Source organism: Streptomyces actuosus (assembly GCF_016921115.1).
Classification (GTDB): Bacteria; Actinomycetota; Actinomycetes; order Streptomycetales; family Streptomycetaceae; genus Streptomyces; species Streptomyces actuosus_A.
Genome location: NZ_JAFFZS010000006.1, coordinates 115344 through 230686 on the forward strand (window position 1 = coordinate 115344; position 115343 = coordinate 230686).

At 73.2% G+C, this 115343-nt stretch carries 91 protein-coding genes and 8 pseudogenes (2 of these 99 cut by a window edge); 35 read left to right on the forward strand and 64 right to left on the reverse strand.

Translation table 11 applies throughout. The features are described from left to right. From JS756_RS10465 to JS756_RS10480, 4 genes are all read right to left on the reverse strand, one after another. Nucleotides 1-111: the beginning of a methylated-DNA--[protein]-cysteine S-methyltransferase gene (locus tag JS756_RS10465; protein ID WP_205382746.1), read on the reverse strand. The gene continues 417 nt to the left of window position 1, outside the view; the window shows 111 of its 528 coding nt (coding positions 1-111); the start codon lies at nucleotides 109-111; its stop codon lies off the left edge, out of view. Continuing rightward, nucleotides 108-1736: an AlkA N-terminal domain-containing protein gene (locus tag JS756_RS10470; RefSeq protein WP_275892672.1), complete on the reverse strand. Its 1629-nt coding sequence runs from the start codon at nucleotides 1734-1736 to the stop codon at nucleotides 108-110. The genes JS756_RS10465 and JS756_RS10470 overlap by 4 nt, the downstream gene beginning before the upstream one ends. Nucleotides 1737-2066: 330 nt before the next feature. Next, nucleotides 2067-3479, reverse strand: coding sequence for a dihydrolipoyl dehydrogenase (gene lpdA / locus JS756_RS10475; RefSeq protein WP_205382747.1), 1413 nt, complete (start codon nucleotides 3477-3479; stop codon nucleotides 2067-2069). A 155-nt stretch (nucleotides 3480-3634) separates the two neighbouring features. Further along, nucleotides 3635-7540 carry a glycoside hydrolase family 2 TIM barrel-domain containing protein gene (locus JS756_RS10480; protein WP_205382748.1) on the reverse strand — a complete coding sequence of 1302 codons (3906 nt, stop codon included), beginning with the start codon at nucleotides 7538-7540 and terminating at the stop codon, nucleotides 3635-3637. Nucleotides 7541-7862: 322 nt separating this feature from the next. On the opposite strand from JS756_RS10480, the pseudogene JS756_RS10485 reads away from it, so the two are divergent. Continuing rightward, a pseudogene (locus tag JS756_RS10485) lies at nucleotides 7863-8606 on the forward strand (alpha/beta fold hydrolase). A gap of 30 nt (nucleotides 8607-8636) precedes the next feature. Here JS756_RS10485 and msrA read toward each other — a convergent pair. From msrA to JS756_RS10500, 3 genes and pseudogenes are all read right to left on the reverse strand, one after another. Further along, nucleotides 8637-9158 (reverse strand): peptide-methionine (S)-S-oxide reductase MsrA, encoded by a 522-nt coding sequence (gene msrA, locus JS756_RS10490; protein ID WP_205382749.1) that lies wholly within the window; start codon nucleotides 9156-9158, stop codon nucleotides 8637-8639. A 188-nt stretch (nucleotides 9159-9346) separates the two neighbouring features. Then, nucleotides 9347-10285 (reverse strand): alpha/beta hydrolase, encoded by a 939-nt coding sequence (locus JS756_RS10495; protein ID WP_205382750.1) that lies wholly within the window; start codon nucleotides 10283-10285, stop codon nucleotides 9347-9349. A gap of 161 nt (nucleotides 10286-10446) precedes the next feature. Further along, a pseudogene (locus JS756_RS10500) lies at nucleotides 10447-10665 on the reverse strand (branched-chain amino acid ABC transporter permease); the annotation flags it as partial. Between the two features lie 400 nt (nucleotides 10666-11065). Here JS756_RS10500 and JS756_RS10505 point away from each other — a divergent pair. Next, a complete protein-coding gene (locus JS756_RS10505) occupies nucleotides 11066-11407 on the forward strand; it encodes a hypothetical protein (RefSeq protein WP_205382751.1) in 342 nt (113 codons plus the stop codon). Between the two features lie 169 nt (nucleotides 11408-11576). Here JS756_RS10505 and JS756_RS10510 read toward each other — a convergent pair whose 3' ends face one another. The 3 genes from JS756_RS10510 to JS756_RS10520 form a co-directional block, all read right to left on the reverse strand. Next, on the reverse strand, nucleotides 11577-12125 hold the full coding sequence (locus tag JS756_RS10510; RefSeq protein WP_205382752.1) for an O-acetyl-ADP-ribose deacetylase: 549 nt from the start codon (nucleotides 12123-12125) through the stop codon (nucleotides 11577-11579). Then, nucleotides 12122-13531, reverse strand: a complete 1410-nt coding sequence (locus JS756_RS10515; protein WP_205382753.1) for a phytoene desaturase family protein — start codon at nucleotides 13529-13531, stop codon at nucleotides 12122-12124. Before JS756_RS10515 ends, JS756_RS10510 begins: the two co-directional genes overlap by 4 nt. 272 nt (nucleotides 13532-13803) lie before the next feature. Beyond that, on the reverse strand, nucleotides 13804-14652 hold the full coding sequence (locus tag JS756_RS10520) for an inositol monophosphatase family protein (protein ID WP_205382754.1): 849 nt from the start codon (nucleotides 14650-14652) through the stop codon (nucleotides 13804-13806). Nucleotides 14653-15175: 523 nt separating this feature from the next. On the opposite strand from JS756_RS10520, the gene JS756_RS10525 reads away from it, so the two are divergent. After that, on the forward strand, nucleotides 15176-15844 hold the full coding sequence (locus JS756_RS10525) for a hypothetical protein (RefSeq protein ID WP_205382755.1): 669 nt from the start codon (nucleotides 15176-15178) through the stop codon (nucleotides 15842-15844). Nucleotides 15845-15891: 47 nt separating this feature from the next. Here the strand turns inward: JS756_RS10525 and JS756_RS10530 are convergent, their stop codons facing one another. The 9 genes from JS756_RS10530 to JS756_RS10570 form a co-directional block, all read right to left on the reverse strand. Next, the gene (locus JS756_RS10530; protein ID WP_205382756.1) at nucleotides 15892-17418 is read right to left on the reverse strand and encodes an NCS1 family nucleobase:cation symporter-1; all 1527 of its coding nucleotides are present in this window, start codon (nucleotides 17416-17418) and stop codon (nucleotides 15892-15894) included. 122 nt (nucleotides 17419-17540) lie between these two features. Next, nucleotides 17541-18560 carry a TIGR03842 family LLM class F420-dependent oxidoreductase gene (locus JS756_RS10535; RefSeq protein WP_205382757.1) on the reverse strand — a complete coding sequence of 340 codons (1020 nt, stop codon included), beginning with the start codon at nucleotides 18558-18560 and terminating at the stop codon, nucleotides 17541-17543. A 21-nt stretch (nucleotides 18561-18581) separates the two neighbouring features. Then, the gene (hydA, locus tag JS756_RS10540) at nucleotides 18582-19982 is read right to left on the reverse strand and encodes a dihydropyrimidinase (RefSeq protein WP_205382758.1); all 1401 of its coding nucleotides are present in this window, start codon (nucleotides 19980-19982) and stop codon (nucleotides 18582-18584) included. A 70-nt stretch (nucleotides 19983-20052) separates the two neighbouring features. After that, nucleotides 20053-20895: a nitrilase-related carbon-nitrogen hydrolase gene (locus JS756_RS10545; protein WP_205382759.1), complete on the reverse strand. Its 843-nt coding sequence runs from the start codon at nucleotides 20893-20895 to the stop codon at nucleotides 20053-20055. A 158-nt stretch (nucleotides 20896-21053) separates the two neighbouring features. Beyond that, entirely contained in the window at nucleotides 21054-22619 is a 1566-nt protein-coding gene (locus JS756_RS10550; protein WP_205382760.1) for a PucR family transcriptional regulator, read from the reverse strand. Between the two features lie 26 nt (nucleotides 22620-22645). Then, complete coding sequence (locus tag JS756_RS10555; RefSeq protein WP_205382761.1) at nucleotides 22646-23929, reverse strand: aspartate aminotransferase family protein; 1284 nt, start codon at nucleotides 23927-23929, stop codon at nucleotides 22646-22648. Next, nucleotides 23926-24768 (reverse strand): nitrilase-related carbon-nitrogen hydrolase, encoded by an 843-nt coding sequence (locus JS756_RS10560; RefSeq protein WP_205382762.1) that lies wholly within the window; start codon nucleotides 24766-24768, stop codon nucleotides 23926-23928. Before JS756_RS10560 ends, JS756_RS10555 begins: the two co-directional genes overlap by 4 nt. A 118-nt stretch (nucleotides 24769-24886) precedes the next feature. Next, on the reverse strand, nucleotides 24887-26794 hold the full coding sequence (locus JS756_RS10565; protein WP_205382763.1) for a hypothetical protein: 1908 nt from the start codon (nucleotides 26792-26794) through the stop codon (nucleotides 24887-24889). 125 nt (nucleotides 26795-26919) lie between these two features. Then, a complete protein-coding gene (locus tag JS756_RS10570) occupies nucleotides 26920-27171 on the reverse strand; it encodes a helix-turn-helix domain-containing protein (RefSeq protein WP_205382764.1) in 252 nt (83 codons plus the stop codon). Between the two features lie 32 nt (nucleotides 27172-27203). Here JS756_RS10570 and map point away from each other — a divergent pair, with 32 nt between their 5' ends. Together map and JS756_RS10580 are read left to right on the forward strand one after the other, a co-directional pair. Beyond that, the gene (map, locus tag JS756_RS10575; protein ID WP_205382765.1) at nucleotides 27204-27971 is read left to right on the forward strand and encodes a type I methionyl aminopeptidase; all 768 of its coding nucleotides are present in this window, start codon (nucleotides 27204-27206) and stop codon (nucleotides 27969-27971) included. Nucleotides 27972-28199: 228 nt separating this feature from the next. After that, nucleotides 28200-30743, forward strand: a complete 2544-nt coding sequence (locus JS756_RS10580; RefSeq protein ID WP_205382766.1) for an ATP-dependent Clp protease ATP-binding subunit — start codon at nucleotides 28200-28202, stop codon at nucleotides 30741-30743. 39 nt (nucleotides 30744-30782) lie between these two features. Here the strand turns inward: JS756_RS10580 and ggt are convergent, their stop codons facing one another. Further along, nucleotides 30783-32591 (reverse strand): gamma-glutamyltransferase, encoded by a 1809-nt coding sequence (gene ggt / locus JS756_RS10585; RefSeq protein WP_205382767.1) that lies wholly within the window; start codon nucleotides 32589-32591, stop codon nucleotides 30783-30785. 78 nt (nucleotides 32592-32669) lie between these two features. On the opposite strand from ggt, the gene JS756_RS10590 reads away from it, so the two are divergent. Together JS756_RS10590 and JS756_RS10595 are read left to right on the forward strand one after the other, a co-directional pair. After that, nucleotides 32670-33428: a hypothetical protein gene (locus JS756_RS10590; RefSeq protein WP_205382768.1), complete on the forward strand. Its 759-nt coding sequence runs from the start codon at nucleotides 32670-32672 to the stop codon at nucleotides 33426-33428. A gap of 117 nt (nucleotides 33429-33545) precedes the next feature. Then, nucleotides 33546-35114 carry an alpha/beta fold hydrolase gene (locus JS756_RS10595; RefSeq protein ID WP_205382769.1) on the forward strand — a complete coding sequence of 523 codons (1569 nt, stop codon included), beginning with the start codon at nucleotides 33546-33548 and terminating at the stop codon, nucleotides 35112-35114. A 761-nt stretch (nucleotides 35115-35875) separates the two neighbouring features. On the opposite strand, the gene JS756_RS10600 is transcribed toward JS756_RS10595, so the two are convergent. Continuing rightward, nucleotides 35876-36295, reverse strand: coding sequence for a DUF6278 family protein (locus JS756_RS10600; RefSeq protein WP_205382770.1), 420 nt, complete (start codon nucleotides 36293-36295; stop codon nucleotides 35876-35878). A gap of 185 nt (nucleotides 36296-36480) precedes the next feature. On the opposite strand from JS756_RS10600, the gene JS756_RS10605 reads away from it, so the two are divergent. Next, nucleotides 36481-38244: an SGNH/GDSL hydrolase family protein gene (locus tag JS756_RS10605; RefSeq protein WP_205382771.1), complete on the forward strand. Its 1764-nt coding sequence runs from the start codon at nucleotides 36481-36483 to the stop codon at nucleotides 38242-38244. Nucleotides 38245-38259: 15 nt separating this feature from the next. Here the strand turns inward: JS756_RS10605 and JS756_RS10610 are convergent, their stop codons facing one another. The 8 genes from JS756_RS10610 to JS756_RS10650 all read right to left on the reverse strand — a co-directional run bounded on the left by JS756_RS10610 (nucleotide 38260) and on the right by JS756_RS10650 (nucleotide 50348). Then, entirely contained in the window at nucleotides 38260-39039 is a 780-nt protein-coding gene (locus JS756_RS10610) for an exodeoxyribonuclease III (RefSeq protein WP_205382772.1), read from the reverse strand. Nucleotides 39040-39094: 55 nt separating this feature from the next. Next, nucleotides 39095-39730: an MBL fold metallo-hydrolase gene (locus JS756_RS10615; RefSeq protein WP_205382773.1), complete on the reverse strand. Its 636-nt coding sequence runs from the start codon at nucleotides 39728-39730 to the stop codon at nucleotides 39095-39097. A 162-nt stretch (nucleotides 39731-39892) separates the two neighbouring features. Beyond that, nucleotides 39893-41569, reverse strand: a complete 1677-nt coding sequence (locus tag JS756_RS36645) for an alpha/beta fold hydrolase (RefSeq protein WP_307790500.1) — start codon at nucleotides 41567-41569, stop codon at nucleotides 39893-39895. Between the two features lie 456 nt (nucleotides 41570-42025). Continuing rightward, on the reverse strand, nucleotides 42026-44716 hold the full coding sequence (locus tag JS756_RS10630; RefSeq protein WP_438817296.1) for an SWIM zinc finger family protein: 2691 nt from the start codon (nucleotides 44714-44716) through the stop codon (nucleotides 42026-42028). Further along, on the reverse strand, nucleotides 44713-47613 hold the full coding sequence (locus JS756_RS10635; RefSeq protein WP_205382774.1) for an SCO1167/SCO6262 family helicase: 2901 nt from the start codon (nucleotides 47611-47613) through the stop codon (nucleotides 44713-44715). The genes JS756_RS10630 and JS756_RS10635 overlap by 4 nt, the downstream gene beginning before the upstream one ends. A gap of 112 nt (nucleotides 47614-47725) precedes the next feature. Further along, the gene (locus JS756_RS10640; RefSeq protein ID WP_205382775.1) at nucleotides 47726-48304 is read right to left on the reverse strand and encodes a sugar kinase; all 579 of its coding nucleotides are present in this window, start codon (nucleotides 48302-48304) and stop codon (nucleotides 47726-47728) included. After that, nucleotides 48301-49449 (reverse strand): ROK family glucokinase, encoded by a 1149-nt coding sequence (locus JS756_RS10645; RefSeq protein ID WP_205382776.1) that lies wholly within the window; start codon nucleotides 49447-49449, stop codon nucleotides 48301-48303. Before JS756_RS10645 ends, JS756_RS10640 begins: the two co-directional genes overlap by 4 nt. A gap of 161 nt (nucleotides 49450-49610) precedes the next feature. Beyond that, nucleotides 49611-50348, reverse strand: a complete 738-nt coding sequence (locus tag JS756_RS10650; protein ID WP_205382886.1) for a GntR family transcriptional regulator — start codon at nucleotides 50346-50348, stop codon at nucleotides 49611-49613. Nucleotides 50349-50477: 129 nt separating this feature from the next. On the opposite strand from JS756_RS10650, the gene JS756_RS10655 reads away from it, so the two are divergent. Further along, nucleotides 50478-51500, forward strand: coding sequence for a Gfo/Idh/MocA family oxidoreductase (locus JS756_RS10655; protein WP_205382777.1), 1023 nt, complete (start codon nucleotides 50478-50480; stop codon nucleotides 51498-51500). Between the two features lie 366 nt (nucleotides 51501-51866). Here JS756_RS10655 and JS756_RS10660 read toward each other — a convergent pair whose 3' ends face one another. Then, nucleotides 51867-53048 (reverse strand): cytochrome P450 family protein, encoded by a 1182-nt coding sequence (locus JS756_RS10660; protein ID WP_205382887.1) that lies wholly within the window; start codon nucleotides 53046-53048, stop codon nucleotides 51867-51869. Nucleotides 53049-53892: 844 nt separating this feature from the next. Beyond that, entirely contained in the window at nucleotides 53893-54531 is a 639-nt protein-coding gene (locus JS756_RS10665) for a dihydrofolate reductase family protein (protein WP_205382778.1), read from the reverse strand. A 347-nt stretch (nucleotides 54532-54878) separates the two neighbouring features. Between JS756_RS10665 and JS756_RS10675 the strand changes: the two are divergent. Then, nucleotides 54879-55001 (forward strand): annotated as a pseudogene (locus JS756_RS10675) (oxidoreductase); the annotation flags it as partial. 649 nt (nucleotides 55002-55650) lie between these two features. On the opposite strand, the gene alc reads toward JS756_RS10675, so the two are convergent. Further along, complete coding sequence (alc, locus tag JS756_RS10680; RefSeq protein ID WP_205382779.1) at nucleotides 55651-56766, reverse strand: allantoicase; 1116 nt, start codon at nucleotides 56764-56766, stop codon at nucleotides 55651-55653. A gap of 65 nt (nucleotides 56767-56831) precedes the next feature. Next, entirely contained in the window at nucleotides 56832-58169 is a 1338-nt protein-coding gene (gene allB, locus JS756_RS10685; protein ID WP_205382780.1) for an allantoinase AllB, read from the reverse strand. 282 nt (nucleotides 58170-58451) lie between these two features. On the opposite strand from allB, the gene JS756_RS10690 reads away from it, so the two are divergent. Beyond that, nucleotides 58452-59252 (forward strand): IclR family transcriptional regulator, encoded by an 801-nt coding sequence (locus JS756_RS10690; protein ID WP_205382781.1) that lies wholly within the window; start codon nucleotides 58452-58454, stop codon nucleotides 59250-59252. A 127-nt stretch (nucleotides 59253-59379) separates the two neighbouring features. Here JS756_RS10690 and JS756_RS10695 read toward each other — a convergent pair whose 3' ends face one another. Beyond that, entirely contained in the window at nucleotides 59380-59691 is a 312-nt protein-coding gene (locus JS756_RS10695) for a DUF5955 family protein (RefSeq protein WP_205382888.1), read from the reverse strand. Nucleotides 59692-59972: 281 nt separating this feature from the next. Between JS756_RS10695 and JS756_RS10700 the strand changes: the two genes are divergently transcribed. Then, nucleotides 59973-60632, forward strand: a complete 660-nt coding sequence (locus JS756_RS10700; protein WP_205382782.1) for a nucleotidyltransferase family protein — start codon at nucleotides 59973-59975, stop codon at nucleotides 60630-60632. A gap of 219 nt (nucleotides 60633-60851) precedes the next feature. Further along, nucleotides 60852-62477 (forward strand): malate synthase A, encoded by a 1626-nt coding sequence (aceB, locus tag JS756_RS10705; protein WP_205382783.1) that lies wholly within the window; start codon nucleotides 60852-60854, stop codon nucleotides 62475-62477. Between the two features lie 3 nt (nucleotides 62478-62480). Here the strand turns inward: aceB and JS756_RS10710 are convergent, their stop codons facing one another. The 3 genes from JS756_RS10710 to JS756_RS38035 all read right to left on the reverse strand — a co-directional run bounded on the left by JS756_RS10710 (nucleotide 62481) and on the right by JS756_RS38035 (nucleotide 64053). After that, on the reverse strand, nucleotides 62481-62774 hold the full coding sequence (locus tag JS756_RS10710; protein WP_205382889.1) for an Rdx family protein: 294 nt from the start codon (nucleotides 62772-62774) through the stop codon (nucleotides 62481-62483). A gap of 99 nt (nucleotides 62775-62873) precedes the next feature. After that, entirely contained in the window at nucleotides 62874-63779 is a 906-nt protein-coding gene (locus tag JS756_RS10715; protein WP_205382784.1) for a HipA family kinase, read from the reverse strand. 79 nt (nucleotides 63780-63858) lie between these two features. After that, nucleotides 63859-64053, reverse strand: a complete 195-nt coding sequence (locus tag JS756_RS38035; protein ID WP_368861093.1) for an integrase — start codon at nucleotides 64051-64053, stop codon at nucleotides 63859-63861. 137 nt (nucleotides 64054-64190) lie between these two features. Between JS756_RS38035 and JS756_RS10725 the strand changes: the two genes are divergently transcribed. Both JS756_RS10725 and JS756_RS10730 read left to right on the forward strand, forming a co-directional pair. Then, entirely contained in the window at nucleotides 64191-64412 is a 222-nt protein-coding gene (locus tag JS756_RS10725) for a hypothetical protein (RefSeq protein WP_205382785.1), read from the forward strand. A gap of 119 nt (nucleotides 64413-64531) precedes the next feature. Beyond that, nucleotides 64532-64705: pseudogene (locus tag JS756_RS10730) on the forward strand (ArsR/SmtB family transcription factor); the annotation flags it as partial. A gap of 4 nt (nucleotides 64706-64709) precedes the next feature. On the opposite strand, the gene JS756_RS10735 reads toward JS756_RS10730, so the two are convergent. Genes JS756_RS10735 through JS756_RS10760 form a run of 6 tightly spaced genes read right to left on the reverse strand, consistent with a single transcriptional unit; the run spans nucleotide 64710 to nucleotide 69604 of the window. Then, entirely contained in the window at nucleotides 64710-65423 is a 714-nt protein-coding gene (locus JS756_RS10735) for an ATP-dependent DNA ligase (protein WP_307790509.1), read from the reverse strand. Nucleotides 65424-65426: 3 nt separating this feature from the next. Next, nucleotides 65427-65999 carry a hypothetical protein gene (locus JS756_RS10740; protein ID WP_205382787.1) on the reverse strand — a complete coding sequence of 191 codons (573 nt, stop codon included), beginning with the start codon at nucleotides 65997-65999 and terminating at the stop codon, nucleotides 65427-65429. Next, entirely contained in the window at nucleotides 65996-67384 is a 1389-nt protein-coding gene (locus JS756_RS10745) for a hypothetical protein (RefSeq protein WP_205382788.1), read from the reverse strand. Before JS756_RS10745 ends, JS756_RS10740 begins: the two co-directional genes overlap by 4 nt. Beyond that, nucleotides 67381-68190, reverse strand: coding sequence for an ABC transporter ATP-binding protein (locus tag JS756_RS10750; protein WP_205382789.1), 810 nt, complete (start codon nucleotides 68188-68190; stop codon nucleotides 67381-67383). The genes JS756_RS10745 and JS756_RS10750 overlap by 4 nt, the downstream gene beginning before the upstream one ends. Nucleotides 68191-68222: 32 nt before the next feature. Further along, nucleotides 68223-69047 carry a zf-HC2 domain-containing protein gene (locus JS756_RS10755; protein ID WP_205382790.1) on the reverse strand — a complete coding sequence of 275 codons (825 nt, stop codon included), beginning with the start codon at nucleotides 69045-69047 and terminating at the stop codon, nucleotides 68223-68225. After that, entirely contained in the window at nucleotides 69044-69604 is a 561-nt protein-coding gene (locus tag JS756_RS10760) for an RNA polymerase sigma factor (protein ID WP_205382791.1), read from the reverse strand. The genes JS756_RS10755 and JS756_RS10760 overlap by 4 nt, the downstream gene beginning before the upstream one ends. Before the next feature lie 710 nt (nucleotides 69605-70314). Between JS756_RS10760 and JS756_RS10765 the strand changes: the two genes are divergently transcribed. Beyond that, complete coding sequence (locus JS756_RS10765; protein ID WP_205382792.1) at nucleotides 70315-70515, forward strand: hypothetical protein; 201 nt, start codon at nucleotides 70315-70317, stop codon at nucleotides 70513-70515. Nucleotides 70516-70653: 138 nt separating this feature from the next. Here the strand turns inward: JS756_RS10765 and JS756_RS10770 are convergent, their stop codons facing one another. From JS756_RS10770 to JS756_RS10780, 3 genes are read right to left on the reverse strand one after another with little or no spacing between them, the layout of a single operon-like run. Then, nucleotides 70654-71067, reverse strand: coding sequence for a hypothetical protein (locus JS756_RS10770; RefSeq protein WP_205382793.1), 414 nt, complete (start codon nucleotides 71065-71067; stop codon nucleotides 70654-70656). Nucleotides 71068-71101: 34 nt separating this feature from the next. Further along, a complete protein-coding gene (locus tag JS756_RS10775; RefSeq protein ID WP_205382794.1) occupies nucleotides 71102-72112 on the reverse strand; it encodes a hypothetical protein in 1011 nt (336 codons plus the stop codon). 6 nt (nucleotides 72113-72118) lie between these two features. After that, the gene (locus JS756_RS10780; RefSeq protein ID WP_240203555.1) at nucleotides 72119-74377 is read right to left on the reverse strand and encodes a hypothetical protein; all 2259 of its coding nucleotides are present in this window, start codon (nucleotides 74375-74377) and stop codon (nucleotides 72119-72121) included. A 387-nt stretch (nucleotides 74378-74764) separates the two neighbouring features. On the opposite strand from JS756_RS10780, the gene JS756_RS10785 reads away from it, so the two are divergent. Next, on the forward strand, nucleotides 74765-75229 hold the full coding sequence (locus JS756_RS10785; RefSeq protein ID WP_240203556.1) for a hypothetical protein: 465 nt from the start codon (nucleotides 74765-74767) through the stop codon (nucleotides 75227-75229). An 85-nt stretch (nucleotides 75230-75314) separates the two neighbouring features. Here JS756_RS10785 and JS756_RS10790 read toward each other — a convergent pair whose 3' ends face one another. Together JS756_RS10790 and JS756_RS10795 are read right to left on the reverse strand one after the other, a co-directional pair. After that, nucleotides 75315-76178, reverse strand: coding sequence for an alpha/beta fold hydrolase (locus tag JS756_RS10790; protein WP_205382796.1), 864 nt, complete (start codon nucleotides 76176-76178; stop codon nucleotides 75315-75317). A gap of 381 nt (nucleotides 76179-76559) precedes the next feature. After that, nucleotides 76560-76865: pseudogene (locus JS756_RS10795) on the reverse strand (alpha/beta fold hydrolase); the annotation flags it as partial. A gap of 65 nt (nucleotides 76866-76930) precedes the next feature. Between JS756_RS10795 and JS756_RS10800 the strand changes: the two are divergent. After that, nucleotides 76931-77401 (forward strand): DUF2238 domain-containing protein, encoded by a 471-nt coding sequence (locus tag JS756_RS10800; protein WP_205382797.1) that lies wholly within the window; start codon nucleotides 76931-76933, stop codon nucleotides 77399-77401. 83 nt (nucleotides 77402-77484) lie between these two features. Here JS756_RS10800 and JS756_RS10805 read toward each other — a convergent pair whose 3' ends face one another. Further along, entirely contained in the window at nucleotides 77485-79188 is a 1704-nt protein-coding gene (locus tag JS756_RS10805; protein ID WP_240203591.1) for an IucA/IucC family protein, read from the reverse strand. Between the two features lie 110 nt (nucleotides 79189-79298). Between JS756_RS10805 and JS756_RS10810 the strand changes: the two genes are divergently transcribed. From JS756_RS10810 to JS756_RS10830, 5 genes are all read left to right on the forward strand, one after another. Then, nucleotides 79299-80834 carry an IucA/IucC family protein gene (locus JS756_RS10810; protein ID WP_205382798.1) on the forward strand — a complete coding sequence of 512 codons (1536 nt, stop codon included), beginning with the start codon at nucleotides 79299-79301 and terminating at the stop codon, nucleotides 80832-80834. 80 nt (nucleotides 80835-80914) lie between these two features. Then, on the forward strand, nucleotides 80915-82453 hold the full coding sequence (locus tag JS756_RS10815; protein ID WP_205382799.1) for a hypothetical protein: 1539 nt from the start codon (nucleotides 80915-80917) through the stop codon (nucleotides 82451-82453). A 44-nt stretch (nucleotides 82454-82497) separates the two neighbouring features. Next, nucleotides 82498-83229, forward strand: a complete 732-nt coding sequence (locus JS756_RS10820; protein WP_205382800.1) for an NUDIX hydrolase — start codon at nucleotides 82498-82500, stop codon at nucleotides 83227-83229. A gap of 50 nt (nucleotides 83230-83279) precedes the next feature. Further along, entirely contained in the window at nucleotides 83280-84542 is a 1263-nt protein-coding gene (locus JS756_RS10825; RefSeq protein ID WP_205382801.1) for a VWA domain-containing protein, read from the forward strand. After that, complete coding sequence (locus JS756_RS10830) at nucleotides 84542-85354, forward strand: hypothetical protein (RefSeq protein WP_205382802.1); 813 nt, start codon at nucleotides 84542-84544, stop codon at nucleotides 85352-85354. Before JS756_RS10825 ends, JS756_RS10830 begins: the two co-directional genes overlap by 1 nt. Nucleotides 85355-85543: 189 nt before the next feature. Here the strand turns inward: JS756_RS10830 and JS756_RS10835 are convergent, their stop codons facing one another. Next, entirely contained in the window at nucleotides 85544-86182 is a 639-nt protein-coding gene (locus JS756_RS10835) for a winged helix-turn-helix transcriptional regulator (RefSeq protein WP_205382803.1), read from the reverse strand. 84 nt (nucleotides 86183-86266) lie between these two features. On the opposite strand from JS756_RS10835, the gene JS756_RS10840 reads away from it, so the two are divergent. The 4 genes from JS756_RS10840 to JS756_RS10855 all read left to right on the forward strand — a co-directional run bounded on the left by JS756_RS10840 (nucleotide 86267) and on the right by JS756_RS10855 (nucleotide 89457). Further along, nucleotides 86267-87475, forward strand: coding sequence for a pyridoxal phosphate-dependent aminotransferase (locus JS756_RS10840; RefSeq protein ID WP_205382804.1), 1209 nt, complete (start codon nucleotides 86267-86269; stop codon nucleotides 87473-87475). A gap of 216 nt (nucleotides 87476-87691) precedes the next feature. Then, nucleotides 87692-88291, forward strand: a complete 600-nt coding sequence (locus JS756_RS10845) for a histidine phosphatase family protein (RefSeq protein ID WP_205382805.1) — start codon at nucleotides 87692-87694, stop codon at nucleotides 88289-88291. Between the two features lie 49 nt (nucleotides 88292-88340). Then, a complete protein-coding gene (locus tag JS756_RS10850) occupies nucleotides 88341-88964 on the forward strand; it encodes a hypothetical protein (protein ID WP_205382806.1) in 624 nt (207 codons plus the stop codon). A gap of 70 nt (nucleotides 88965-89034) precedes the next feature. Further along, a complete protein-coding gene (locus tag JS756_RS10855; RefSeq protein WP_205382807.1) occupies nucleotides 89035-89457 on the forward strand; it encodes an acyl-CoA thioesterase in 423 nt (140 codons plus the stop codon). A gap of 341 nt (nucleotides 89458-89798) precedes the next feature. On the opposite strand, the pseudogene JS756_RS10865 reads toward JS756_RS10855, so the two are convergent. The 8 genes and pseudogenes from JS756_RS10865 to JS756_RS10900 all read right to left on the reverse strand — a co-directional run. Then, nucleotides 89799-89978, reverse strand: a pseudogene (locus JS756_RS10865) (hypothetical protein); the annotation flags it as partial. A 280-nt stretch (nucleotides 89979-90258) separates the two neighbouring features. Further along, nucleotides 90259-91644 carry an 8-oxoguanine deaminase gene (locus JS756_RS10870; RefSeq protein ID WP_205382808.1) on the reverse strand — a complete coding sequence of 462 codons (1386 nt, stop codon included), beginning with the start codon at nucleotides 91642-91644 and terminating at the stop codon, nucleotides 90259-90261. 68 nt (nucleotides 91645-91712) lie between these two features. Then, nucleotides 91713-92452: pseudogene (locus JS756_RS36650) on the reverse strand (solute carrier family 23 protein); the annotation flags it as partial. A gap of 182 nt (nucleotides 92453-92634) precedes the next feature. Next, a complete protein-coding gene (gene pucL / locus JS756_RS10880; protein ID WP_205382810.1) occupies nucleotides 92635-93591 on the reverse strand; it encodes a factor-independent urate hydroxylase in 957 nt (318 codons plus the stop codon). Nucleotides 93592-93595: 4 nt separating this feature from the next. Further along, nucleotides 93596-94003 (reverse strand): hydroxyisourate hydrolase, encoded by a 408-nt coding sequence (gene uraH / locus JS756_RS10885; protein WP_205382811.1) that lies wholly within the window; start codon nucleotides 94001-94003, stop codon nucleotides 93596-93598. Nucleotides 94004-94010: 7 nt separating this feature from the next. Next, nucleotides 94011-94520, reverse strand: a complete 510-nt coding sequence (gene uraD / locus JS756_RS10890; RefSeq protein WP_205382812.1) for a 2-oxo-4-hydroxy-4-carboxy-5-ureidoimidazoline decarboxylase — start codon at nucleotides 94518-94520, stop codon at nucleotides 94011-94013. A 164-nt stretch (nucleotides 94521-94684) separates the two neighbouring features. Further along, the gene (locus JS756_RS10895) at nucleotides 94685-95053 is read right to left on the reverse strand and encodes a helix-turn-helix domain-containing protein (RefSeq protein WP_205382813.1); all 369 of its coding nucleotides are present in this window, start codon (nucleotides 95051-95053) and stop codon (nucleotides 94685-94687) included. Beyond that, the gene (locus tag JS756_RS10900; protein WP_205382814.1) at nucleotides 95050-95298 is read right to left on the reverse strand and encodes a YkoF family thiamine-binding protein; all 249 of its coding nucleotides are present in this window, start codon (nucleotides 95296-95298) and stop codon (nucleotides 95050-95052) included. The genes JS756_RS10895 and JS756_RS10900 overlap by 4 nt, the downstream gene beginning before the upstream one ends. 136 nt (nucleotides 95299-95434) lie before the next feature. Between JS756_RS10900 and JS756_RS10905 the strand changes: the two genes are divergently transcribed. The 4 genes from JS756_RS10905 to JS756_RS10920 all read left to right on the forward strand — a co-directional run bounded on the left by JS756_RS10905 (nucleotide 95435) and on the right by JS756_RS10920 (nucleotide 99983). Beyond that, nucleotides 95435-96274: a TIM barrel protein gene (locus tag JS756_RS10905; RefSeq protein ID WP_205382815.1), complete on the forward strand. Its 840-nt coding sequence runs from the start codon at nucleotides 95435-95437 to the stop codon at nucleotides 96272-96274. 29 nt (nucleotides 96275-96303) lie between these two features. Beyond that, on the forward strand, nucleotides 96304-97197 hold the full coding sequence (locus JS756_RS10910; RefSeq protein ID WP_205382816.1) for a 2-hydroxy-3-oxopropionate reductase: 894 nt from the start codon (nucleotides 96304-96306) through the stop codon (nucleotides 97195-97197). Nucleotides 97198-97451: 254 nt separating this feature from the next. Next, complete coding sequence (locus tag JS756_RS10915) at nucleotides 97452-98915, forward strand: catalase (protein WP_205382817.1); 1464 nt, start codon at nucleotides 97452-97454, stop codon at nucleotides 98913-98915. An 807-nt stretch (nucleotides 98916-99722) separates the two neighbouring features. Further along, a complete protein-coding gene (locus JS756_RS10920; RefSeq protein WP_205382818.1) occupies nucleotides 99723-99983 on the forward strand; it encodes a hypothetical protein in 261 nt (86 codons plus the stop codon). Nucleotides 99984-100429: 446 nt separating this feature from the next. On the opposite strand, the gene gcl is transcribed toward JS756_RS10920, so the two are convergent. Continuing rightward, nucleotides 100430-102217 (reverse strand): glyoxylate carboligase, encoded by a 1788-nt coding sequence (gene gcl, locus JS756_RS10925; protein WP_205382819.1) that lies wholly within the window; start codon nucleotides 102215-102217, stop codon nucleotides 100430-100432. Nucleotides 102218-102420: 203 nt separating this feature from the next. Between gcl and JS756_RS10930 the strand changes: the two genes are divergently transcribed. Then, a complete protein-coding gene (locus JS756_RS10930; RefSeq protein ID WP_205382893.1) occupies nucleotides 102421-103302 on the forward strand; it encodes a hypothetical protein in 882 nt (293 codons plus the stop codon). Nucleotides 103303-103405: 103 nt separating this feature from the next. On the opposite strand, the gene JS756_RS10935 is transcribed toward JS756_RS10930, so the two are convergent. Both JS756_RS10935 and JS756_RS10940 read right to left on the reverse strand, forming a co-directional pair. Next, nucleotides 103406-104992: an AMP-binding protein gene (locus JS756_RS10935; protein WP_205382820.1), complete on the reverse strand. Its 1587-nt coding sequence runs from the start codon at nucleotides 104990-104992 to the stop codon at nucleotides 103406-103408. Next, complete coding sequence (locus tag JS756_RS10940; RefSeq protein WP_205382821.1) at nucleotides 104989-106668, reverse strand: AMP-binding protein; 1680 nt, start codon at nucleotides 106666-106668, stop codon at nucleotides 104989-104991. Before JS756_RS10940 ends, JS756_RS10935 begins: the two co-directional genes overlap by 4 nt. A 243-nt stretch (nucleotides 106669-106911) precedes the next feature. Here JS756_RS10940 and JS756_RS10945 point away from each other — a divergent pair, with 243 nt between their 5' ends. From JS756_RS10945 to JS756_RS38540, 3 genes and pseudogenes are all read left to right on the forward strand, one after another. Further along, nucleotides 106912-107745 carry a helix-turn-helix transcriptional regulator gene (locus JS756_RS10945; protein ID WP_205382822.1) on the forward strand — a complete coding sequence of 278 codons (834 nt, stop codon included), beginning with the start codon at nucleotides 106912-106914 and terminating at the stop codon, nucleotides 107743-107745. Nucleotides 107746-107904: 159 nt separating this feature from the next. Continuing rightward, entirely contained in the window at nucleotides 107905-110754 is a 2850-nt protein-coding gene (locus JS756_RS10950) for a helix-turn-helix transcriptional regulator (RefSeq protein ID WP_205382823.1), read from the forward strand. Nucleotides 110755-111185: 431 nt separating this feature from the next. Continuing rightward, nucleotides 111186-111698: pseudogene (locus JS756_RS38540) on the forward strand (trypsin-like serine protease); the annotation flags it as partial. 249 nt (nucleotides 111699-111947) lie between these two features. Here the strand turns inward: JS756_RS38540 and JS756_RS10960 are convergent. From JS756_RS10960 to JS756_RS10970, 3 genes are all read right to left on the reverse strand, one after another. Further along, nucleotides 111948-113054, reverse strand: a complete 1107-nt coding sequence (locus tag JS756_RS10960; RefSeq protein WP_205382824.1) for a winged helix DNA-binding domain-containing protein — start codon at nucleotides 113052-113054, stop codon at nucleotides 111948-111950. Nucleotides 113055-113135: 81 nt separating this feature from the next. Continuing rightward, nucleotides 113136-113660, reverse strand: coding sequence for a GNAT family N-acetyltransferase (locus JS756_RS10965; RefSeq protein ID WP_205382894.1), 525 nt, complete (start codon nucleotides 113658-113660; stop codon nucleotides 113136-113138). Nucleotides 113661-114333: 673 nt separating this feature from the next. Further along, nucleotides 114334-115343: the 3' portion of a copper resistance CopC/CopD family protein gene (locus tag JS756_RS10970; protein WP_240203598.1), read on the reverse strand. It continues 778 nt past the right edge of the window; the window shows 1010 of its 1788 coding nt (coding positions 779-1788); the start codon falls outside the window, past its right edge — the gene reads right to left on this strand; its stop codon occupies nucleotides 114334-114336.

The following is a 115343-nucleotide window of genomic DNA, read 5'->3' on the forward strand; positions in this document are numbered from 1 at the left end:
CTGTGCGGGGCGGTGCCGTTGGCCGGTCATGTAGAGCCCGCACAGGAGGCCGTCCCGGGCGACGAGGGTGAGGGGCCCGAGGGGGCTGTCGGTCACGGTGTGCTGCTTCATGGCTGCCCTTCGATGTCGCGGGTGCTGCGGCCGAGGCCGTTCGGGGGGTTCGGTGGCACGCGGCGCGGGCCCCCAGGCCGGGCCTGGCCGGGCCGCGGACGGTGCTCCGGCCGCCGCGCCGGGCCGGGGAGGAGGTTGATCGGGTGGCTGTCGGTGGCCCACAGGTACTGGACCGCGTAGGCCCGCCAGGGGCGCCAGGCAGCCGCGCGGGCGGTCAGTGCCGCCGGGGTGGAGGGCAGACCCAGGTCCCGGGCGGCACGGCGGATGCCGAGGTCGGTGGGGAGGAAGGCGTCGGGGTCTCCGAGCGCGCGCATCGCGACGACGTCGGCCGTCCAGGGGCCGAAGCCGGGCAGTTCCAGGAGGCGGGCGCGGGCCTCGGCCCAGTCGCTGTCCGCGCCCAGGCGCAGTGAGCCGTCGGCCAGTCGGCCGGCCAGGGTGGTGAGGGTGGTGCTCCGGGTCCGCGGCATCGCCAGCGTCCCGGGGTCGACGGCGGCGAGTGCCCCGGGCGTCGGGAAGAGATGGGTGAGGCCGCCCTCGGGGTCGTGGACCGGGTCACCGTGCGCGGCGACGAGGCGTGCCGCGTGGGTGCGGGCGGCGGCCGTGGAGACCTGCTGGCCGATCACGGCCCGGACGGCGAACTCGGCCTCGTCGACGGTACGCGGCACGCGCCGCCCGGGTGCCTTGTCGACCAGCGGCGCGAGCACCGGGTCGGTGCGCAGCTGGTCGTCGACGGCGACGGGGTCGGCGTCCAGGTCGAGCATGCGACGGCAGCGACTGATGGCGACGGTGAGGTCGCGCAGGTCGCTGAGGGTGAGTCGGCAGGCGATGTGGCCGGGTTCGGGGGTGAGCGCGACGACGCCGTACCCGTACGGCAGACGCAGCGTGCGCCGGTAGGCGCCGTCCCGCCACTCCTCCACCCCGGGGACGGCGGTGGCGGCGAGGTGCCCGAAGAGGTTGTCGGGGTGGAGCGGGGCGCGGAAGGGCAGGCGCAGGTTCAGGGCGCCGGGCCCGGTCGCCGGGGCGGTCTCAGGCCGAGGTGCGGCGGCCTCCTTCGGGGCGCGGGCGCGCAGCTCGCTCGGGCTGAGGGCGAAGACCTGGCGCATGGTGTCGTTGAAGGTGCGGACGGAGGAGAAGCCGGCGGCGAACGCGACGTCGGCCATGGGCACCGTGGTCGTCTCGACGAGGAGGCGGGCGGTCCGGGCGCGCTGGGCGCGGGCCAGGGCGAGCGGGCCCGCGCCGAGTTCGGCCAGAAGCTGGCGTTCGACCTGGCGGGCGCTGTAGCCGAGCCGTGCGGCGAGGCCGGGTACGCCCTCGCGGTCCACGACGCCGTCGGCGATCAGCCGCATCGCGCGGGCGGTGAGGTCGGCGCGCTGGTTCCACTGCGGTGAGCCGGGGCTGGTGTCGGGCCGGCAGCGCTTGCAGGCCCGGAAGCCGGCCTGCTGGCAGGCCGCGGCGCTGGGGTGGAAGACCATGTTGACGGGCTTCGGCGGCACCGCCGGGCAGCTCGGCCGGCAGTAGATGCCGGTGGTCACGACGGCGGTGAAGAACCAGCCGTCGAAGCGGGCGTCCTTGGACTGGACGGCGCGCACACAGCGCTCCCGGTCGGTGTGCATCCCGTTCTGCATGGGTCAAGCGTGGGGCACGTGACCGGGTGGGGCTGGCGGGAATCCGACATCGACGTCGGCCCGCCCGGACCGCTCTCCGCGCCGGCCGGGCAGCGGCTGTCCGCCGGGGCCGACGAGCCCGGTGGAGCGGTGGTGGCCAAAGACGCCGTACGGGAGCGGCGGCCGTCCGGCGCGGTGCGGAACGTCGCGACCGCCCCGCCGTGCACGGGGCCGCGCGACCGGGTCGGCCCTGTGGACCCGGCGGAGGCGGCGGCGGGGGCGGGTGCGGTCGCCCGCGCGGCCGGTGGCGCCCCTCCCCCTGCCGCGCGGCACGGTGCACGGCCCAGGGGCTCAGAAGTTGATCATATGTCCGGCCAGTCCGTGGACCGCCTCCTTGACGGCCTCCCCCAGCGTCGGGTGGGCGTGGACGTTGCGGGCGACCTCGTGGACGGTCAGGTCCCACTGCTGGGCCAGCGTCAGCTCCGGCAGCAGCTCGGTGACGTCGGGGCCGATGAGGTGGCCGCCGATGAGCTCGCCGTGGGTCGCGTCGCTGATCAGCTTCACGAAGCCGGTGGAGTCGCCGAGTCCGTGCGCCTTGCCGTTGGCGGTGAAGGGGAACTTCGCCACCTTGACGTCGTACCCGAGGTCGCGGGCCTGCTCCTCGGTGTAGCCGAAGCTGGCGATCTGGGGCTGGCAGTAGGTGGCGCGCGGGATCATGGCGTAGTCGAGCTCCATCGTCTCCGCGCCCGCGACGGTCTCCGCGGCGACCACGCCCATCGCCTCCGCCGCGTGGGCCAGCATCAGCTTGGCCGTGACATCGCCGATGGCATAGAGGTGCGGGACGGAGGTACGGCAGCGGCCGTCGACGTCGATGGCGCCGCGCTCGGTGACGCGCACCCCGGTCTTCTCCAGGCCGTAGCCCTCGACGTTCGGCTGGAACCCGATCGCCTGGAGCACCTTGTCGGCCTCCAGGACCTGCTGCGAGCCGTCCTCGGCGGTCACGGTCACGCGGACCCGGGGGCCGGACTCGTCGATGCCGTCGACCCGGGTGGCGGTGAGCACGTCGATGCCGAGCCTGCGGTACTGCTTGGCGAGCTCGGCGGAGACCTCGGCGTCCTCCAGCGGGGTCATGCGGTCCAGGAACTCGACGATCGTCACCTTCACGCCGTAGTTGTGCAGCACGTACCCGAACTCGACGCCGATGGCGCCGGCCCCGGCGATGACGATCGACTCGGGCAGATCCTCGGCGAGGATCTGCTCCTCGTAGGTGACCACCCGGGAGGTGCGTCGGGTGCCGGGCAGCAGCTTCGGTGTGGCGCCGGTGGCGATGATGCAGTGGTCGAAGCCGATGGTGCGGGTGTTGCCGTCGTAACCTGCGACCTCCAGGGTGTGCGGGTCGAGGAAGGTGCCGCGGCCGTCCAGCTCCGTGATCTTGTTCTTCTTCATCAGGTAGTGGACGCCCTTGACCCGGCCGTCGGCGACCTTGCGGCTGCGGCGGAACGCCTCCCCGTAGTCGAATGTCACCTGCCCGTCCACCTTGATCCCGAACGTCTTCGCCTCGCGGGTGACGATGTGCGCCAGCTCGGCGTTGCGCAGCAGCGCCTTGGACGGGATGCAGCCCACGTTCAGGCACACACCGCCCCAGTACTTCTCCTCCACGACGGCGACGCGGCGGCCCAGCTGTGCGGCGCGGATCGCGGCGACGTAGCCGCCGGGGCCCGCACCCAGGACCACGACGTCGAAGCGATCGTCCTGCTCGGCCATGGGGGACCACCTTTCGGCACGGTTCAGTCGGCTCGAAGTGATTCTTCCGCCCCGGCCTGCTCCTCGCCACACCGTCCACGGACCTCCCACCCTCCGGGCAGGGTCCGGCCGTCAGGTGCGTGTCCCCCGTCGCACGGCGCCGTGCCCGCGCCGGTTCAGTCGCCGGGGTCCACGGCCGTGGGGCGCCTCGACGCCGCCGTCGCCCCGGCCGGGTCCGCGAGGGGCCGCAGCCGGTAGGTGTAGGCGTAGTCGCGGTTCGCGAAGAGCTTGTACGCGTCGTGGGTCTGGGCCCCCCAGCTGTTGTCGCCGCCGACGCCCATCTGCCGGTGGTTGACCCGGAGGACCACCTCCTCACGGGGGTCGAGCTGGTAGTCGTGGCGGGCGGCGAGGGAGAGGTCCTCCGGGGTGAAGTGGGAGGCGTTGAACTCGATCAGCGGCTCCCCGCTGACGAGCAGGCCGCTGCCGTCGCCGTCGGTGAGGGCCAGCCACCTCACGTCCGTCCTGTTGCCGTTCTCCTGGGGGCGGATGTAGGGGGTCCACTGCCCGGAGACGGTGCCGGACCACAGGCCCACGTCGGTGCCGTCGTTGCGGTCCCGGTAGTTCTCCTCGGGGCCGCGTCCGTAGTAGCGCAGGTGCTCCAGCCGGGCGGGCAGGAACAGCAGGGTGCCGACCTCAGGGATGTACGGCAGGCTCGCCGCCCCGGGGTGCAGCGTGTTGTCGACGCGGATCTCGCCGTTGCCGAACACCGTGTAGGTGGTGGTGTACGTCGAGGTGGCGGTCGTCGGCAGGGTGCCGGTCACCTCGATCCGCACCGCCCGGTCGAGCAGGGCGTGCACGGTGACGGCGGTGACGGTGCGGCGGGTGCCGGCGTCGCGCCAGGTGCGGTTGCGGGTGTGCTGGCCGTTGCCGTGGTCGTTGTCGGTGGGGGCCCGCCAGAAGTTGGGGGCGGGGCCGGACACGATCAGGTCGCGCCCCAGGGCCCGGTAGGAGGTGATGACGCCGGTGCGCCGGTCGACGGTGACGTCGAAGTCCCGGCCGGTGACGGTGACGGCGGTGCCGCCGTCCTCGTGGCGGAGCGCGGGGACGCTCCGCAGCGGTACGGGGGTGACGGCCGGGCCGGCCGCGGCGAGTGGGAGCTGTGCCCGCGCCACCTCGAAGCCCGCCTTCGCCCACGGGGTGGGCTCGCGGAGGGTGAAGGAGAGGTCGAGGAAGTACTCGGTGCCGGGCGCCGGATCCGCGGGCAGTTGCAGGGGAAGGGTGACGTCCCGTGCGGACAGCGGGGCCACTTCGAGTTGAGGGCGTGCCAGCTCCCCCCTCTGCAGGGCCTGTCCGTCGGCGACCAGGGTCCAGGCGGCGTCGAAGTCGCGGAGGTCGGTGAACAGGTGCTCGTTGGTGACTCGCACGGTACGGTCGTCGCGGGCCGCCCAGGTGACGCCGATCGCCTGGTGGATCCGCTTGATCTGGGCGGCCTTGCCGGTGTGGCCGCGGTCCGCGGTGACGATGCCGTTGGCGGCGAAGTTGCCGTCGTTGGGATTGTCGCCCCAGTCGCCGCCGTAGGAGAGGAAGGTCTCGTCCCCCGGCTGCTTTTGGGAGAGGGCCGCGGTGGCCGCGTCGAACCAGAAGCGGACGTCGGCGCCGTCCGGACCGCGGCCGGTGTCGGCCAGTTCGGCGGCGCCGAGGGCGCGGGCGTACACCCGGGCGCGGCGGACGGTACCGCTGAACTCGCGGGTCATGGTGTCGGCGTCGACGGCGAGGGAGAGCGGGGCGGTGTTGCTGCTCGGCCGGCTCGTCGTGGTGCGGGTGGCCCTGACCATGCCGTCGACGTACAGCGTCAGGGTGCCCGCGGCGGCGTCGAAGACGCCGGCGACGTGGTGCTCGGTGCCGGTCCAGTCGTCGGGCAGGGACCAGTTCGCGCTGATCCAGCCGCTGCCGCCGTAGATGAAGAACTCCAGTTTCCGCCCGGTCTGCTTCAGCGCGTACTGGGTGTCGCCCTTGGCGATGATCGGCTGGTGGTAGCCGGTGAAGCGCGGGGTGATCCACGCCTCCAGGGTGAGGGAGCCGGTGAGGTCCAGCCGGGGGTCGCGGGCGAAGACGGTGGCGCCGGACAGGCCCCGTGCACGGTCGAAGGTGCCGGCGGCGGCGAGGATCTCGCCGCGCAGCCGGGCGGGCCCGGACTCGGTGAGCAGGGTGCGCGCGGGGGTGGGCCGGCGCAGGGACTGGTCGGCGAAGTCCCAGATCCAGCCGCCCTGGAGCACGGCGTGGCGGCGGACGAGGTCCCAGTACTCCGTGAGGTTGCCGCACGAGTTCCCCATCGCGTGGGCGTACTCGATCATGACGTAGGGCCGGGTGTCGGCGGTGTCCGCGGCGCGCTGCGCCACGCGCGCCGGGCTCTCGTACATCGCGGAGCGGATGTCGCTGATGCCGGGGCGGTCGTCGCCCTCGTACTGGATGACGCGGGTGGGGTCGCAGGAGCGGATCCAGTCGTGCATGGCCACGAAGGTGCTGCCGCCGCCGGCCTCGTTGCCCAGCGACCAGATGACGACCGAGGCGTGGTTCTTGTCGCGGTGGACCATGTTCCTGGCGCGGGCCAGGCAGGCGGCCGTCCATTCCGGGTGGTCGCCGGGGTACCGGCTGCGGATGCCGTGGGTCTCCAGGTTGGTCTCGTCGACGAGGTACAGGCCGTACTCGTCGGCGAGTTCCAGCCATTGGGGGTTGTCGGGGTAGTGCGAGGTGCGGACGGAGTTCATGTTCATCCGCTTGATGAGGGTGACGTCCTCGACCATGTCGGCACGGGTGAGCGCGGTGCCGCGGTCGGGATGCATCTCGTGCCGGTTGGTGCCGCGGAGGGAGACGGGCCTGCCGTTGATCCGCATCAGGCCGTCTACGAGGGCGAACTCGCGCAGGCCGACGCGGTGCGAGAGGGTCTCGGTGACCTGGCCGGCGGGGTCGCGCAGTTGGAGGACGGCGGTGTAGAGGTAGGGGTCCTCCGCCGACCAGAGTCTCGGCGAGGGCACGGCACGGGCGGCCTGCACGGTGCCCTCGCCACCGTCGGGCACGTCGAGCGGCTGCACGAGCGGGCGGGGCCAGACGGGGTGCCCGGCGGCGTCGTACAGCATGGTGTCGACGGTGTACCGGCCGCCGGGGCGGTTCCCGTAGGCCCGCACACGGGCGGTGACCGACAGCTCGGCGCTGCGGTATCCGTCGCCGAGGGGGGTGACGAGGGTGAAGTCGCGCAGGTGCACCGGTGGGGTGGAGTACAGGTGGACCGAGCGGAAGATGCCGCTCAGTCTGATCATGTCCTGGTCCTCCAGCCAGTCGCCGTCGCAGTAGCGGTAGACCTCGACGGCGATCTGGTTGGTGCCCGGTCGCAGGTGGTCGGTGATGTCGTACTCGGCGGGCGTGTACGAGTCCTCGTGGTAGCCGACCAGCCGGCCGTTGATCCACACGTAGTGGGCGGACTTGACGCCCTCGAAGTGCAGGAAGGTGCGGCGGCCGGCCCAGTCGTCCGGGACGGTGAAGGTGCGCCGGTACTGGCCGACGGGGTTGTAGCGGGTCGGTGCCGAGGGCGGCTGGGGGTCCTCGCCGTGGCCGTTGGGCCCCCAGTAGGGGTAGGTGACGTTGACGTAGACGGGGAAGTCGTGGCCGTGCAGCTGCCACACGGACGGGACGGGGACGGTCTCCCAGCCGCTGTCGTCGAGGTCGGTGCGGTGGAAGTCGGGGTCCCGGTCGGCGGGTCGGTCGGCGTAGGCGAACCTCCAGGCGCCGTCGAGGCCGAGCCGGTAGGGCGACGCGGTGCGGTCGGCGGCCAGGGCGTGCGCGAGGTCCGGGTACGGCATGAGGGTGGTGTGCGGGGGCTCGGTGCCCAGCTCGAAGACGTCCATCAGTGCGTTCCACTCCGGCGGCCCGGCCGCCGCGTCCTTCGTGTCGGCCGCGTACGCACGCCCCGGCGGGCCGAAGAGGGCCAGGGCGCCGAGGACGGCGGCCGACGACTCCAGGAGCCGGCGGCGGCTGAAGGGGGTCCGTCCCGCGGGGGCGGGCCGGGACGCGTGCGGGTGCGGCATGACCGTGGCCTTCCTCGTGGCGCCCGTGGGCTGCGGGCTGAGGTGCGTCGGATTGTGTTCAGTGCTGTTTGTATTTCGAAAATGTTGATATTTCGAACGAGAGCACGCACGAGCCGAATGGGCGCTCACTGCAGGTGTCGGCACGGCTACTGAGACAGGCACACCCTAGGGCCGAGGCTCACGCAAGGCAATGATCCTGTCGGAGTTTGTGTGTTCCTGATGATCGATCGCCCACCGGATGCGGGGCGCGGACATCCGCAGTGGGACGGGACGGGTCGCGCCACGGACCGCGACCGCTCCCCCTCCCCGAGGAGGACCGGACATGCCCTACTGCACCACGCGCGACGGCATCGAGATCTTCCACAAGGGCTGGGGCACGGGACGGACCGTGGTCTTCCTCCACGGCCGGCCGCTCGACGGCGACACCTGCCAGGACCAGATGAAGGCGGTCGCCGACGCCGTTCCGCGCCGTCGCGCACGACCGCCGCGGCCACGGCCGCTCCACTCCGGTGTACGACGGCTACGACCTCGCCGACCTCGCCGACTCCTCGGCCTGACCGAGGTGACCCTGGTCGCCCACTCCATGGGTGGCAGCGAACTGGCCCGGTACATCGGCCGGCACGGCACGTCCCGGCTGAGGTCGGCCGTACTGCTGTCGGCGATCCCTTCCGCTGACGCTCCAGAGCCCGGAGACCCCGAAGGCGTCCCCGACCAGGTCTTCGACGAGATCAAGGCCGGCATCCTGGCCGATCGGTCCCAGTTCTGGAAGAACACCGCGGTCGGGTTCTTCTCCGCCGGACGCAAGGGCAGCAGGGTCACCCAGGGCAACCTGGACGCCCTCTGGTTCATGGCCGTGCACCAGACCGTCCAGGGCGGCTTCGGCTGCCTGGACGCCTTCGGGTGCACGGACTTCCACGAGGGGATCGACGCCACGGCGCGCAAGAGCGCACGCATCATCCCCGGCGCCACCCTGAAGGTGTACGAGGGCGGCTCGCACGGCATCGCGACGGCCGCCGGGGACAAGGGGAGGTTCGACGCGGATCTCGTCGAGTTCCTCGAGAGCTGAGCGGGGGCGGGCCGGCCGGGAGCCGGCCCGTCACTCCGCAGGCGTGGCGGCCCGCTTGGGCAGCCTCCAGTTCGGGCGCGGGAAGTGGCAGGTATAGCCGTTCGGATAGCGCTCCAGGTAGTCCTGGTGCTCCGGCTCGGCCTCCCAGAAGTCACCCACCGGCTCGACCTCGGTGACCACCGTGCCCGGCCACAGCCCGCTCGCCTCCACGTCCGCGATGGTGTCCAGCGCGATCCGGCGCTGCTCGTCGTCGGTGTAGAAGATGGCGGACCGGTAGCTGCGGCCGATGTCGTTGCCCTGCCGGTCCCGGGTCGTCGGGTCGTGGATCTGGAAGAAGAACTCCAGCACCTCCCGGTAGCCCGTGGCCGCGGGATCGTAGACGATCTCGATGGCCTCGGCGTGGTCGCCGTGGTCGCGGTACGTGGCGTGGGGGGTGTCTCCCCCGGAGTAGCCGACGCGGGTGGTCACCACTCCGGGCTGCTTGCGGATCAGGTCCTGCATGCCCCAGAAGCAGCCGCCCGCCAGTACGGCCCGCTCGGTTCGGACTGTCATGTCGCACTCCCTGTCGGCGCTGCGCGGACACCGGCTGTGACGTCCCGGACCCGCGCGCCGCCCTGCTCGGTCATCTTCTCCAGTGTGCAGTGTGCGGCACCGGGAACGCGATCACCGTCCCCGGGGCCGGTGACGGCAGCCGGTGACGGCCCCTCCGCCGTCTGCCCGGGAGCCGTCCCCGCCGCCCGTCAGGAGGCCTCCTGCCCGGCGGCATCCAGGAGCAGGCCGGCGATCAGGGCCGCGCCCTCCTCACCGGTGAGCAGCGTGTAGTGGTTGGTGTCCGGGGCGTGGAGCACCGTCACACGGGCGCCGTCGAGCACCGAGGCCAGGCGGTCCGCGTCGTACAGGCCCTGCGGTTCGTCCAGCAGGCCCCGCTCGGCCAGGACCAGGGTGGCGGGGGCGGGCAGCCGGTGCACCGCGGCGAGCACGTCGTCGCCGAACAGGCCGGTGCCGTCGGCACGGACGGCCTCCACCCGGCACGAGGACCGCAGCTGCGGCTCGTGTCCGACCAGGTCGCGCTGGATGTACGCGTCGACCTCCGGCGTCCACCGCCGCGCGAACGCGGGGTGCGCCTGCCAGAAGGCGCGGTAGGAGGCGCGGTCGGGGAACGTCATCGACAGCCGGTTCATGGCCGGCCCGATGACCGCCGTCAGCAGTTCGTCGGGCGACAGGTGGGTAGGCGCCGGGAAGCCGGCCCCGCCGTCCACGAGCAGCAGCCGGCCGAAGCGCTGCGGGTGGCGTACGGCGGCCAGCGCGGCCGTGAACGCACCCATCGAGTGCCCGGCCAGCACCGGCCGGTGCAGCCCGAGCGCCTCGGCGACCGTGGCCGCGTCGTCGGCGTGCACGGCGATGCCGTACGGTCCCGGCAGGTCCGCGCTGCCCGCCCGCCCCCGCAGGTCGGGGGCGACGAGTGTGGCCCGGCCTGCGAGGCGGCGGGCCACCGGGCCCCAGCTCAGCGCGTTGGCGGTGATCCCGTGCAGGGCGAGCACCGTGGGCGCCGCGGGGTCGGGCGCGGCCCAGCGCAGCACGGTCAGGTCGCCGCCGGGTACGGGGACCCGGAGTTCCTCGAAGGGCAGCGGCTCGGGGGCGGGGCGGGCGCCCGCGGGCGCGGTGTCGGAGGGGGTCACGTCGTTTCCCTTTCCCTGTGCTCGGCGTGGGCGGGGGCTTCGGTGCCGGGCGTGGCACGGTCGGCGGGTGTTCCGGTGCGCCGGTCGGCGGGGTCCGGCCCGGGCCGGGCCGACCGCTGCCCGCGCCGCGCGGCGTCCCGGGTGCCGCGGCGGGCGGCCCGCGCGTTGCGGATGCGGCCCGGCAGCACGGCGAGCCCGCCGGGCAGGACGTCGACGACGACCACGAAGAGGACGCCGAGCAGGAACAGTGGCCGGCTGAGCGGGACACGCAGCACGGCGGGCAGGTCCGCGACGACCGCCGAGTCGGCTACGTCACCGAGGCGCTGGTCGGCCCAGGTGTAGAGGATGCCGCCCAGCATCGGGCCCCAGCGGGTGCCCGAACGGCGACGACCGCGAGGGTGGTGCCTGCGGCGAGGGTGGAGATGCGGCGGGGGTGTGCGGTGTTCGCGGACATCGTGGACATCTGACCGGCTCCCGGAACGTGGTGGCCGCCCCGGTCCTGGTCCGTGCCCTGATGGTGCGGGCACATCCGCGGCGGACCTCGGTGGCGGCGCCGTTGCTGACGGATGGGACGGTAGGAGTCCTGAACCGCTGCGGACATGGTGTTGCACGCTGCAACTGCAAGCATCCTCATATATCCAGCCCACATAGCTGCGATGTGACGGGAACGGCGATCATGGGCGGTGCGCCCGCCCGGCGCGGCCGCCCCGGCCCGCGTGCCTCACCGGCTCCGGCCCCGCCCCGCGGCCGTGTACCGACGTGAAAGGGTGGTGGATCCCCATGGCGGAACGGACTCCGGCCGAGCGGGTGCTGAGTCGCTCGTACGTCACCGCTGACGGAATCCGTTGCGACGTCGTCGGGATGTCGGTCGAGCACCGTCCGGACCGCGGTGTGACGTTGACGTACCGGTCGGCCGTGGTTCGCCGGGGCCACCCGGATGAGCGTCGGGCGGTCACTCTGCCCTGGGACGACAGGTCCTGGGCAGACGTGTTCGCCTCGCCCGCGCCTCCTCCCGACCGGCTGCGGCAGCTCGTGCACCTCGTCCATGCCCATCTGGAGGAGTGGTGGGACACGAAGGAGCACGACCGGCGGTCGGCGAAGAGGGGACGGCGGCTCACCTGACCCTCGCGCGCCGGCGCAGCCACCGACGCCGGTTCCTCCGGCGGAGCCGCACGTGGGACGCCCCGTGACGTCGGGATCGTGCGGGCAGACCCGTGGCAGGGCCCGCCGGAGGGGGCACGGCCGGCCGAGGGAGCACCTGCTGCGGGCGTCGTACCCCGCGCCCCGGTCCTCAGGACTCCGGCGAAGGCCCCTGACCGCCGCCGTACGGCGTGCGGACCTGCTCGGCGAACGCACGGAACGCCCGCTCGTCGAACAGCACGAACCTGACCTCCTCGACCGCGGTCTCCATGCCCCGCACCGTCTCCACCGCGATGCGGGCCGCGTCGTCCATCGGCCATCGGTACACGCCGGTGGAGATGGCGGGGAACGCCACGGAGCGCGCCCCGAGGGAGTCGGCCACCTTGAGCGACTCCCGGTAGCAGGAGGCGAGCAGCCCGGGATCGGCGCCCGACCGCTGGTAGACCGGGCCGACGGTGTGGATGACCCAGCGGGCGTCCAGGGCGCCGGCGGTCGTCGCGACCGCCTGCCCGGTGGGCAGGCCTCCGCCGTACCGTGCGGCGCGGAGCCTGCGGCACTCCTCCAGGATGGCGGGACCGCCGCGGCGGTGGATGGCACCGTCGACTCCGCCGCCGCCCAGCAGGGAGGAGTTGGCCGCGTTGACGATCGCGTCGACGCTCTCGAGTGTGATGTCGCCCTGGACGAGTGTGAGGGTGGTCATGACTGCCTCAGCCTCCTCCACACCGCCTTCGCGGCGTTGTGGCCGGACATCCCGTGCACACCGGGGCCGGGCGGGGTGGCCGACGAGCAGATGAACACGGCGGGGTGCGGCGTGCTGTAGGGGAACAGGGTCGGTCGGGGACGCAGCAGGGTCTGCAGGCCCGAGACGGCGCCGGTGGCGATGTCGCCGCCGACGTAGTTGGCGTTGCGAGCGGCGAGTTCGGCCGGACCCATGGTGGCGCGGGCGAGGACGCGGTCCCGGAAGCCGGGGGCGAAGCGCTCCAGTTGGCGTTCGACGGCGTCGGTGAGATCGCCGGTCCAGCCGTGGGGGACGTGGCCGTAGGCCCAGAAGACGTGCTTGCCGCCGGGGGCGCGGGTGGGGTCGACGACGCTGGGCTGGACGGTGATCAGGAACGGTCTGTCGGGGGCACGGCCCTCGCGGGAGGCGGCGCGCAGAGCGGTGCCGATCTCCGCGCTGTCCGCGCCGATCTGCACGGTGCCGGCGGCGCGGGCCTCGGGCGCCGTCCAGGGGACGGGGCCGTCCAGGGCATAGTCGATCTTGAAGACACCGGGGCCGTAGCGGAAGCCCTCGTAGGTGCGACCGAGACCGGCGATGCGGGCCAGGGCGGTGGGTGAGGTGTCGAAGACGTAGGCGCGGGCCGGCGGCAGGTCGTCCAGGCGCTTGACCTCGTAGTCGGTGTGGATGCTGCCGCCCAGGTCCGTGAGGTAGGCCGCGAGGGCGTCGGAGACGGACTGGGAGCCGCCGCGGGCGACGGGCCAGCCGCGGGCGTGCGCGGCGAGCGCGAAGACGAGGCCGACCGCGCCGGTCGCGATCCCGTTCAACGGGGCCATGACGTGGGCGACGAGGCCGGCGAAGAGGGTACGGGCGCGTTCGTCCTTGAAGCGGCGCATGAGCCAGGTGGACGGCGGCAGGCCGGCCAGTCCGAAGCGGGCGAGGGTGACCGGGTCGCGCGGGAGCGCCGTCAGCGGCAGGGACATGAAGTCCCGGGCCAGGGTGTCCCAGCGGGGCAGGAACGGCTCGACGAGCCTGCGGTAGGCACCTGCGTCGCGCGGGCCGAAGGAGGCGGCCGTCTCGGCGACGGAGCGGGAGAGCACGGCGGCACCGCCGTCGGCGAACGGGTGCGCCATCGGCAGTTCGGCGTGCAGCCACTCCAGGCCGTAGCGGTGCAGCGGCATGGCGCGGAACGCGGGCGAGTTGACGGCCAGGGGGTGCGCGGCGGAGCAGGGGTCGTGGCGGAAGCCCGGCAGCGTCAGCTCCTCGGTACGGGCGCCGCCGCCCACGGTGCCGCGGGCCTCGAACAGCGCCACGGAGAAGCCGCGGCGGGCCAGCTCCACGGCAGCGGTCAGGCCGTTCGGCCCCGCACCCACCACGACTGCATCGAGCATCGACGGCACCTTCGGACTCCTTCGTCAGCCGACGGCCTGCCTCAGGGCATCAGGATAGGCCGGGGCGCCGGCAGACCGCGGGGGCGGGTGTGCGCGGGGCGGGGCGCCGGGGCGCAGGCCGGCCGCGCGGTGGAGGCCGGCCGCGCGTGCGGCGTGTCGCCGGGCAGGGGGCGCGTGCCTCCCTCGTGGCCCGGCCGGGTTCGGCACGCGGGTCGGCGCCGATGAGCGGGACACCGCCGTCCACGGGGACCCCGTGGGGCGCGCCCCGGGTCTCAGGCGCCGCCGCCCGCCAGCAGCGCCGCGATCCGGCGGGCCGTGGCGGCGTCCCGGGCCGCGGTGAAGGGCAGGTCGTTCCCGCCGGTGATGCGGAACGGCTCGCCGGTGACGGTGAGGTGGGCGCCGCCGGCCTCCTCCACCAGCAGCAGGCCGGCCGCGTGGTCCCAGGCGGCCTCCCAGGAGAACGCCGTGGCGTCCGACTCCCCGCGGGCCACGGCGAGATACTCCAGGCCGGCCGAGCCGCAGGGGCGGGGCGCGACGCCGGAGGTACGCAGGCCGAGCAGGGCGAGCTTCTGCTCCTCGGTGGTGTAGTCGGGGTGGGAGGTGGCCACTCGCAGGTCGCGGCCCGGCTCCGGGGGCCCGGCGAACAACCGCTTCCCGTCGAGGTAGGCGCCGCCGCCCCGTACGGCGACGGCGAGTTGGCCGCGGGCCGGGGCGTACGTCCAGGACGCGTGGACCACGCCGCCCTGGGCCAGGGCGACCAGGGTGCAGAAGCCGTCGTCGCCGTGCACGAACTGCCGTGTGCCGTCCACCGGGTCGACGATCCAGACCGGAGCCTCGCCGCGGATCGCCTCGTACGACAACGGGTTGGCGTGCACCGCCTCCTCGCCGACCACGGCGGACCCGGGCAGCAGTGCGCCGAGGGCCTCGGTGAGGTGGAGCTCGGCCCGGCGGTCGGCGTCGGTCACCAGGTCGTGCGGGCCGCTCTTCTCGTCGACCTCGTGCGCGGCGAGCCGCCGGAAGCGGGGCACGATCTCGGCCGCGGCGGCCGTGCGCACCGCCTCCTCCACGTCGTCCGAGTGGCGGGCGAGAAACTCGTCGATGGTTTCGCTGTTCTTGATCACCCCTCCATGAGAGCACGCGCCACTGACAATCCCCACCGGGGCCGTGCACACCCGGTGGAATCGGCGTGAACAGCGCGGGCCCGCCGCCCCGGCGGCGCCCGCGGGGGCGGTGCCTCCACCCGCGCGGCGGGCGCGGCCGGCACCGCGGGTGCTCAGCGTCCGACGGCCCGCCCGCTCCCCGAACAGGCCGGCGACATCCGTGCGACGCTTCCGGACAACCGGGCTTCAGGCCCCTCGGCCGGTCCGCCCAACCCGCGTACGGACACGCCCGGTTGGACCGCCCCTCGGGCCGGGCGGCGGCCGGGGTGCCCGGCCGCGGCGGCCCGCTCCGGCGGGTCGGCCGCAAACACGCCGGTCGCGGCACGGGCGACGGAGCCGTGCCGGGCCCCGCCGCCGGCACTGCTGCGTCACCACGCGTGCACGGAGCGAGTTGACCCTTCCGCACCACACGGACTCGTGTGACACTGTCGTCCCGTCCGCACTGTGGACGGGGTCCGCAGCCCTCCCCCACGAGAAGTGCGCCGTGCGATCTCTTCCCCTGCCGCTCACTCTGACCGCGCGCCTGTCCCCGGTCGCCGTGCTCGCCACGGTCGGCTGGGCCCTGTCCTCCGGCCCTCTCGCCCCGGCGGCGCCGGCCGCCGGAGGGAAGCCCGCTCCCGCGAAGACGGCCACGCAGTCGGCCTCGGCCCCGTCGGCGTCCGCGGTGTCGAAGACGTACACGGCGGCCCCCGCGCCCTGTCAGGGTGTGGGAGCGAAGACGATCGGGTCGCTGGTGCCGGGCGCGAAGACGGCCGGCAAGGAGATACCGTCCACGGACCGCACGGCGCGCCGCACCTGCACCTGGAACGCCCTCAAGGGCTACGACTACCGGTGGCTCGACGTGACCTTCGACATCGCCGACTCGGCGGACGATGCGCACACGTCGTACATGGAGCGCATCGCGGAGAAGAGCGGAGGCGGCGCGGTCCCGGGGCTCGGTGACGAGGCCTACTCCGTCGTGAACCTCACCACCGAGGACAAGCAGCAGACCCGGGAGGGCGTCGTCATCGCGCGCGCCGACAACGCCCTGGTCGTGGTGACGTACAACGGCAGCGACTTCGAGTCGAAGAAGGCGCCGGGTACGGACGAGATCAACAAGGGGGCCATCAAGGCCGCGAAGGAGGCCGTGGCGGCGCTGGGGAAGGGCCGGTAGGACCCGCCCCTCCCCGGTCGCCGGCGGGTCCTCCCCAGGCCTCGGCGTCAGGCGGCCGTCTCGCGGCTCCGGCGGGTCGCCATCAGCAGCAGGTACAGCACCAGCGACGTACCCAGCCCGACCGCCCAGCCGTAGTCGGCGAGCGGTTCCAGCGCGGGGATCGGACGGCCGTCGACCAGGGGCCGGAGACTCGCGCCGCCGACCGCGAGGACACCGCCGGTGACGAAGGCGGCCACCGCCCGCCAGTTCCAGCCGCCCCGGTACCAGTAGCGGCCCCCGGAGCGGTACAGGTCGACGAGGTCGAGCCGGCCGCGGCGCAGCAGCCAGTAGTCGGCGATGAGGATGCCGGCGACGGTGCCCAGCAGGCCTCCGACGAGGCCGAGCCAGGTGAAGATGTAGCCCTGCGGGTCGGCGTACAGCTTCCAGGGGAAGATCAGCACGCCGAGGACGCAGGTGGCCAGGGCGCCGGTGCGGAAACTGATCCTGCGGGGCGCGAGGTTGGAGAAGTCGAACGCCGGTGAGACCAGGTTCGCGGCGATGTTCACCGACAGGGTGGCGACCAGCACGGTCACCAACGCGTACAGCAGGCCCACCGTGTTGTCCGTCTTCGCCGCGAGCTGCACCGGGTCCCAGACCGGCTCGCCGTACACCGCCTGCGAGCCGGAGGTGACCAGCACCGACAGGAACGCGAAGAGGGTCATGGTGGTCGGCAGGCCGAGCGCCTGGCCCCAGGTCTGGGCCCGCTGGCTGCGGCCGTAGCGGGTGAAGTCGGGGATGTTCAGCGACAGCGTCGACCAGAAGCCGATCATGCCCATCAGGGAGGGCCAGAACAGCTTCCAGAAGTCGGCGCCCCAGCCCAGCCGCGAGGGCTGGTCGAACAGCGGGCCCAGGCCGCCGGCTCTGCTGCTCATCCACCACAGCATCACGAAGGCGCCGACGAGCACGAAGGGCGCCGCCCAGTTCTCGAAGCGGCGGATGGTCTCCATGCCGCGGTAGATGATCACGACCTGGAGCGCCCAGAACAGAGCGAACGACAGCCACATGGTCCAGGCCTGCCCGCCGACCTTCGCGGCGTCGCTCCAGCCGGCGCCGATGAGCTTGCCGGCGAGGAAGTAGATGGCCTCGCCGCCGATCCAGGTCTGGATGCCGAACCAGCCGCAGGCCACCAACGCCCGCACGACGGCGGGCAGGTTGGCCCCGCGGATGCCGAAGGAGGCGCGTGCGAAGACCGGGAAGGGGATGCCGTACTTGGGTCCCGCGTGCCCGGTGAGGAGCATCGGCACCAGCACGATGACGTTGGCGAGGGCGATGGTGAGCACCGCCTGCTTCCAGTCCATGCCGACGGCTATCAGGCCGGAGGCGAGGGTCCAGGAGGCGGTGTTGTGGGCCATGCCGACCCACAGCGCGGAGAAGTTGTACGTCGTCCAGGTCCGCCGTTCGACGGGGACGGGCAGCAGGTCCTCGTTGGCGTACGGACCGCTCGGGCCGGCGGAGCCGGGGGCGAGCTCCACCCGCCCGTCGGGGAGGGTGACCTGGGTGGCCGGGGGTGTCGCGGTGGAAGCGGTGTCGGTCATGGCAGCCCCATCAGGTGAGGTGGGTCGGAAGTGGCCGTGCGGGCACCGGCCCCTTCCCGGGACGTCGGGAAGGGGCGACCAAGGGCTGGGGGGTGGCGGGTGCGTCGGAGCCTTGCGCGGGGTCAGGCGTTGACGGCGGGGATGACCTGCTGTCCGTAGGCGTCGATGACGGCCTCCTGCGCGTCGTGCATGTCGTACACGGCGAACTGGTCGACGCCCAGCTCGCGCAGGGCGTTCAGCTTCTCGACGTGCCGCTCGACGGGGCCGATCAGGCAGAACCGGTCGACGATCTCGTCGGGCACGAAGGCGGTGTCCGGATTGCCGCTGCGCCCGTGGTGGGCGTAGTCGTAGCCCTGGCGTGCCTTGATGTACTCGGTGAGTTCGTCGGGCACCTGGGAGGAGTGCTCGCCGTACTTGGCGACCAGGTCGGCGACGTGGTTGCCGACCATCCCGCCGAACCAGCGGCACTGCTCGCGGGCGTGGGCGAGCGCGGCGGGCGAGTCGTCGTCGGTGACGTAGGCCGGGGCGGCGACGCAGATCGTCACCTCGGACGGGTCACGGCCGGCGGCGACGGCGGCGTCCTTCACGGCCTTCACCATGTACCGCGTCAGATACAGGTCGGAGAGCTGGAGGATGAAGCCGTCGGCCTCCTCGCCCGTCATCTTCAGCGCCTTGGGGCCGTACGCCGCCATCCACACCGGCAGTGCCGCGTCCGGTTCGGTCCAGGGGAAGCGGACCACCGTGCCGCCGAGGTCGGCCTCCCGGCCGCTGCCGAGGGCGCGGATCACCTTCATGGCCTCGCTGATGCGGGCCAGGGTGTTGGGTTTGCGGCCCGCGACGCGCATCGCGGAGTCGCCGCGGCCGATACCGCACACGGTGCGGTTGCCGAACATGTCGTTGAGGGTGGCGAAGGTGGAGGCGGTGACCTCCCAGGTCCGGGTGCCCGGGTTGGTCACCATGGGACCCACGATCAGTCGCTCGGTCCGGGCGAGGATCTGACTGTAGATCACGAACGGCTCCTGCCAGAGCACGGCGGAGTCGAAGGTCCAGCCGTGGGTGAAGCCGTTGTGTTCGGCCCGCTGCATCAGGTTGATGACGCGGGAGGCGGGCGGGTCGGTCTGCAGGACGAGTCCGAAGTCCATGGGCGCCGCTCCTGATGGGGGTTAGTGGAGGTACTGGCAGGTGGAGCGCGGGGTGTAGACGCCGTGGCCGGCGCGCCCGGTGTACTCGCGCTCGGTGATGACGGGTTCGCCGCGCGAGAGGACGGTCTCGACGCGTCCGGTGACACGCCTTCCCTCGTACGCCGAGTAGTCGACGTTCATGTGGTGGGTCCCGGCGGAGATCACCTGTTCGGCGTGCGGGTCGTAGACGACGACGTCGGCGTCGGCGCCCGGCGCGATGGTGCCCTTCTTGGGGTACAGGCCGAACATGCGGGCCGGGGTGGCGCAGGCGATCTCGATCCAGCGGCGCCGGCCGATGTGCCCGTCGACGACGGCCTGGTGGAGCAGGTCCATGCGGTTCTCGACGCCCGGGAGTCCGTTGGGGATCTTCGAGAAGTCGCCGCGGCCGAGTTCCTTCTGGCCGACGAAGCAGAACGGGCAGTGGTCGGTGGAGACGACCTGGAGGTCGTTGGTCCGCAGGCCCTGCCAGAGCCTGGCCTGGTGCTCCCGCGGACGCAGGGGGGTGGAGCAGACGTACTTGGCGCCCTCGAAGCCGGGTTCGGCGAGGTTGTCGGTGGACAGGAACAGGTACTGCGGGCAGGTCTCCCCGAAGACGTTGAGCCCGTCGTCGCGCGCCCGGGCCAGTTCGGCGACCGCCTCGGCGGCCGAGACGTGCACGACGTACAGCGGCGCGCCGGCGACCTGGGCGAGGCGGATGGCGCGGTGGGTGGCCTCGGCCTCCAGCAGGGCCTTGCGGACCTCGCCGTGGTAGCGGGGGTCGGTCTCGCCGCGGGCGAGGGCCTGCTCGACGAGGACGTCGATGGCGATGCCGTTCTCGGCGTGCATCATGATCAGGCCGCCGTTCTCGGCGGAGCGCTGCATGGCGCGCAGGATCTGGCCGTCGTCGCTGTAGAAGACGCCCGGGTAGGCCATGAACTGCTTGAACGAGGTGACGCCCTCCTCGACCAGCAGATCCATCTCCTTGAGCGTCTCCGCGTCGACGTCGGAGACGATCATGTGGAAGCCGTAGTCGATGGCGCAGTTGCCCTCGGCCTTGGCGTGCCAGGTGTCCAGGCCCTCGCGCAGGGAGCGGCCGACGCTCTGCACGGCGAAGTCGACGATGGTCGTGGTGCCGCCCCAGGCCGCGGCCCGGGTGCCGGTCTCGAAGGTGTCGGACGCGAACGTGCCGCCGAACGGCAGTTCCATGTGGGTGTGGACGTCGACGCCTCCCGGGACGACGTACTTCCCGGTGGCGTCGACGACCCGGTCGGCCGTCCAGGCCTCTGCGGCCGGCGTGCCGGAGGCGGCGAGGGCGGCGATGCGGCCGTCCTCGATCAGGACGTCGGCGTGGATCTCGTCGGACGCGGTGATGACGAGGCCACCACGGATGACGGTTCGGCTCATGCTCCCTCTCCTTCCGGTCGTGCGTACGGGGGGTACGGCGGGTACGCGGGGTGCAGGGGGGACGGGGTGCTCAGGGTGCGGTCAGCGGCGTGTAGGCGCCCGGTGCGCGGTCCCGGTAGAACTGCCAGCGGTCGCGGACCTCGCGCAGCTTGGCGAGGTCCAGGTCGCGGACGACGAGTTCGGTCTCCTTGTCGCTGGCCACCTCGCCGACGAACTGGGCCTCCGGATCGACGAAGTACGAGGTGCCGTAGAAGTCGTTGTCGCCCAGCTCCTCCACCCCGACCCGGTTGATCGCACCGACGAAGTACTCGTTGGCGACGGCCGCCGCCGGCTGCTCCAGCTGCCACAGGTAGCCGGACAGGCCGCGCGAGGTGGCCGAGGGGTTGAAGACGATCTCGGCGCCTGCGAGGCCGAGGGCCCGCCAGCCCTCGGGGAAGTGGCGGTCGTAGCAGATGTAGACCCCGATCTTCCCGACGGCCGTGTCGAAGACCGGCCAGCCGCTGTTGCCGGGGCGGAAGTAGAACTTCTCCCAGAACCCCTTGACCTGCGGGATGTGCGTCTTGCGGTACTTGCCGAGGTAGGAGCCGTCCGCGTCGATGACGGCGGCCGTGTTGTACAGCACGCCCGGCTGCTCCTCCTCGTACATCGGCAGGACGAGGACGATGCCCAGCTCCTTCGCCAGGGCCTGGAAACGGCGCACGATCGGGCCCTCGGGAATCTGCTCGGCGTACTCGTAGAACGCCGGATCCTGGACCTGGCAGAAGTACGGCCCGTAGAACAGCTCCTGGAAGCACAGCACTTGGGCGCCCTGCGCCGCCGCGTCGCGGGCCGCTTGCTCGTGGACCCGGATCATCGACTCCTTGTCGCCGGTCCACGCGGTCTGGAACAGGGCGGCACGGATCACTTGGCTCATCGAGGTCTCCACTCACTCGGTGTGGTGCGGTGAGCCTAGAAAGTCCGTACGGCGACGTTGAGTTGCACCGTGTCACGTCTGCGGGCGCCGTGCGTGGCAGCGTGTCACGCTTGCGTCGGCCCATGTTTCACCGCCGTGTTCCCGGGTCGTCGGAGGTTTCACCGCTGTTGCGCATCGTGCGCGAGGAGCGCGATGTGGACCGAGGCGGCCTGCTCGAAGTCGTCGAGATCCACGCCGAGCCGGACCTGTATGGCCTCCAGGCGCCGGTAGAGCGCGGGCCGGGAGACGTGGTGGAGCTGGGCGGTACGGGACTTGTTGCGGCCGGTGGCGAGATAGGTCCGCAGCACGCCCAGCAGATCCTGGTCGGTGGCGCTCAGCAGCCCGTCCAGTTCGCGCTCGGCGAAGGACTGCACGTGCGGGTGGTCGCGCAGCAGGCGGATCAGGCCGCGCAGGTGGACGTCCCGGAGGCGGACGACGGCGGGCAGGTCCAGGGCGGGTGCCGAGTCGGCGACGGCGTCGGCGACGTGCCGGGCCTCGCGCAGCCCGGCGGCCACCTCGTCCCAGGCCGTGCGCGGGTCGGCGGCGGCGACCACGGCCGTCCCCAGGTCCGTCTCGGAACGCAGCCGGGCGGCGAAGTGGGCGGCGAGCGCCGCGGCGTCCTGGTCGCGGGCGAGGCTGAGCAGGACGGCGGTCGCCCCGGGCGCGAGCTCGGCGACCAGCCCGGGCAGGCCCACCATCCGCAGCACGCGGTCGAGTCGGGCGGGGTCGGCGCCGCGGACGACGAGCGGGACGAAGCTGCGCCGGTTGACGGGCAGCCCGGCGGCGCGGGCCCGCGGCAGCAGTTGCCGGGCCGGCACGACGCCGGAGACCAGGTCGGTCAGCAGGCCCTGCGCGGACTGTTCCTCCCAGGTGCCGGCCGAGGCGCCGCCGAGCATGCGGTGCAGTACGAGCGCCTCGGCGGCGCGGTCGGCGAGGAGCCGCCCCACTGCGGTGTCGCCGCGGTGGCCGCACAGCAGGATCCGGCCCCAGCGCTCCCCGCGCCCGCCGAGTTCGGCGCGGATCCAGCCGTCGCCCTCGCTGCCGCCGGCCTGGCGGGCGATGCGCTCCCAGTCGCGCAGCACGTCGTCGACGGCGGACCGCTCGCCCGCGGTGGCCAGGACCCGGTGGGCGAGGTTGGTGACGACGACGGGGCAGCCGCTGTAGCGGGCGACCTCGTCGAGCAGCCCCTGGAGCGGCGCGCCCGCGGTGATCAGCCCGTTCAGGGCGGTGCGGACCGCCTCCGAGAGGCTGACGGCCGCGTACTTCCGCCGCACCAGCCGGGACTGCACCTCCTCGGTCAGTTCGGCGAAGGGGAAGGGCCGGTGCAGCACGACCATGGGCAGCCCGCACCGCTCGGCCACGCGGCGCATCGCGTCCGGCGCGGTGGGGAAGGCCCGGCCGAGGCCCAGGACGACGGCCGCGGCCTCCGCGCGGTACAGGGAGCGGACGTACTCGGCCTGCTTGTCCTCGTCGCCGGCGAGCAGCACACCGGTGGTGAGGATCATCTCGCCGCCGCTGAGCATCACACCGACGTCGGCGGCCTCGGCGACGTGGACCCAGCGCACGGGCCGGTCGAGCTGTCCCGCGCCGGCCACCACCTCGGGCTCCCCGGCGAGCACCCGTTCGAGGTTGAGCACCTGCCGTACGGACAGAGCCGGTTCCAAGGGCTCCAAGGTGGTGGTCATGGCGTGTTCCCCTGCTCGGTGCCGTGCTACTGGATGCTCCTCAGGGCCCGTTCGAGGATCGCCGCACCCTCCTCGGCCTCCGCGACGGTGAGGGAGAGCGGTGGGGCGATGCGCAGGGCGCTGGTGTTGTGGCCGCCGCCCTTGCCGATGAGCAGGCCGCCGGAGCGGGCGGCCTCCAGCACCGCGGACGCCGCCCGCGGGTCGGCCTCGTCCGTTCCGGGCCGGGCCAGCTCGACGCCGATCATCAGTCCGCGTCCGCGCACCTCGCGCACCGCGGGCACCTGGGCGGCGACGGCCCGCAGCCGCTCGATGAGGAGCCCGCCGACACGCCGGGCGTTGCCCTGGAGGTCGTGTTCGAGCAGGTACGTGAGGTTGGCGAGGCCGGCCGCCATGGTGATCTGCGTGCCGCCGAACGTGGAGATGGAGTTGGCGTCCAGGCAGTTCATGATCTCGGCGCGGGCGATCACACCGCCGATGGACATGCCGTTGCCGATGCCCTTGGCGAAGGTGACGATGTCCGGCGGTCCGCTGCGGGAGTGCGCCTGCCAGCCCCAGAAGTGGTCTCCGGTGCGGCCCCAACCGGTCTGCACCTCGTCGGAGATCCACAGCACACCGCGGTCGTCCAGCACGTCGCGGAAGGCGGCGTACAGCCCGTCGGGCGGGGAGGTGAAACCGCCGACGCCCTGGATCGGCTCGGCGATCAGCGCCGCCGGCCGGCGGGTGTGGCCGAGCAGGTCCGTCAGGTCCTCGACGCAGGCCTCGACGAACGTGGCGTCGTCCAGGTGCGCGTACGGGCCGCGGGTGCGCACGCCGCCGTGCACGTACAGCGTCTGGAGCGGGGACAGCGAGGTGGGCGACCAGCCGCGGTTGCCGGTGATGCCGACCGCGCTGAACGAGCGGCCGTGGTAGCTGTTGCGCATCGCCAGGACGGTGTTGCTGCGGCGGTACGTCGTCGCCAGCAGCAGGGCGGTGTCGTTGGCCTCGGTGCCGGAGGTCGTGAAGAAGACCCGGGCGTCCGGGATGCCGCTCACCTGGGCGATGCGCTCGGCCAGCTCGACCATGGGCCGGTTGAGGTACAGGGTCGAGGAGTGGATGATCCGCCCGGCCTGCTCGCCGACCGCCTTGGTCACCTCGGGCAGGGCGTGCGCGGTCATCGTGGTGAGGATGCCGCCGAAGAAGTCGAGGTACCGGTTGCCGTCGGCGTCCCAGACGTGCCGGCCCTCGCCGTGGGTGATCTCGATCGGCTCGTCGTAGTAGAGGGCGAGCCAGTCGGGCAGCACGCCGCGGTGGCGGGCGTAGAGGTCGTTCACGGGCGCACCAGCCCTTCGTAGGCGTCGGGGCGGCGGTCGCGGTAGAAGGCCCACTGCTGCCGGACGTCGTCGATCAGGCCGAAGTCGAGCTCGCGGACGAGGAGTTCCTCCTCGGTGTCGGAGGCGGTGTCGCCGACGAACTGACCGCGCGGGTCGACGAAGTAGCTGGTGCCGTAGAAGTCGTTGTCGCCGTAGATCTCGTGGCCGACGCGGTTGATCGCGGCGACGAAGTACTCGTTGGCGACGGCCGCGGCGGGCTGCTCCAGCCGCCACAGGTGGGCGGACAGGCCGCGGTGGGTGGCGGACGGGTTGTAGACCAGTTGGGCGCCGTTCAGGCCGAGTTGCCGCCAGCCCTCGGGGAAGTGACGGTCGTAGCAGATGTAGACGCCCACCTTGCCGACTGCGGTGTCGAAGACGGGCCAGCCGAGGTTGCCGGGACGGAAGTAGTACTTCTCCCAGAAGCCCTCGACCTGGGGGATGTGGTGCTTGCGGTACTTGCCGAGGTAGGCGCCGTCGGCGTCGACGACCGCCGCCGTGTTGTAGTGGAAGCCCGGCTGCTCCACCTCGAACACCGGCACGACGATCACCATGCCGGTCTCCCGGGCCAGGTCCTGCATCCGGCGCACGGTCGGCCCGTCGGGCACGGGCTCGGCCCACCGGTAGTGCTCCGCGTCCTGGACCTGACAGAAATAGGGGGCGTTGAAGACTTCCTGGAAGCCGATGACCTGCGCCCCCTGCCGGGCCGCCGTGCGGGCGTGCTCCTCGTGCTTCGCCACCATGGACTCGGTGTCGCCGGTCCAGGTGGCCTGGACCAGTGCGGCACGTACGACGTTGGCCATGAGCTGCTCCTTCGACACGACGTCAGAGCCTCTACGCCCGTAGAGCAGGCCGTAGAGGGTCGAACGTAAGCCTCGGCGACGGGCTTGCCAAGACCATCGTCGTGTCCGTTCGGGTGTTTCAGGAGGCGAGGCCCGCGACGCGCAGGGCGTGCACGAGGTCCCAGTGCCGCTCGTCGGAGACGTCCTGCGCGGCCCGCAGCAGCAGCGGCACGATCAGCTGCGGGTCGGCGGCGGCGCTGCGGACGGCCTCCTCGGGGGTGCGGACGCGGACGTAGGCGTCGAGCAGGGCGCGGATCTCGCGCCTGCGCCCTTCCGCGGCGAGCACCTGGAGGGCCTCGCCGATCTCGGCGGCCGGGCGCACCACGCCCTGGCGCAGCATCTGCTGCCCGTCGGCGTCACGGCCGGCGGCGACCAGCGCGTTCGCTGCGGCGACCAGGTGCGCGGCGGGCAGCGAGACGGCCTCCCACAGCAGGGTCGCCCAGTCGGCACCGAGGCCGGCGTGCTGGAGTTCGGCGGCCAGCACCGGGAAGCGTGCGGCGGACCAGTGGGCGGCCTCCACCAGCAGGGCATGGGCCTCGCCGCTGCGGCCCTGGGTGCGCAGGTGCACCAGCTGCGCAACGAGCGCCGCGACCTCCTCCCCCGCCGCCGGGTCCGGCGGTTCGACGGGCACGGCCGGCCCCTCCCCCGCCTCCTGCGCGGCCCCGGCGAACCGCGCGCCCCGCGGTGTGCGCCCGCCCTCCTGCGCCGCGGTGGGGGCGTCCGGCACGTCGACGGCCGGTGCGGGGACGGGCGGGAGGTCGCCTTCGACCATCCCGGCGAAGCGGGCGCTGCCGCGGCGGCGCTTGCGCTGCCGGGACGGCGGCGGTGCGAGGGCGCCCGCGTCCCGGGCGTCGCGGGCCGGACCGGAGCCGCGGGGGCCTCCCCGCGCGCCCTCGGCCGCGGTGCCCGGCGCGATCGTGCCGCCGGAGTCGTCCGGGGGCGCGAAGGGGCCGTGAGGGGCCCGGGGGGCGGGGAAGCCACCGGGGTCGGCGGGGCTCCCCCCGGGGCCGGTCGCAGCGGGACCGACCGGGGCGCGGGCGGCGGCCGAGGGGCCGGAACCGGCGCGGCCGGCGGGTCCGAAGTCGTGGGTGGGGGGTGCCACGGGGCGATCGGCCGGCCGGCCCGCGGGCCGTTCGGCGCCGGGTCCCGCCGCGCCCTCCCAGGAGCCGGTGCCCGCCCCGGCCGCCCCGTCGCGGGGGCGTGCGTCCGCCGCGACGGCGGCCGGGTCGCCGGACCACTGGGCCGGACCCCGTCCGTGGGCGTCGCCCCGGGCCGGTTCGGCGGGTCCGTCACGTCGTGCGGCGACTCCGGGCGCGGCCCGTTCTGCGGGCCGGCCGCCCCGGGCGCCGGGACCGTCACCCGGTCCGGGATCCCGGGGCGCCCCCGGCGCTCCGGCGCCACCCGCGCGCGGGACCGGCCCGCCCACCGCCCCGGCCCGCGGCACGACCCCGCTCGTGCCCGAGGCCGGCCCCGTGCGGGACAGGCGGTCCAGGCGGGCCGTCCGGGCCCGCAGCTCGGCGCACCGGGCGGTGGCGCGTTCATGGTCGTCGTCGGCCCAGGCGAGCTCGCGTCGCAGGCCGTCGGCCTCCTCGCGGGAGAGGGGCGAGGTGAGCAGCCGGGTCAGTTCCGCCTGTCGTTCGGCGGCGTACCGCTGCTCGCGGAGCATCACGTCGAGCCGGTCGCCGAGGACGTCCCGTGCGCCGGGCCGGGCGTCGCAGGCGGCGAGCGCGGCGGCGTGCAGGGCGCGCGCCGGTTCGAGCTCCCGGGCCGCGACCGGGGTGCCGTACCGGACGGCGAGGTCCTGGAGCAGGGCTTCCACCACGTCCCACGGCGGCACCTCACGCCCGTCGAGGCAGGCCCGCATGCCGTCGGGATCGCGCTGCCAGAACACCCCGCACCAGCCGCCGGCCTGATCGAGGCGCGCCAGCAGACCATCCAGGTAGTTCGCGAACTCCCCCACCCTGCCCGGGAGTTGTTCCACTGTCATCGCCCAACTCCTGCCAGACCGGACCACTCCGCCCGGTAGACAACACGAGCCGTGTTACGGGTTCGCTACAGGGAGTTTTCGAGGGGGGTGCGGAGCGCTCCGGATCGCGCGGCACGAAAGGTGACTCAGGTCCGAACGAGCCCGCACCGGTACACCAGTTCGTCCATCGACAGTCCGAGCGAGCGCGCGAGCGCGGCGACCGTGAAGAAGGCGGGGGTCGGCGCCCGGCCGGTCTCGATCTTGCGGAGCGTCTCGGCGGAGATGCCGGAGCTCGCGGCGACCTCGGCCATGCTGCGGCCGCCGCGCGCCTCGCGCAGCAGCCGTCCGAGCCGTTCGCCGCGCTCGCGCTCTTCGGGGGTCAGGGGTGTGCGCACCATGACCCCATACTAATACCGGTATTGTAATTGGCATGACGGGACTGAAGACGGACGCATCGATCGACGCCATGCACGCGGCCGGGCAGGTCGTCGCCCGCGCCCTGACGGCCGTGGAGCAGGCCGCGGACGTGGGCGTCTCCCTGCGGGAACTGGACGAGGTGGCCCACGACGTGCTGCGCGAGGCGGGAGCCTCCTCGCCCTTCCTCGGCTACCACCCCTCCTTCGCCCCCGTACCGTTCCCCGCCGTGCTGTGCACCTCCGTCAACGACGCGATCGTGCACGGCGTCCCCACCGACCACCGCCTGCGCGACGGCGATCTGCTGTCCGCCGACTTCGGCGCCGAGCTCGGCGGATGGGTCGGCGACTCGGCGATCAGCCTCGTCGTCGGCACGCCCCGCCCGGACGACCTGCGGCTGATCGAGACGGCCGAGCGCGCTCTGGCGGCCGGGATCGGGGCCGCCGTGGCCGGCAACCGCATCGGGGACATCGCACACGCGATCGGCACGGTGTGCCGGGCCGCCGGCTACGGCATCCCGTACGGCTTCGGCGGGCACGGCGTGGGCCGCCGGATGCACGAGGACCCGGAAGTGCCCAACGAGGGCCGCCCCGGCCGCGGCCCGCTGCTGCGGCCCGGCATGGTCCTGGCCATCGAGCCGATGCTGATCGCCGGCGGCGGGGACGGCCACCACGCGGCGCCGGACGGCTGGACCCTGCGTACGGACGACGGCTCCCGGGCGGCCCACGTGGAGCACACCGTGGCGATCACCCCGGCGGGGCCGCGCATCCTCACACAGCGCTGAGCCGCCCCGGGGGCCGCACCGCGCGAAGCGGGCGCCGACCGTGCCCCCGGATGCGCGGCGGGTGCGGTCGGCCCGGCCCGGTTCCGGGGTCCACCAGGCCGGGTGCCGGCCCTTCGGGGGCGGCCGGCGCTGCGCATGCCCACCGCGACGATGCATGTCATCGTGGGCATGAGCGGCCCTTTCCCGGCCACTCGGCTCCGGAACGTCTCAGCCAAGGAACGGAGCGCCATGACCAGCGGCTACATCGGCCCGGAGGGCGACCCCTTCGGAGACTTCCTCGCGCGCTTCTTCGGCGGCCCCCGCCCGAACCCCCGGCAGATCGACATCGGCCGCCTGCTCAGTCAGCCGGCCCGGGAGCTCGTCCGCGGCGCCGCCCAGTACGCCGCGGAGCACGGCAGCCGGGACCTGGACACCGAGCACCTGCTGCGGGCCGCGCTCACCACCGAGCCGACCCGCAGCCTGCTGAGCAGGTACGGCACCGACCCGGACACCCTCGCGTCGGAGATCGACGAGCGGTCGGGGCCCGTGCAGCACCCGCCGGGCGAGGTGCCGCCGCCCACCGCGCTGTCGCTGACCCCGGCCGTCAAACGCGCCCTGCTCGACGCGCACGAGCTCGCCCGTTCCAGCGGCACCGGGTACATCGGCCCGGAGCACGTGCTGGGCGCGCTCGCCGCCAACCCCGACTCGGCCGCCGGGCACATCCTGAACTCGGCCCGCTTCTCCGCCTCGGGCCTGCCCCCGGAGGCACCGGAACCGGCCCCCGGGGTCCGGACCGAACGGCAGCGGCCGACCGGCACGCCGACCCTGGACAAGTACGGCCGCGATCTGACCGACATGGCACGCCAGGGCCGGATCGACCCGGTGATCGGGCGGGAGACGGAGATCGAGCAGACCGTCGAGGTGCTCTCCCGGCGCGGCAAGAACAACCCGGTGCTCATCGGTGACGCCGGTGTAGGCAAGACCGCCATCGTGGAGGGCCTGGCGCAGCGGATCGCCGACGGGGACGTGCCGGACATCCTGATCGGGCGCCGTGTGGTCGCGCTGGACCTGACCGGGGTGGTGGCGGGCACCCGCTTCCGGGGCGACTTCGAGGAGCGGATGAACAACATCGTCGAGGAGATCCGCACCCACTCCGACCGGCTGATCGTCTTCATCGACGAGATGCACACCGTCGTCGGCGCCGGGGCCGGTGGCGAGGGCGGGGCCCTGGACGCGGGCAACATCCTCAAGCCCGCGCTGGCCCGCGGCGAGTTGCACGTCGTCGGTGCGACGACGCTGGAGGAGTTCCGGCGGATCGAGAAGGACGCGGCGCTGGCCCGCCGGTTCCAGCCGATCCTGGTGCCCGAGCCGTCCGTGCCGGACACCATCGAGATCCTGCGCGGCCTCAGGGACCGCTACGAGGCCCACCACCAGGTCCGCTACACCGACGAGGCGCTGGTGGCGGCGGTGGAGCTGTCCGACCGCTATCTGACCGACCGGCGGCTGCCGGACAAGGCCATCGACCTGATCGACCAGGCCGGGGCGCGGGTGCGGCTGCGGGCGCGGACCAAGGGCACGGACGTGCGGGCCATGGAGCGCGAGGTGGAGCAGCTGGTCCGGGACAAGGACCAGGCGGTCGCGGACGAGCAGTACGAGCAGGCCACGCAGCTGCGGGACCGGATCACCGGGCTGAAGCGGCGGATCGTCGAGGCGACCGGCGACGACGAGGCCGACGAGGGACAGCACCTGGAGGTCACCACGGAGGCCGTGGCCGAGGTGGTGTCCCGGCTGACCGGCATCCCGGTCAGCAGCCTGACCCAGGAGGAGAAGGAACGCCTCCTGGGCCTGGAGGACCATCTGCACCGGCGGGTCGTCGGCCAGGACGAGGCGGTCGGAGTCGTCGCCGAGGCGGTGCTGCGCTCGCGTGCCGGACTGTCCAGTCCCGACCGGCCGATCGGCAGCTTCCTCTTCCTCGGCCCGACCGGCGTCGGCAAGACGGAACTGGCCCGCGCGCTCGCCGAGGCACTGTTCGGCAGCGAGGACCGCATGGTGCGCCTGGACATGAGCGAGTACCAGGAGCGGCACACCGTCTCCCGGCTGGTCGGCGCCCCGCCGGGGTACGTGGGCCACGAGGAGGCCGGGCAGCTGACCGAGGTGGTGCGGCGGTACCCGTACTCGCTGCTCCTGCTCGACGAGGTGGAGAAGGCGCACCCGGACGTCTTCAACATCCTGCTGCAGGTGCTGGACGACGGGCGGCTCACCGACTCGCAGGGCCGCACCGTGGACTTCTCCAACACCGTCGTCGTGATGACCAGCAACCTCGGCTCGGAGGCGATCACCGGGCGCGGCGCGGGCATCGGGTTCGGGGCGCGGAGCACCGAGGCCGACGAGCAGGCGCGCCGGGAGCAGATCCTGCGCCCTCTGCGCGAGCACTTCCGGCCGGAGTTCCTCAACCGCATCGACGAGATCGTCGTCTTCCGGCAGCTCACCGGCGACCAGCTGCGCCAGATCACCGATCTGATGCTGGAGAAGACCCGCCGGCTGCTGCACGCGCAGGGTGTCACGGTCACCTTCGCCCAGGGAGCCGTGGACTGGCTGGCCGAGCGCGGATACCAGCCGGACTACGGCGCCCGGCCGCTGCGCCGCACGATCCAGCGGGAGGTCGACAACCAGTTCTCCCGGCGGCTGCTCGACGGCAGCGTCAAGGAGGGCGACCGGGTGACCGTCGACGTGGCCGACGGACGGCTGGTGTTCCGCGCGGACCACGACCAGCCGCCAGTCTCCGCGTACTGAGCCGGCCCGGGTACGCGGCACGGCACCCGGACCGGTGCACTACCGCCGGGGCCGGACGACCATCGCCGAGCCGCCGCCGCGCCGCACCTTCTCGGCGGCGGCCAGCCACGCGCCGCCGGGCAGGCGCTGGATGCCGGTGGCCGCGCCGATCTCGGGATTGAGCCTGAAGGAGTGCCCGACGGCCTCCAGTTGCCGCCTCAGCGCACTGTCGTAGAGGGCGGGCTCCAGGTCGGTCTGTGCGGTGTTGCGCTGGCTGGCGCGGGGCGCGGCGATCGCGTCGACGAGCGGCAGCCCCCGGTCGAGGAACTCGGTCAGGGTCTGGAGCACGGTGGTGATGATGGTGGAACCGCCGGGCGACCCGAGGGCCACGACGGGCCTGTGGTGCCGGTCCAGCACGATCGTCGGCGAGATCGACGACCGTGGCCGCTTGCCCGGGCCCGGCAGGTTGGGGTCGTGCACGGCCGGGGAGGCCGGGGCGAAGGAGAAGTCCGTCAGCTCGTTGTTGAGCAGGAAACCGCGGCCCGGCACGGTGATGCCGCTGCCGCCGGTCTGCTCGATGGTGAGGGTGTAGGAGACGACGTCGCCCCACCTGTCGGCGGTCGTCAGGTGCGTGGTGTTCTCGCCCTCGTACGTCGTGGGCGCCGGAGTCCCGCCGGCGGAGCAGTCGGCCGGGTGGCGGGGGTCGCCGGGCGCCAGGGGGCTGGTGAGGACCGCGTCGTCGCGGACGAGGCAGGCCCGGGAGTCGGCGTACCGCTGCGACAGCAGTTCCTTCGTCGGCACGTCCTCGAAGGCGGGGTCGCCGAGCCAGCGTCCGCGGTCGGCGAAGGCGATGCGGCTCGCCTCGGTGAACCGGTGCAGGTACTGGGCCTCGCTCGCCTTCGACAGGTCGGTGGACTCCAGGATGTTGAGTGCCTCGCCGACGGTGGTGCCGCCGGAGGAGGAGGGCGCGATGGAGTAGACGTCGAGACCGCGGTACGGCGTCCGGGTGGGTGCCTGGAACCGGGCGCGGTAGCCGGCGAGGTCCTGGGCGGTCAGCTCTCCGGGGCGGGCGTTCCACCCGGAGGCCGGGTCGACGGGCGGATGGGTGACGGTGTCGACGATGTCGTCGGCGATGTCCCCGCGGTAGAGGGCGGCCATGCCCTTCCTGCCGAGCTCCGCGTAGGTGCGGGCGAGGTCGGGGTTCTTGAAGGTGGAGCCGACGGCGGGTGGCTGCCCGCCGGGCAGGAACAGCCGGGCCGTGTCCGGGAAGTAGCCGAAGCGCGTCTCGTTGGCGGCCGTCTGGGCCCGGAAGGTCTCGTCGACCGTGAAGCCGCGCCGGGCCAGTCGCTCGGCGGGCCGTAGGACCGAGGCGAGGCTCCTGCTGCCCCAGCGGTCCAGTGCCGTCTGCCAGGTGGCGGGCGTGCCGGGGGTACCGACGCTCAGCCCGCTGCTGACGGCGTCGGCGAAGGCGAGTGGCCTGCCGTTCTCCAGGAAGAGTCCGGGCCCGGCGGTCAGGGGCGCGGTCTCCCGGCCGTCGATGGTGTGCACCGTGCGGGTCCTGGCGTCGTAGTGGACCAAGTAGCCGCCGCCTCCGAGGCCGGCGGAGTAGGGCTCGGTGACGCCGAGGGCGGCCGCGGTGGCGACGGCCGCGTCGACCGCGTTGCCGCCTCGTCTCAGCACCTCGATGCCGGCGGCGCTGGCGTCCGCGTCGACGCTGGCGACGGCGCCGCCGTACCCGACGGCGACGGGGACCTTCTGCGCGGGCGGGGCGGGGCTTTGGTGGGCGGAGGGCGGCGCTGCCGCCCCGACCGACACCATGGCGGCCGCGAGGGCCGCGACGGACAGTTTCCGAGCTACAGGGCGACGCATCCGCACCTCCAGTCGAGAGACCGTCCGGGCAGCCTATTCCAACGCCATGGCCACGTCAGGCAAGTACGATGCGCGCCCATGAATGACGACGTCCGCAACATCGTTCTCGGCGTGGTGGCCACGGGCCTCAGCGCGATGCTCGGCTGGCTGGCCCGTACCCATCTGTGGCGGCGCAGACTGCGGCGCAAGCAGGCATTCTTCGGCCTGCCGGACAACTCCGAGTCGCTGCTGGTGGTCAACCGCGGGGCCGCGGGACCGGATCTGTCGGTGATGCGGTACGACGTGTTCGCCCTCCTGGAACTCGCCGCGCTCATCAAGGACTGCCGCGCGCACGCCCAGATCGTCCCGCACGACCTGGCCCGTCAGGGGTTCGGCGAGCGCACCGAGTTCTGCGTCGGCGGGCCCGCCTCGAACCGCCGCATGGCCGCGCATCTGGCGTCCCTGCTCCCGGGGGTGCGGGTGAACGTCGACGCCGAGCCGACGCCGGACCGCGGCGCCTTCCGGATAGGCACGGAGCACTACCGGGTGGAGCCGGGGCTGGTGGAACATGTGATGCTGGCTCGGCTGACGGTGGATCAGAGTCAGGGCAGCCGGCCCGTCTTCCTCTTCTGCGGGCAGACCGCCATCACCAACCAGGCCGCGGCCCGCTACCTGGCCCGCCATCACGAGCGGCTGACCCGCAAGTACGGCAGCGGTTCCTTCGTGCTGCTGCTGAAGGTCGTCAACTCGCAGGCGTACGGCCCGGACGTGGTGGAACTGGTGGCGGACGTGACCCGGGCGGCCCGGGCCCCGCTGCCGGCCCCGGAGGGGCAACGCACCTCGCACCGGGCGTCGTAGCGGCCCTTGGCTTCTCAACTATTGTTACTTGTACGTAACTCACCGGCGGGTTACCTGCGGTAAGCAGCCCCGGTTACCGTCGGGCCACTTTGCATCGGTACGCCTGAGGAGTGGCCCGTGGGATCCCATCGCAAGGCTCTGCGCACCACCGCCGTCGGCGCCGTGTCGGCGACCCTGATCGCGGGGAGCGTCCTCGGCGCCGCGCCCGCCGCCCAGGCGGCGACCGGCGGCGTGCGGTTCGTCGACATCACCGGCGACGGCGGCACCGTCCTGAAGGCCAACGTCGTCACCCCGGCCGGTGCCGGCGCGGGCAGCCGCTACCCGCTCGTGGTGTTCCCCACGAGCTGGGGCCTGCCCCAGGTGGAGTACCTCGCGCAGGCCCGCAGACTGGCGAACTCCGGCTATGTGGTGCTCACCTACAACACACGCGGCTTCTGGCGGTCCGGCGGCGAGATAGAAGTCGCCGGCCCACCGGACGTCGCCGACGCCTCCCGCGTCATCGACTGGGCACTCGCCCACACCCCGGCCGACCCGCGGCACATCGGCATGGCCGGCGTCTCCTACGGCGCCGGCATCAGCCTGCTGGCCGCAGCGCACGACCCGCGCATCAGGGCGGTGGCGGCGCTCAGCGGCTGGGCCGACCTCATCGGCTCGATCTACTCCGGTCGCACCCAGCACGTCCAGGCCGCGGGCGTGCTGCACCTGGCCGGTACCGTCACCGGCCGCGAGAGCGCGGAACTGCGGCGCGTCTTCAAGGACCTCTTCACCTCCGACCTGACCCATGAGCAGGAGCTGATCGACTGGGGGAACAAACGGTCGGCGGGTACCTACGTGGACCGGCTCAACGCGAACGGGGCAGCGGTCATGCTCGCGGGCGCCTGGGGCGACACCGTCTTCCCGCCCGACCAGTACGCGGAGTTCTACGAGCGGCTGACCGGTCCGAAGCGACTGGAGCTGCGCCCCGGCGATCACGCGACCCCCGAGATCACGGGGCTGTTCGGCCTGCCCAACGACGTGTGGACCGACACCCGGCGCTGGCTCGACCGCTACCTGAGGGGCGCGGACAACGGTATCGACCGCGAGCGCCCGGTCCTGCTGAAGTCCCGCACCACGGGCGGCTACGAGAGCTACCCGGACTGGAAGTCGGTCGCGGCCACGCGGCGCAAGATCGCCCTGGCGGGCACGACCACGATCCGCACCAACGTCGACTCGGGCGCGGACGGCGGCGTCGTCTTCCTCTCCAGCATCCTCGACCAGGTCGCGAAGGTCCCGCCGATGGCGGCGATCCCGCTGCTGCCCCGCCGCTGGGCAGCCGTATGGCAGTCGCAGCGGTACCGGTCGCCCCAACGGGTGCGCGGCTCGGCCCGGTTGCACACGACGGTCACCCCGACCGCGGAGAGCGGCACGCTGGTCGCCTACCTGTACGACGTGGGACCGCTCGGCCTGGGCAGACTCGTCAGCCACGCGCCGTACACCTTCCACGACCGCACGCCCGGAAAGCCGTTCGGGGTCGATCTGGACCTGTACGCCACGTCCTACGACGTGCCGGCCCGGCACCGCCTCGCGCTGGTGGTCGACACGGTCGACCCGCTGTACATCGAGCACAACCCGTCCGGCGCGCGGCTGACCTTCTCCTCGCCCGCGGACGACCCGTCGTACGTGTCGATCCCGCTGCGCGAGCAGTGATCTCCGGCCGCGGCCGGCCGGGTATGGCTCTGGCACCTGCCGCCCCCTGGTCAAGGGGCGTGGGGGTTCCCCCCGCAGCAGCGTCCCCGGTTCGGCCGCGGCGGCTCACGCGGCTTCACATGTGACGGCAGGTGAACCGGCCGTCAGCACAGGGACGAAGAATTCATCGTAGTCGAGGGCCCGGGCGGCGGTGGCCGGGGTCGCCGCCGGTGACCGACCCGTTCGCCGTCGGCCGGGTCCACGGGGGCCGACCGGCCCCGAGGCCCGGCGGGTCGGAGCCGGGGCGGGGGGCGCGGGACATCGGGTGCGGGACTCCCCCGGGTCAGTGTGCGCGGGCCTCGGGCCGGCCGTCCCGGTCCCGGCCGCCGCCGGGGCCTGCGCAGCACACGAGCCCGCTCCCCGTCCGCCGAGCGACAGGGGCCCCGGCGGCGTCCCTCCCCTCGCACCGGGCCGGGCGGACGGCCCCGGCCGCCGCAGGGCGGGCGACTCTCGTCCGACGGATCGTCCGGTACGGCGGCACGGCCGCCCCCGACGGGTGACGGACGGCCCCGTCCACCACGCCGACGGCGGGGTCCGGACCCGGCAGGACGGGCGGCTCCCGGTAGTACTTGTTGACATCACGCAGTTCGATCAACGGATCGACGGCCATGCGCAGCCCTACCCACTCTCAGCTGTGTCGTGGTCCGCAAGCTATCCAGCCGCACGTCAACCGCCTGAACGACACGCACCGTTCGGGCATTAGCCGTATTTACGCCGCACCGTCACCCCTCGGCGACCTCGGCGTACATCTGCGAGAGTTCGGGCGCCCCGCTCGCGGCCCACCCGCGGCCCGCCTCCACCACGTCCACCTCGCGCCCGGAGGCCAGCCGGACGAGGGGCTGCGCACCGGCACGGATGACCCAGGCCGCGCCGGGGACCGTCCGCACGACGACCGTGCCCAGGTAGAGACCGGCGTCGTGGCCCAGTTCGCGCAGCGTCTCCTCGTCGTCCCGCCAGCGCGGCGCCAACTGGTCGAGCCGCTCCAGGGACACGGCGGTGTCGTCGAGTTCGACGCCGGATCCCGCCGCCTGGGAACGCAGCACCTCGCACTCGGCGAGCAGAGCGGTGACCCCCTCGGGGTCGGCGGAGAACACCGCGCCCTCGGTCCTCCTGTGCCGCCCGCCAAGAAATGGGATGTTCATACGTCCAGCGTGGCATTCGCACCGGCGTACGCACCACAGGCGCGCGGATGCCCACGGACGGTCGATTCATCTCGTTTCCGACGCATGTCCCGTTGACGCGCCCTCGGCGCCTCCCTAGCTTCTCGGTGCGCGTCGGGGGCGTCCCGGTGCGCGTCCGCGCCCAGCGGTGAGCGGGAGGAGTCGGTGTGCGCCGAGGCGTCCGGGGTCTGGTGACGGCCCTCGTACTGTGTGCGGCAGGTCCGGGCCCGGCGGGTGCGGCCACGGCCGTGCGCGCCGGGCCCACGGTCCCGCTGCCGCTGGAACGGCTCTTCGACAACCGCGCCGTCAGCGACGACACCCGGCCCGGCGAGGCGGACTTCGACGGCTCCGGGGCCTCCCTGTCGGCGCAGACGCTGACAGCGGCGGGCTGGACACCGGGGCGGGTGCTGACCGTCCGGGGCGCCCGGCTCACCTGGCCGCGCAGCGCGCCGGGCGCACCGGACAACGTGCGGGCCGACGGCCAGCGGGTCGCGGTCCGCGGCCGCGGCGACGCCCTGGCCTTCCTGGTCGCGGGCACGGCCGGCGCCGACACGGGCGGCACGGGCACGGTGACCCACGCGGACGGCTCCCGCACCGCCTACCGGCTGATCGCGCCCGACTGGCGCACGGGCCCGCTCGCCACCAAGGCGGTGGCCCTGCCCCACCTGAACACGCCCGGCGGCCCGATCGCCGAGCGGGCCCGGATGTACGTCGTGACGGTACCGCTGGTGCCCGGGCGCGAGGTCGCCTCGGTCCGGCTGCCGCACGCCCCGGGCCTGCATGTCTTCGCACTGTCCGTGCGGGCCCCGACGGGTGGCTGGACGGGCAGCTGGGCGAGGTCGACGTCGGGCCGTCCGGCCGTGGGCCCGTGGACGGACCGGACGCTGCGGCTGGTCGTGCACACCTCGGCGGGCGGTCCGCGGGTGCGGCTGCGGTTCGCGAACACCTTCGCGCCGGTGCCGGTGCGGATCGGCGCGGCGACGGTCGCGGTGCGGGCGCGGGGCGCGGCGGCCCGGCGCACACCGGTGCCGCTCGCCTTCGGCGGCGCGCCGGGCGTGGAGATCCCGGCGGGCGCCGAGGCGGTCGGCGACCCGCTCCCCTTCGCGGTGCCCGCCGACACCGATCTGCTGGTCAGCTTGCATCTGCCGGGGACGGTGACGGCGGCACCGACGCACCGGCTGGCCGTGCAGCGGTCGTACCTGAGCGGGGCCGGCGACCACACCGGGGACATGTCGGCGGCGGCGTTCACCGGGACGCTGTCGTCCTGGCCGCTGCTGACCGGGGTGGACGTGGGCGGTGGGCCGGGCTCGGTGGTCGCGCTCGGGGACTCCATCACGGACGGGACCGGCTCGACGAGCGGCGCCGACCGGCGCTGGCCCGACGTGCTGGCCGGCCGGCTGCTGCGGCAGAGGGACGTACCGCGCTACGGCGTGCTCAACCACGGTGTCTCCGGCAACCAGGTGACCACGGACCGCTATCCCGGCGACGGTGTCTCGACCGTCCAGTCGGGGGTGAGCGCACTGCACCGCCTGGACCGGGACGTGTTCGCCCAGACGTCCGTGCGGACGGTGGTCGTCCTGGAGGGCGTCAACGACCTGCTCGGCGGGGCGCGGGCCGCGCGGGTGACCGCCGGCCTCGACGAGATCGCCGCACGGGCGCGGGCGCGGGGCCTGCGGGTCCTGGTGGCGACGATCCTGCCGTGCGCGGGTTGGCGCACCTGCACGGCGGCCGTCGAGGCCGAGCGGGAGCGGGTCAACTCCTGGATCCGCACCGCCGGGGCGTTCGACGCGGTGCTCGACTTCGACGCCGTCGTCCGCGATCCCGCCCGGCCGGCGCGCATGCTGGCCCGCTACGACGGCGGCGACCACCTGCACCCGGGTGACCGCGGGCTGGCCGCGCTGGCGGAGTCGGTGGACCTGCGGCTGCTGTGAGGCGGCCGACCCGGGCTACACGTCCAGGTCGACGACGACCGGCGCGTGGTCGGAGGCGCCCTTGCCCTTGCGCTCCTCGCGGTCGACGTAGGCGTCCCTCACGGCCTTGGCGAAGGGATCGTTGGCGTACACCAGGTCGATGCGCATGCCGCGGTTCTTGGGGAAACAGAGCTGGCGGTAGTCCCAGTAGGTGAAGGGGCGGTCGTACTTCAGGGGGCGCGGCACCACGTCGGACAGGCCGGCCTCGCGCAGGGCGGCCAGGGCCGCGCGCTCGGCGTCCGTGACATGGGTGGAGCCATCGAACGCGGCCACGTCGTACACGTCGTCGTCGGTCGGGGCCACGTTGTAGTCGCCCAGCACCGCGAAGGGGCGGCCGCCCTGCGCGTCCTCGGCGACGGCAGCCTTCAGCGCCTCGAACCACCGGAGCTTGTAGGCGTAGTGCGGGTGGTCCACCTCGCGGCCGTTGGGCACGTACACCGACCACACCCGGACCGGGCCGCAGGTCGCGGACAGCGCGCGCGGCTCCAGCGCGCCGTCGTACCCGGGGTCGCCGGGCAGGCCCTTGGTCACGTCCTCGATCCCGACGCGGGAGAGCACCGCCACGCCGTTCCACCGGCCGGTGGCGTGCACCGCGGCCTCGTACCCCAGCTCACGCAGCTGGTCGAACGGGAACTGCTCCTCGGCGAGCTTGGCCTCCTGCAGGCACAGCACGTCGGTACCGCTGCTCTCCAGCCAGGCCAGGAGCCTCGGCAGGCGGGCGGTGATCGAGTTCACGTTCCAGGTGGCGATGCGCATACCCGACAACCTACCGGGCGGCACCGACATCACCGGCCCGCCCGGTCGCCGGGGCTCACACGGCGGCGGAGTCCCCCGGCGTCAGGCGCAGGTGCTCCGCGCCGCCCAGGGCACCGATCTGGCGGTCGTAGATCGGGCGGGCGAGGTCGGTGAGGAGGGCGTCGTGGATGTCGTAGGCGCGCTGCGGGCGGACCTCGCGGACGTAGTCGATGACCTCGGAGATCTTGTTCCAGGGGGCCATCACCGGCAGCATCAGCGTCTGGACCGGGTGGTCGGGGACGGTCAGCGCGTCACCGGGGTGGAAGACCCTGCCGCCGTCGATCAGGAAGCCCACGTTGGTGATCCGCGGGATGTCCGGATGGATGACGGCGTGCAGCTCGCCGTGGACCTGCACGTCGAAGCCGGCGGCGGTGAAGGTGTCGCCGTGGCCGACGGTGTGGACCCGCCCGGGGAACGCCGCGGAGATCTTCTCCGCGACCGCCCTGAGGGTCCAGATCTCGGCGGCCGGGTTGGCCTCCAGGGCGGCACGCAGTCGGCCCTCGTCGAAGTGGTCGGGGTGCTCGTGCGTGACCAGGACGGCGTCCGCGCCGAGCGCGGCGTCCTCCTCGCTGAACCCTCCCGGGTCGAGGACGAGGGTCCGTCCGTCCTTCTCCAGGCGGACGCAGGCGTGCGACTTCTTCGTGAGCTTCATGGTCACCATCCTGCCCCGTGTGCCGCGCCCGGTGCCCGACGCCCCGCGGCCGCCGGTCCGCCCCTCCGCGTCAGGCGCCCGTGACCAGCGCCCCGTGCCGACCCCGCCGCGGGCCGGCCGGCTCCGCCCCTTCGGCGCCGGGCCCGCTCGCCGCGGCCCGGCTCACTCCGCCGGAGCCGTCTCCTCCCGGACCACCTGCTGCGCGACCCGGAAGGCGCTGTTCGCAGCGGGGATGCCGCAGAGGACCGCCGTCTGCAGCAGCACCTCCCTGATCTCGCCGGGCGTGAGGCCGTTGCGCAGGGCGGCCCGGGTGTGGAGGGCCAGCTCCTCCAGGTGACCGCCGACGACCAGCGCGGTGAGGGTGACGCAGCTGCGGGTGCGGCGGTCCAGCCCGGGGCGGTCCCAGATCTCGCCCCAGGCGTAGCGGGTGAGGAACTCCTCGAAGTCGCCGGAGAAGTCGTCCGCCTGCGCGAGCACCCGGTCGACGTGGGCGTCGCCGAGCACCTCGCGGCGGATCTTGAGCCCGGTGTCGTACGGATCCGGCCTCCCGGCGGCCGGGCCCGGCTGCTCGGGCAGGGGGGTGATCACTCCGGTCGGTGCGGTCATGGCCGGATCGGGCTGCCCGGGAAACGGCACCACCGGTCCCGTCGGCGCGTTCATGGCATCCATGACCGGGTCGGTCACGGCCGGGACGCTCGCGGCCGGATCGGGCTGCCCGGGAAACGGCACCACCGGTCCCGTAGGCGCGTTCATGGCATCCATGACCGGGTCGGTCACGGCCGGGACGCTCGCGGCCGGATCGGGCTGCCCGGGAAACGGCACCACCGGTCCCGTCGGAGAGGTCACCGGCGCGCCGGTCATGGCCGGCGCGGGCTGTTCCGGAAACGGCCCCACGGGTCCCGTCGGTGGCGTCACGACCGGTCCGGTCGTCGCCGGGGCGGGCTGCTCCGGAAACGGCGCGATCGCGCCGGCCGGCACGGGCTGCGGGTACGGGGCCGGAGCCGGCAGGGCAGGGGTCGCCGGGACGGCCGTCTGACCGGTGGTGGAGTCGAACGCAGGCCGCCAGGCGTGCGTGAAGTGCGTGACGAGCAGTTCGGTCACGGCGGCCGGCTGCTCCACCGGCACCAGATGGGAGGCGCCGGGCACGACGGCGAGGCGGGCGTCGGGAATGCCGGCCACCAGGCTGCGGGCCTCGACGGGACCGCTGGCCTGGTCCTCGGAGCCGGCCAGCACCAGCGTGGGTGCCCCGACCCGGCCCAGTTCGGCCCGCACATCGAACGCCGCGAGCGCGTCGCACGCGGCGATGTAGCAGCCGGGGTCCGTGGTGCGCACCATCTGCACCGCCCAGTCGGTGATCGCGGGCTGGGCCGCGGCGAATCCGCCGGTGAACCAGCGGTCGGGCGCCGTACGGGCGATGGGGTCGAGGCCGCTGGTGCGGACGATCATCCCGCGCTGCTGGAACTCCTCGGCGGTGCCGAACCGGGCCGAGGCGGCGATCAGGACGAGCGAGGCCAGCCGCTCCGGGTGCCGCAGGGCCAGTTCGATGCCGACGGCGCCGCCGAACGCGCAGCCCGCGTACCCGAAGCGCTGTACACCGAGGGAGTCGAGCGTGGCGAGCAGGCGTGCGGTGAGTTCGCCGACGGAAGCGGCCGGGTGGGCGGGCGCGCCGCCGTGGCCCGGCAGGTCGAACCGCAGCACCCGCCAGTGCTGGGCGAGCTGTGGGACCTGACGGTCCCACATGTGCCAGGTCGTGCCCAGCGAGGGCCCCAGAATCAGGACAGGGGCCTCTTCCGGCCCGTCACAGCGGTATTGCAGGGTGGTCGGTGCTGTCTCGCTCACCCGTCAGACCCTCTCACGTCTCACGAACTCTCACATGGCCAGGGCGAATCTACCGACTCCCGCCCGTCCCCGACCGCAGGTCCGGCGTTGCCGGACCCCGCGAGGATCCAGGAGCTGCCGTACACAAAGCCGGGGGGACAGCCGGTCGGCGGGCGGACGAACGGGTCGGCGGGCCGCCACACTGCCCGGGGGAGACGACAGACCGACGCATCGGCAGGGCAGGCGGATCGGGCGCAAGCGCTGGGACGGCGAGCCGAGGGACGAGCGGGCACCGAGGGCTGCGGGATGCGGAGGCCGGTGGGGCAGGCCGGTGACCGGACGCCGGTGGGTGGAGGGCGGAGGCGGACGCCGGACCGGGCTCTCGGCGAGCCCGTGTCAGCCGCCGTGTGGCCGGTCGGACGGCTCCGTCCAACCGGGAGGACGGTCGCACCCCGCACCGCGCCGGTCAGGGGCCGGTCACCACTCGTCGCCGACCCCGATGCCCAGTCCCGTCAGCGCTCCGACGGGGTCCGGGTCGGGGGTGCCGCGGGGCCACCAGTCGTCGGCGGCGGGTTCGGACTCGTAGGCGTACCACAGGTGGTCGCGGCCGAAGCGGAGCTGGACATGCCCGTGCGGATGGGTGAGGCGGTTGCGCCAGGGCCGGAAGGCCGGCAGGTCGGCGGCGAGGAGCAGCGGACGGGCGCGGTCGAAGCGCCCGGCGGGCGGGTCCCAGGGTTCTTCGAGTACGGCGAGTCCGTCCGGGCCGCCCTGCCGCCAGGCGGCCACCGCACGCGCCAGCTCGGCCGTGGTGCGGCCCGCTGCCGCGGCGAGCGAGGCGTACAGGGAGCGGGTGCCGGCCGTGAGACCGGAGCCCGGACGGGCCGCGGCCAGCCGCACCGCGTCCTGCCACAGGGGCAGTTCGCCGACCTCGTCACGGCCGCCGACGAGCAGGGCGTGGGCGCGGGCGGCGGCATCCGTCGCCAGTTGGTCCAGCGCGAGCGCGTCCGGGCCGTCCGGGACACCGGGGTAGACGGGCGGCTGCTCGGGGTGCGATGGAAGGGGCAAGGGAGCAGGTAGGGGCGGGAGCTGACGGGTGGCCAGGGCCTCCGTCGCCCGGACTCCGGGCAGTTGGGCCGACGGGTGCTCCTGCGCCGCGCGGGCCGCGCGGGTGGCGCTGAGCCGGGAGAGCGCGTCGAGGAGCTCGCGCTCGCCCCGGCCGCGCAGCAGGAGCAGCACGAACGGGTCGGCGTCCAGCAGGCGTGCGGTCTGGTAGCACAGGGCGGCGGCGTGTTTGCAGGGGTGGCCGCGGTCGGGGCAACTGCAGTGCGGGTCCAGGTCGCCGGGGTTCGGAAGCAGCGGAACTCCGCAGTCCGCCAGGGAGTGCGGCACCTCCTTGTCGAGGAGCGCCGCGATGTGCCCCGGGGCTTCGGCCGCGGTGTCCAGGAACCTCGCCCAGTCGGCGTCGTCGAGGGTGCGCAGCCGCACCTGGACGCGGTACGGGCGGGGACGGCTGCCCTGCACGTACGCCAGGACGTGACCCGGGGTCACCGTGATGGCGTCCACGTTCCCCTGCTCCGCGTACCCGCGCCCGCGCGCCAGCCGCCCGGCGTCCAGCGCACCCCGCTCCAGCGCCTCGACCCACGCATTGCCCCACCAGGTCTCGGCGAACTCCGGGCTCCCGCCGGTTCCGGTCCGGGGCGGGAAGGGCGGGAACGTGCGGCGGTGGTCGCCGTCCCTGGCGGGCGCGGCCATGGTGACCGGGGTGAGGGCGGAGGCCGGCGGCTCCGGGGCGGCACGGCCGACGCCGGACCGGTCGTCCGGCCACGGGGACGCGGGGCGGAGGAGACCGCCCGGGCCGGAACGGTCGGCCGGGCCGAAAGGGCCGGCCGCGTCACCCGCAGCCGGACTGTGGCCCGTTGCCGCTTCGGCGGGGCCGGTCAGGCCGACCCGGTCCGGCCGGTCGTCCGGACCGGCACGGTGCGCCCCGGGCACGCCCGTCGGCCCGGGGGTGTCGGCCGCACCCGTCGAGGCCGGGACCGTCGGGCCGGACCCGCCGTCGGCGTCGGCTCCGGACGCGGCCACCGTGTCGACCGCACCGACCTCGTCGGCCCCGGACGCACGCACAGGTTCGGCCGCGGAGGCCGGGCCGGTCAAAGAGAGCGAGGCGGCCGGTGCGGCGACGTCGGCCGGCTCGGCCGCGGCGGCGTCCGTCGCCCCGGCCCCGTCGGTCGTGCCGCTGCTGGACGAGGCCGTCTCCGGCGGGGCGACCGGGTCGGCCGCCACAGCCTGGCCGACCGGCTCGACAGGACCGACCGACCCGGCAGGCCCGGCAGGGCCGGCAGGGCCGCCCGGTGCGGTCGGTCCGGCCGGATCGCCGCCCGGACTGCCCGCCCCGGTGGCCGGGCCGCCCCCCGACGACCCGGATCCGTCAGCCGGAGTGCGCGGGGCGACCGGCCCTGCCGGGGCGACCGGCCCTGCCGGGTCGGCCGGGTCGGCCGGGTCGGTGGGCATGCGGAAGGCGTCGGACAGCAGCCGGCGGACTTCGCGGACGCGTTCGGCGGTTCCCGGGCTTCGCCCCTCGTCGCGGCGTGCCGCGGTGGCCCCCGTCGGCGCTCCGGCCGCTGGGCGGGGGGCGCTCGGGGGCGCCGCCCGCTCGGCGTCCGTCGGGCTCTGCCGTGCCGTGGCGCGGGCGGCCCGCAGTGCCTCGCGGGCCCGGTCGGCAGGCCGGGTGCCCGTCGGCCCCGGCGGCGGGCCGGGGTGGTCGGCAGGCTCGGACGAAGCCGTCGGTTGCCGGTCGTCACCGGTGGCGGGGGCCGTGGTCCCCGGGGTGCGCGGGGCGCTCGCGCCCTGGCCGGCACCGGCGTCGGTGCCCGGAGCGGCAGCGGCTCCGTCGCCGTGGTCGTGCCGGGCGGACGCCGCGCGCCGCAGGGCCGCGCGGGCGGCGTCGGCCGGCCGCTGCCGGGGTTCGCCGGACGGTTCCGGTCCGGGCCGGCCGCGGCGGCCCCGGCCGCGGGCCTCGCGCAGCGCGCGCCGGGCGGCGTCGGCCGGGCCGCCGACCGTGGGCTGCAGGTCGTCAGGGCGCTCCGGTGCCGCCGCGGTCCGCTCCGTGTCCCCGCGCGCCACCGGTGCCTCCCGGTCCGGCTCGTCTCCGTCCCCGGCGCCGGTCACGGTTCCCTCCGCAGGGACACCAGGTCGGCCAGTTCGCGGTCGGTCAGCTCGGTGAGGGCGGACTCGCCGGATCCGAGGACGGCGTCGGCCAGGGCCCGCTTGGCGGTGAGCATCTCGGCGATGCGGTCCTCCACCGTGCCTTCGGTGATGAGCCGGTGCACCTGGACGGGCTGGGTCTGGCCGATGCGGTAGGCGCGGTCGGTGGCCTGCTCCTCGACGGCCGGGTTCCACCAGCGGTCGAAGTGGACGACGTGGCCGGCCCGGGTGAGGTTGAGGCCTGTGCCGGCGGCTTTCAGGGACAGCACCAGGACGGGCGTCGCGCCGCTCTGGAAGCGGTCCACCATGCGTTCGCGCTCCGGGACCGGGGTGCCGCCGTGCAGCAGGTCCACCGGGACGGCGCGGGCCGCGAGGTGGGCGGTGATGAGGCGGGCCATGCCGACGTACTGGGTGAAGACCAGGGCCGAACCGTCCTCGGCGAGCAGGGTGTCCAGCAGCTCGTCGAGCAGGGCGAGTTTGCCGGAGCGGGCGGCGAGCCGGTCGGTGGACCCCTCGGTGTGCTCCTCCTTGAGGTACAGCGCCGGGTGGTCGCAGATCTGCTTCAGGGCGCCGAGCAGCTTCAGGACCAGTCCGCGGCGGGCCATGCCCTCGGCGGTGCCGATGGCATGCATCGACTCGCGCACCACCGCCTCGTACAGTGCGGCCTGTTCGCGGGTGAGGGGGACGGGACGGTCGGTCTCGGTCTTGGGCGGCAGCTCGGGCACGATGCCCGGGTCGGACTTCCTGCGGCGGAGCAGGAACGGCCGGACGAGGCGGGCGAGCCGCTGTGCCGCCTCGTCGTCCTCGCCGCTCTCGACCGCGCGGGCGTGACGGGCCCGGAAGGACTTCAGCGGCCCGAGCAGTCCGGGGGTCGTCCAGTCGAGCAGGGCCCACAGTTCGGAGAGGTTGTTCTCCACCGGGGTGCCGGTGAGCGCCACGCGGGCGGGGGCGGGGAGGGTGCGCAGGGCCTTGGCCGTGGCGGAGTACGGGTTCTTCACGTGCTGGGCCTCGTCGGCGACGACCATGCCCCAGGGCTGCCCGGCGAGGGAGGCGGCGGCCGAGCGCATGGTGCCGTAGGTGGTGAGGACGAAGCCGCCGGCCAGGCCGTCCAGAGTGCGGTCGGGGCCGTGGTAGCGGCGGACGGGGACCCCGGGGGCGAACCGGGTGATCTCCCGCTGCCAGTTGCCGAGCAGCGAGGCCGGGCAGACGACCAGGGTCGGCTCGGGGCGGGCCCGTTTGAGGTGGAGCGCGATGAGGGTGATCGTCTTGCCCAGTCCCATGTCGTCGGCGAGGCAGCCGCCGAGCCCGAGCGAGGTCATCAGGTCGAGCCAGGCCAGTCCGTGCAACTGGTAGTCGCGGAGGGTGGCGTCCAGGCCGGGCGGCGGGTCGGCGGGGCGCGGGCCCGCGGTGATGCGGTCGCGCAGGACGGCCAGCGCCCCGAGCGGGACCGCCTCGACACGCTCGCCGTCGACGTCGGCGCTGCCGGTGAGCGCGACGGACAGCGCGTCGACCGGGTCGAGGAGTCCGAGGTCGCGTTTGCGGGCCTTGCGCACCAGCTCGGGGTCGACGAGGACCCAGCGGTCCCGCAGCCGCACCACGGGTCGGTGCGCCTCGGCGAGGACGTCCATCTCGCCCTCGGTGAGCGGGTCGCCGCCGAGGGCGAGCTGCCAGCGGAACCGGAGCAGCTCCGCGCTCTCGAAGAAGCCGGTGCCGTCGGTCGCCGAGCCGGGTGCGGGCCGCACCACGGCGGTGGCGTCGAGGTCGTGGGCGAGGTCGCGCGGCCAGTGGACCGCGACCCCGGCCGCGGCGAGCCGGGTGCCGGCGGTGCCCAGCAGCTCGCCCAGCTCCTGGTCGGACAGTGCCAGGACGTCGGGGGCGTCCTGTTCGGCGAGCCGGCCGAGCGGCGGCCACACCCGGGCGGCCCGCCGCACGGCGAGCGCGGTGTCGACGCGCGCGCGTGGCCCGAGGGCGGCGTCGGCCGTGCCCGCCCACAGCGCGGCGGCGTCGGCCACCAGGGTGGGGTCGGCGAGGTTGTGGACCTGGACGATCGCCGCTCCGGCCCTGCGGACGGCCTCGCCGCCGTCGGTGTCCTGTTCCCTGTCGAAGAGGTCTTGCGCGGACAGGTCCAGTCGCAGGGAGATCCGCACACCGGCGTCCATGCCGGCGGCGACCTCCGCCGCCCAGTCCCGCGCGCGGGGCAGCCGCTGCGCCTCGCGGGCGGCGAACGGCCTGCCGTGGGCGTACGGGGCGGCCGGGGTGCGGGGCAGGGTGTCGACGACGGCGTCCAGGAAGGTGCGGATCAGTGCCTGCGGGGCGGGCAGGCGGAGTGGTCCGGGGCCGGGCAGGGGCACGGCATGGCCCTCGTGGGGCAGGGCCGCGGCGACCGCGCGCAGATGGGCGGCGTCGTCGGGGTCGAGGGGGCCGGCGCGCCAGGCGTCGTGGCCGCCGGGGGTGAGGCCGGGCAGCAGGCGTCCGCGGGCGGCGAGCCGCAGGGCGTGCAGGGTCGCCGCACCCCAGCAGGCGGTGGCGGGATGAGCGGCGGGGTCCCGGCGGGCGCGGACGAGGAGGGGCAGGGCCGTGTCGATGGGCAGGGTGAACGCCGGGGTCGTGCGACGGCGGACGGAGGCGCCGTGGCGGCGGACGACCGTCAGCTCGGTGTGTTCGGCGCCGGGCGTCTCGGGCAGGGGCCGGTCCGCGGGGTCCCAGAAGGCGATACGGCCCTCGCGGGGCAGGGGCGCGGGCAGGAAGACGGCGGCGAGCCGCACGGGCACGTCCGTCCGCCCGCCTGCCGGGCCGTCGCCCGGTGCGGGTCCGGTGCCCGCCGGGTCGCCGGGGTGCGCTCCGCCCACCGGTCCCACCATCTCCTCGCCACCTCCCGTCCCCGGGTCGCCGTGGTATCGGCCGATCCGCCTTCGACTCTACGGGCGGGGTCCGACAACGGGTTTCCCGGCGCCGTCCGCGCGCCGGGGCGGGTCAGGGAACGGTGCGTGAGACGACGTGGACCAGGGGCCGCTCCGGGTCGGCCATGTTCACGACGATGTCCTGGGTGGGTGCCGGGTCCTTCTGCTCGTGCACCAGGCCCCACCACGGCCCGGGGCCGGTGAACGTCCAGCCGGTGACCTTCCGGTCGCGGTCGCCGATGGTGACGTCTCCCTCCCTGAGGTGGGACCGGTCGGTGCCCAGGGCCTCCAGGAACCAGTCGAGGTTCGCCGAGGAGGTCTGGAACTGGACGTAGAGGCGGCTGGTCTTCCAGTTGTTCGTCTCGTAGTAGGCGACCTCGGACGACGGGGCCGGGACCGGCACCTGGTAGAGGCGGCGCTGCACCCGCGAGGGCCAGCCGGCGGTCAGGCCGGTCGCCGAGTACCGCTCCTCCTTGTCCTTGCCGGCGTCCCGGCTCTGGTTGGCGGAGATCACGAGGTACCCGGCCGGCACGCCGATGAGCAGCACGATGATCAGCAGGGTGAGGGCGCGGCGGCGGATCACATGGCGGCGGTCCTCCGGGGGCGGCTGCTCCCCCGGCCGCACGGTCTGGTGCGGCAGCGAGGCGGTCATGCGCTGTCCCGGGCCGCTCGGCGGGCCTGCACGTACCGCTCGTAGCGCTCGTGGCGCTCCACGCGGCGCCGCTTGGCCCGGCGGAACCGGCGTGCGACGAGCCGGGCGAGGTCGGCGGCGCCGACCATGCCGGCCTCGGGGCCGAGCTGGGCTCGGACGATGCGGGCCTCTGGGCGGTAGCCGCGGCCGGTGAGGTGCCGTTTGAAGGCGTCGCGGGCCGGACCGATCAGCAGGTCGTCTGCGGCCGAGACGCCGCCGCCGACGACGAAGCAGGAGGGGTCGAGGGCAGCGGCGAGGTTGGCGATGCCGACGCCGAGCCACTGGCCGATGTCCTGGAGCAGTTCGACGCACATCGCGTCGCCCTCACGGGCCAGCTCGGTGATCATCGGGCCGGTGATGTCGTCGACGTTGCCCTTGACGTGCTCGATGATCCCGTACGCCACCGGGGAGTCCGCGGCGGCCAGCTCCTTGGCCTCGCGGACCAGCGCGTTGCCGGAGCTGTACTGCTCCCAGCAGCCGCGGTTGCCGCACGGGCAGCGGTGCCCGCCGGGTACGACCTGCATGTGGCCGAACTCGCCGGCGACGCCGTACTTGCCGCGCTTGACCTGGCCGTCCTCCAGGATGGCGCCGCCGATCCCGGTGCCGAGGGTGATCATGACGAGGTGGTCCTCGCCGCGGCCCGCGCCGAAGCGCCATTCCGCCCAGGCCGCGGTGTTGGCGTCGTTGTCGACGAGGACGGGCACGGACAGGCGCCCGGCGAGGCGGTCGCGCAGCGGCTCGTTGCGCCAGGACAGATGGGGTGCGAACAGGACGCGGTTGCGGTCGGCGTCGACCCAGCCGGCGGCGCCGATTCCGACGGCGTGCACGTCGTGCCGGTCGGACAGGTCCAGCACGAGCTCGACGATGGTGTCCTCGACGACCTGGGGGCTCTTGGACTTGTCCGGGGTCTCCGCGCGGAGCTTCTCCAGGATGTTCCCGTCGGCATCCACGACGCCGGCCATCACCTTGGTGCCGCCGATGTCGATGCCGACGGTCGGGACACGGGGCGCGGTCAGGTGCGACCGGCGCTCCCTGGTACCGACCGTGCGGAGCGCCGGGGCGCGGCGGGAGCCGATGGGGGCCGTGAAGGTGCCGTAGGTGCTCATCGCCGCCGATTCTGCCGCACGCCCGCGCCCGGTGCCGAACGGCGGAGCCGGGGCGTGGTGGATGTCATGGGTCCGCGGGCGGAACGCGGGTGGTCCGGTGCGCGGACACCCGTGCGCGGTCAGGCGCGGCGCAGTTCGCGGCGCAGGGGTGGGGACGAGGCTCAGGGGCGGACGAGGAGCTGGAACTCGAAGGAGTAGCGGCTGGGACGGTAGGTGTGGTCGCCGAACTCGACGGCGCGCCCCGTGTCGTCGAACGTGGTGCGCCGCATGGTGAGCAGCGGGGCCCCCTCGTCCTCGGTGAGCCGCTCGGCCTCGGCGGCGGTCGCGGCGCGGGCGCCGATGGACTGGCGGGCGCTGTGCAGGGTGATCCCGGCGGTGCGCAGCAGCCGGTACAGGCCGGTGGCCTCCAGCTGCGCGGTGTCCAGGTCGAGAAGGCCGGGCGGCAGATGGTTGCACAGGTACGCCATCGGCTCGCCGTGCGCGAGCCGCAGCCGTTCGACGCGGTGCACGTCGCCGCCCTCGGGCACGCCGAGAGCCGCGGCGATCTCGGGAGAGGCCGGGACGACGGTGTTCACCAGGACCTTGGTGGCGGGGTGCTGCCCGGCCGCCTCCAGGTCGTCGTAGAGGCTGCTGAGCTCCAGCGGGCGCTTGACCTGGCTGTGCACGACCTGCGTACCGACGCCGCGGCGGCGCACCAGCAGCCCCTTGTCGACCAGGGACTGAATGGCCTGGCGGACCGTCGGCCGGGACAGGCCGAGTCGGGAGGCGAGCTCGATCTCGTTGCCGAGGAGGCTGCCCGGGGTGAGCGTCCCGTGTTCGATCGCGGCTTCCAGCTGCTGGGACAGCTGGAAGTACAACGGCACCGGCGAGCTGCGGTCCACACGGAGCTCCAGCTGCACGGTCGGGTCGACTTCTGGTTTCGGCACGGGGCGAGCGTAGCTCCGTGAGCTGTTGACGGGAAGTCGTGTAGTCAGATTGTCCGGACATACACATTGACAGCGTGCCGGACCCGGCCTCACTTTGTACCCATGCGCATCGGGGTCATCGGTACGGGCCGGCTCGGCACCATCCACGCGAACACACTCAGCCGGAACCGCGAGGTCGGTTCCCTGATCCTCACGGACGCCGCGCCGGCACGGGCGGCGGAGCTGGCGCTGCGGCTGGGCGAGACCGCGGCCCCGGGGGTGGACGAGATCTTCAAGTGGGGCGTGGACGCCGTGGTGATCACGACGGCGACCCAGGCCCACGCCGAACTGATCGGTCGGGCAGCACGGTCGGGGCTCCCGGTCTTCTGCGAGAAGCCCATCGCGCTGGACCTGACAGGCACACTGCTGGCGATCGACGAGGTCGAGGCCGCGGGGACGATCCTGCAGATGGGTTTCCAGCGCCGCTTCGACACCGGCTACATCGGCGCCCGCGACGCGGTGCTCTCCGGGCGGCTCGGACGTCTGCACACCGTGCGGGCGATCACCTCGGACCAGACGCCGCCCCCGGTCGCCTGGCTCGCGGCGTCCGGCGGGCTGTACCGCGACGCGCTCATCCACGACTTCGACGTCCTGCGCTGGGTGACCGGCCACGAGGTGGCCGACGTCTACGCGGCGGGCTCGGACGCGGGGCCGGCCGTGTTCCGCGAGGCCGGCGACGTCGACACGGCGGCAGTGCTGCTGACGCTGGACGACGGCACTCTCGCCACCGCCACCGCGACCCGCCTCAACGGCGCCGGATACGACGTACGCATGGAACTGGCCGGCGAAACGGACCAGATCGTGGTCGGCCTCGACGACCGCACCCCCATCGCCTCCACCGAGCCGACCGGTCCTCCCGCGGCCGACAAACCCTGGCCGGGCTTCCTGGAGCGCTTCGCGCCGGCGTACGAGGCCGAGCTGTCGGCGTTCGTGTCGGTGGTCCGCGGCGAACTGCCCAACCCCTGCGACGGGCGGGAGGCCCTGCAGGCCCTCCGCATCGCCGAGGCGTGCGAGCGGTCGCGAAGGGAACGCAGACCGGTTCGCCTGACGGAGATCCCGGGCGGAGCCGCGCCGACGGCCGCCTGAACGCGACGACGCCCGGAGGATTCGGCAGCCCGCGGGCTTCCCGGCTTCATCCAGGTGGCTCCGCTCGCACGCGTCCACCACCTCGGCCACGTCGCTGCGGAGGGCGTGCAGAGAGTCGCTGCACCAGGACCCCGGGGAACCGTCTGCCGAACCGTCTGCCGGGCACGCGCGCCACGGCGTCGTCGCCGTGTGTGAGCACTTCGGCCGCAATACGCTCCATCATCCGGCGGAACGAGCACCCCCGGGACGAGGACCCATGTGAGGTCGTGAACAGGCGAACGTTGCCTGATGGGGCCCCGAGCGCTCGGGGGCGCTTCGGCCGCGAAGGCGACGGCGCCCGACTCGCCGGCCGGGAACCGTCGTCCTCTACCAGCGCACCGGCAGGGCCCTCATGCCGCGGATCAGCATGCCCGGCAGCCAGGGGCCGGGAGTTCCGTCGAGAGCAAGGTCGGGGGCGCGCTCCAGCAGGCTGCGCAGGGCGATGCGGGCTTCCGCCCGGGCCAGGGGGGCGCCCAGGCAGAAGTGGAGGCCGTGGCCGAAGGCGAGATGGCCGCGGGGGTCGCGGCGGATGTCGAAGCGGTCGGGGTCGCAGTGGCGGGCCGGATCGCGGTTGCCGGCGGTGAGGCCCACCATCACCTCCTCGCCCTGCTCGATGCGGACGCCGCCGATCTCCAGGGCCTCGGCCGCGAACCGGAAGGTTCCGTTCTCCACCGGGCCCTCGTAGCGCAGCATCTCCTCGACCGCACTGTCGAGCAGGCTCATGTCGGAGCGCAGCCCGGCCAGTTGGTCGGGGTGGGTCAGCAGGGCGTGCACGCCCGAGGTGATGAGGTTGACCGTCGTCTCGTGGCCGGCGAGGAGGAGCAGGTAGGCCATGCCGCGCAGTTCGCCCGCGGAGAGCCGGTCCCCGTCCTCGGAGGTGGTGCGGATCAGGTCGCCGAGGAGGTCGTCGCCGGACCCGGTGCACCGCTTGTCCTCGATGAGTTCGCCGAGGTACTCGGCGAGCCGGGCGGTGGCGGCCTCCTGGCTGTCGAAGCTGGTGGGTGCGACGGACTCGGTCGACAGTTTGCGGAACTCGGCACGGTCCAACTCGGGCACGCCGAGCAGTTCGCAGATGACGGTGATCGGCAGTGGGAAGGAGAAGGCCTCCACCAGATCGGCGCGGCCCGACGGCAGCATCGCGTCGAGCAGTTCGTCGGTGATCTGCTGGATCCTCGGGCGCAGGGCCTCCACCCGTCGCATCGTGAAGGCGCGGGAGACCAGCTTGCGCAGCCGCGTGTGCTGCGGCGGGTCGGTCACCAGCAGGTACTTGCCGATCTGTTCCTCGTCGAGAAACGTGATGCCCAGCTTGTTGCCGTCCTTGGCCAGCCGCGGGTCGGCCAGGGCCGCGCGGGCCTCCTCGTGCCCCACCACCAGCCAGGCGACCTGCTCCTGCGCCGGTGCGGGCATCCGCACCCGGTGCACCGGGCCGCGCTCGCGGAGCTGCGCGTACACCGGGTGCGGGTTCTCCTGGAACCCGCTGAACTCCCCCAGATCGACGACGTCCACCATGGTCTTCCCCCTCCTGGTCACCCGTCCAACGTCCGGGCACGACCGTCCGTGCCCGTCCTTGCTCTCCTCGTGCGGCCTCCTTTCGGGCAACCTCCCTTTCGCGCAACAGCCCCGCAGCGTTGATCGACGAGGCGATCTTCACAGGGTCGCCGGTGCGGGGTGGGCCGGGCCAGGCCGGGAACAGGCCAAGTGCAGTCCGGGAACAGGCCGAGGCAGGTCAGGAACTGGACGGGGACGGGATGCGCAGGGCGTGGGCCGTGCTCGTGGCGACGCTCGCTGGCGGTGCGGCGCCGGACCGCGCGCCTCCCCCGCACCTGTGGTCCCACCGGCCAGGGTGGCGGCGGGGTCCGCGGGGCCCCGGCGGATCGCGGTGCCGCGGCGGTGCGCCGACGAGGACTCGCCCCGCGGCCGGTGACCGTGGGGGGACCGCGGGGCGAGGGTCTGGGCCATGAAGCGCACACCGGAGTCGCCGGGGTTCATGGCACGGGTGCGGCGGATGACGGCTCCGGCGCAGGCGTTCGCGGCCCGGCCCCCGGGCTCCGTGACCACGTGCGGGCGCGGGACCCCCGGGTGGCCGGCGCTGCGCTCTGGAGGGTGCGCGTGAGGTGCCGGGCGTCGCTCCCGGACGGGGGGACGTGCCCGACACGCACTAGGACACGGCGGCGGACGTCGCGCCGGGGGCGGTGGCGCCGTTCGCCGCCGACGGCAGGCGCGGAGGTGGACGGGAGCCGGTGCGTGAGAGGCGTGGGGGGAATCTCATGCCCCATGATGACGCGCGTAGACCTTCTCTCGTCAACGTCTGGTCTGCTGATTTTCCCGTCACGTCCGTTGATGTTTCAGGGAGTTAACCTGCGGACTGCGGTTCGTCCGGCATCTCGTACGAGCCGTAGCGCGCCGGACCGTCCACCTCGTAGGTCTGGAGGGAGACTCCCGCCACGGTGACCTCGCCGGCGATGTGCCGGAACGCGGTGGGCACGGTGCCCTCGGGGAAGAGGCGGCGGCCGGCCCCGAGCACGACCGGGAAGGTCAGCAGGTGCACGGTGTCGAGGAGGCCGAGGTCGAGCAGGGAGCGGACGAGTGCCCCGCTGCCGTGCACCTGGAGTTCACCGGGGGTCTGTGACTTGAGTGCGGGGATCTCCCGGGCGAGGTCACCGCGGACGACGCTCGTGCCCTTCCACGCCGGGTCGGTCAGGGTGGCCGAGGGGACGTATTTGGGCAGGGAGTTGAGCCGGGCGGCGATCGGGTCGGCGGGGTCGGTGACCTTCGGCCAGTACGAGGCGAAGATGTCGTACGTCCGGCGCCCGAGCAGGAAGGCGCCGGCGCGGTCGAAGACGCCGGAGACGAAGCGCCCGAAGTCGTCGTCGCCGTACGGAAAGCTCCAGCCGCCCTGGGTGAAGCCGCCGCTGGTGTCCTCCTGCGGACCGCCGGGCGCCTGGTAGACGCCGTCGAGGGTGACGAAGATCGTGGAGACGAGCGTGCCCATGGCGGGTTCCTCCTCCTGGCTCGTCGGGTTCTGCCGTCATCACCTCAGACCCCGCCGACGCCCGCAACTCATCGGTTCGTCCGGTGCGGGTCGAGAAGGGCCCTCCGGACGGCCCTGCCCGCCGTCGCCCCTGGCCCCCACGGCGGAGGCGCGGCAGGGGGCGGGCGCCGTCCCGGCCCGTTGGAAGTGGACGTCCGATCTCCGCCGGTGCGACCACCGCATGGTCGCTGAGACGGCCGCATGACTTCGGACGGGTCTCTCAACGGCAGGACGGCACTCGTGACCGGCGGCAGCCGGGGCATCGGCGCGGCGACGGCGGTACGGCTCGCGCGGGCCGGCGCGGCGTGGCGCTGACCGCGCTCGGCCGGTTCGGGGTGGCCGAGAAGGCGGCCGACACCGTCGTCCATCTGGCGGGGGCGGCGTACGGGACGGGAGCCGAGTTCGCCGTGGACGGCGGGCACGCGGCCTGAGGCGGGCGCCCGGAGCGCGCTGTGCCCCGCCCGGAAGGCGCTGGGAGCGGCGCACCGGGCCCCGGGCACTCGCCTCTCGGCAGAGCGCCGCGGCGGGCCGCGAGGCGGCGTACGACGCCCTGTGGCACCCCGGCGCGAGGCCGCGCCCGGCACCGCACGGCACCCACAGCACCGGGAGCGCGAGGTCGCTCAGGGGCTCCAGCGGTGCCGGGCGTGACGCGGTGCGGTGCGTCGGGCGGCCGGGGTGTCGAGCGGCGTCGGCGTCGGCGTCGAACGGCACAGGGCGTCGAACGGCGCGGAGCGCACGGGTGCCGTCCGCTCCGGGTGCCCCGCCCCGCGGGCGTACCACCGCCATGCCGCGCCCTCGTCTACCCCCGGTGTCCGACGCCGGGGCCTGCCGTCGGTGTCTGCTGCCGGCAGTGCCGCGCCCGCCCCCGTGACGCTGCCCCGGCGGCGGTTCGCCGCCGGGCGGCAGGGTGCCACCGCACCGGAGCGCCCTGCGGGCGAGCGCGCCGCGCGACAGGCGGGGCAACGCCCTGGCGGGGCTCGGACGCAGGCGGGAGCCTCCGCCGGAGCCCACGCGTGCCTCGGGCCTCGGGGCCCGCCGGGCAGGCGGACGGCGGGGCTTTCGCGGCGGCCTCCGGGAGGGTCAGCCGCCCAGTTCCTGGTGGCGTGCCACCAGGCGCGCGGCGCCCTCGTCGGTCAGTGAACCGTGCAGGCGCAGGCGGGAGATGCCGCCGTCGGGGAAGATGTCCACGCGCGCGTGCGTGCCGACGGCCGCCTGCGGCAGCACGAAGCGGTGGTCGGTGTCGGGCTGCAGGCGGGTGCGTGGCAGGATCTCCCGCCACTCGCCGCTCTCGCCGTCCTTCACGGACACCGACGCCCAGCCGGCGCTGTTGCCCTTCAGGTAGGCGGTGTCGATCTCGACGGCGCGGATCACGGACTGCTCGACGAGCCGGTAGCGGATCCAGTCGTGGCCCTGGTCACGACGGCGGCGCGTCTCCCAGCCGTCGTCCATCTTGCGGGAGCGGCCCGGCTGGATCGTGTTGGTGGCCGGCGAGTAGAACAGGTTCGACGCGTCCTCGACGCCGCCGCCGTTCTCCAGCGCCACGACGTCGAAGGTGCCGAGGGCCGCCAGCCACTCCGGGTCCGGAACGACGTCGCCGTACACGCGCAGGCGGGCGATTCCGCCGTCCGGGTGCTGGTTGACGCGCAGATGCGTGAAGCGCTGCTCGACGTCGACCGCGAAGCCGTTGGCCGCGTGGCCGCCGACCGGGGTGCGCGGGACCAGGGCGGTCCACTTGACGTCGTCGGCGCGGAGTTCCTCCGGGGAGGGGGAGCCCGGCACGCAAGCGCCCTCGACGGACACCGCCTGCGGGTAGTTGCCGCGGAAGTGCGCGGTGTCCACGACGATGCCGCGCACGACGCCGGGGGCGCCCAGGCGGATCAGGGCCCAGTCGTGGTCGTCGGCGGCCGGCCAGGGGTGCTCGGCGGAGACGCCGCGGCGCCGACGGGTCTCCCAGCCGTCCATGATCTTGCCCTTGTGCCCGAAGTGCTCCGGGTCGAACTCGGCGCGCTCGGGCAGCAGCAGGTTCTCTCGCTGGGCGAAGAATTCGTCGTTGGCGGCGATGACTCCGGCGCCCAGCCGGCGGTCGGCGAGGTCCGCGTGGTGGGTGAAGGGGAAGTCGGCGGTGCGGTAGTCCGCGTACGGGTCGCCGCCGCCGTAGGGGCTCGCGTCGCCGGTGAAGCTGGGAATCGCCGTCACGGTGATCAGGTCCTGCCTTTCGTTCGGTCGGCCGCCGCGGGAGCGGCAGAAGAGGGAGGAGCGGGCTACGGGTGGCGGGTGAGCAGACGGCCCCGGGGCTCGGTGAACGTGCCGTCCGCCGCGATCCGGTGCCCGCGCAGCCAGGTGGACCGCACCACGCCGTACAGCGTCCTGCCCGCGTAGGCGGTGACGCGGTTGCGGTGCTGGAGGGCGGCCGGGTCCACGGTGAAGCTCTCGTCGGGTGCCAGGACCGCGAAGTCGGCGTCGCGACCGGGTGCGATCGCCCCCTTGTTCGCCAGGCCGGCCAGGGCGGCCGTCCGTTCGGACATCCAGCGCACGACGTCCTGGAGGCCGTGGCCGCGGCGGCGGGCCTCGGTCCAGACGGCGGAGAGGCTGAGCTGGAGACCGGAGATGCCGCCCCAGGCGGTGGCGAAGTCGTCGGTCTTCAGGTCAGCGGTGGACGGCGAGTGGTCGGTGACCACGCAGTCGATCGTCCCGTCGGCGAGCGCCCGCCACAGCAGGTCCTGGTTGGCCGCCTCGCGGATGGGCGGACAACACTTGAACTCGCTGGCGCCGTCGGGGACCTCCTCGGCCGTCAGCGTCAGGTAGTGCGGGCAGGTCTCCACCGTGATCGCCACGCCCTCGGCCTTCGCCGCGCTGATCATGGGCAGCGCGTCGCCGGAGGAGAGGTGGAGCACGTGCACGCGTGCATCGAGGCGCTTGGCCTGGGCGATGAGGTTCGCGACGGCGGTGTCCTCGGCGTCGCGCGGACGCGAGGCGAGGAAGTGCGCGTACTCGGGGCCGCCGTGCTGCGGGGCGGAGGCCAGGTGGTGGGGGTCCTCCGCATGCACGATCAGCAGGCCCCCGAACCCGGCGATCTCGGCCAGGGACCGGGCGAGCTGCTCCTGGTCCAGATGCGGGAACTCGTCCACCCCGGACGGTGACAGGAACGCCTTGAAACCGAAGACGCCGGCCTCGTGCAGCGGGCGCAGGTCCCCGACGTTGTCGGGCAGCGCGCCGCCCCAGAAGCCGACGTCGATGTGGGCCTTGTCGCGGGCCACCTCCTGCTTCACCCGCAGGTTCCCGACGGTGGTGGTCGGCGGCAGGGAGTTGAGCGGCATGTCGAGGAGTGTGGTGATGCCGCCGGCCGCGGCGGCTCGGGTGGCCGTCCAGAACCCCTCCCACTCGGTGCGGCCGGGGTCGTTGACGTGCACGTGGGTGTCGACCAGGCCCGGCAGCACGACGTCGTCGCCGAAGTCCTCGAGGCGGGCACCGGCCGGGACGTCGGCGTCGTAGGGCAGTACGGCCACGATCCTGCCCGCGGCGACCGCGACCGCCGCGGCACGCATCCCTTCAGGAGTGACCACGCGCCGCGAGCGCAGCACCAGTTCAGCCTCGGACACCCGGACCCCTCTCTCGCCGCCGGTTCACCTGCGGGAAACGCAATGTCGTTGCGCGTAACAAATTTCAACGATCTGTTGAATCCCGCTCCGGAGTCTTCACTCCCGCTCCGGAGCCGTCAAGGGCACACTCGTCCACAGTGCACCCGCCGGGCACCCCCCTGGACGTTTCCACAAGGTGGAATTAGAATTCCATCAAGCAGAACGTAGCTACACACAAGCGGGGAGTCAACCGACTGCCGGGTAGGCTGCTGCCTCTCCCGCCAGCCGCGAAAGGAACGCGCCGTGCCGACGTCCAGCGCCAGCACCACCGACTCCGCCAGGTCCGCCGCCTCGGGCGGGGTCCAGTCCCTGGAGCGCGCCTTCGACCTGCTGGAGCGGATGGCGGACGCCGGGGGCGAGGTGGGCCTCAGCGAGCTGTCCGCGAGCAGCGGCCTGCCACTGCCGACCATCCACCGGCTGATGCGCACCCTGGTGGCCTGCGGCTACGTGCGCCAGCAGCCCAACCGCCGCTACGCCCTCGGCCCGCGACTGATCCGCCTGGGCGAGTCGGCCTCCCGGCTCCTGGGGACCTGGGCCCGGCCCTACCTCACCCGCCTGGTCGAGGAGACCGGCGAGACGGCCAACATGGCCCTGCTCGACGGCGACGAGATCGTGTACGTCGCCCAGGTGCCGTCGAAGCACTCGATGCGCATGTTCACCGAAGTCGGGCGGCGCGTCCTGCCGCACTCCACCGGCGTGGGCAAGGCCCTGCTGGCGGACTTCCCGGCCCAGGAGGTGCGCGCGCTGCTCGCCCGGACAGGCATGCCGGCCGCGACCGACAAGACCATCACCACGCCGGAGGGCTTCCTCGCGGCACTGGAGGACGTACGGCGGCAGGGCTACGCCGTCGACGACAACGAGCAGGAGATCGGCGTCCGCTGCCTCGCCGTCTCGGTGCCCGACTCCCCCACCACCGCGGCGATCTCGATCTCCGGGCCCGCCGGCCGTGTCACCGAGGCGGCGACGGAGACGATGGTGCCACTGCTCCAAGAGGTCGCCCGCGAGCTGTCGGAGGCCCTGGCCAGCTCGGGCAACGGGGGCTGACGCCCCGCCCACCGGGGACCGCGGGCACCGAGCGCCGGGGCCCGTGGATCGGCCCTGGGGCCCGGGACCCGGGACCCGGGAGCACCGTCCCGTTCGCCATGCCGGGCTCCGGTCGGGCGATCCGCCCTCAGCGGCTCGGTTCGCCGAAGAGGTCCACCGCGGCGCGGACCTGCGACAGCCCCCGGTTCAGAGCGCTCACCGAGCCGATCGCGCCCGCGACCAGCAGCAGGGAGCGGCGCAGGTGAGGCACCCTGGGCACGCCTCCGGCGGCCATGGCGTCCAGTGCGGCCAGTTCCTCCTCGGCGATGCCCCGGTCCGCGAACTCGGCGGGATGCGCGGCGAGCTCCCGGCGCAGCCGGGCCACGGCGGAGCGCAGCTCCTTCACCCGCGGGTCCTCGCCGCTGCCAGTCACAGGCCTGTGACCCACGCTCCGCAACAGGGCCCTCCCCCCTCGCACGTCGCCGTGCGCGTTCCGATCCGGTGCACGACCCCGCGCCGAGGGCGCGGGATCGGTGCGGGCGCCCAGTCAACGCCACCCCACCCCGCGGACGCCAGCCCGCAGCGTGATCGACCCGCCGCGCCGAGTGATTCACCTCCGATGCCCGGCAGCCCCGCGGCGAAGCCCGCGCACCCCGCGGGACAGGCGACCGGGACGGCGCGCTCTCCGCGCCCCCTCGCGCCGTGGCTGCCGCCCCCCGCCTCGTGCGATATGCAGAGTCCATGACGAGACCGACGAGACCGACGAGACCGGCGAGACCGGCGACACCGGCGACACCCCGGACGGACCGGACGACGGAGGCGGTTGCGGGGCTGGTGCTGGCCGCGGGAGGGGGGCGGCGGCTCGGCGGGCGACCCAAGGCACTGCTGATCCACCGGGGCCGGCCACTCGTCGAGCACGCGGTCGGAGTACTGCGGGCGGCGGGGTGCACGCGCGTGCACGTGGTGCTGGGGGCCGGCGCGGACGAGGTGCGCGAACGGGCCCGGCTCGACGGCTGCGTCCTCGTCGGCAACCCGGACTGGGAGCAGGGCATGGGCTCCTCCCTGCGGACCGGCCTGGACTCGCTCGCCGGAACGGGCGCACGGGCCGCCCTGGTCTCCCTGGTCGACCAACCCGGCATCGGCGCGGAGGCCGTCGCCCGCGTCCTGGCCGCGTACACGGACGAGACCTCGCTCGCCTCCGCCGCCTACGACGGCGTACGCGGACACCCCGTGCTCCTCGGAGCCGCGCACTGGGCGGGCGTCACGGCGACTGCGAGCGGCGACCGCGGGGCACGCGCCTACCTGAAGGCGCACGGGACCGAGATCACCCTCGTCGAGTGCGGGGACGTGGCCGCACCCCATGACATCGACACGGCCGCGGATCTGGACCACCTTGAGTGATCGGGGTGGCACCGGGCGCCGCCTTCCCTCGACTCAGAGAATCTCGACATCAACAAACCATTGAAGTTCCACAATGAGGAAACTACTATCCATTCGCCAGAAGCACCCGACCTGCCTCGTTCCCGGCTCCACGTGAACGAGGGCCCGTCGCCGGTGCGATTCGCCCTCTCTGCACCCTCCGGCACCCGGTGCCGCGCTCGCTGAAGGAAGTGACAGTCCATGTCCGCACCAGCGCCGTCCCCGCTGGCCGTCGTCGACGCCGAGCCCCTGCCCCGGCAGGAGGAGGTCCTCACCGACGCGGCACTCGCCTTCGTGGCCGAGTTGCACCGGCGGTTCACGCCGCGCCGCGACGAGCTCCTCGCCCGCCGCGCGGAGCGCCGCGCCGAGATCGCCCGCACCTCCACCCTCGACTTCCTGCCGGAGACCGCCGCGATCCGCGCGGACGACTCCTGGAAGGTCGCCCCGGCCCCCGCCGCGCTCGACGACCGCCGCGTGGAGATCACCGGCCCCACCGACCGCAAGATGACCATCAACGCCCTCAACTCGGGCGCACGGGTCTGGCTCGCGGATTTCGAGGACGCCTCAGCGCCGACCTGGGAGAACGTCGTCCTCGGCCAGCTCAACCTGATCGACGCCTACACCCGCAGCATCGACTTCACCGACGAGCGGACCGGGAAGTCCTACGCCCTGCGCCCGAACGCCGAACTCGCCACCGTGGTCATGCGTCCCCGGGGCTGGCACCTGAACGAGCGTCACCTCGTCGACGCCGACGGACGGCAGGTCCCCGGTGCCCTCGTCGACTTCGGCCTGTACTTCTTCCACAACGCCCGGCGCCTCCTCGCCCTCGGCAAGGGCCCGTACTTCTACCTGCCCAAGACCGAGTCGCACCTCGAAGCCCGCCTGTGGAACGACGTGTTCGTCTTCGCGCAGGACTACGTCGGCATCCCGCAGGGCACCGTCCGCGCCACCGTCCTGATCGAGACGATCACCGCGGCGTACGAGATGGAGGAGATCCTCTACGAACTCCGCGACCACGCCTCCGGGCTGAACGCGGGCCGCTGGGACTACCTGTTCTCCATCGTCAAGAACTTCCGCGACGGCGGCGCCGAGTTCGTCCTGCCGGACCGCAACGCGGTGACGATGACCGCGCCGTTCATGCGGGCGTACACCGAGCTTCTCGTGCGCACCTGCCACAAGCGCGGCGCCCACGCCGTCGGCGGCATGGCTGCCTTCATCCCCTCCCGCAAGGACGCGGAGGTCAACAAGGTCGCCTTCGAGAAGGTCCGCGCCGACAAGGACCGCGAGGCGGGCGACGGCTTCGACGGCTCCTGGGTCGCCCACCCCGACCTCGTGCCGATCGCCATGGAGTCCTTCGACAGGGTGCTCGGTGACAGGCCGAACCAGAAGGACCGGCTGCGCGAGGACGTCGACGTCAAGGCGGCGGACCTGATCGCCATCGACTCCCTGCAGGCCAAGCCGACGTACAGCGGACTGGTCAACGCCGTCCAGGTCGGCGTCCGCTACATCGAGGCCTGGCTGCGCGGGCTCGGCGCCGTCGCCATCTTCAACCTCATGGAGGACGCCGCCACCGCCGAGATCTCCCGCTCGCAGATCTGGCAGTGGATCAACGCCGGCGTCGTCCTCGACAACGGCGAGCGGGTCACCGCGGACCTGGTCCGCAAGGTGGCCGCCGAGGAGCTGGAGAACGTCCGCGCGGAGATCGGCGCCGAGGCGTTCGCCGCGGGCAACTGGCAGCAGGCCCACGACCTCCTGCTGACGGTCTCCCTCGACGAGGACTACGCGGACTTCCTCACCCTGCCCGCCTACGAGCAGCTGCGGGGCTGAGCGTCACGCGGACCCGTCCGAGTGGCCCAGGGACCGGCCCGGGGCCACTCGGTCGCGTACGGCCCGCTTGACCGCCGTGGGCTCCGGGAAGCCCTGCTCACGGCGGTCCCACACCACTTCGTCGTCCACACGGACGACGAAGACGCCTCCCGTGCCGGGGCGGAGCGCCAGCTCGGCCAGCTCCGTCTCGAACGTCGTGAGCAGTTCCTGGGCGAGCCAGGCGGCCCGCGGCAGCCAGCGGCACTGCGTGCAGTACTCGATCTCGACGCGCCGGGCGCCGCTCTCCGTGTCGTTCACCACGCCACCCACCCTGTCACGCGTCCTGCCGTCCGCCGTGCCGCCCCCGGGCCACCCTCGCGTCGTCCCGTGCCGTCCGCGGTGCCGTCGTGGACCGGCTCATCCCAGGTGCACCGACCAGTCCTGTTCCGCGGCGGGCTTGCCGTGCAGGTCGGGCACCCGTTTGAGCCAGTCCGGCCGGGCGGCCCGCGTCCGTGCCGCGCGGCGCGCCTCCTCGGCCGCCAGCTCCTCGCGGCCCGGGAAGTCGGTGGGGAGCCACGCCGCCGAGTGCCGCACGCGCGCGTACAGGTGATCGACGTACGCCGCACGCGTCTCGTCGGGTCCGGCGGCGTCCGCCAGCCAGGCGTCCGGCACCTCCGCGACGATCCTGCGCAGCAGTTCCACGGTCACCTTCGGCGCCAGCTCGGCGTCGGCCGCCCGCACGTCGGGGCCGTAGCGGCCGAGGGCGTGGTGGCGGAAGTCGTAGACCCGCGACGGGTCGGCACCGTCCCAGCGGTGGTGGAAGACCAGGGCGGCACCGTGGTCGATCAGCCACAGCCGCGGCGGTGCGACCCCCAGCACGGGCCACACCATCAGGTTGGAGCTGTGCACCGTGCGGTCGACGTTCGCCGTCAGCGCGTCCAGCCAGACGATCCGCCCCGCCTCCACCGGGTCGACGGGGAAGACCTCGGCGACCTCCGGTGTGAAGTCCCGTGCACCCGGCAGGAGGTCCATGCCGAGATTGACGCCCGCGCTGGCGGCGTGCAGGTCCCGCACCTCCTGATGGGGCTCGGCCGCGGCGACCGCCGGATCGAAGTGCACCAGGACCAGCTCGGGGAAGCGCAGGCCGAGCGCCCGCGCCAGCTCCCCGACGATCACCTCGGCGACCAGGGCCTTGCGGCCCTGCGCGGAACCGGTGAACTTCACGACGTAGGTGCCGAGGTCGTCGGCCTCGACGACGCCGGGGACGGAGCCGCCGGACCTCAGAGGCGCGATGTAGCGGGTTGCAGTAACCTCTCTCATCATCTTCCAAGGCCCTACTGCTCGTTTACCTTACAATCCATGACCAGCTCCGGCATGGTGCATTTCGGGGAAACCTTCCCGATCAGCCCTCGGGAGAATCTGGGGAGTTTCGACTGGCATGCTCGTCTCCCTGTCTCCCCAGCAGTCCGTCAAGGGCGGTGCGCCCCTTACTTCCGGCCTCCGGCATGAAGGGAGCATAGTAACCAAGCGTGACAGCCGGAGAGGAGTGCCCGAGCCATCGCGCCAACGCCACCACGGACCCCCCTGCCTCCAGCATCGTCGAGGCGTACGTATGCCGCAGCACGTGGAAGCCGTCCTTCGGCACCGCCTCCCACTGCCGCTTCTTCGCCCCCTTGGAGCGCGGAGGAATGATGCCGGCCGGCCAGCGCCGGATTCCAGGTGCAGGTGTTCCACGTGTTCACGGCCACGGCGTTGCCGAACCGCGTGGTGGGCAGAAGGGAGAACCTCCTCCGCTGTCTGTCCGCCTCCGGCTTCCCCCACGGAAGCTCCACCTCCACCGGCGGGAACACGTCGACGTGCCGCTTCAACTCCTCGGCCACCGAGGCGGGCATGTCGACGACGCGCGCCTTCGCCCCCTTCGGCAGGGCGAAGTACAGCCTCCCGTTGACCGCCTGAACTCGGCGACGGACGTGGAGGACGCCTCGGGCATGGTCGATGCCCTCCGGGCTCAGCCCGAAAACCTCGCCCTGACGCAACTGAGGTCTTCGCTTCGGGGTGACGCCCGGTTCGGGCACGCCCCGGCCAGTACCAGCCACCTCGCCCGAAGCCTCGCCATGGCACCCGGCGCGGTAGGAGACCACCTCGCCATCCTGCGAGGCGCGGGACTGCTCGTCCGCGCCCGGTCCGGACGGTCGGTGCTCTACCGGCGCACCCCGCTCGGCGAGGCACTGGTAGGCGGTACGGGCTGAGGGATCAGATCAGCACTGCTTCTGAGGCGCCGCCAGCAGACGATTGCGCGGCCGAGGGCGAGGAAGGCCTGCGGATACGCGGCCGGCGCAGAAGCGCGAAGGCCGCCCTCCTGGGCGGTGTCGACCTCGGTCTCAGCGACCGGGCCGGGGGCGACGAGGACGACGTCCCGCTGGGTGCGGGATCCCCAGGGGTGGTGAACCGCACACCCTGCCACGGGTGCCCCGGCTGCGCGGGAGCGAGCTGGACGGCGAGGCGGCGGGCGGCGTCGGGAGACAGCGGGGTGCTCCGGCCGACCGGGCGCAGCACGCCGTCCCGGTCGAAACGGCCGACCAGGACCGTCTGCGGCCGGCGCAGCGTGCCGGTGACGGCGCCGACGACCGCCTCGGTGGTGTCCCGGCGGCGGAGTTTGACCAGCGCCCGCGCCCCGGGCAGGTACCGCTGCTCCCCGCCTCTGATGATCAGCCCCTCGATGCCGGGGACCTCGGTCCGGGCGGTCGGCCACTCCCGGGCCACGGCCACGTCGGAGGTCTCGGGGCACAGCGTCCACGGGACGGTCAGCTCGTACTCGGCGAGCAGGGCCTCGAGACGGGCGCTGCGCTCCCCGTACGGCGAGCGCAGCAGTTCCTCCCCGTTGACCTGGAGAACGTCGAAGACCACGTAATGGGCCGGCAGCTGCTCGGCGAGCCGGGCGGCACTGCGCCCTGGCGCGGGGCGTATCCGCTACTGTCTCGGTCCTGCTGCGGCGTACAGCACGGTACCGGTCGCCAGCAGAGCCCACGCGGTCGCGGCGGACGCCGTCGTGGCGGGGGAAATGATCATCCAGCCGCCCACCTCTCCCGCGATGCCGGGCGGAACCGGGACGAGGAGGGTGAACGCGAGCCAGCCGATCGGCAGGGTCCATGCGAACTGTGCCCCGCACAGCACCGCCCCGAGCGCGGCCAGGCCGACCAAGCCCGCGCTGTCCCGGACGACGAGCGCGGCCGGGGCGAGCTTGGCTCCCGCCGCCTGGACCGCCAGCAGCGCCGCCCCGGCGACCGCGCCGACCAGCAGCACGTGCGCCGCCCGCCGGGGCATCCACCGGATCGCGGCCGTCCGATCCAGCGCGACGTCCCGCCCACCGAGCCCGACGGAAGCGGCCGCCACGTTCGCGGTCAGGATCAGGACCGCGATTCCCGGCTCCATCCGGCCCGCGCCGTCCTGGTTGAAGGCCCACGCCGCCAGCGCGACGAGCGCGACCGCCGCGGCCGAGGTGGGCACCTGTCGTGAACGGGCGTACAGGATCAGCCACCTCATTGCGACGCCTTCCCCGCCAACACCGAAAGCCCGTCGTACCCCGTGCAGGAGAGGGCGGCGGCGTGCACCTCGGCGATCCGCGAGCGCTGCTCGGCCGGTGACAGCGCCATCAGCCGCTGCCAGGCGACGTCGGCGGTGCGCTGCGCGTACGCGTAGGAGTCCGGCCTCTGCAGCGGTTCGAACTGGCGATCGCCCAGGGCCCAGCTCGCGGCGATGCTCTGTACGGGGATGTCGACCTGCCCCCCGCCCTCCCAAGGGGTGCGCGGTGCGCAGTTCGGTGCCAGGCCCTGGGCGACCAGGAGGCGGGTCATTTCCGCCCCCGTCGCATGGGCGATCAGCGGGTCGTCGAAGTCGACCAGCACCGCGTCGCCGGAGAGTTGGCGTTCGTCGCCGAGCGCGCGCAGCTCGGTGTCCTCCCGCACCGAGTTCGGCGCCGTGTCGCCCAGGGCGTCGTGCAGCACACGCAGCGCGTCCTTGCCGCGCGGCGCGAGTTCGGGCAGGTGTGAGCGGTTTGCCTGCGTCACGCACACCGGCCCGTCGCAGACCAGGGTGGCCGCGGCCTTGTCGATGGCGTAGGTGCCGCGCGGAGTGGCCGGGAGGATCAGCAGGGCCAGGGCCGCGCCGGCCAGGACGGGGGCCACCGCGAGCAGTCGGGCCCGGCGGGTCGCGGCCGACAGCAGTGCGAAACCGGTGGCGAGCAGGCCGAGCAGCCAGAGCGTCTGGCCGAGGTGCACGGAGCCGGACAGGGTCAGCAGCATCTCCCGCGGCTCCGCGGTCACCGGGAACAGCAGGGCGAGCCGGTTCGGCGCGACGCTCGACGGCAGTGCCCCCTCATTGCTCTGCCGCAGGAGGAGGGCCGTCAGCAAGAAGAACACCGTCAGGGCCGGCGGGGTGAACACAGAGGGCACGGCCCGCGCGACGCCCATGCCGAACACGGCCCCCGCGACGAGGGACAGCGCCGCCACCAGCGAGATCGGCAGCCAGCCGAGACCCGTGTAGACGGTGGCGCCGAGGGCCACCTGGACTCCGCCCACGAGGACCAGGAGGCCGAAGCCGGACGCCAGCACGAGTGCCGCCGCGCCGGCCGGCAGCGCCGCACGGCGCCAGGCCGGCAGCGGCGTGGTCGTCAGCAGTTCGGCCATCCGCGAGCGGGAGTCGCGCAGCCCGTACACCGCCCCCAGGCCCGCCACGAGCGGCCACCAGAAGCCCAGCAGGTACCGGGTCCACAGGGCCATGGAGGTCCACTGGGCCGTCCATCCCGCCTCGCCCTGCCACCAGATCCCGTCGATCAGTAGGAGGACCGCCAGGCTGCCTGCCAGGACGACGAGGCCGGGCCACGGGGCGATGGAGCGCTTCAGCTCGATGCGCAGGACACGTCCGTTCACCAGGTGCCTCCCGGCTGCTCGGAGCCCTGGAGCAGCGCCGAGTAGCCGCGCTCCAGGGGGCTGTCGCCCGGGTGGTCGGGGCCGCCCGCCGCGGCCAGGTCGTCCGGCGTGCCCTGGAAGACGAGGCGGCCGTCGGCGAAGAGCACCACGTCGGAGCAGGCGGCCGCGACGTCCTCGACCAGATGGGTGGAGACGACCACACAGGTGTCGCGGCCCAGTTCCTGCAACAGCTCGCGAAAGCGCAACCGCTGCGCCGGGTCCAGGCCGACTGTCGGCTCGTCCAACAGCAGCACCGCGGGATCGTTGACGATGGCCTGGGCGATGCCGGCCCGCCGCACCATGCCGCCGGACAGGGTCTTCATCCGATGGTCGGCGCGGTCCGCCAGGCCCACCCGTTCCACGGCCCGCTGGACGGCCCCGGGGATGGCCGCCTTCGGAACCTCCTTCAACCAGGCCATGTACTCGACGAACTCACGCACCGTGAAGCGCTTGTAGTAGCCGAAATCCTGCGGCAGGCAGCCGATCCGGCGGCGCAGGGCCCGGTGGTCAACCGTCGCGCCCACGCAGGTGCCGAGCATCTCCAGTTCGCCCTCGGTGGGGCGCAGCACGGTGGCCAGCGTCCGGATCAGGGTGGTCTTTCCCGCTCCGTTGGGCCCCAGGAGGCCGTGGGTGCCGATGCCCAGGGAGAGGTCGAGTCCGTCGACGGCCATCTTCTTGCGTCCGACGCGCACTCTCAGGCCGCTGGCCCGGATCTCCCAGGCGTAGGTTTTCGGCGCGGTGTCGGCCGCGCTCGTGGTGGGCGTCATGCGGTGGTCCCTTTCGAGGGTCGACGATGGTTTCACAGCGTTGAGTACGCGTTTCTGCGGGCGATCACGGCGCCGATGCCGAGCGCGAGGAGCAGCCCCCACACGGGCAGTTGGTCGGGCTGGAGGACAATCCGCAGGGCAAGCGGGACGTGGCCGGTGACCCACGCGGGTGCCACGACGACGCCCCACGCGACCGCCAGCCCGATGGCGGCGCGGGTCACACCGACCACGCTGCCCAGCGCCAGGGCGGTGGAGGTGAAGGCCAGGGAGGGCAGCAGCCACTGCGCGGCCGTCATGGTTCCGGTCAGCCAGCCCCCCACCAGGAGCCCGGGCAGGACCACCACGAGAACCGCCGTGGTGCGCCTGAGGAGCAGGGGCAGGCCGGCTCGGGCGGTCGAGGCCGTCAGTTCGTGCGCCGGGTCCAGGCCGCGCGACCACGATGCGGCGACACCGCACAGCGGCAGCACGGGCGCGATCGCCAACACGGGAGAGGTGTCGCCGAAGAACGTGGGCCGTGCGAGTGAGTCCAGCAGCAGCGCCATCAGGGTGACGACGACAGTCATGGCCAGCCACGGGGCCATGGCCGGCGTCAGCCAGGCCGACAGCCACCGCGGGCGGTGTCGCCGCGAGGGTGTCCTGACGGCCGCGTCCAACTGCGGTTCCAGACCGGCCCGGACGGTGTCGAGGAGCGTGGCGATGCCGGGCACCTCGGTGGCCACGGAGGCCGCCAGACGACTCCGGCACATCGCGCACGTCTCCAGATGGGCCTCCAACGCCCACACCGCGTCCGCGGCCATCTCCGTATCACCACGTGCGTAGTCGTCGAGCAGCCGCATCGACGAGTGTTCCCCGCTCATGCCAGCGCCTCCCGCATCGCGATCCGGGCCCGGCGGGCGCGGGTCTTGACCGTGCCTTCGGGCAGTCTGAGCAGGACGGCGGTCTCCCGCACGGAGAACCCGTCCAGCACCATGGCCTGCAGGACCTCTCGAAGTTCCGGCGCCAGTCGCCGCAGGGCGTCACCGACGTCCCCGCCGACGGTCCCGGCCAGTGCCTCGTCCTCCGCCGCGGGCACCACCGCCCGCTCGGCGGCGGCGACCGGCGGCTCGGCATGGTGGGCACGGCGCCGGAACGCGTCGACGAGGCGGCGCGCCGCGATCGTCCACAGCCACCCGACGGCCGTCCCGCCGACCGCGCTCCCGGCGAACGCACCGGCCGCCCGCCACACCGCCAGATAGGTCTCCTGCATGACCTCGGCGACGATCTGCTCGTCCGCGCAGCGGCGGCGCAACCGCACCGCCAGCCACGGCGACGTGCGCCGGTACAACTCGTCGAACGCCCCGCGGTCACCTCTGGCCACCAGCCGGACGAGGCGCTCCTCGTCCAGCTCGTCCAGTGCTCTCCTGCGTGATCTCACACCAGCCAGACGCCCGATGCTGCGCACAGGTTCTGCGCCTGTCGTGACCTGCGTCACAGTGTCACGCAGCGGAGGATTTCAATCCCCGTGAAACCCGGTCGCCGGTTTCGATCCGGCTCGTGGTGAACCCTGGCGCCTCGCGGTGCTTCGCCCTGCGCAGTGCGGCCCTGACCGAGTACGCCGACCGACTCGCAGTCGCGATCGATGCCGAAGGTCCAGCCCGCCAGCTGAAGCACACACTCGCCGACCGAAGCGCACGGTCACACGAGTGCGGCTTGATCAGGTGTCAGTTCCACCCCGGAAGTCTGTCAGAACTGTCTCGCACAACGCCTCGGTTCTGAGGGACTTCTGCGCATCGCGGCCTGCGCGGCACCGCTGAAGACCCTCACTCTTCAGCCGTCGCCGCCAGGGCTCACGTTCGATGGCGCAGGCCAACGACGTGCGCCGGCGTTGTGCAGCCACCCGCGGTCGTCGCGGGTCAGTACTCCAGTGCGACTTCGCGATCTTGTGTTGGTCGCATGTGGCCGAGGGCTTCGTCGGTGGGTTCCGGGATTGAGGTTCGTGAGCGCCCGGGCCAGGCGCCCAGCCGCATCGTGTACCGGATGGGCAGCGTGGAGCCGGCCCGGATGACCACAGCCGGCACACGATGGGATACAGAGGCGAGCATTCGCTAAGGCACCGGCGGGCATACGCGTTCCTTCCGGCCGACCGTGGCCCACACATCGCCGCCGCTCTCCGCGTACCGCTTCGAGATCAGGCGGACCGACTCACACGAGACCCCGACCCGGTCCGCGATCACCGCCCGCGGATCGACCTCGCCGACCGACGTGTCCAACGCGAGCAGCACCCGCGCCTGCCTGATCATCGACGCGCTACGGACTCCCGTCGTGGTCACCCGCACCAACGCCTGACGATCTTCGGCACTCAACGCAACCGGATACTTCTTCTGCGAGGACACGACACCCCTGCCCGGCCGAACGGAACCGACAAGGGGAGCTTGCCCGACCCCCACTCCACCAACCAGAACAACACTTAGCCGCGACGATCTACTAGTAGCCGTCCAGAGGCGACGGGACTCGCTGGGAGCCGGCGCCGATCTGGAAGTCCGTTCCGCTGAGGAGCGTGTTCGTGGCGCGGAGCGATTCCTTCTCACCGCCCAGCCGAGTCAGCAGAGCCTGAACCTGATTGCCCCAGGCCTCGTGTGCGGCCTTGAGGGCGCCCGATGCCATCCAGCCGTCACCGTCCTTGGCGGAGAACGCCTTGACCGCGGCGTCGGTCGCCTCGTCCGCCAGGGCGCCCGCCCTGCGCGTGCCCGGCTCGACGGTGTCCTCGATGGACTTGGCGGCCTTCTTCTTCTCCGCCGGGGTGGAGGCGAGGTAAGGCCCCTGCGCGCCGCCGCCGTTCCCGCCTCCCCCGCCCGGATCCGTCGGGACCTGGTTGAGCTGCGTGCCGACGTCACTCATCGTGTGTCTCCTCCCCTTGCGCCGGTCGGCTGCGTCACGCGCATCGCATCGCCGCGCCGGCCGCCTCGGTGAACTCCTCGGTGAATCCCGCCGTGTCCGGCAGGTGGGTGGCGGCACGCTCGGACGCGTCGAAGTACCGGAGGTCGAGCGCGAAGACCGTGTCCCTGCCCGCGCACTCGGCCCGGGTGACGTCGCGTCCGGTGAAGGCGGCGACGAGAGCGGGGTCGCCGACGACGGCAAGACGGGCGAACGGCCCGTCCCTGTCGCCGTCGAACGAGAGGTCGCAGTACAGACTGCCCTGACCGGGCGACCCGACGACCTGCTCGATCACACGCCGACCGCTGGGGCCCTGCGCCTTGGTGAGCTGGAACCCGCCGATGCCGCACACCTGGTCGAGGTCCGCTGCCCGGGCGGGCGACGGCGCCGACGTAACCGTGGCCGTGTCACCGTAACCGGGCGTGGCGCAGTCGGCGGACCCGTCGATCAGGGCGCGTGAGGCCGCGGCCAGCAGGTCCCGCATGCCGTCGGCGTCGCCCGCGGTGTCCGGGCTGGTGACGTCGGCGTGCAGGACCGGGCTCGCCCCGTCGCCGTCAAAGGACTTCGCGCAGACGGCCGGCAACAGGGCCCAGCCGCCGTAGGCGTCGTACGCGCCGTGTGTACCGCCCGACATGACGTGTCGCGCCGCGGAGATCTGCCAGGCACCCCTGCCGAACGGGAAGCCGGCCTGCTCCGTCACGGTGCGCAGGCTGAGGCGCTCGTCCTGGCCCGGCAGCCACCCGGCCTTCCGGATCGTGCACGAGGTGGCCGAGTCCTCGGAGGCCGACACGCGTCCGAGGCCACCGCCCAGCGCCCGAGCCGCTTCGTCGGGGGTCACCCAACCGTGACAGATCCGGCCCGAGTCGAGGACGTTCGTATTGAAGTACCCGAAAGCCCCGCCCAGGAGCACGGCCACGGCGGCCGCACCCACGATCCAGGCCCCCCGACGGGATCGTCGCCGGGGCGGATCACCGACCGCCGTGTCCTCGACCGACTGCGCGTTGTCCACCGTGTCCTACTCCCAACCGAGATAGACGGCCGCGTCTCCGCGCGACGCTCCGTACGACTGCTTGGCTTCGTCCCGCATCGCCTGCCACGCGTCCCAGTTGGGGTCGTGCTCGGAGTTGGTCTCGTCGTGGGTGTCGACTCCACGTTCCTCGGCCCAGCGGTCGATCATGTCGTACGTGCCGTTGATTCCGGACGCGTAGTGGGCCGAGTCCTTCTCCTGCGCCTGTGAACTCGCCGCTTCCGCCACGTCCTTGGACCACTCGTACGTGGCCGCGTCGATCAGGCGCTGCGTCGTGTCGCCGAACACGGGCAAGCCGGTCACGGGGGCGCCCGCGAAGTGGTAGGCGTACCGTGCCATGTCGTTGACGGCGCCGATCTTCCCGTCGCGCTCGTCGAGGATGACGTCCGAGCCGATGGAGTTCATCGCTCCGGTCACCGCACCGAGGTCGCGTGCGGGATTCTTCCAGGCGTCGTTGCCGGTGCCGCCCGAGTCCGGAGCATGGGTCAACTGGTCCATGGCGTAGTGACGTTGGGTGTCCTGCAGCAGCGCGTAGGTCTGGTCGTCGGCGGACAGTCCGCGCATGACACGCATCAGGCTGTCCTTGCCGACGGTGATGCCGGCCTTGTCGCCGTCGGTCCAGATCTCACCCTTGCCCTCGGGGCTCCCGTACTTGGTGCCGTTCTCGGCAAGGATGTTGTGGTTGTCCGCCGCGTAGTCGGCCATGGCGTGCCCCAGCGGTCTGCGCAGGTTGGCGTGGACGTCCTCGCCGCCGGCGCCGTCGTCGAGGATGTTGATCGTGGCCTGCATGACGCGGGCCTGCGCGGCGGTGTGCGAACTCGGCTTGCCGCCGGGTTCGCCCTCGTGCAGCGGCTCGTGGCCCGTGGTCGCCGCCTCCAGGGCACGGCCGAGCCCGATGCGGCTGGTCGGATCGTCCAGATTGGTGACGCTGATGCCCGTGATCGTGTTCTTCGGCCACTCTCGTGCGCCGTCGCCACTGCCCGCCAGGTACTTCAAGTGGTCGTTGCCGACATGGTCGGATCCCGAGCCGTTGCCCTTCGGGTCGAAGAACGCCGTCGCGGCGTCCGGGTTGCGGCTCATCAGGTCGAGGGCGCCGTCCACGGCGTCCGTCTCCACACCCTTGTGGCCGGGACCCCACATGGTGAAGATGCCCGGGTGGTCCTTCTCGGCCTGGATCGTCTGGTCGCCCAGGTCGTACAGGAACTGGTCGTCGAAGTCCTGGTCGGCGTGCTGCATGAGGCTGACGTAGGACTGATAGCCGTACAGGGGGTTGGTGTTGGGGCCGAAGTTCTTCGTCCCCTCCTTCTTCATCCCTTCCGTCCACTCCCTGTAGAAGGCGCCGTCCCTGCTGTTCACCCACGCCGCGAACGCCGGCGAACCGGGCGGCATGTCCTTCACGCTCCCAGGCACGGCCGTCGCCGTGGCCATGGAGTTGGCGAGGTTCTTCTCCATCTCCGCCAGCTGCAGCCTCTGCGCGCCGTCCGCGTCCTGAAACCGGTCGTTGAGCTCGTTGCCCAGTCTGATCGTCGCCTGCGGGCCGAGATCGTGCAGCAGTTCCTGACTGAATGCCTTGTCGCCGCGATTGTCGCGCAGCGCCCGCTGCAGTTGCTCCATCTCCTCGGCGGAGACCTTCTTGCCGTCGGCCACCCGCCGGGCGATGTCCTCGATCGCGTCCTCCTCGTACGACTCGACGTCGCCCTTGGCACCGGCGTTGAACCCGCCCGGCATCCCGTGCAGCGGGTCGCTGTCCTTCGCCACCGCGTTCAGGGCGATCTTCACGCCCTCGTCCGCGTCGGCTACCGCCCGGAGGGCAGCGTCGATGTGCGCGGTCCACGAACGCTCGGTCTCGGGCAGGTCGGGGTCGTGATGGATGGCGAAAGCTTCCTGCTGACTCACCTTCGAAAAGTCGAAATGGCACACGCCCTGGTCGGAGACCTTCATCCCGGCCTCGATCGCGTCGTCACGGGCTCGCTCCACGCGTGCCTTGAGGTCGACGAACCGGGTGTGCGCGTCCCGCAGCAGCGAGGCGACGGCCTTGGCCTCCGTCTGCGCAGCCTGAATCTCCTTGAGTGTGACATCGAAGCGCGCGTTGGCGGCGTTCGCACTCAAGCCGTTCCAGACCGGTCCACCCAGCGAGATGCCGTGCACGTCGTCCCGGTACGAGGTCTCCACGTTGTCATGGAGGTCCTCGGCCATGCCGTCCCATTTCTGCGCCGCCGTCGTCAGCGTCGACAGATCGGTGGTCATGACTTCGTGATAGCTCGGCATCGCCCGCCCCCTACGACGATCAATACGATCCGCCTGTCATGCTATCCGTTCATTTTCGGCCTCCCCTGCGATCGGATCGCGTGTCGACGGGAGCGTCCGCCTCCCCGGAGAATCCGAGCCGCTTCCAGCCGCCCCATGCCCGCCCCGGCCCTCGACCCACCAAGCGCTTTTCGCCAGAACCGCTCGGGGTCGGGACCCCGCCGTGGCTTTCGCCTGGGCCGCCGACCCCGAAGGATGCCCGCGCCCCCACGCACGAGACCGGGTCCGACCTACCGCCGGTCGGACAAATGAACTCGCGGGCCTGGTCGACTCTGCTCGACTGATCGCCAGTGCTGTCGCCGCCGGCGCAGCCTCGCCGGGGGAGGCATGACGGGCGTCGAGATCGAACTGCATGCCAGCCGACCGGCCATGGACTGGGATCGCTCCCGCGAAACGTTGATGCGCGGGTCGTACGAGCACGGCGAGGCACTGGCCGACCTGCTGCTCGGCATGGACGAGACCCATCAGGTCGGGCTCGGGCGAGTGGATCCCTACGGGGACACGCTGTTCACCGAGCAGCAGGCGCGAGCTGCACTGCGGGAGATACCTTGTTGCAGCAGTGTTCGGAGCCGTCCTCGACGACAGCCGTCGTCGATCTCGAGCGGCTGCTGCAGTCCTGCTCGCAGACTCCAGGCAGCTACCTGTGGTTTGTCGGCGACTGATCATCCGCGGCTTCGCGGAGCCGGGGCACGAGTGACGCCAGATGAAGCTCGGCACGGTATCGGGCCGCCGGTTCGTCGAAGCGTGGCGCGATGCCCGGAACTTGAAGCAGTGCTCGACCACGCCGCCTGAACGGACCGCCCGACAGGAGCTCACCGCCCTCCACCTGCGCGCCTCGATGGATCCGGGTCGAAGACCCCATCCGGACACCCGGTGATCACGACTCGGTACGGGCCTGGGCCGCCCTCCCGGTGAGCACGAACGACCGCAGGTGCGCGGCCAGTCGTTCCGGCTGGTCCTCCGGAATGAGGGTGTAGCTGTCCTCGATCTCCACCAGCTCGCTCCGGGGCAGCAACTCGGCGAGCCTGCGGCCGTGCGCGGGCGGCATGACCTTGTCCTCCGCCGCCCAGACCACGAGCGAGGGGCGGTCGAAGTCCCGCAGCCCCTCGGCCCAAGCGAGCAGTTCCTCCTCGGGCGGTACGCCCAGCACGTACTTGCGAAGGTCGCGACGGATGTCCGGGGAGGTCCACAAGGGCTGGAACCAGGCGTCCATGACCGCGTGCGGGACGGGCCGCTTGCTCATCCACCCCCAAGTGACGGGGAGTCGCCGCATCGGCTTCCACTTCAGCAGCTTGAAGGCGAAGCCGATCCCGCCGGGCACCTTCGCCGCGGCATACAGGTTCGAACCGGGCAGGCCAGGTGGAAAGTTGTCGAACGCCTCGCAGGACGTGATGACGAGTCGGCCGATGCGCTCGTCGCGGCCCAGGGCGACCAGTGCCTGGGCGCCACCCCAGTCGCTCATCACCAGCGTGACGTCCCGCAGATCCAGTTCGTCCAGGAACTCCGCGACGAGCAGGGCCACGCCGGTGATCGACAGGTCGGCGTCCGCCTCCATGGGAATGCGGTGACCGCCGAGCGGCAGCGTCGGAGTCACACAGCGGAACTCACCACGCAGACGAGCCACCACGTTGCGCCACAGCGAACCGTCCATCGCGACGCCGTGCAGCAGGACCAGCACGGGGCCGTCACCACCGGTGTCCTGGTACTCGACAATGCCTGCCCCAAGGTGCGCTTCAGTCATTTCGAATCTCCTTGCTCATGGTCCGGACGAGGAGGACGGGAACGGAGCCGCGGGCAACGGCCGCCATGGGCATGGCCGACTGGCGGCACGCCGCCCCCGTCCCCGTGAGCCGTTCGCCGGCAAGCCGTATCCGACCTCGATGTGGATGCGCTGCACGACTGACAAGAGGCGGGAGCGGGCCGATGCACTCCCGACGAACTCGCCGCTTTCCTCAGGTGTTCCCTCCGTCCTGCCGTCCGCCGCCGGAGGCCTTCCCTCCGCCTGCACTCCTGCTGCCGGAGGGCTCTCTTCCGCCCGCGCTCCTCGCCCCATGGTCCGACGGCTGAGCACGGCATGGCTCGCGGATGCGCAGGTGAGGGTCCGCGGGCCGGATATGTGGGGTCAGCGGTGACCGGAGAAGAGGTCGTCGGCCGCCTCGGCCACCAGGTCGGGCCGCTCCAGGTGGAGGTAGTGGCCGCAGCCGGGTATCACCCGCACGCGCAGGTCGTCGGCGTGCCGGCCGGCGTCGGTGAGGACGCTCGGCGGCAGCATGAAGTCCTGCTCGCCGGCGAGCAGGACGGTCGGTGTGGTCAGCCGCAGCTTCCTGTAACGGCCGAGGACCAGCTTGGCGACGTCCCGCAGCGCGAAGGCACGGTGGAGCGCCTCCCCCGCCCGGGCCCGGTCGGGCTCGCGGGCTGGAGCGCACGAACTCGCCCATCGTCTCCGGAGTCCACACCGCCTGCCGGACGACGCCCTTGCGCATCAGGTGACGCGTGAAGCCGGGCCGGCGGCGCAGCATCCAGCGGCCGAGCAGCGGCTGCTCCAGCAGCGCCGTGTACCAGAAGCGCCAGGACTGCGGCATGAGCCGGCGGTGCAGCGGCCAGGGATGCAGCGTGCACCTGCTGCTCACCGGAACAGGCTCGGTCGTGGTGTTCTTCGGCCTGCTGCATGCGGCGGGCCCGGGCCTGCGCCACGCGGCCCTGGAGATGCCGCGGTGGGTACTGGCCACCGTGATCGGCCTGTGCGGGACCGGTGCGGCGGTGCTGTGGGAGATGTACGAATGGGTGGCGGAGCAGGCCGCCCCCGGATCGATGCGGGTCGGCTACGGCGACACGATCGCCGACCTCGCGGTGGGTGCGGCGGGTTCCCTGGCGGTCGGCGGGTTGTTCGCCGCCCTGTCCCGGGGCGAGATGGCGGAGCGGCGGCGTGCCCCGGCCCGACCCGCGCGGCGGCGGGTCCCCTGACGCCGCGGTCCGGACGGCCCGGCACGCCGGAGACGGGCGGGGCGCCGGGGAGCCGGGCTCCGGGGTGTCCGGCCAAAGGCGGCTCACGCGCCGGGATCCGTGTCCCGGTGTGGCGGGCCGGCCAGCGGGTTGGGCAGCGGCCGGTAGCGGGCGTCGGCGCCGTCGGCGCCGGTCCAGCGCAGCAGCAGGTTCGTCTTGCCGGGCAGGGTCGGGGCGGCGAGCAGCGCGGCCGTCTCGGGCAGCCGATGCCGGGCGAACTCCCGGCGCGCGGCGGGCCAGGGGTCCAGCCCGGGGTGGTGCTCGGCCAGCGCCCCGGCGACCTCTGTGAGGTGGTTGACGACCAGGCAGTACACCAGCCGCTGCCACCCGGCCGCCCGGCCGACGTCCGGCAGCAGTTTCACCCCCTCGGCGTCCCGGAAGAGGGCCTGCACGGGCGTCCCGCCGGCGTCCACGGCGACCAGCGTGTTCTGCAGGTGCGCCTCCAGTACGACGCCGTGGTCGGCGAAGGCGGTCAGGGCCGGGGGGACGACGGCGGCGAGATAGGCCTCCCACCAGGCCGCCGGGTCGGGGGCCGCAAAGAGGGGGCTGCCCGGGAACCCCTCCACCAGGCCGGCGGCGAGCAGCGGGGTCGCACCGGGCAGCAACCGGTCGCGAAGCCCGTCCCGGACCAGGACGGCAAGCTCCTCGAAGGCGAAGGCGGCGGTGCGGTAGCCGCGGTCGCTCAGCCAGGCGGAGGGTCCGCGGGCCGACCCGACGGCATGCGCGGCGGCCCGGTCGGCGCGGCGCAGCCTCAGCAGGTCGTGCCGCCACAACCGGCGGATGTCGTTGGTGATGCGCACGTCGAGGCTGAACTTGACGAACAGGTCCTCCTGCGGCGCGTACAGCGTGCGGATCGCGGCGGTCGGCCAGACCTCGGACGTGGTCGTACCGAGCCGGACGAGCCGGCCGTCCGCGAAGGCCGCCGCCAGTCGGTGTCCGACGAGGTCGAGCTGCCAGGGGTGGGCCGGCAGCAGCCGGTAGCCGGGCGGGGCCGTGCCGAGGGCGTCCAGGGCGGTCGTGTCGCCGTCCTCGACGACGGCGTCCTCGCGCAGCCCGAGCAGGACGAGCGGAAAGCGGGCGTGGGCCTCGGGCGCGTACGGGAGCCAGGTCGCCGCCGGACGTCCGCCGCGGGACTTGGGCGCGGGGTGGTGGGGGTGACCGGTGATCAGGGACTGCTCGGAGCAAAGGTAGCGGTCCTCGGGCGGGGTCGCGCGGGCGCGGGCGCCGAGCAGCGCGGCGACGGTGTCCCGGCTGTCGGTCATCTCCGCGGGCAGCTCGCGGTTGGGCAGGCCGGTGTGCCGCAGGAGCTCCTCGGCGACGAGCGCGACGAGGTCGGCGTGGCCGAGCCGGCGCCAGCCGTCGGCCGTGCCCAGTTCCGGGTCGGCGGGCCGCCGTGTGCCGCGCACCCGCAGCAGCCGGCCCGTGCCGGGCAGCCGGTACACGGGGCGACCGGCCTCACCCGGCACCGGCCGGGCCACCTCCCGCAGGAGGCAGTTGAGCAGGGGGGCCGACGCGTACGCGTCGGCCGCGGCTCCGGCGCGGGGGGCGCCGGGCGCGAGGCCGGGCCACGTGCGCACGCCGGACGGGGCGGCGGCACGGGCACCGCCGTCACCCACCGCCGTCCGCACCCGGGCGGCGGCCCGGCGCTCCCCGGCCCTCCAGTCGTGCTCGCCGGCCGGCGCGGTCGGGCCGATGGTGGCTGCGGCATCATCGTGGGCCCCGGCGTCGTCGCCGGCGGCCTGGGGCATGAAGTCCACGCGTTCCACTCGTTCCCTGCGGTCATGTCGGACGGGGACGATCAGTATCGCCGCCGTCACCGCACGCCCTGACGCCCTATTCGTACCCGAGGAGCCCGACCGTGCACCGACCTGCCACTGCCGAGGACGAGGTCGCCGCCGAGCTTGCCGTCGTACGCCCCGGTCTGGTGCCGGAGTTCGCCCGGCAGCTGCCGGGCGCCCGGGTGGCCGTGCTGACCAGGCTGTGGCGGGGGTTCGCCCATGAGCCACTGCCCTGGGTGGAGCGCCGTGAGAGCGCCGGGGGCGGTCTCACCCTGCGGCTGGCGGACGGCCGGCGGCTGCACGGCCCGGCCGCGGACCCGTACGCGACGGCCGACCGTGTGACGGCCGTGGAGCTGGACGGGGTGTCCCACGACCGGCCGGAGCGGCTGATGGCCGCCCTCGCCGTGCCGCATGCGACCGCGTTCTCCGCCGAACTCGCGCACAGCGTCGCTTCGTTGGCGCTGGCCCGGGCGGGCCGACCGGATCGCCCGAAAGAGTGGCCCACGACCGACTGGGAGTGGGAGCGGCAGGTGGTGGACGGGCATCCGTATCACCCCAACTGCCGTTCCCGTCCCGGTTTTTCGGTGGCCGACCAGCTGGCGTACGGCCCGGAGCACGGACCGGTGGTGCGCCTGGGCCTGCTGGCGGTGCCGGCGGAGGAGTGCCTGGTGGCCGGGGACTGGCCGCGGTGGCTGAGGGAGCGGGGGCGGGTGGTGCTGCCGGTGCATCCGTGGCAGGCGGCGCACGTACTCGAGCGGGGTTGCGCGGAGGGGCCGGCCGCGCACCCGCTGATGCCGGTGCGCACGCTCGCGCTGCCGGAGGGCCCGCACGTCAAGACGGCGCTCAGCGCGCGGCTGACCTCGTCGGTGCGGGACATCTCCGTGGGCTCGGTACGGACTGCGGCGGCATTGTCGGCGTTCGCGGAGGACATCGCCGCCCGCACCGGCGGGTTGCTGCACGTCACCCGCACGCTGGGCGCGGCCGCTGCCGGCTCCCCCGACCTGGCGGCGGTGCTGCGCGAGTCACCGCGACAGTACGCGGGCCCGGGTGAGCACGTGGTCCCGGTCGCGGCCCTGCCCGCCACCGGGCTCACCGGATCACCGGCCTGGACGGCCGCGTTCGCGCGGCTCGCGCTCACGGTCGGCTTGCGGCTGCTCCAGATGGGGGTCGCACTGGAGGCACACGGCCAGAACCTGCTGGTGGTGCTGTCGGAGCAGGGCGAGCCCCGGCGGCTGGTCTACCGCGACCTGGCGGACATCCGGGTCGGTCCGGCCCGGCTGGCCCGGCACGGCATCGCGCTGCCGGAGCTGTCCGAGCGCATCCTCACCGACGACGTGGCCGCCCTGCGGCGCAAGCTGTTCGGCTCCCTCGTGGCCGGCTCGCTGGCGGCGACAGCCGGTTCGGGTCCGGCCCTGGCGGCGGCGCTGGCGGCGGCCGTGCCGGACCTGCCGGGCACCTCCGACCTCCGGGCGCTGTGCGAACAGCCCGTGCCCGCGAAGGCGCTGACACTCATGCGGCTGTCCCGTGACGGCGGCGACCGGTGGACGGACCTGCCCCGCCCGGAGGCCGCCCCCGATCCGATAGCTGATGTCCCGTCACATCACTCGCCCCAATAGGGTGATGACACTCCCCGGCGGCGTCGTACGGTGGTGGCTCCATGGGGGACACCCGACGCAAGAGGTGCGGGGAGCAGGACATGACCGACGTCGACAGCAGCGACGACCTGATGACACCGATCCGTCCCGAGCAGTTGGACCCGGGAGCGGTGATCGCGCAGTCGCTGGACAACCAGTGGGTTCCGGCGCAGCTCACGAAGGACATGATCGAACGGGGGAGGTCGCTGGACCAGGTGGCCCGGCAACGCGTGGCCGAGGTGCGGGCGGAGTACTTCCGCAGCCTCATCAACGCGAGCCAGGTCGTGGTCAACCGCGCCTACTTCTACAACAACGACGCCATCAACCGCGATCTGACGGAGGAGGGCGAGGCGCGCGAGGCGCACCGCAGGCTGCTGGCCTCGGGGGCGATCGTGCCCTTCCTGATCAACGAGCGGCATCCGGGCGAGGAACCGCCCGCCCGTCTGCACGTGCGGCGCGAGGGGTTCACCGCGTGGCAGGAGACGCTGGCGGGGCTGGCGTCCACCGACAGGGTGCGCTGCGTGCGGATGTCCTGGGACGATCCCGTCCACGACCGGGAGAACCGGGACCACACCCGCACGCTTCTGTTCCAGCCGTTCGCCGAGAAGGTGCAGGGGCTGACGGCGAAGGACATCGACGTCCTCGCCGCGCACGTCGGTGTCGGGCCCCAGGAGGCGGACCGGTTCGGGGCGCGTCTGGGCGAGGTGGTCGGGTTCAGCAACAGCCTGAGCGTCCGCCGGCAGCCGGTGGTGCGCAACACCCTGTACGAGGAGTTCGTCTCCGTCCCCGGCACGAATGTCGCGGAGGGCCGCTACGACCGGGACAAGCCGTTCGCCGCGGAGATCAAGCAGCTGCTGGACCTGATCTACAACGTCAACCTCGCCGACGCGCTGGGGCGGTACCCGCTCACCCCGGTGGGCAGCCTGCGGCGCGTGGTGCTGCAGGAGGCCCGCGAGGCCCGGGCGACGCCCGGTGTGATCGAGGATCCGGAGCAGTTGCAGACGTTCCTGCGGCGGCAGACCTTCGCCACCGTCCAGGACCACCTCACGCCGGCAGCGGTGGACGCGCTGACGCTGCGGGACATCGGGGAGCTGCGCCAGACGGCCGCCTGGCACGCCTACACGCGGGCGTTCGGCGAGCTGACGGCCTCCCCGGAGGCCTTTCAGGACTCCGTCGGGCGGGTCTTCGACCGCTACGTGGGGCTCAACTCCGAGATCCTCAGGCTGGCCCGGGAGCGCCGGCGGGCCCGCCCCAACCCGTGGCGGCCGGTGGTGGAGGTCGTCGTGACGGTGGGGGCCGCGGTGTTCACGGCCGTCAGCGGCAACGACGTGTGGGAGGTGACGGGGGCGGTCCTGCCGCTCGCGGTGACCGGCTCGCTGAGCGGTTCGGTGCAGCTGGTGCTGCGCAACCGGATCCACGGACGGCAGGAACAGAGGTTCGCCCGGGAGATCGCGAGTGTGCGGCTGGCCAGTGCCCGAGAATGGGAGGAGTTCCGCGATCTGGCGCGAAGGCTGCCGGGCTACCGGGAGGAGGCGGGCGCCGCGCCCACCGCCCGGGCGGCCACGACCACCCAGGACAACGAGGATCTGCCCGACTACTGACCGCCCCCGGCTGGAGTGACCGTGCATCGTCTGCGAAGCGCCCGATGAACCGCTACGAGGCCCTGCGCCGGGCTGTCCCCGAGTGGTTCAGCAACTCCCCCGGCGGCATCGATGTCCTGACGGACCGTGCCCTGGAGCGTCGGGCGCGCCGCGAGGTCACCCTCGCGCGGCACACTGGGCGGGGCCGCTTCGGTGCGCTGCGGGCGCGGTTGCGGGCGGCGCTGCGGCCGGTGCCGTCCGGTGTGGTGTCCGCGGGGCCGTACGTGTGGCATCTGCGTGACCCGGTGCGTTTCCCCGACGGGCGGCTGGGCCTGTACGACCGGCTCCTGCCGCCGCCGGAGGCCTCCCCCGGCGTGGTGGTGCTGCCGCTGCTGGGGGCCGAGGGGGACGTCGTCCTGATCGAGCACTACCGGCACGCGACCCGCAGCCGCCACTGGGAGGTGGTGCGCGGTTTCGGCGACCCGGGAGCCACCGCCGAGCAGAACGTCGCCCGGGAGCTCGAGGAGGAGATCGGCACCACCCCCGCGAAGGTGACGCCGCTGGGCGCGGTCCACCCCGACACCGGGCTCTGCGCGCACCGGGTGGAGCTGTACGCCGCCCGGATCGAGCACGTGGGCGCCCTGGACGCCGGCGAGGCCATCGACCGGGCGATCACGGTGACACCGGACGAGGCGGAGGCGATGGCCGCCGACGGCCGGATCACCTGCGGCTTCACCCTGGCCGTGCTCTACCGGGCCCGGCTGGCGGGCCTGTTGGGCGGCGCCGGGCGGTCCTGACGGCCGCGGTCGTTTTGAAGCGGAGCGGCTTCGGTCAATAGGATCCGCCGATGATCACAAGACAACGGCTGGCGGCAGGGCTGGGGGCCCTGCTCGCCGCGCTCGCGGCCGGGCTCGCGTTCCCGGCGGGGGCGGTCGCCGACGAGACCACCGCCAACGCACCGAAGGTCGATCTCGTCATCGACGTCAGCGGCTCGATGCGGGCGAAGGACATCGACGGGCAGTCGCGGATGGCCGCGGCGAAGCAGGCGTTCAACGAGGTGCTGGACGCCACCCCGGAGGAGGTGCGGCTCGGCATCCGCACCCTCGGTGCCACCTACCCCGGCGACGACCGGAAGACCGGCTGCAAGGACACCGCGCAGCTGTTCCCGGTGGGGCCGCTGGACCGGACCGAGGCGAAGGCGGCGGTGGCCACCCTCACGCCGACGGGATGGACACCGATCGGCCCGGCGCTGCTGAAGGCCGCCGACGACCTCGACGGCGGCGAGGGTTCCAAGCGCATCGTGCTGATCAGCGACGGCGAGGACACCTGCGCCCCGCTCGACCCGTGCGAGGTGGCCCGTGAGATAGCGGCCAAGGGCATCGGCCTGACCATCGACACACTCGGCCTGGTGCCGAACACGAAGATGCGCAAGCAGCTCAGCTGCATCGCCGAGGCGACCGGCGGCACGTACACCTCCGTCGAGCACGCGGACGAACTCAGTGACCGTGTGAACCAGTTGGTGGACCGTGCCGCCGATCCCGTGGTCACGCCGGTGGCCACCGAGGGCGCGGCGGAGTGCGCCAAGGCACCGACGCTGAAGTCCGGCCTGTACACCGACCGCGAGGAGTTCGGCCGGGAGCGCTGGTACCGGGTGGACGTCGAGCCGGGCCAGGAGCTGCGGGCGGCGGTGAGCGTGGCAGCGGACCGCGCGGTCAGCCCGGACTACGGTGTGCTGCTGCGCGCCGTGACGGTGCACGGCCGTGAGATCGTGCGCGGAGAGGCCGCGGGCAACGGCCGTACGGATGTGGTCTCCACCGGCCTGCGCTATCCGAAGGCCGAGAGCGACGACGAGGAGGCGCCCGCCGAGACGGTGTGCCTGCAGGTCACGCACTCCTTCGCGGCGGCGGCCGGGGTGAAGAGCACGCCGGGCCTGCCGCTGGAGCTGACCGTGGACGTGGTGGACGGCCCGTCCCCGGCGGGCGACGTGGCCTCGTTCGGGCTGGGCCGCGGCTGGTGGCTGCTGGGCGCCCTGGTCGTCGCCGGCTTCCTGGGCGGTCTGGTGTGGGGCTGGCTGTCACGCTGGCGTGTCGCGGTGTGGAGGACCAACTGATGCGTATCACCAAGGCGCTGAGCGCCGCGCTGCTCGCCCTCGGCCTGGCGGCGGGCCCGGCGGCAGCCGACTCCTCCCCCTCGCCCGAGCCGTCGGGCGGCAGCGGCGCGCCGACCGAGGCGGGCACCTCGTTCCGCACGGCGGCGGAGATGGAGCAGGGCCGGACCGCGACCGCGAGTGGTTCCACGGGGGACTACCTGTACTGGTCGTTCCCGGCGGACACCGGCCAGCGGCCCACGGTCACGGCGACGGTGAAGCTGCCCCCGTCGCAGTCGGGCCGCCAGACCTGGCAGGTCGACGTGTACGACGGACTGCGGCGCCGCCAGGCCTGCCAGTACGGCGCGCAGACGCGCACGGCCGCCCCGGGCGGCTCCACGGTCGAGCTGTCCTGCACGCTGCGCACGGTCCGGTCCTGGTCGGAGCCGTGGGCGGACGACCCGCTGCCGGGAACGTACTACATCCGGCTGACCGTGGTGGGCCTGACCCAGGACGATCTCGGACTGCCCGTCAGCACCGAGGTGCGCGTGGAGTCCAAGGACATCGGTGGTGCGGCGGCGGTGGACGGCTCGCTGGCGAAGCCGCTGGTGCCGGGAATCGCGGTGACGTCGGCGGACGAGGACTCGGGCGACGGCAAGTCGGCCGCGGCGGTGCTGTCGGCCATCGACCCGGACGACGGCTGGTCCTCCGGCTGGTGGACCGACCGCTGGGTGTGGACGGCGATCGGCGGCATGCTGGCCGCGCTCGCGGGCATCGGGGGCTACGTGCTCACGCGCGGCCCGGGCCGCCCCTCGCGGGTGCCCCCGGCCGGGTGACACCGCCGACCCGGTGACGTGACGTCATCCGGTCCCGAGGTGTTCGACGGGTGCGGCGGGACGGGCGTCACGGGGGCCGCGGCGCCGTCGGCACCGGGAGTCGACGTCACGACGGCCCGCCGCAGTCGGCGGTGCGGCCGGACCCGCCGTCACGAGGGCCTGTCGCACCGATGGTGCGACAGGCCCTCGTCACGTCTCCCGCAGCTCCTTCGCGGGCGCGCCGTCGCCCTGCACCTCGACCCGTCCGTCGCGCACCGCGCCGAGGAGGCCCAACTCCCCGCGGGCCAGGGCCGTGCACGTCGCGGAGTCCAGGACCAGCCGGACGTCGGGGTCCCCCGGAGCGGGCCCGTCGCCGTAGACCGGCGCCTCCGGGACGCCGACGTGGAGGTGGAAGACACCCTCCTCCAGCCGGACCTCGACGAGTCCCGCCCACCCGACCCGCCGCTCCAGTTCCCTGAGCAGCGGCAGCGCGAACCAGTGCGCGCGCACCGCGTCGGTGGCGCGCCGCTCCGCCAGCTCAACCTGCCCCCACTCCCCGAGCGCCTGCAGCACGGGCAGCAACCCCTTCCCGCGCGGGGTGAGTTCGTAGACGTACGCGGCGCCGGGCGGGAGCAGCCTGCGTCGCTCCGCGAGCCCGTCGCGCTCCATGTCCTTCAGCCGAGAGGCGAGGACGTCGGTGCTCACCCCCGGCAGATCCGCGTGCAGGTCGGTGTAGCGGCGCGGCCCGGCGAGCAACTCCCGGACGATCAGCAGGGTCCAGCGGTCGCCGACGACATCGAGGGCGCGGGCGGTGGAACAGTACTGGTCGTAGCTTCGGCGAGGAGACATGCGACGCAGTCTAGACAAGTTGTTGGACTTTCCAAGCTTCCACTTGGTAAAACCAAGCAACGTCAGATTCCGGAGGGACGGCGCATGGAGTTCCGGCAGTCGAACAAACTCAGCGAGGTCTGCTACGAGATCCGCGGACCGGTGATCGAGCACGCCGACGCCCTGGAGGAGGCAGGCCACAGCGTGCTGCGCCTCAACACGGGCAACCCGGCCCTCTTCGGCTTCGAGGCGCCGGAGGAGATCCTCCAGGACATGATCCGCATGCTCCCCCGGGCACACGGCTACACCGACTCGCGCGGCGTCCTCTCCGCCCGGCGGGCGGTCGCCCAGCGCTACCAGAACCTGGGCCTGGAGGTAGGCGTGGACGACGTCTTCCTCGGCAACGGCGTCAGCGAGCTGGTGTCGATGGCGGTGCAGGCCCTGGTCGAGGACGGCGACGAGATCCTCGTACCCGCGCCCGACTTCCCCCTCTGGACGGCGGTGACCACGCTGGCGGGCGGCAAGGCGGTCCACTACCTCTGCGACGAGCAGGCGGAGTGGTACCCGGACCTGGCCGACATGGCGTCGAAGATCACGGACCGCACCAAGGCCGTCGTGATCATCAACCCCAACAACCCCACCGGCGCGGTCTACCCCGAGGAGGTCGTCGAGGGCATCCTCGACCTGGCCCGCCGGCACGGCCTGATGGTCCTCGCCGACGAGATCTACGACCAGATCCTCTACGACGACGCCGTGCACCACTCGGCCGCCGCCCTCGCCCCCGACCTCGTCGTCCTCACCTTCTGCGGCCTGTCCAAGACGTACCGGGTGGCGGGCTTCCGTTCGGGCTGGCTGGTGGTGACGGGCCCCACGCAGCACGCACGTGACTACCTGGAGGGCCTGACCATGCTGGCCTCCATGCGCCTGTGCGCCAACGCGCCCGCCCAGTACGCCATCCAGGCCGCCCTCGGCGGACGCCAGTCCGTCCGCGAGCTGACCGCACCCGGCGGCCGGCTGCACGAGCAGCGCAACGTCGCCTGGGAGAAGCTCAACGAGATCCCCGGTGTGTCCTGCGTGAAGCCGAAGGGCGCGCTCTACGCGTTCCCCCGCCTGGACCCCGCCGTCCACCGGATCCACGACGACGAAAGGTTCGTCCTGGACCTTCTGCTGCGCGAGAAGATCCAGGTCGTCCAGGGCACCGGCTTCAACTGGCCCACCCCCGACCACTTCCGCATCCTGACGCTCCCCCACGCCGACGACCTGGAGGCGGCGATCGGGCGGATCGGGAGGTTCCTGGGCGGGTACCGGCAGTAGCGGCCCGCGCCGGTCACCTGCCGTTGCCGGCCCGCGGCCCGGCAACGGTGCCCCGGCCGCCCCCGCTCGGACCCGGCACGGCGGCGCGCCGGGTCCGGGCGGCCCGCGTGCCGTACGGCGGGACCTCGGGTAGGCCCCTCGGGTCGGCCTGCCCCGGCGGACCCCGCACGGGTGCGGCACCGCGAAGCCGGGGGGTCGGGCTCGTAGCCTGGGGACATGGGTGATCTCTTTCTGGTCCGGCACGGTGAGACGGAGTGGTCGCGGTCCGGGCGGCACACCGGCTGGAGCGACGTGCCGCTGACCGAGCGCGGCCGGCAGGAGGCACGGGGACTCGTGCCGCTCGTCCGATCGCACCGGATCGGGGCTGTGTTGGTCAGCCCGCTGCAGCGGGCCCGGGAGACGGCCGAGCTCATCGGGCTGCACGACGTCCGCGTCGACGCGGATCTGCGGGAGTGGGACTACGGCGGGTACGAGGGCGTCACGACCGTCGAGATCCATCGGGAGCGGCCGGACTGGTTCCTCTTCAGGGACGGCGTGGTGCCGGGCCCGCCGGAGCATCCCGGCGAGAGCGTCGAGCAGGTCGGGGAGCGGGCCGACCGGATACTGGCGAAGGTGGACGCGGCGTTCGCCAACACCGAGGGATGCGTGGTGCTCGTCGCCCACGGGCACTTCCTGCGGGTACTGACCGCGCGGTGGCTGGGCCTGCCCCCGTCCGAGGGAGCGCTGTTCCAGCTGGCGACGGGGACGCTGTGCCGGCTCGGCACCGAGCACGCGCGGCCGGTGATCGCCGCGTGGAACGTCAGACCCCCGGCGTAGCCTTCGCAGCAGGTGGTCCCAGGGAGCGACCACCGGGAGGGAGCGCGCCGTGACCCGTCCGCCGACCGCCGCGCAGCGGCGTGTGATCGACACCGCCGACCCCGTCACCGGGCGGGTGAGGGGGACACCGGCGCAGCTCGCCGCGCTGGTGAAGCGGGGGCTGGCCTTCCGGCATCCGAGACCGCCGCACGACCACTTCCTGACCCCGGCCGGACACAGGGCCCGGGAGGCGGATCCGGCGCCGCCGACGCCGGCGGAGGGCTCGGACGGCGCCGTCTTCTCCGCGCGTGTCGGCGGGGAGGGGGACGCACCGGCGTCCGGGCCGGCCCGGCTGCGTGAGGTGCACAGCGCCTGGCAGGGACTGCTGGAGCTGCGCCGGATGACGAATCCGGACGGGGCGACGGACCGGCCGTGCGGCTGGGAACGCGCGCATCTGGTGCGGTCCGCAGCGCTGGCCCTGGAGGCGGCCGGGCATCGGCCGGCGGGGCCGGAGGGCACCGGATACCGGGTCCGGGCGACCGCGCAGCCGGAGGCCGTCGCCGTCCACGACGAGGACACCGCAGCCCTCGGCGCCTGCGCGGCGGCCCTCGAACAGGCCGGCTGGCAGACCGGCGAGCACACCGAACCCCGCACCCGGGTCCGCTACCTGCTGGCGTCGCCGCGCCGGGTGTGAACGACGTGCCAGGATCAGGGACGACGGGGCCGGCGGCCGCACAGGCCGCCGCGTGAATGAAGGGGAACCAGTGAGCGAGCCGTTTTCCGTCCGGATCACCGTGCGCGGCTACGAGACCGACGTGCAGGGCCATCTCAACCAGAGCGTCTACCTCAACTACGCCGAGCACGCACGGTGGTCGCTGCTCCAGGCCGCCGGCATCACCCAGGCCGGCCTGACCGCGACCGGTGTCGGTCCGGTCGCATTGGAGACCACCATCCGCTATCGGCGCGAGCTGCTCGCCGGTGACGAGGTCGACGTGTCGTGCGTCTTCGAATGGGGGGAGGGCAAGACGTTCCGCATCCGGCAGACCATCCGCAGGACGGACGGCACGGTGTCCGCGGAGATCACCGCGGTCGGTGGCCTGCTGGACCTGGGAGCGCGCAGACTGGTCGCCGACCCGCAGGAGCGGTTCAAGGAACTGGCTGAGGACCCGGGCCTGTTCGGCCTGTAGCGGACTCCGGCCCGGCCTCACATGCCTCCACGCCCCGGCGGCGGCCCCCGACGTCGGCGGGTGTCGCGGGCCGGGCGTAGGGGGCCGTCCGGTGACACGGCCGGAGAGGGAGGGCCGGAAGAGGAGCCCGGCGGAGGCGGTGTCCACCCGTCTCCCCTCGGGGCCCGGTCACGCCGGTGCGGGTCAGTGCACGGCGGCGATCTCCTCCCCCGCCTCCATCGGACGGGTGACGTCCTGGGTCTCGGGGCTCCTGCCCAGGTGGTCGAAGATCAGGTTGAGCACCACGGCCGTCACGCAGCCGGTCGAGATGCCCGAGTCGAGGACGATCCTCGCGGTCTCGGTTCGGCGGCGGACAGGCCCACGGCCACGCCGACGATCAGGGGCGGGGCGACGACACCGGCGTACATGGCGGCCACGTGCTGCAGGCCGCTGGTCGCCGTGTTCAGGGCTGGGAGTTTCTCGTCTACGAGGTGGGTGGCCACGGCGGCTCCCCCGGTCGGCTGCCACGTCGCCGTCGACATGGGTGTCAACGAGGCGGTGCGGGCGGTCATGGGGGGGGACCTCCCTGCTCGGGCGCGGGCCGCCGCAAGCGTGGGAGGGAGGGACCGTCACGGGGGTGGCGCGAGTGAGCGGTGGACGGTGACCGTTCCGGGGCGCGCGCGTCCGCACGCGCCCCGGAGACGGCTGCCGTGGATCCCGCTCGGATCCACGGGTCCCGGCCGGGAGCCGTCCCTCACGGCCGGAATTCTCGACCGGGCCCACCGCACTCGGCGGGCCCGGGATTCGGCGTTCCGCCGCGGATCAGTCCTGGGCGGCGATCCGGGCCAGGCGCTGGGCCTCCGCGCGGGTGGAGCGGGCCACGGCATCCTCGTCGACGGTCAGCAGGCGGCCGTTCCCGACGATCTGCCGGCCGTTGACGAAGGAGGCGGTGACCGGTGCCGCGGCGCCGAGGACCAGGGCGGTCACCGGGTCGGCGATGGAGGCGTGGGCGAGCGTGTCCATCCTCCACAGCACCACGTCGGCCAGCTTGCCCGGCTCCAGCGAGCCGATCTGGTCCGCCCGGCCGAGGACCCGCGCGCCGCCGTGGGTACCGAGCCGCAGCGCCTGACGGGCGTTCAGCGCCGCCTCGCGGTGGGCGCCGAGGCGGTTGATGAGCAGGGCGTTGCGCAGCTCGGTGTGGAGTTCACCGGACTCGTTGGAGGCGGTCCCGTCGACACCGAGACCGACGGGGACGCCCGCCGCGAGCATGTCGGGTACGCGGGCGATGCCGGCCGCGAGGCGGGCGTTCGACGACGGGCAGTGGGCGACACCGGTCCCGGTGCGGGCGAACGCGGCGATGTCGGAGTCGGTCATGTGGACGCAGTGCGCCATCCACACGTCGTCACCGAGCCAGCCGGTCGACTCGAAGTAGTCCGTCGGGCCCATGCCGAACAGCTCGTGGCAGAACTTCTCCTCCTCCACGGTCTCCGAGCCGTGGGTGTGCAGCCGTACGCCGAGGCGTCGGGCCAGCTCGGCCCCCTGCCGCATGAGTTCGGTGGAGACGGAGAACGGCGAGCACGGGGCGACGGCCACCTGGGTCATGGCGTCGAAGGAGGCGTCGTGGTGCTCGGCGACGGTCTCCTCGGTCGCGGCGAGCGCGCCCTCCAGGGTCTCGACGGCGAAGTCCGGCGGCAGACCGCCGTCCTTGACACTGCGGTCCATGGAACCGCGGGCCAGCGTGAAGCGGACGCCCGTCTCGGAGGCGGCCCGGATGATGGCGCCGGACAGATCGCCGGAGCCGTGCGGGAAGACGTAGTGGTGGTCCATGGCGGTGGTGACGCCGCCGCGGGCCATCATGGCGAGCGATCCCTGCGCCGCCGCGTAGCACATCTGCTCGTCGATGCGCGCCCAGGTCGGGTAGAGGGCGACCAGCCAGTCGAACAGGTTGTGGTCGGTGGCCAGGCCGCGGGTGATCCACTGGTAGAAGTGGTGGTGGGTGTTGACCAGACCGGGCGTGGCCAGGTGGCCGCTCGCGTCGATCCGGCGTTCCACGTTCTCCAGGCCCTCGGGGGCCTTGCCCGCGCCGACCGACTCGATCCTGTTGCCGACGAGGACGATGTACCCCGAGGCGTACTCGGTGTCGTTCGCGTCCACGGTCGCGATCGCACAGTTCTCGATGACGGTGCGCTGGGCTGCCGATGGTGCCATGGGGCTTCCTTGTCTTTCAGTGGCGGCCCGTGGACGGGCGGTGTCCACGGGGAGGGCACGGCAGGACCCTAGGAGGATTTGAGTGCCGGAGCCGTGCGCCGGCTCCGGGTGCCGAGGTGGTGGAAGAACAGGTGGAGCAGGACCGTGACGAGTGCGCCGGAGCCGAGCACCCCCGCGCCCGGGGCGGGAACCCGGCGCGGAACGTCGGCGCCGCCGGCGCGACGGTGGCGGCGCCGAGCGCCACCGCGACGACGACCGCGGAGCCGGTGTCCGGGACCCCGACGACAGCGTGTGGTTGCCGCTGACGGCGATCGAGCCGAGCAGGACGATGCCGGCGCCCCCCGAGGACCGGCACGGGCGCCGGGGGGGACGACGGCACCGAGGACCGGGAACACGCCGAGGATCATCGGGGCACCGCCCGCGACGGAGACGGAGACCGGGGCGACGCGGCGGCTGCGCACCCGGGTCGGGAGACGACGCCGGCGTTGCGGGCGAAGGCGGAGGCGGAGGCGGGGAAGCAGCCGAAAGGGGGACGGGCAGGGTGGCGCTGCCGTCGGTGCCCGGGGCCGCGGGTGCGGATCCGGGCGCCGGTACGGCGGCCGCAGATCTCGCCGAGGGCGAGCCTGCCGGCGCCGGACCCGGTCATCGGCCCCCGCATCACGGTGGGCGGCGACGGCACGGCCGCGGGCCGGACGGCCGGCGGCCCGCAGGCGAACGGTGCGGGCAGCGCGACGGCGGGTGCGGAGGGGAGGGCGCCGGAGTCGGCCGTGCCGAGCGGGAGAGGCACCGGCCTGCCGGCGAGCAGCCCGGGCCGCGAGGGGTGGGGCTTGTCGTCCACCGGGTGCAGGGACACGACGGAGTCCTCGGTGTGCACCGGCGGCGTGGGACAGGGAGCGGTCGCCGGCCCCCTTGCGGGCTGTGCCATGGTGTTCCCTCCGGTGTGGCGCGTCCCCGGCCCGGGCGAGGGGACCGGGGGACGCGCGCCCCGCGTCAGAGGTTGGTCATGTCGACCGGGATACGTGCCTCGCAGCCGTCCCGCAGCACGGTGCCCTCGATGAGGCCGTAGGGGCGGTCGGCGGCGTAGTAGACGGCTCCGTCGGCGGTTTCGTTCTTCAGCCCGAAGGGCTCCAGGTCGACGAGGAAGTGGTGCTTGTTCGGCAGGGAGAAGCGGACCTCGTCGATCTCGCTGCGGTTGTTGATGATGCGCGAGCCCATCTGGTACAGCGTCTGCTGGAGGGAGAGGGAGTAGGTCTCGGCGAAGGCCTGGAGCATGTGCTTCCTGACCTGCTCGTAGGACTTCTCCCAGTGGGGCATCTTCTGCTCGTCGTCGGTCCAGTTGAAGCGCCACTGGGCGGCGACCGACGTGGCCAGGATCCGGTCGTAGGCCTCCTGGAGCGTGGTGTACTTGTCCTTGATGTAGCCCCAGAACTCGGAGTTGGTCGAGTTCATCACCGTCAGGTCCTTCAGACCCGAGACGACCTCCCACTTCTCACCGTCGTAGGTGATCTGGGTGAGGCGGGTCTCCTGGCCCTTGCGGACGAAGGAGTGCTTGACCTCGTCGGCGCCGATGAACCGGGAGTTGGCGTCGGAGCTCTCGATCCGCTCCCAGGCGTACTCCTCGATGCGGATGCGCGCCTGGTGGATCACCTCCTGCGAGGTGACGAAGTGGCGGGCGAGGTGGATGCCGAACTGCTCGGCGGACTCGATGCCGTGTTCCTTGGCCTTGGCGAACACCGTGTTCTTCGTGGTGTCGGTGGGCAGGACGTGGGCGTTGGAGCCGGAGTAGTGGACGTCGTCCATGTCGCCGCTCAGCGCGACGGAGACGTTGAGGTCCTTGATGTGGTGGGTGGCGCCGTCCCGCGTGATCTTGACGACTCGGTTCTCGGCCTTGCCGTACTGGTTCTGTCCCAGGATCACAGGGCGGGCAGGGCGGGAATTGACGGTCATTTAGCTAGCTCCCTCGGTAAACGGAGTAGCCGAACGGGTTGAGCAGCAGCGGTACGTGGTAGTGCTCGCCCGGCACGACGGCGAAGGTGATCGCCACCTCGGGGAAGAACACGCCCGGTCCGCTGTCCCGATTCGCGGGGGCGTCCTGCTGCGCATCGGCTTGCTTCTTCGCAGTTCTGTCTTCGAAGTACGCCTCGACGGCGAAGTCGAGCCGTACGTGGGTGGTCCCCTCCGGCAGTGCCGGCAGGTCCTTGCACCGCCCGTCCGCGTCGGTCGCCGAACCGCCGAGCGCCTGCCAGTCCGCCGCGCGCCCGCCGCGGGCGCTGAGGTGGACGGCGACGCCCTCGGCGGGGCGGCCGAGCGAGGTGTCCAGGATGTGCGTGGACACGGAGGCGGTGGTGCTCGTGCTCATGCTGCTGTCAGTCCTCTTCGACGAGTCGTGCCAGACGAATGCGGTTGATCTTGCCCAGCTCGGTGCGGACGATCTCCCGCTCCCGCTCGGGCGAGTTGCCGATCCGCTCCTCGACCGCGTCCCGCATCTGCTCCGCGGTCCTGCCGGTGGCGCAGATGAGGAAGACGTGGCCGAACTTCTCCTGGTAGGCCAGGTTCAGTTCCAGCATCTGGGACCTGAGCTCCTCGGAGGCACCCGCCATGCCGCGCTGTTCGCGCGCCGAGGTCGGGTCGCCCGGCTTGGGGCGGCCGATCGGCGGGTGGCCGGCCATCGCCTCCTGGAGGTCCTGAACGGTCAGCTCGGCCAGGGCGGCGTCGCCGGCGGCGTACAACGCGTCCGCCGTGGCGTAGGGGCGGGCGGCCAGCAGCTTCTTCGCCCACGTCGTGGAGGCGCACGCCTCGTGAAGGGCGGCGAAGGCCGCGGGCTCCTCGAGCTTGTTGAAACGGGCCAGGCCCGGTGGTGTGGATGGGGAAGTCACGGGAGCCTCCGTGGCCGCGGACGGCCTGCGTACTGAACGGGCTGCCGACAGCTAACGCCCTCCGAAACTCGACGTCAACACTTTGTTGAAAATTCGGGGTTACAAAAGCCGCCGCCCCTCGGGACGGCGGCCTGGCGGGCGAGGGCCCCGCGGCGACGCCTCGATCAGGCCTCTTTCTCGCGGTTGAGGTAGTTGTAGACGGTGAAGCGGCTGACGCCGAGCGCGCCGGCCACCGTCTCCACGCCGTGCCGCACGGAGAAGGCGCCCCGCGCCTCCAGTATCCGTACGACCTCCTGCTTGGACCTGCGGTCCAGGTCCGCCAGCGGCTTGCCCCTCTTGCGCTCCATGGCGGCCAGGATGTGGTCGAGGGAGTCGGCGAGCTGGGGCAGCCGCACGGCGACCGCGTCGACCCCCTCCCAGGAGAGCACCACGTCCTCGGGGCCGGCCTCGTCGGGCGGCAGCATCTCGCCGCCCATGGCATCGACCAGCGGCTTCACTGCGGCGATGAACGACTCGCCCGCGGTCCCGGTCACACGCCCTCCTCGACGACGTTGACCTGCAGCGAGATCCGGGTGGCGCCGGCCTGCAGGGCCTTGCGCAGCAGGGCGTCGACCGCCGTGAGGACCTGGTCGGCACCCCCCTCCGCGGTGTTGCCGAAGGGACCGACATCCACGGCGTCCAGGTGGGCCGCCTCGACGACCTCGCGGGCCACGAGCGCGTGCGCCGGCGCCTCGTCGAGATCGAAGGGCTCGGTCGTGAACTCCACTCTCAATCGCACGCGGACAACCTAACGCGCGGGGCCGCATTACGCCGACCCCCCTTGACAAGCTCCGACCCCCGACTGCAATCTTCCAGTAAGCAGAAACTAACTTCCGCAATACGGAATCTCGACACGGAAGGGAGCGCGACACCCGATGGGATTCGCAGACCAGCGCTTCAACGTCAACCTGTCGATCCTCTTCACGGAACTCCCGCTCCTGGAGCGCCCCGCCGCCGCGGCGGCGGCCGGCTTCACCGCGGTCGAGCTGTGGTGGCCCTGGATCGACACCCCGACGCCCGCGCAGTCCGAGCTCGACAACCTGAGGAAGGCGATCGAGGACGCGGGCGTGCGGCTGACGGGCCTGAACTTCTACGCCGGGCAGCTGCCCGGCCCGGACCGCGGGGCCCTGTCGGTGCCCGGCGAGGAGTCGGAGCGGTTCCGCGCCAACATCGACGTGGCCGCGGACCTCGCCGCCTCGCTCGGCTGCACGGCGCTCAACGCGCTGTACGGCAACCGCGTCGAGGGCGTCGACCCGGCCGAGCAGGACGCGCTCGCACTGGAGAACCTGGTCCTCGCGGCCCGGGCCGCCGACCGGATCGGCGCGACCTTGCTGATCGAGGCGCTGAACCGACCTGAGTCCCCGCTGTACCCGCTGGTGAGCGCACCGGCCGCGGTCGACGTCGTGGACCGGGTGAACGAGGCGACCGGCCTCGGGAACGCCGCGTTCCTCATGGACCTGTACCACCTGTCCATGAACGGCGAGGACCTGCCGTCCGTGATCGAGCGGTACGCCGCGAAGACCGGCCACGTCCAGATCGCCGACACCCCCGGCCGTGGCGCCCCCGGCACGGGCTCCCTCCCCCTGGCGGACCTGCTCGGCCTGCTCGGGAAGGCCGGTTACGACGGCTGGGTCGGCCTGGAGTACAAGCCCGGCGACCGCCCGAGTGCCGAGGCCTTCGACTGGCTGCCCGTCCCGGCCCGCGCCGCCCGCTGAACACCCCCGCACCGAGAGGCACCCCCATCATGAGCAAGACGCTTCCCAAGATCGCCTGGATCGGCCTCGGCATCATGGGCTCCCCCATGTCCGAGAACCTCATCAAGGCGGGCTACCAGGTCACCGGCTACACCCTGGAGCAGGAGAAGCTGGAGCGCCTGGCCGCCGCCGGCGGCACCGCGGCCCCCTCCATCGCCGAGGCGGTGCGCGACGCCGACGTCGTCATCACGATGGTCCCGGCGTCCCCGCAGGTCGAGGCGATCGCTTACGGCCCGGACGGCATCCTGGAGAACGCCCGGTCCGGCGCCATGCTGATCGACATGTCGTCGATCACCCCGCAGACCTCGATCGACCTGGCGAAGGCCGCCGAGGGCAAGGGCATCCGCGTCCTGGACGCCCCCGTCTCCGGCGGCGAGGCGGGCGCCGTGGAGGCCGTGCTGTCCATCATGGTCGGCGGCACGCAGGCCGACTTCGACGAAGCCGAGCCGATCTTCGAGGCGCTCGGCAGGACCATCGTGCTGTGCGGTCCGCACGGCTCGGGCCAGACGGTGAAGGCGGCCAACCAGCTCATCGTCGCCGTCAACATCCAGGCGTGCGCCGAGGCCGTGGTCTTCCTGGAGAAGTCCGGCGTCGACCTGAAGGCGGCGCTGGACGTCCTCAACGGCGGCCTGGCCGGCTCGACCGTGCTGACACGGAAGAAGGACAACTTCCTCGGCCGCGACTTCAAGCCGGGCTTCCGCATCGACCTGCACCACAAGGACATGGGCATCGTCACCGACGCCGCCCGCAACGTCGGCGCGGCCCTGCCCGTCGGTGCCGTGGTCGCCCAGTTGGTCGCCTCCCTGCGCGCACAGGGCGACGGCGGCCTGGACCACTCGGCGCTGCTGCGCGCGGTCGAGCGCCTCTCGGGCGCGCAGCTCTGAGACCCGGCCGAGGCGGGGCCCCCGGCGCCGAGCCCCCCCGGCCCACCGTCGGGCCCCGGCTGCGGCTGGGCGTCGGGGCCCCGCCCGGCCCACGACTTCCGGGTCGCGGTGTCGCTGACACCTGTCCTGTCGCGCCCCGTGCGGCACCGCGACCCGGAATCCAATTCAACAAACTGTTGACGCTCAGATCGCCCCACTCCTAGGCTCCGCAAAGCGGAAACAGGTTTCCGCTGACACCCGCACGGAAGGTCCACATGTCGAAGCGCGTGCTCACCACCGAGTCCGGCGCCCCGGTCGCCGACAACCAGAATTCCGCTTCCGCCGGCGTCGGCGGCCCGCTCCTGCTCCAGGACCAGCACCTCCTGGAGAAGCTCGCGCGCTTCAACCGCGAGCGCATCCCGGAGCGCGTGGTGCACGCCCGGGGCTCCGGCGCGTACGGTCACTTCGAGGTGACCGACGACGTCACCGGTCTCACCTGCGCCGACTTCCTGAGCACGGTGGGACGCCGCACCGAGGTGTTCGTGCGCTTCTCCACCGTCGCCGACTCGCTCGGCGGCGCGGACGCCGTGCGCGACCCGCGCGGCTTCGCGGTGAAGTTCTACACCGAGGAGGGCAACTACGACCTCGTCGGCAACAACACCCCGGTGTTCTTCATCAAGGACCCGATCAAGTTCCCGGACTTCATCCACTCGCAGAAGCGCGACCCGTTCACCGGCAAGCAGGAGCCGGACAACGTCTGGGACTTCTGGGCCCACTCCCCCGAGGCCACGCACCAGGTCACCTGGCTCATGGGCGACCGCGGCATCCCGGCGTCGTACCGCCACATGAACGGCTACGGCTCGCACACCTACCAGTGGACCAACAGCGAGGGCGAGGCCTTCTTCGTCAAGTACCACTTCAAGACGAACCAGGGCATCCGCTGCCTGTCCACCGAGCAGGCCCAGGAGGCCGCGGGCCAGGACGCCAACACCCACCAGACGGACCTGCTGCAGGCCATCGAGCGCGGGGTGCACCCGTCCTGGACGCTGTACGTCCAGGTCATGCCGGCGGCCGAGGCGGCCGACTACCGCTTCAACCCCTTCGACCTGACCAAGGTGTGGCCGCACAAGGACTACCCGCTGCAGCGCGTGGGGCGCCTGGTGCTCGACCGCAACCCCGACAACGTCTTCGCCGAGGTGGAGCAGGCCGCGTTCTCCCCGAACAACTTCGTGCCCGGCATCGGTCCTTCCCCGGACAAGATGCTCCAGGGCCGCCTGTTCGCCTACGCCGACGCCCACCGCTACCGCCTGGGCGTCAACCACACGCAGCTCGCGGTGAACGCGCCGAAGGCCGTGCCGGGCGGGGCGGCCAACTACGGCCGGGACGGCCTCATGGCCGGCAACGGCCAGGGCCGCCACGCCAAGAACTACGAGCCGAACTCCTACGACGGCCCGGCCGAGACCGGCCGCCCGCTGTCGGCCCCGCTGGCGGTGACCGGCTGGTCCGGCACCCACGCGGCGCCGCAGCACACCAAGGACGACGACTTCTTCCAGGCCGGCGAGCTGTTCCGGCTGATGTCGCAGGAGGAGCGGTCCCGTCTGGTCGCGAACATCGCCGGCGGCCTGTCCCAGGTCTCCCGCGACGACGTGATCGAGAAGAACCTGGCCCACTTCCACGCCGCCGACCCGGAGTACGGCCGCCGCGTGGAGGAGGCGGTCCGCGCCCTGCGCGAGGACTGAGCCCCCGGGCTGCGTCCGGGATCGGCGGGGAGGCCGGGCCCGGACGCACACGACCCGCTGCCGAGCGATCCGGATGAGGGGTGATCGACGGTACGGCGGGCACGGCGAGGACCGCGGCGGAGTGCGAGCCAGTGCGGTGGTGAAGGACCGGGAACCCCTTCCCGACGTGAGGGGAGGGCTTCCGGCTCCGTCGCGACCGCCGCGGTCCCAGCCACAGACCCCGCGAGGGGAACAACAGACTCCGTCCGGCGGCGCGAACGTCCTGTCGCGCCCAGCCTCGCGCCGTCGGACGGCCATCGGGCCCCGGCCCCCTCGGGCCGGAGAGCGCCGGGTACGGACGGTCCCGTACCCGGCGCTCCGCCTTTGCCGCAGGCGTCTCGCTCGGCGCACGGTCCGGCCCCCCGCACGCGCCCCGCCCGCCGCACACACCCCGGTCCGCCGCACGCGGCGGGCCTGCCAGGGAGCCCCCTCTGCGCACACACCGCGCCGCCACACGCCCTGCTCGGCGCAGAAGCCCCCGCACACGCCCTGCTCGGCGCAGGCGCCCGCCCGCCACGCGCGCCCTGCTTGCGGCACGCTCCCGGCCACACACGCGCCCCCGCCGCACGCACCCCGCTCGGCGCACACGCACCGCCGCCGCCCGGCGGAGTACCGGGGGGCGGTATCGGCCTGTTCCGCAGCCCTCCGCAGGCCCACTGTCGTATGCCCGGAGGCTCCTGACGGCCCCGCGGTGGTCCGCCGCGCGCGTGAGGCGGGGCCGGGGCCGTCCGGCGTGCGGATCCACGGCGCACGCCGCAGCCTGAAGGCATGGCACACCCAACGCGGCATCAGCACGTCGTGGTGCATCCCCCGGCGCTGGACGGCTCGCGGCGCGTCACCGCGGGCGCGGAGACGCTCGGGATCGCCACGCACGTGGACGACGTGAGCGAGATCCTGCGGCTGGCCGACCTGTACGTGACGGACGTGGCGGCCAGCGACCTCATCGAGTGGCAGGGCGGCGGTCCGGACGACTGGCCCGGCCTGTCGGAACACCACGAGCACGGCACCGACGCGTCCGGCGGGTCGTAGGAACGCGGTCGGCCGGGAGAGATCGGCACCGGGCTCCGCACCCCGCCCCGGGCAGGGCTCCGGCTCGGGCGCAGCCCCGAGCCCCCGGTACGCAACCGGACCGGCCGGGGTCCGCGGCCGGTCCCGTACGCCCGCCCCGGCACGTCGGTCACGGCCCGCACCCCGCGCGGCCCGACGCGCCGCACGCCGCGCCCGCTCGGACGTCCTCGCGCCTTGCCCGAGCCCTTCCTCCGCAGGCTCGCGGCGGCTTCGAAGCCGACTCTCGCGCACCAGCCGATCCCCATGCCTCCCGCCGGCTGAACGCCGACCGCCACCTGCCGGGCCGGGCAGAGGCGTGGGCGTGCGGGAGCGCGCCGGTCGCTGGGGAAGCGGGCACACGCAAGGAAGCGGGCACGCACAAAAGGGGGCGGTCCCGTACGGGACCGCCCCCTGGACCGATCGGCGGGTCAGACCTTCAGCGGCCTGATCGACGTGGGCGCGTGACCGGGCTCGGTGGCCAGGTCCTCGAACTCGGAGATGTCGCTGATGTCCATGGTGCGGCTCATCGAGATGTTGGTGATCCGCTCCAGGATCGCCTCGACGACCACGGGCACCCGGTACTCGGCGGCCAGCTTCTTCGCCTGTTCGAAGGCGGCCCCCAGCTGCTCCGGCTCGGTGACCCGGATCGCCTTGCAGCCCAGCCCCTCGGCGACCTTGACGTGGTCGACGCCGTAGACGCCGAGTTCCGGGGAGTTGATGTTCTCGAACTCCAGGTTGACCTGGAAGTTGATGTCCAGGCCGATCTGCGCCTGGCGGATCAGGCCGAGGTAGGAGTTGTTGACCAGGACGTGGACGTAGGGGATCCGGTGCTGCGCGGCCACCGCCAGTTCCTCGATGAGGAACTGGAAGTCGTAGTCGCCGGAGAGCGCGACGACCGGGGCGTCGGGGTCGGCCTTGGCGACGCCGATCGCGGCGGGGATCGTCCAGCCGAGCGGGCCGGCCTGGCCGCAGTTGATCCAGTGGCGCGGCTTGTAGACGTGCAGCATCTGCGCGCCGGCGATCTGGGAGAGGCCGATGGTGGTGACGTACCGGGTCTCGGGGCCGAAGGCCTTGTTCATCTCCTCGTACACGCGCTGAGGCTTCATCGGGACGTCGTCGAAGTGGGTGCGGCGCAGCAGGGCGGCCTTGCGGTCCTGGGTGGAGGCGACCCACGCGGACCGGTCCGGGAGCCTGCCCGCCGCCTTGAGTTCCCGCGCCACCTCGACGAACAGCTCCAGGGCCGCCTTGGCGTCGGAGACGACTCCGTAGTCCGGCGGGAAGATCTTGCCGATCTGGGTGGGCTCGATGTCGACGTGGACGAACTTCCGGCCCTGCCGGTAGACGTCCAGCTTGTAACCGGTGTGGCGGTTGGCCCAGCGGTTGCCGATGCCGAGGACGACGTCGGACTCCAGGAAGTTGGCGTTGCCGTAGCGGTGCGAGGTCTGCACACCGACCATGCCGGCGTTCAGCTCGTGGTCGTCGGGCAAGGTGCCCCAGCCCATCAGGGTGGGGACGACGGGCGTCTGCGTCAGCTCCGCGAACTCGACCAGCAGGTCCGAGGCGTCGGCGCCGACGATGCCGCCGCCGGCGACGATGACCGGACGCTCGGCGGCCAGCAGGAAGGAGAGCGCCTTCTCGATCTGCGCGCGGGTCGCGGCCGGCTTGTAGACGGGCAGCGGCTCGTACGTCTCCGGGTCGAACTCGATCTCGGTCAGCTGGACGTCGATCGGCAGGTCGATCAGGACGGGGCCGGGGCGGCCGGAGCGCATCAGGTGGAAGGCCTGCTGGAACACTCCGGGCACCTGCGCGGCCTCCAGCACGGTGACCGCCATCTTGGTGACGGGCTTGGCGATCGACGCGATGTCGACGGCCTGGAAGTCCTCCTTGTGGATGACATGGGTGGGCGCCTGGCCCGTGATGCACAGGATCGGGATCGAGTCGCCGATGGCCGAGTACAGGCCGGTGATCATGTCGGTGCCGGCGGGGCCGGAGGTGCCGATGCAGACCCCGATGTTGCCCGGCGCGGTGCGGGTGTAGCCCTCGGCCATGTGCGAGGCGCCCTCGACGTGGCGGGCGAGGGTGTGCGTGATGCCGCCGCCCTCCTTCAGCGCCTTGTAGAAGGGGTTGATCGCGGCGCCCGGCACACCGAAGGCGTCCGTGACGCCCTCGCGCTTGAGGATCTCAACTGCCGCGCGGGCAGCGGTCATACGAGCCATCGAGTACTCCTGCTTCGGCTGTCGGATTCGCACTCCCGTCGCGCCCCGCGGTGAGTTCAGATTCCGTATAGCGGAAAATACTTTCTACGATCTGGAAGCAATGTAGGCGGATGGGCGAAGGGGCGTCAAGAGACGGACAAGCGGGGGGCGGGTGGAGCACCATGGGGGCGCTGACCCGACGCGAGGCCGTCCTGGAGTGGGCCATGACCGAGAGCGTGCCGGTGCGCTGCCCCGCGTGCCGCCGCGAGCACCTGTACGCGGCGCCCTCCTATCCCTGTGCCTGCGGCGCCCCGGTCGCCGCGCCGCTGGACCCCCGGACGGCGCCGACGGCCGTCACCCACCGCGTCTGGGACGAGCAGTGGATCGCGGTGGACTGCCCGGCATGCGGCCGGCGCGCGCACTGGCCGCAGCCGGAGCTGGACTGCCCGTGCGGGACGGTGCTCAGGATTCCGGTGGCCCGCGCGGGCGCCGAACGGACGGCGCCGACCGGCACGGAGGCGGGGGCCGGGGCGCAGCCGTGGAGCGATGCCGGGCCGGCGGCGCCGGACGACCCGGCTGCGACAGCGCCGCCACGATCGACGGCGCGCCCGGACGCCGCAGCACCGCACACCGCATCGGGAGCGGAGGCGGAAGCGGCCTCGGGCGCGAGGGCACGGCCGCCGGTTCCGGCGGCGGGTCCGTCCCACGGCCCTGAGCAGCGGCGCGGCGTGTTCCGGCCGGTGGCGATCCGCACCGCGCGGGACGCCGTCACGGTCGCCGCGCTGTATCTGCGCTGGCTCGGATACCCGGACGTACGCCGGGCCGACCAGCGGCCCCCGCACGGCATCGGCCTGGCCGCACGCGGCATGCTGGCCCAGGTCGACCCGACGGCGTGCCGGGCCTCCGTGCGGGACGTGGAGTGCCTGTGGCTGACGGCGATGACGGAGTCGGCGGGCTGCGTCTACTTCTCCCTGACCGGATACGCCCCCGACGCCCGCGACCGCGCCGACTCGCTGGGCGTGCCGCTGTTCGTCCTGGGCCCGACGGGAACGCCGCTGCCCGCGAACGGACCAGCCCGCGACCTGGCCGGCACGGACCCGCACTGACCGTCGCCCCCTCGCCCCGCCGCACCCCACCACACCGTCGCGGCCGGTGCCCACCGTCACCGGCCGCGCGGCGCGCGCGGCCGGTGAGTCCCGTCGAGGCGGCTCAGACGGCGTACTTCTCCCGCAGCTCCACCTTGCGCACCTTCCCCGACACCGTCATCGGGAAGGAGGCGAGCACCTGCAGCCGGCTCGGCACCTTGTAGTGCGCCAGGCGCCCCGCGCAGTGGTCGCGCAGCTCCTCCAGCGTCGGCGGGTCCGCCGGGTCGCGCGGGATGACGCACGCGAGCACCTCCTCGCCGTACGTCTCGTGCGGCACACCGACCACCTGCACGTCCTGGATCTTCGGATGGCCGTAGAGGAACTCCTCGATCTCACGGGGATAGATGTTCTCCCCGCCCCGGATGATCATGTCCTTGATGCGGCCGACGATCTCGACGTAGCCGTCCTCCCGCATCACCGCCAGGTCCCCGGTGTGCATCCAGCGCCCGGCGTCGACGGCCTCGGCGGTCTTCTCGGGCTCGTCCCAGTAGCCGAGCATCACGCTGTAGCCGCGGGTGCACAGCTCCCCCGCCGCGCCGCGCGGCAGGGTCACGCCGGTCGCCGGGTCGACGACCTTCACCTCGATGTGCGGCAGGACGCGGCCGACGGTGCCCGTGCGGTGCTCCAGGTCGTCGTCCATCCGCGTCTGCAGCGACACCGGGGACGTCTCCGTCATGCCGTAGCAGATGGAGACCTCCTGCATGTGCATGTCCGCGACCACCCGCTTCATGACCTCCGCGGGGCACGGCGAGCCGGCCATGATGCCCGTGCGCAGCGAGGAGAGGTCGTAGGAGGCGAAGTCCGGCAGGTTCAGCTCGGCGATGAACATCGTCGGGACGCCGTACAGCGAGGTGCAGCGCTCCTGCTGGACGGCCTCCAGGGTGGCCTTCGGCTCGAAGGAGGGGGCGGGGATGACGATGCAGGCGCCGTGCGAGGTGGCGGCCAGGTTCCCCATCACCATGCCGAAGCAGTGGTAGAAGGGCACCGGGACGCACACCCGGTCCTGCTCCGAGTAGCCGATCAGCTCTCCGACGAAGTAGCCGTTGTTGAGGATGTTGTGGTGGGAGAGCGTGGCCCCCTTGGGGAAGCCGGTCGTGCCCGAGGTGTACTGGATGTTGATCGGGTCGTCGCAGGACAACTCCGGGAACGGGGCGGGCGTTCCGCGGGCGACCAGGGCGTCCCAGGTCGGGTCGCCGATGTACACCGTCTCGCGCAGCCCACGGCAGCGGGGCCGCACCTGCTCCACCATCGCCCGGTAGTCGCTGCCCTTGTGCCGCAGGGAGGCGAAGAGCAGCGAGATCCCGGCCTGGTCGAGGACGTACTCGACCTCGTGGGTCCGGTAGGCCGGGTTGATGTTGACCATGACGGCGCCGATACGGGCCGTGGCGTACTGGACGAGGACCCACTCGGGGCAGTTGACGGCCCAGATGCCCACCCGGTCGCCCTTGGCGATCCCGGACGCGATCAGCGCGTACGCCAGTCTCTCGACGTCCGCGGCGAACTCGGCGTAGGTCCAGCGCCGCCCGGACGGCACGTCGACCAGCGCCTCGCGGTCCGGCCAGGCGTTCACCGCCCGGTCGAGGTCGGCGCCGATCGTGTCGCCGAGCAGGGCGGTCCCGCTCGTCCCGTGCGTGTACGACAGGTCGCTCACCGGAAGTCCTCCTCGCGGTACTCGGCGCCGGATCCGGCGGCCGTGGCCTCACGCAGCTCGATCCGGCGGATCTTGCCGGAGACGGTCTTGGGCAGCGCGCCGAACTCCAGCCGGCGGATGCGCTTGTAGGGGGCGAGGACCTCACGGCTGTGCTCGAAGAGGACCTTGGCGGTGTCCGGTCCGGGCTCCCAGCCCTGCGCCAGCACCACGTAGGCCTTCGGCACCGCCAGGCGCAGCTCGTCCGGCGCGGGGACGACGGCGGCCTCCGCGACCGCCTCGTGCTCCAGCAGGGCGCTCTCCAGCTCGAACGGGCTGATCTTGTAGTCGGAGGCCTTGAAGACGTCGTCGGCGCGACCGACGTAGGTGATGTAGCCGTCGGCGTCGCGGGAGCCGATGTCACCGGTGCGGTAGTAGCCGCCGGCCATCGCCTCCGCGGTGCGGTCGGCGTCGCCGTGGTAGCCGGTCATCAGGCCGACCGGGCGGTCGGACAGGTCGAGGGCGATCTCGCCCTCGACCGCGCCCGTCGCTCCGGTGACCGGGTCGAGCAGTTCGACGCGGTAGCCGGGGCTGGGCCTGCCCATGGACCCCGTCTTCAGCGGCTGGCCCGGGCTGTTGGCGACCTGCACGGCCGTCTCCGTCTGCCCGAAGCCGTCCCGGATGGTGACCCCCCAGGCCCGCCGGACCTGCTCGATGACCTCCGGGTTGAGCGGCTCACCGGCGGCCACCGCCTCCCGCGGCGGCGTGGCGAGCTGGGTGAGGTCGGCCTGGATGAGCATCCGCCACACGGTCGGCGGTGCGCAGAAGGCGGTCACCCCGGCTCGGTCCATCTCCGCCATCAGCCGGGCGGCGTCGAAGCGGGTGTAGTTGTGGATGAAGACGGTCGCCTCGGCGTTCCACGGGGCGAAGAGGTTGGACCAGGCGTGCTTGGCCCAGCCGGGCGAGGAGATGTTCAGGTGTACGTCGCCGGGCTTCAGGCCGATCCAGTACATGGTGGCCAGGTGCCCGATCGGGTAGGAGGTGTGGGTGTGCTCCACCAGCTTGGGCCGGGCGGTGGTGCCCGAGGTGAAGTAGAGCATCAGCGGGTCGTCGGCGAGGGTCGGCCCGTCCGGGGCGAAGCCGGCCGGCGCGGCGTACGCCTCCTCGTACGGCAGCCAGTCCCCGCTCGCGCCGCCGACGGCGATACGGGTGTAGGCGCCGGGCACCTCGTCGAACTTGCCGGTGTCGGCCGCCCGCACCACCACGTGCCGCACCCGGCCGCGTTCGACGCGGTCGCGCAGGTCGGCCGGGCCCAGCAGCGGCGTGGCGGGGATGACGACGGCGCGCAGCTTCATCGCCGCGAGCGCGACCTCCCACAGTTCGGCCTGGTTGCCCAGCATCACCAGCACCCGGTCCTCGGCGGCCACCCCGCGCTCGCGCAGCCAGTTCGCCACCCGGTCCGAGCGGTCGGACAGCTCGGCGAAGGACAGCCGGGCCTCGGTGCCGTCCTCCTCCACGATGTGCAGGGCGGTGCGGTCGTTGCCGTCCGCGACGACGTCGAACCAGTCGAGGGCCCAGTTGAACCGCTCGGGCCGGGGCCAGGTGAAGCCCTCGTGGGCCGCGGTGTAGTCCTCGCGGTGCCGCAGCAGGAAGTCCCTCGCCCTGCGGAAGTCCTCCGTCGCCGTCACAGCCCTCGTCATCCGTCCTCCCAGTTCTCGGTCTCGCCGCCGGGCGCTCCGGCCGGTGCCGGGGCCCGGCCGCGCACGGCCCCCGGGGGACCGTCGCGGCCGGCCTTCCGGCGCCGGTGCGCCCATCGGTGCATTCCGGCGGTTCCGGACCATTGCCGGGCGGCTCTGAGACATCGTGTAATCCGTGATGCAGGTCTCACTACCCCCGAACGGGGGTGGGGGTCTCACCGGAGCCGCAGCAGAGGGGTCGAGCAGGTGACAGCGGACGTACCCGGAGTGATGGAGATCAGCGGTGCGCTGACCCGGCTGCGACGGACGACCGGGCTGCCCGTCGCCTTCGGCGGCCTCGTCGACCCCGGTCGGCGGCAGATGCGCATCAGCGAGCTGAGCGGCAACGTCACCGCGGCGCTCCGCGCGCTGGCCGTGGCCTCGGGCAGCGGCCTCGGCGGCAGGGCGGTGGCCCTGGCGCGTCCCTGCGCGGTGACCGACTACTCCTCGTCGCGCAGGATCAGCCACGAGTACGACGCGGCGGTGGCCGAGGAGGGGCTGCGCTCGGTGCTGGCGGTACCGGTGGTGGTGCGGCGGCGGGTACGTGGTGTGCTCTACGGCGCCCTGCGCACCGCGCAGCCGCTCGGCGACCGCGCACTGGGCGAGGCCGTCGCGGCGGCGCGGGACGTGGAGCAGGCGCTGGTGGCACGGGAGGAGGCGGGCGCCCTGCTGGCGGCGGCCCGCCCCGACGCCGCCGCGCGGTCCGGTTCGGCCGCGGCCTGGGAGCAGGTCCGGGAGGCGCACGCGGCCCTGCGCGCCCTGGCCCCGCGCATCGCCGACCCGTACCTGCGCTCGGAACTGCTGGCGGCCTGCGGACTGCTGACACCCGGGACCGGGGCCCCGGCGCAGGCGCTGGCACCGCGCGAACTGGACGTGCTGTCGTGCGTGGCGGCCGGCGCGACCAACGCGGCGATCGCGGAGCGGCTGCGGCTGCGGCCGGAGACGGTCAAGTCCTATCTGCGCTCGGCCATGCGCAAGCTGGGTGCGCACACCCGTGGAGAAGCAGTGGCGGAGGCGCGGCGGGCGGGTCTCCTGCCGTAACCTCCGGCCTACAGGGCCTTGCAGACCGATGACCATTCAGTGGACAGTGGCTTGAATTTTCCTATGCGTCTCGTTGTTATATCCCTCACCACACCGTCCGCCCGAATTGCAGGACCCGTTGCCTAGAATTTGGCCCGAACAGGACACTCGGAGGGAGCGGTGACCGTGCCACGGGACTTCCAGGAGCCTGCGAGGTGCCGCCCCGACCTGGTCATCGGCCGGGAGGAGCTGTTCACCGCCGCGCGGGAGCAGCTCGCCTCCGGCGGCAGCGTGCTGCTCCACGGGCCCGCCGGAATTGGAAAGTCGACCGTGCTGCGGGCATTGGCCGCGGATTACGGCCAGGCGGCCCGCACCGTCCTGCGCTGCTCGGCCACCGAGTCCGAATCCCACCTCCCCTTCCTCGCCCTGGCCGACCTCTTCGGCCTGGTCCTCCCGGACATCGCCGACCAGCTCCCCGCCGCCCAGCGCGACGCCCTGGAGTCCGCGCTCACCGGCCGCGGCGAACCCACGTTGCGCCGCGACGGCCTGGCCCTGCGACTGGCCGTGCTCTCCGCGCTGCGCGTGCTCGCCGCCGACGGCCCCGTCCTGATCGTCGCCGACGACCTGCAGTGGCTGGACGCGGCCAGCGCCGAACTGCTCGGCTTCGCCGCCCGCCGCCTCGGCGACACCCCCGTGCAGATGGTCTGCGCCGCCCGCACCGAGGGCCAGGAGTACGACCGGCACCTGAACGCCTCCCCACCGAACACCCTCGCCGTCCGGCTCGGCCCCTTCACCCGCACCCAGGTCTCCACCCTGCTCGACGCCCGCGGCTACACCGGCCTGTCCCGCTCCACGCTCCGCGACATCCACCGCACCAGCGGCGGCAACCCCCTCTTCGCCCTCGAACTGGGCCGCGCCCTCAGCGAGAACCCCACCCCACCCCGCCCCGGCGAGCCCCTGCCGGTACCCACCTCCCTGCGGGCACTCGTCCTCAGCCGCCTCGACATGCTCTCCGAGGAAGCCCGGCGCACCCTGCTCGTGGCCAGCGCCGGAGCCCGCCCCACACCGGCCCTCCTGCACGCCGCCGGCCGCGAGAACGCCGAGGCCGAGTGCGCCCAGGCCGCAGCGCTCGGCCTGCTCACCACCGACCCCGAGGGCCCGACCGTACGGTTCGCCCATCCGCTGATCTCCGCCGCGCTCTACGCGGAGGCACCCGCCCAGGAACGGCGGGCCGCCCACGCCACGCTGTCCACCGCCGCCTCGGACCCCATCGAACGAGCCCGGCACCTCGCCCTCGCCACCATCGGCACCGACCCGAAGGTCGCCGCCCGGCTCGCCGAGGCCGCCGCCCTCGCCCGCGACCGCGGCGCGCCCTCCGTGGCCGCCTCCCTGGGGCTGCTCGCCGCCCGGCACACCCCCACCGGAAGCGTCCCCGGCGCGGACGAGCGACGCCTGCAGGCAGCCGAGGACGCCATCACCGCCGGCGAGGTCGACCTGGCCCGCGACATCGCACGCGAGGTGCTCACCCGCGCCACCTCACCCGCCCAGCGCGTGCGCGCGTGGATGGTCGTGATCGAGTCCGCCGGACAGGCCCTCGCCGACGTCGACGCCGTCTTCCCGCAGGCACTCGCCGACGCCGGCGACGACCCGCGCCTGCTCGCCCTCGTCCACTACCAGCTGGCCTGGCGCGGCCTCGTCGTCGAGGGCGACTTCGCCGAAGCCCGCCAGGAGGCCGCCCACGCCGCCGAACTGGCCGCCCGCGGCGCGGACCGGCGCACCGAACTGATGGCACTCGCCCTGCAGGCCTCCACCGAGACCCTGATGGGCCACCCCGACGCCCCCACGACCGTCAGACGCGCCCTGCGGGAACCGCAGGACCCCTACGTGAGCTGCCACCACAACGGCCCCCGCGCCGCCCGCTTCCGCTGGCTCGTGATGAGCGACCAGTTGCCCGAGGCCCGCACCACGATCAGCGGACTGCTCCGCGAGGTCCGCCAGCGCGGCATGGTCGAGAGCGAGGTCCACTTCCTGCGGGCCCTCGCCGAGACGGAACTCCTCACCGGCCACTGCGGACGGGCCCTGGACCTGTCCCGCGAGAGCCTGCGGCTCGCCCGCGACTCCGGCATCGGCGAGGGCGCCTCCGCCATGCTCGCCTCCCTCGCCGAGGCCTCCGGCGGCGACGTCGACCGGGCACTGGCCCTCGCCAGGGAGGCCGCGCGGCACGCCGAGGAGGACGGCGACCAGATGTACCTCTCCCGCGCCCTCGCCGCGCTCGGCTACGCCCGCCTCGTCGCCGGGGACGCGCAGGCCGCCATCGTCGCCCTGCGCCGCGTAAGGGAGTTGGAGCAGGGCCTGGGCGTCACCGACCCCGCCCGCGGCCGCTGGCACGGCGACCTGGCCGAGGCCCTGGTCGCCGTCGGAGAGATCACCGAGGCGCAGGAACTCGTCGACGTCACCCGCGAGCACGCCCTGCGCCTGGGCCGCGAGAGCGTGCTGGCCGTCCTGGACCGCGCGGAAGCCCTCGTACGCGCCGCCCGCGGCGATCTGGACGCCGCCGTCGCCCGCCTGACGTCCGTTCAGGACCGGCTGAGCAAACTGGGATACGGCCTGGAGGAGGCCCGGACCGCCTTCGCGCTCGCCCGGCTGCGCACCCAGCCCCGCCCCCTCGGCACCGCCCGGACGGCGACCACACCCGCACCGGGTCCGACGTCGTACGACGAGGCGGCCCGGCTCTTCCGGCGCTGCCGCGCGGTGCCGTGGGTACGACAGGTCGAGGCGGCCGCCACGGCGGGCCCCACCGCACCGCAGGCACCGGCGCCGGGGAAGGAGTCGGCCCTGGAGGGACTGGCGTCCATGGAACGCCAGGTCGCCGCGCTGGTCATGGAGGGCGCGACCAACCGGGAGATCGCCTCGCGCCTCTTCATCAGCGTCAAGACCGTCGAGGCGACCCTGACCCGCGTCTACCGCAAGCTCGGGATCCGGTCACGGGTGGACATCGTCCGCTTGGCGGCGGGACGCCACGCCAAGTGAGCCCGGGCGGGGAGACGCGCCACGCCGGCCGAAGCCGGCGGGGGGACGTGCCACGCCGGCTTCAGACCGCCGCGCCGACGGGGACCGGCGCCCGGACCGCTGCCCCGGCTCAGGCCGGTGGGTGACCGCCGCGCCCGGCGAGACCGACGGAGGGACCGCTGCGCCGACGGGGACCGGCGGGCCGAGGCGCCAGGCCGCGCGAGACCCGAGGGTGACGTGGCACGCCCGGTGAGCGGCGGGGTGACCGCCACGTCGGCTGAGATCGGCGGATCGCGTGCCGTGCCCGGTGAGACCGGTGGGGTGACCGCCACGCCGGTCCCAAGCGGGTTCGGTGCGGGCGGGCCGAACAGGCGACCGAGGGTTTTCCCTGCCCAACTCCGTTAGGGGGTTCCCTCATTGGGCCGGCCGCGGCGCCGCCCTAGTGTAAAGGTGTGCCGCTCGCCGGGGCACACGGGGGCAGGTCCGATCCCCCGGCTCGAACAGCCGGAGGAACCCGAACCCGCCACCGCGTCACTCCGTCGAACCCCCCACCGGCAACACCTGAGGAGACGCATGTCCGGGCCCACCCGCGCACGACGGAATGCAGCGACGGCATTCCTCGGCACCCTGCGCGCAGTGGCCGCCCCCTCCTCCCGGTCGAGCGGCACGCACGTCGCCGCGGGCGCACCCGCCCGCGTCCCGGCACGGAGCACCACGCCGGAGCATCCCGCCTCCTCCCTCCGGACGCGACCGCGACCGTCCCGGCCGTGTCCGACCCCAACTGCAGCAACCCGTACGGCTCCGCCCCCGCCGCGGACGCCACGGTGTGTGCCGGACACCCGTCCGGCGACCTGGACACCTGCCAGGACGACAGCGGCGGTCCCCTGTTCATCGGGGGCGTCCTGGCAGGAACCACTTCCTGGGGGGAGGAGTGTGCGGGGGTCGGTCAGCCGGGTGTCCTCACCCGGCTGACCACCCACCGCGCCCTCGTGACCGCGCGGACGCGCCGGTCGCCCCAGAAGTCTCCTGAGCATCCCTCAGGTGAAAACCAGGGGGGCGTTGCGAGCTTCCACGAGCAGCCCGCAACGTCCCCCTCTCCATCCCCGGGAACCCGCCCGGCCCGCCCGGGCACCGGCGGGGAGGGCCCACCGCGGCGCCCGCGCCTGCTTCCCCCGCCCTCCCCGCCTCCCCCGCTCGCGGCGTCTCGTAGGCGATCAGGTCCGCACGGCGGCGAAGCGAATGTCGTGTCGCGTCTGCGGGTGCATGACCTGCAGCATCCGCTCGGCCTCCGTCATGACCGCGTCCCGTTCGGCCCGGCCCAGCGGGCCGAACGCCTCGATGACGAGCGCCTCCTCGCGCAGGGCCCACAGCCCGGCCACGAAACCGTCGACGAGGAAGGTGCGGTGCGCCTGGTTGCCCTGCCGGTTGCGGCCCCGGTACTCGGGCGGGACGACGCGGACCCGGTCCGCGTGGGACAGCAGCAGGTTGTCGAACTCGGGCAGGAAGCGGGGCGGGGCCGGCGTCTCCGGGTCGGGGCGCGGGGCCTCGGGCAGGTCGAACAACTCGACGCCGGCGGGGTCGCGGAAGACGGCCAGTTCGGGACGGAGTCGTTCGCATGCCTGCCGCAGCCGGGTCAGCCCGACCCAGGCCTGCATGTCCTTGACGGAGGCCGGGCCGAAGGCCCCGAGGTAGCGCCGCACGACGGTGTCCGGGGAGAGCGCCGGTAGAGCGGGGCGACCGAGCCAGTGCTCGGCGGTGGTCAGGGCGACCCGCCCGGTCTCCCCCCACAGGCCCCGCGGGACGACCTGTACGAGAGGCAGCCGACAGCGGGCGGCGACACCGAGCGCTTGCGGGTCGGCCTCCGGCCACTCGGCACCGAGCGCCTCGCGCAACTGCTGCGGGGTGCGCGGCTCGGCCTCGACGAGGGCGCGGGCCAGCGCGGCGAGCCGGTCGAGGTCGACGTTCACGAGCCCCTCGCGGAAGACGCCCAGTTCCCGCTCCCGGGCAGGCTGGGCGAACTGGGTGAGGGCGAGGCAGTCTTCGGCGGTGTGGGTGTGGATGGTGGAACGCAAGCTGACGATCCGCACCACCTCGCGGCCGGCCATGGGCCGGGCCAGGTCGCCCGGGGCGAATCCTTCGAGGCGGGCAGCGAGCGCATAGTACGGCGGCGCAACGTTCTGCGCCTGCAGCCCCAGGAGATGCCCGACCGCGTCCAGCACGGTTCGGCCCGCACGGCGCAACAGCAACTGGCGCTCCAGCGTGGCGCGGTTGAGGGTGCGGATACCGAGGACGGGGGCCGGGGGCGTCGTCGTCTGCCTCATACGGGCACGCTAGCGCTGTGACGGCATGGGTTCGCCGGGTTGGCGGTCGTAGCGATTGAATGCGCCTGGCCTGACCGGCCGTCAGATGTCACCCTGGACCAGAGCGTGCAGATGCTGGTCGTGCCATCCGTCTTCATGCAGCAGCGCGTCGCGCATCGTGCCTTCGACGGAGAAGCCGGCCTTGGTCGCTACTCGGCACGACGCCGGGTTGGCCATCGAGTGGCACAGCCGGAGCCGGTGGAGGCCGAGATCGTCAAATGCCCACCGGCTGAGGCGCTTCGTGGCCTCGACCATGACGCCGCGGCCGCGTCCTGCGGGCAGGAGCCAGTACAGGACTTCGGCGCTGCCACCAGCGAGATCGATGTCATCCATGCCGATCAAGCCCACGGCCTGGCCGCAGCCAGGGAGGGCGATGGCCCATAGGGCGCTCTGCTCGTTCTGCCAGCGCTCGTGCATGCGCTCGATACGCTTCCCTGCTTCCGCAAGCGAGGCCACGACCAGTAGGTTCCACTGGCGAATTGCCGGATCCTGACCAGCAGTCACCAAAGTGTCGGCGTCGCCGGCACGCCAGGGACGCAGCTCCAGACCGCTGGGGAGGGCGAGCATGGGTTGTTCTTGCTTGGCCAGGTGGCCTGCAGGAACGACGGGCGCTATGGCTGAGGTGATCACCGCGGCATCGTGCCACAGCCCGCCATCGGACAGCGATGTCCGGGCCCCGATCATCAACCCGGCGAACGACTGCGGTCACGGCACTGGCGGGAACTCGTGCCTGCTCCACCAACCGGTCCATCGCGCGGCCGAGGCTGCCCGAGACGCCGGGCCGTGCCTCGTGTCAGCGACCGGTCCACACCGGGAGGCGCTTCTCGGTGAACGCAGCGGCCCCTTCACGAGCGTCGTCCGACCGAGGCCGGAGCTCCCCTCCCCTCGCTCCCAGCGATCGTCGAGCGTCCGAGACCAGCCCCCGCTTGCGGCCAGGCACCTGTTTCGCCGGATCCCGGCCCGTCGTGGAGGCAGGGACTCCTCCTGCAGCTGTCCTCGTCGAGCCCGACGCCGGCAGCTTCACCGGGCAACCGGAACTCGATGGGCATGGGCAGCGGCGCTGACATTTCGGGCCCCCTTCCAGGGAGAGTGGATCAGAACCAACGGGTGACGTCGTCCTTGACGGAGCTGATGCCGTCGCCTTCTTGTGTTTCCCGGAGTTCGTGGGGCACAGCCGCAGGTCATCTGCGAGGCGCTGGTGGGGCGATACCTCTCCCCCGGGCCCAACGTCCCCGACCCCTCACGGTCCGATCCGTACCGTCCTCTCGACCGTGACCTGGTCGATGTCGGAGGTGCGGACCGTGGCCCGCATCGTCCAGGTGCCGGCGATCGGCAGTTCCAGTGTGTCGCTGCCCCAGTAGCCGCCCTCGTCGGCGAGGTGGGCGTCCAGCGGGCCGATGTGGCGGTCCTGGAGGGTGAGGCTCAGGCGTAGTTCGGGGACGGTCACGGGGCTGCCGTCCGCGCCGTAGACGACGGCTTCCACGACGTTCCGGCCCACCCGGCCGGGTTCCAGGGTGATCTGGACGCGGCCGCGGCCGGCGAGCGCGGTGCTTCCGGTGTTGAACGGGATCATGGTCAGGTTCACGTCCGGCTGGCCGGGGACCACGGGCCGTACCGACGCCGCCTCGGTGGCGGCCCGTCCGGGTTGACTGGCCGTCAGGACGGTGGTCAGGGCGAGAACCACCACGCCCACGGCCGTCTCGGCCAGGACGGAGCGGCGCAGCCTCCTCCGGTGGTCGGGGGGTTCGGGTGCGGGGTGCGGCGTGTCGTCCTCCGTGCGGCGGGCGCCGTCGGTTCCGCGGTCCGGTGGCGGCGGTCCGCCGCCGCCCACCGTGACCGGGGTCCGTTCCTGTTCGGGGACGTGGAGCAGGTGATGGGTGTAGCGGCGGGAGTGCCGGGCGACCGCGAGCATCAGCAGCACCGCCCAGGCCTTGAACGCGAGGATGCGGCCGTAGTCGGTGGTGAACAGCGCCTCGAAGGACCCCAGGCCGCGCCAGGACTGGTAGACGCCGGTGGCGGCGAGGACGGCCACCGCCGTCATGGCGATCCGGGAGAAGCGGGCGACGGCGGTGGGCGGGAGCGGTTCCTCGGCGGGTGCCCGGTACAGCGCCGTCAGCAGTGCGGCCAGGCCGCCGAGCCATACGGTCATCGCCCCCAGGTGCAGCATCGAGGCGGCCACGGCGACCGGGACCTGGATGCCGACGGCCGCGTGGTCGGCCGCCGCCCAGGTCGCGGCCAGGGCGAGTGCCC

What these genes read in the sequence shown, in the direction of transcription:
- JS756_RS10790 (WP_205382796.1), bottom strand. Translation starts at nt 76,178, where the DNA reads ATGACTGAAGCGCACCTTGGGGCAGGCATTGTCGAGTACCAGGACACC.
- JS756_RS10780 (WP_240203555.1), bottom strand. Translation starts at nt 74,377, where the DNA reads ATGACCACCGATCTGTCGACGCTGACGACGGCGGCGCAGAAATGGGAC.
- JS756_RS10570 (WP_205382764.1), bottom strand. Translation starts at nt 27,171, where the DNA reads ATGGTGCGCACACCCCTGACCCCCGAAGAGCGCGAGCGCGGCGAACGG.
- JS756_RS10805 (WP_240203591.1), bottom strand. Translation starts at nt 79,188, where the DNA reads ATGCCCCAGGCCGCCGGCGACGACGCCGGGGCCCACGATGATGCCGCA.
- hydA (WP_205382758.1), bottom strand. Translation starts at nt 19,982, where the DNA reads ATGAGCCGAACCGTCATCCGTGGTGGCCTCGTCATCACCGCGTCCGAC.
- JS756_RS10770 (WP_205382793.1), bottom strand. Translation starts at nt 71,067, where the DNA reads ATGAGTGACGTCGGCACGCAGCTCAACCAGGTCCCGACGGATCCGGGC.
- JS756_RS10655 (WP_205382777.1), top strand. Translation starts at nt 50,478, where the DNA reads ATGCGCATCGGGGTCATCGGTACGGGCCGGCTCGGCACCATCCACGCG.
- JS756_RS10840 (WP_205382804.1), top strand. Translation starts at nt 86,267, where the DNA reads ATGGAGTTCCGGCAGTCGAACAAACTCAGCGAGGTCTGCTACGAGATC.
- JS756_RS10645 (WP_205382776.1), bottom strand. Translation starts at nt 49,449, where the DNA reads ATGAGCACCTACGGCACCTTCACGGCCCCCATCGGCTCCCGCCGCGCC.
- JS756_RS10580 (WP_205382766.1), top strand. Translation starts at nt 28,200, where the DNA reads ATGACCAGCGGCTACATCGGCCCGGAGGGCGACCCCTTCGGAGACTTC.
- JS756_RS10700 (WP_205382782.1), top strand. Translation starts at nt 59,973, where the DNA reads ATGACGAGACCGACGAGACCGACGAGACCGGCGAGACCGGCGACACCG.
- JS756_RS10715 (WP_205382784.1), bottom strand. Translation starts at nt 63,779, where the DNA reads ATGATGAGAGAGGTTACTGCAACCCGCTACATCGCGCCTCTGAGGTCC.
- JS756_RS10965 (WP_205382894.1), bottom strand. Translation starts at nt 113,660, where the DNA reads ATGCTCGCCCTCCCCAGCGGTCTGGAGCTGCGTCCCTGGCGTGCCGGC.
- JS756_RS10930 (WP_205382893.1), top strand. Translation starts at nt 102,421, where the DNA reads ATGACCGAGAGCGTGCCGGTGCGCTGCCCCGCGTGCCGCCGCGAGCAC.
- JS756_RS10785 (WP_240203556.1), top strand. Translation starts at nt 74,765, where the DNA reads ATGACGGGCGTCGAGATCGAACTGCATGCCAGCCGACCGGCCATGGAC.
- JS756_RS10590 (WP_205382768.1), top strand. Translation starts at nt 32,670, where the DNA reads ATGAATGACGACGTCCGCAACATCGTTCTCGGCGTGGTGGCCACGGGC.
- JS756_RS10600 (WP_205382770.1), bottom strand. Translation starts at nt 36,295, where the DNA reads ATGAACATCCCATTTCTTGGCGGGCGGCACAGGAGGACCGAGGGCGCG.
- JS756_RS10915 (WP_205382817.1), top strand. Translation starts at nt 97,452, where the DNA reads ATGTCGAAGCGCGTGCTCACCACCGAGTCCGGCGCCCCGGTCGCCGAC.
- JS756_RS38035 (WP_368861093.1), bottom strand. Translation starts at nt 64,053, where the DNA reads ATGCTGGAGGCAGGGGGGTCCGTGGTGGCGTTGGCGCGATGGCTCGGG.
- JS756_RS10830 (WP_205382802.1), top strand. Translation starts at nt 84,542, where the DNA reads ATGCGTATCACCAAGGCGCTGAGCGCCGCGCTGCTCGCCCTCGGCCTG.
- JS756_RS10960 (WP_205382824.1), bottom strand. Translation starts at nt 113,054, where the DNA reads ATGAGGCAGACGACGACGCCCCCGGCCCCCGTCCTCGGTATCCGCACC.
- ggt (WP_205382767.1), bottom strand. Translation starts at nt 32,591, where the DNA reads ATGCGTCGCCCTGTAGCTCGGAAACTGTCCGTCGCGGCCCTCGCGGCC.
- JS756_RS10635 (WP_205382774.1), bottom strand. Translation starts at nt 47,613, where the DNA reads ATGGTGGGACCGGTGGGCGGAGCGCACCCCGGCGACCCGGCGGGCACC.
- JS756_RS10505 (WP_205382751.1), top strand. Translation starts at nt 11,066, where the DNA reads ATGGCGGAACGGACTCCGGCCGAGCGGGTGCTGAGTCGCTCGTACGTC.
- map (WP_205382765.1), top strand. Translation starts at nt 27,204, where the DNA reads ATGACGGGACTGAAGACGGACGCATCGATCGACGCCATGCACGCGGCC.
- JS756_RS10920 (WP_205382818.1), top strand. Translation starts at nt 99,723, where the DNA reads ATGGCACACCCAACGCGGCATCAGCACGTCGTGGTGCATCCCCCGGCG.
- JS756_RS10565 (WP_205382763.1), bottom strand. Translation starts at nt 26,794, where the DNA reads ATGACAGTGGAACAACTCCCGGGCAGGGTGGGGGAGTTCGCGAACTAC.
- JS756_RS10825 (WP_205382801.1), top strand. Translation starts at nt 83,280, where the DNA reads ATGATCACAAGACAACGGCTGGCGGCAGGGCTGGGGGCCCTGCTCGCC.
- JS756_RS10835 (WP_205382803.1), bottom strand. Translation starts at nt 86,182, where the DNA reads ATGTCTCCTCGCCGAAGCTACGACCAGTACTGTTCCACCGCCCGCGCC.
- JS756_RS10905 (WP_205382815.1), top strand. Translation starts at nt 95,435, where the DNA reads ATGGGATTCGCAGACCAGCGCTTCAACGTCAACCTGTCGATCCTCTTC.
- JS756_RS10660 (WP_205382887.1), bottom strand. Translation starts at nt 53,048, where the DNA reads ATGGTGGACGTCGTCGATCTGGGGGAGTTCAGCGGGTTCCAGGAGAAC.
- JS756_RS10820 (WP_205382800.1), top strand. Translation starts at nt 82,498, where the DNA reads ATGAACCGCTACGAGGCCCTGCGCCGGGCTGTCCCCGAGTGGTTCAGC.
- JS756_RS10740 (WP_205382787.1), bottom strand. Translation starts at nt 65,999, where the DNA reads ATGAGGTGGCTGATCCTGTACGCCCGTTCACGACAGGTGCCCACCTCG.
- JS756_RS10665 (WP_205382778.1), bottom strand. Translation starts at nt 54,531, where the DNA reads ATGGGCACGCTCGTCTCCACGATCTTCGTCACCCTCGACGGCGTCTAC.
- uraH (WP_205382811.1), bottom strand. Translation starts at nt 94,003, where the DNA reads ATGAGCACGAGCACCACCGCCTCCGTGTCCACGCACATCCTGGACACC.
- JS756_RS10910 (WP_205382816.1), top strand. Translation starts at nt 96,304, where the DNA reads ATGAGCAAGACGCTTCCCAAGATCGCCTGGATCGGCCTCGGCATCATG.
- JS756_RS10640 (WP_205382775.1), bottom strand. Translation starts at nt 48,304, where the DNA reads ATGACCGCCTCGCTGCCGCACCAGACCGTGCGGCCGGGGGAGCAGCCG.
- JS756_RS10480 (WP_205382748.1), bottom strand. Translation starts at nt 7,540, where the DNA reads ATGCCGCACCCGCACGCGTCCCGGCCCGCCCCCGCGGGACGGACCCCC.
- gcl (WP_205382819.1), bottom strand. Translation starts at nt 102,217, where the DNA reads ATGGCTCGTATGACCGCTGCCCGCGCGGCAGTTGAGATCCTCAAGCGC.
- pucL (WP_205382810.1), bottom strand. Translation starts at nt 93,591, where the DNA reads ATGACCGTCAATTCCCGCCCTGCCCGCCCTGTGATCCTGGGACAGAAC.
- JS756_RS10535 (WP_205382757.1), bottom strand. Translation starts at nt 18,560, where the DNA reads ATGGACTTCGGACTCGTCCTGCAGACCGACCCGCCCGCCTCCCGCGTC.
- JS756_RS10470 (WP_275892672.1), bottom strand. Translation starts at nt 1,736, where the DNA reads ATGCAGAACGGGATGCACACCGACCGGGAGCGCTGTGTGCGCGCCGTC.
- JS756_RS10615 (WP_205382773.1), bottom strand. Translation starts at nt 39,730, where the DNA reads ATGAAGCTCACGAAGAAGTCGCACGCCTGCGTCCGCCTGGAGAAGGAC.
- JS756_RS10530 (WP_205382756.1), bottom strand. Translation starts at nt 17,418, where the DNA reads ATGACCGACACCGCTTCCACCGCGACACCCCCGGCCACCCAGGTCACC.
- JS756_RS10515 (WP_205382753.1), bottom strand. Translation starts at nt 13,531, where the DNA reads ATGCTCGATGCAGTCGTGGTGGGTGCGGGGCCGAACGGCCTGACCGCT.
- JS756_RS10815 (WP_205382799.1), top strand. Translation starts at nt 80,915, where the DNA reads ATGACCGACGTCGACAGCAGCGACGACCTGATGACACCGATCCGTCCC.
- JS756_RS10550 (WP_205382760.1), bottom strand. Translation starts at nt 22,619, where the DNA reads ATGACCACCACCTTGGAGCCCTTGGAACCGGCTCTGTCCGTACGGCAG.
- lpdA (WP_205382747.1), bottom strand. Translation starts at nt 3,479, where the DNA reads ATGGCCGAGCAGGACGATCGCTTCGACGTCGTGGTCCTGGGTGCGGGC.
- JS756_RS10610 (WP_205382772.1), bottom strand. Translation starts at nt 39,039, where the DNA reads ATGCGCATCGCCACCTGGAACGTGAACTCGATCACCGCCCGCCTGCCG.
- JS756_RS10940 (WP_205382821.1), bottom strand. Translation starts at nt 106,668, where the DNA reads ATGACGAGGGCTGTGACGGCGACGGAGGACTTCCGCAGGGCGAGGGAC.
- JS756_RS10560 (WP_205382762.1), bottom strand. Translation starts at nt 24,768, where the DNA reads ATGGCCAACGTCGTACGTGCCGCACTGGTCCAGGCCACCTGGACCGGC.
- JS756_RS10845 (WP_205382805.1), top strand. Translation starts at nt 87,692, where the DNA reads ATGGGTGATCTCTTTCTGGTCCGGCACGGTGAGACGGAGTGGTCGCGG.
- JS756_RS10545 (WP_205382759.1), bottom strand. Translation starts at nt 20,895, where the DNA reads ATGAGCCAAGTGATCCGTGCCGCCCTGTTCCAGACCGCGTGGACCGGC.
- JS756_RS10870 (WP_205382808.1), bottom strand. Translation starts at nt 91,644, where the DNA reads ATGGCACCATCGGCAGCCCAGCGCACCGTCATCGAGAACTGTGCGATC.
- JS756_RS10750 (WP_205382789.1), bottom strand. Translation starts at nt 68,190, where the DNA reads ATGACGCCCACCACGAGCGCGGCCGACACCGCGCCGAAAACCTACGCC.
- msrA (WP_205382749.1), bottom strand. Translation starts at nt 9,158, where the DNA reads ATGACAGTCCGAACCGAGCGGGCCGTACTGGCGGGCGGCTGCTTCTGG.
- JS756_RS10755 (WP_205382790.1), bottom strand. Translation starts at nt 69,047, where the DNA reads ATGAGCGGGGAACACTCGTCGATGCGGCTGCTCGACGACTACGCACGT.
- aceB (WP_205382783.1), top strand. Translation starts at nt 60,852, where the DNA reads ATGTCCGCACCAGCGCCGTCCCCGCTGGCCGTCGTCGACGCCGAGCCC.
- JS756_RS10510 (WP_205382752.1), bottom strand. Translation starts at nt 12,125, where the DNA reads ATGACCACCCTCACACTCGTCCAGGGCGACATCACACTCGAGAGCGTC.